This is a genomic window from Ancylobacter moscoviensis, from assembly GCF_007559435.1.
Classification (GTDB): domain Bacteria; phylum Pseudomonadota; class Alphaproteobacteria; order Rhizobiales; family Xanthobacteraceae; genus Ancylobacter; species Ancylobacter moscoviensis.
This window is the reverse complement of record NZ_VMBP01000005.1, coordinates 1-113,314: the sequence shown is the minus strand read 5'-3', so window position 1 is coordinate 113,314 and position 113,314 is coordinate 1. Positions and strand designations below refer to the sequence as shown.

At 66.5% G+C, this 113,314-nt stretch carries 108 protein-coding genes and 2 tRNA genes (1 of these 110 cut by a window edge); 62 read left to right on the top strand and 48 right to left on the bottom strand.

Features of this window, described 5'->3' with window-relative positions:
* The 8 genes from cysK to FO470_RS15195 form a co-directional block, all read right to left on the bottom strand.
* A protein-coding gene (gene cysK, locus FO470_RS15230; protein ID WP_144343835.1) for a cysteine synthase A crosses the window boundary here: on the bottom strand, positions 1-14 show its beginning. Its footprint begins 967 nt before the window's first position; the window shows 14 of its 981 coding nt (coding positions 1-14); its start codon is at positions 12-14; its stop codon lies off the left edge, out of view.
* Positions 15-135: 121 nt separating this feature from the next.
* Positions 136-579, bottom strand: a complete 444-nt coding sequence (locus tag FO470_RS15225) for an RrF2 family transcriptional regulator (protein ID WP_144343834.1) — start codon at positions 577-579, stop codon at positions 136-138.
* Between the two features lie 9 nt (positions 580-588).
* Complete coding sequence (dut, locus tag FO470_RS15220; RefSeq protein WP_144344066.1) at positions 589-1,062, bottom strand: dUTP diphosphatase; 474 nt, start codon at positions 1,060-1,062, stop codon at positions 589-591.
* Positions 1,063-1,073: 11 nt separating this feature from the next.
* A complete protein-coding gene (gene coaBC / locus FO470_RS15215) occupies positions 1,074-2,303 on the bottom strand; it encodes a bifunctional phosphopantothenoylcysteine decarboxylase/phosphopantothenate--cysteine ligase CoaBC (RefSeq protein WP_144343833.1) in 1,230 nt (409 codons plus the stop codon).
* 102 nt (positions 2,304-2,405) lie between these two features.
* Positions 2,406-3,974, bottom strand: coding sequence for a 2-polyprenylphenol 6-hydroxylase (ubiB, locus tag FO470_RS15210; protein ID WP_144343832.1), 1,569 nt, complete (start codon positions 3,972-3,974; stop codon positions 2,406-2,408).
* Positions 3,975-3,978: 4 nt separating this feature from the next.
* Positions 3,979-4,758 (bottom strand): bifunctional demethylmenaquinone methyltransferase/2-methoxy-6-polyprenyl-1,4-benzoquinol methylase UbiE, encoded by a 780-nt coding sequence (gene ubiE, locus FO470_RS15205; protein ID WP_144343831.1) that lies wholly within the window; start codon positions 4,756-4,758, stop codon positions 3,979-3,981.
* Between the two features lie 164 nt (positions 4,759-4,922).
* Entirely contained in the window at positions 4,923-5,858 is a 936-nt protein-coding gene (locus FO470_RS15200) for a L,D-transpeptidase (RefSeq protein ID WP_246659607.1), read from the bottom strand.
* Positions 5,859-6,064: 206 nt separating this feature from the next.
* Entirely contained in the window at positions 6,065-6,538 is a 474-nt protein-coding gene (locus tag FO470_RS15195) for a hypothetical protein (protein ID WP_144343829.1), read from the bottom strand.
* 202 nt (positions 6,539-6,740) lie between these two features.
* Here FO470_RS15195 and FO470_RS15190 point away from each other — a divergent pair, with 202 nt between their 5' ends.
* The 7 genes from FO470_RS15190 to FO470_RS15160 all read left to right on the top strand — a co-directional run bounded on the left by FO470_RS15190 (position 6,741) and on the right by FO470_RS15160 (position 13,510).
* A complete protein-coding gene (locus tag FO470_RS15190; protein WP_144343828.1) occupies positions 6,741-7,283 on the top strand; it encodes a GNAT family N-acetyltransferase in 543 nt (180 codons plus the stop codon).
* Positions 7,284-7,287: 4 nt separating this feature from the next.
* The gene (locus tag FO470_RS15185; RefSeq protein ID WP_144343827.1) at positions 7,288-8,184 is read left to right on the top strand and encodes a DMT family transporter; all 897 of its coding nucleotides are present in this window, start codon (positions 7,288-7,290) and stop codon (positions 8,182-8,184) included.
* Between the two features lie 101 nt (positions 8,185-8,285).
* Entirely contained in the window at positions 8,286-9,509 is a 1,224-nt protein-coding gene (locus tag FO470_RS15180) for an ABC transporter substrate-binding protein (protein WP_144343826.1), read from the top strand.
* Positions 9,510-9,530: 21 nt separating this feature from the next.
* A complete protein-coding gene (locus FO470_RS15175; RefSeq protein WP_144343825.1) occupies positions 9,531-11,432 on the top strand; it encodes an ABC transporter permease in 1,902 nt (633 codons plus the stop codon).
* Positions 11,429-12,205, top strand: a complete 777-nt coding sequence (locus tag FO470_RS15170; protein WP_144343824.1) for an ABC transporter ATP-binding protein — start codon at positions 11,429-11,431, stop codon at positions 12,203-12,205. Before FO470_RS15175 ends, FO470_RS15170 begins: the two co-directional genes overlap by 4 nt.
* On the top strand, positions 12,202-12,951 hold the full coding sequence (locus tag FO470_RS15165) for an ABC transporter ATP-binding protein (RefSeq protein ID WP_246659606.1): 750 nt from the start codon (positions 12,202-12,204) through the stop codon (positions 12,949-12,951). Before FO470_RS15170 ends, FO470_RS15165 begins: the two co-directional genes overlap by 4 nt.
* Before the next feature lie 97 nt (positions 12,952-13,048).
* Positions 13,049-13,510 carry a MarR family winged helix-turn-helix transcriptional regulator gene (locus FO470_RS15160; protein WP_144343823.1) on the top strand — a complete coding sequence of 154 codons (462 nt, stop codon included), beginning with the start codon at positions 13,049-13,051 and terminating at the stop codon, positions 13,508-13,510.
* A gap of 12 nt (positions 13,511-13,522) precedes the next feature.
* On the opposite strand, the gene FO470_RS15155 is transcribed toward FO470_RS15160, so the two are convergent.
* From FO470_RS15155 to FO470_RS15145, 3 genes are all read right to left on the bottom strand, one after another.
* A complete protein-coding gene (locus FO470_RS15155) occupies positions 13,523-14,260 on the bottom strand; it encodes an aspartate/glutamate racemase family protein (protein WP_144343822.1) in 738 nt (245 codons plus the stop codon).
* Positions 14,261-14,358: 98 nt separating this feature from the next.
* A complete protein-coding gene (locus FO470_RS15150; protein ID WP_144343821.1) occupies positions 14,359-15,183 on the bottom strand; it encodes a hypothetical protein in 825 nt (274 codons plus the stop codon).
* A gap of 8 nt (positions 15,184-15,191) precedes the next feature.
* On the bottom strand, positions 15,192-16,622 hold the full coding sequence (locus tag FO470_RS15145) for a DUF1254 domain-containing protein (protein ID WP_144343820.1): 1,431 nt from the start codon (positions 16,620-16,622) through the stop codon (positions 15,192-15,194).
* Between the two features lie 335 nt (positions 16,623-16,957).
* Here FO470_RS15145 and FO470_RS15140 point away from each other — a divergent pair, with 335 nt between their 5' ends.
* Positions 16,958-17,914 (top strand): AraC family transcriptional regulator, encoded by a 957-nt coding sequence (locus tag FO470_RS15140; protein WP_144343819.1) that lies wholly within the window; start codon positions 16,958-16,960, stop codon positions 17,912-17,914.
* An 81-nt stretch (positions 17,915-17,995) separates the two neighbouring features.
* Here FO470_RS15140 and FO470_RS15135 read toward each other — a convergent pair whose 3' ends face one another.
* From FO470_RS15135 to FO470_RS15115, 5 genes are all read right to left on the bottom strand, one after another.
* Positions 17,996-18,220 (bottom strand): hypothetical protein, encoded by a 225-nt coding sequence (locus FO470_RS15135; protein WP_144343818.1) that lies wholly within the window; start codon positions 18,218-18,220, stop codon positions 17,996-17,998.
* Between the two features lie 99 nt (positions 18,221-18,319).
* The gene (locus FO470_RS15130; protein WP_144343817.1) at positions 18,320-18,529 is read right to left on the bottom strand and encodes a cold-shock protein; all 210 of its coding nucleotides are present in this window, start codon (positions 18,527-18,529) and stop codon (positions 18,320-18,322) included.
* Positions 18,530-18,688: 159 nt separating this feature from the next.
* A complete protein-coding gene (gene rpsU / locus FO470_RS15125; RefSeq protein WP_144343816.1) occupies positions 18,689-18,985 on the bottom strand; it encodes a 30S ribosomal protein S21 in 297 nt (98 codons plus the stop codon).
* 171 nt (positions 18,986-19,156) lie between these two features.
* Positions 19,157-19,420, bottom strand: a complete 264-nt coding sequence (locus tag FO470_RS15120; protein ID WP_144343815.1) for a hypothetical protein — start codon at positions 19,418-19,420, stop codon at positions 19,157-19,159.
* Between the two features lie 111 nt (positions 19,421-19,531).
* Positions 19,532-19,747, bottom strand: a complete 216-nt coding sequence (locus tag FO470_RS15115; RefSeq protein ID WP_144343814.1) for a hypothetical protein — start codon at positions 19,745-19,747, stop codon at positions 19,532-19,534.
* A 178-nt stretch (positions 19,748-19,925) separates the two neighbouring features.
* On the opposite strand from FO470_RS15115, the gene FO470_RS15110 reads away from it, so the two are divergent.
* On the top strand, positions 19,926-21,137 hold the full coding sequence (locus tag FO470_RS15110) for an MFS transporter (protein ID WP_246659605.1): 1,212 nt from the start codon (positions 19,926-19,928) through the stop codon (positions 21,135-21,137).
* A gap of 67 nt (positions 21,138-21,204) precedes the next feature.
* Here FO470_RS15110 and FO470_RS15105 read toward each other — a convergent pair.
* A tRNA-Gln gene (locus tag FO470_RS15105) sits at positions 21,205-21,279 on the bottom strand.
* A 214-nt stretch (positions 21,280-21,493) separates the two neighbouring features.
* On the opposite strand from FO470_RS15105, the gene FO470_RS15100 reads away from it, so the two are divergent.
* From FO470_RS15100 to FO470_RS15080, 5 genes are all read left to right on the top strand, one after another.
* Positions 21,494-21,570 (top strand) — tRNA-Pro (locus tag FO470_RS15100).
* Positions 21,571-21,790: 220 nt separating this feature from the next.
* Positions 21,791-22,522: a Stf0 family sulfotransferase gene (locus tag FO470_RS15095; protein WP_186291986.1), complete on the top strand. Its 732-nt coding sequence runs from the start codon at positions 21,791-21,793 to the stop codon at positions 22,520-22,522.
* Between the two features lie 48 nt (positions 22,523-22,570).
* A complete protein-coding gene (locus tag FO470_RS15090) occupies positions 22,571-23,341 on the top strand; it encodes a polysaccharide pyruvyl transferase family protein (RefSeq protein WP_186291985.1) in 771 nt (256 codons plus the stop codon).
* Between the two features lie 3 nt (positions 23,342-23,344).
* Positions 23,345-24,139 (top strand): glycosyltransferase, encoded by a 795-nt coding sequence (locus FO470_RS15085; protein WP_144343811.1) that lies wholly within the window; start codon positions 23,345-23,347, stop codon positions 24,137-24,139.
* A 107-nt stretch (positions 24,140-24,246) separates the two neighbouring features.
* Positions 24,247-24,954, top strand: coding sequence for a sulfotransferase family 2 domain-containing protein (locus FO470_RS15080; protein WP_186291984.1), 708 nt, complete (start codon positions 24,247-24,249; stop codon positions 24,952-24,954).
* A gap of 48 nt (positions 24,955-25,002) precedes the next feature.
* On the opposite strand, the gene FO470_RS15075 is transcribed toward FO470_RS15080, so the two are convergent.
* Positions 25,003-25,617, bottom strand: a complete 615-nt coding sequence (locus FO470_RS15075) for a carbonic anhydrase (protein WP_144343809.1) — start codon at positions 25,615-25,617, stop codon at positions 25,003-25,005.
* Between the two features lie 176 nt (positions 25,618-25,793).
* On the opposite strand from FO470_RS15075, the gene FO470_RS15070 reads away from it, so the two are divergent.
* Entirely contained in the window at positions 25,794-26,705 is a 912-nt protein-coding gene (locus tag FO470_RS15070) for an MBL fold metallo-hydrolase (RefSeq protein WP_144343808.1), read from the top strand.
* Positions 26,706-26,708: 3 nt separating this feature from the next.
* Here the strand turns inward: FO470_RS15070 and FO470_RS15065 are convergent, their stop codons facing one another.
* Positions 26,709-27,494, bottom strand: a complete 786-nt coding sequence (locus tag FO470_RS15065; protein WP_144343807.1) for a DUF1499 domain-containing protein — start codon at positions 27,492-27,494, stop codon at positions 26,709-26,711.
* Between the two features lie 25 nt (positions 27,495-27,519).
* A complete protein-coding gene (locus FO470_RS15060) occupies positions 27,520-28,251 on the bottom strand; it encodes an HAD family hydrolase (RefSeq protein ID WP_144343806.1) in 732 nt (243 codons plus the stop codon).
* 109 nt (positions 28,252-28,360) lie between these two features.
* On the opposite strand from FO470_RS15060, the gene FO470_RS15055 reads away from it, so the two are divergent.
* Together FO470_RS15055 and FO470_RS15050 are read left to right on the top strand one after the other, a co-directional pair.
* The gene (locus FO470_RS15055) at positions 28,361-29,665 is read left to right on the top strand and encodes an extensin-like domain-containing protein (protein WP_246659604.1); all 1,305 of its coding nucleotides are present in this window, start codon (positions 28,361-28,363) and stop codon (positions 29,663-29,665) included.
* Positions 29,666-29,756: 91 nt separating this feature from the next.
* A complete protein-coding gene (locus FO470_RS15050) occupies positions 29,757-31,139 on the top strand; it encodes an aminotransferase (protein WP_144343804.1) in 1,383 nt (460 codons plus the stop codon).
* 204 nt (positions 31,140-31,343) lie between these two features.
* On the opposite strand, the gene FO470_RS15045 is transcribed toward FO470_RS15050, so the two are convergent.
* Positions 31,344-31,946: a L,D-transpeptidase gene (locus FO470_RS15045; RefSeq protein WP_186291983.1), complete on the bottom strand. Its 603-nt coding sequence runs from the start codon at positions 31,944-31,946 to the stop codon at positions 31,344-31,346.
* A 291-nt stretch (positions 31,947-32,237) separates the two neighbouring features.
* Between FO470_RS15045 and FO470_RS15040 the strand changes: the two genes are divergently transcribed.
* Positions 32,238-32,471: a hypothetical protein gene (locus tag FO470_RS15040; protein WP_144343803.1), complete on the top strand. Its 234-nt coding sequence runs from the start codon at positions 32,238-32,240 to the stop codon at positions 32,469-32,471.
* A gap of 232 nt (positions 32,472-32,703) precedes the next feature.
* The gene (locus FO470_RS15035; protein WP_144343802.1) at positions 32,704-33,681 is read left to right on the top strand and encodes a magnesium transporter CorA family protein; all 978 of its coding nucleotides are present in this window, start codon (positions 32,704-32,706) and stop codon (positions 33,679-33,681) included.
* A 137-nt stretch (positions 33,682-33,818) separates the two neighbouring features.
* Here FO470_RS15035 and FO470_RS15030 read toward each other — a convergent pair whose 3' ends face one another.
* Positions 33,819-34,559, bottom strand: a complete 741-nt coding sequence (locus FO470_RS15030; protein ID WP_144343801.1) for an SDR family NAD(P)-dependent oxidoreductase — start codon at positions 34,557-34,559, stop codon at positions 33,819-33,821.
* A gap of 67 nt (positions 34,560-34,626) precedes the next feature.
* Positions 34,627-35,253 (bottom strand): pyridoxamine 5'-phosphate oxidase, encoded by a 627-nt coding sequence (gene pdxH / locus FO470_RS15025; RefSeq protein ID WP_144343800.1) that lies wholly within the window; start codon positions 35,251-35,253, stop codon positions 34,627-34,629.
* Positions 35,254-35,316: 63 nt separating this feature from the next.
* On the opposite strand from pdxH, the gene FO470_RS15020 reads away from it, so the two are divergent.
* The 8 genes from FO470_RS15020 (at position 35,317) to FO470_RS14985 (ending at position 41,907) form a co-directional block, all read left to right on the top strand.
* On the top strand, positions 35,317-35,814 hold the full coding sequence (locus FO470_RS15020; RefSeq protein ID WP_244616446.1) for an RT0821/Lpp0805 family surface protein: 498 nt from the start codon (positions 35,317-35,319) through the stop codon (positions 35,812-35,814).
* A gap of 168 nt (positions 35,815-35,982) precedes the next feature.
* A complete protein-coding gene (locus FO470_RS15015; protein WP_144343798.1) occupies positions 35,983-36,945 on the top strand; it encodes a DnaJ C-terminal domain-containing protein in 963 nt (320 codons plus the stop codon).
* 111 nt (positions 36,946-37,056) lie between these two features.
* Positions 37,057-37,872 carry an enoyl-ACP reductase FabI gene (gene fabI / locus FO470_RS15010; protein ID WP_186291997.1) on the top strand — a complete coding sequence of 272 codons (816 nt, stop codon included), beginning with the start codon at positions 37,057-37,059 and terminating at the stop codon, positions 37,870-37,872.
* A gap of 26 nt (positions 37,873-37,898) precedes the next feature.
* The gene (locus FO470_RS15005; RefSeq protein ID WP_144343797.1) at positions 37,899-38,516 is read left to right on the top strand and encodes a hypothetical protein; all 618 of its coding nucleotides are present in this window, start codon (positions 37,899-37,901) and stop codon (positions 38,514-38,516) included.
* Positions 38,513-39,103 carry a histidine phosphatase family protein gene (locus FO470_RS15000; protein ID WP_144343796.1) on the top strand — a complete coding sequence of 197 codons (591 nt, stop codon included), beginning with the start codon at positions 38,513-38,515 and terminating at the stop codon, positions 39,101-39,103. Before FO470_RS15005 ends, FO470_RS15000 begins: the two co-directional genes overlap by 4 nt.
* Before the next feature lie 21 nt (positions 39,104-39,124).
* Positions 39,125-40,504: a leucyl aminopeptidase family protein gene (locus tag FO470_RS14995; RefSeq protein ID WP_144343795.1), complete on the top strand. Its 1,380-nt coding sequence runs from the start codon at positions 39,125-39,127 to the stop codon at positions 40,502-40,504.
* A gap of 119 nt (positions 40,505-40,623) precedes the next feature.
* Positions 40,624-40,974: a MarR family transcriptional regulator gene (locus FO470_RS14990; RefSeq protein ID WP_144343794.1), complete on the top strand. Its 351-nt coding sequence runs from the start codon at positions 40,624-40,626 to the stop codon at positions 40,972-40,974.
* A 66-nt stretch (positions 40,975-41,040) separates the two neighbouring features.
* Positions 41,041-41,907, top strand: coding sequence for a C40 family peptidase (locus FO470_RS14985; RefSeq protein WP_144343793.1), 867 nt, complete (start codon positions 41,041-41,043; stop codon positions 41,905-41,907).
* A gap of 27 nt (positions 41,908-41,934) precedes the next feature.
* Here FO470_RS14985 and FO470_RS14980 read toward each other — a convergent pair whose 3' ends face one another.
* A complete protein-coding gene (locus tag FO470_RS14980) occupies positions 41,935-42,795 on the bottom strand; it encodes a DMT family transporter (protein WP_144343792.1) in 861 nt (286 codons plus the stop codon).
* A gap of 133 nt (positions 42,796-42,928) precedes the next feature.
* Here FO470_RS14980 and FO470_RS14975 point away from each other — a divergent pair, with 133 nt between their 5' ends.
* Entirely contained in the window at positions 42,929-44,299 is a 1,371-nt protein-coding gene (locus FO470_RS14975) for an aminotransferase-like domain-containing protein (protein WP_246659603.1), read from the top strand.
* A gap of 246 nt (positions 44,300-44,545) precedes the next feature.
* Here the strand turns inward: FO470_RS14975 and FO470_RS14970 are convergent, their stop codons facing one another.
* The gene (locus FO470_RS14970) at positions 44,546-45,502 is read right to left on the bottom strand and encodes a LysR family transcriptional regulator (RefSeq protein ID WP_144343791.1); all 957 of its coding nucleotides are present in this window, start codon (positions 45,500-45,502) and stop codon (positions 44,546-44,548) included.
* 447 nt (positions 45,503-45,949) lie between these two features.
* Between FO470_RS14970 and FO470_RS14965 the strand changes: the two genes are divergently transcribed.
* Complete coding sequence (locus tag FO470_RS14965) at positions 45,950-46,846, top strand: helix-turn-helix domain-containing protein (RefSeq protein ID WP_186291981.1); 897 nt, start codon at positions 45,950-45,952, stop codon at positions 46,844-46,846.
* Between the two features lie 55 nt (positions 46,847-46,901).
* On the opposite strand, the gene FO470_RS14960 is transcribed toward FO470_RS14965, so the two are convergent.
* Genes FO470_RS14960 through FO470_RS14940 form a run of 5 tightly spaced genes read right to left on the bottom strand, consistent with a single transcriptional unit; the run spans position 46,902 to position 51,601 of the window.
* Complete coding sequence (locus FO470_RS14960; RefSeq protein ID WP_144343789.1) at positions 46,902-47,789, bottom strand: 2-hydroxy-3-oxopropionate reductase; 888 nt, start codon at positions 47,787-47,789, stop codon at positions 46,902-46,904.
* A gap of 29 nt (positions 47,790-47,818) precedes the next feature.
* A complete protein-coding gene (locus tag FO470_RS14955) occupies positions 47,819-48,583 on the bottom strand; it encodes an aldolase/citrate lyase family protein (protein ID WP_144343788.1) in 765 nt (254 codons plus the stop codon).
* A 55-nt stretch (positions 48,584-48,638) separates the two neighbouring features.
* Complete coding sequence (locus tag FO470_RS14950) at positions 48,639-50,138, bottom strand: tripartite tricarboxylate transporter permease (protein WP_144343787.1); 1,500 nt, start codon at positions 50,136-50,138, stop codon at positions 48,639-48,641.
* Between the two features lie 16 nt (positions 50,139-50,154).
* On the bottom strand, positions 50,155-50,604 hold the full coding sequence (locus FO470_RS14945) for a tripartite tricarboxylate transporter TctB family protein (RefSeq protein WP_246659602.1): 450 nt from the start codon (positions 50,602-50,604) through the stop codon (positions 50,155-50,157).
* A gap of 19 nt (positions 50,605-50,623) precedes the next feature.
* On the bottom strand, positions 50,624-51,601 hold the full coding sequence (locus FO470_RS14940; RefSeq protein WP_144343785.1) for a Bug family tripartite tricarboxylate transporter substrate binding protein: 978 nt from the start codon (positions 51,599-51,601) through the stop codon (positions 50,624-50,626).
* A 164-nt stretch (positions 51,602-51,765) separates the two neighbouring features.
* On the opposite strand from FO470_RS14940, the gene FO470_RS14935 reads away from it, so the two are divergent.
* Both FO470_RS14935 and FO470_RS14930 read left to right on the top strand, forming a co-directional pair.
* Positions 51,766-52,659: a LysR family transcriptional regulator gene (locus FO470_RS14935; protein ID WP_144343784.1), complete on the top strand. Its 894-nt coding sequence runs from the start codon at positions 51,766-51,768 to the stop codon at positions 52,657-52,659.
* A 133-nt stretch (positions 52,660-52,792) separates the two neighbouring features.
* Entirely contained in the window at positions 52,793-53,185 is a 393-nt protein-coding gene (locus tag FO470_RS14930) for a (R)-mandelonitrile lyase (RefSeq protein ID WP_144343783.1), read from the top strand.
* A gap of 133 nt (positions 53,186-53,318) precedes the next feature.
* Here the strand turns inward: FO470_RS14930 and FO470_RS14925 are convergent, their stop codons facing one another.
* Positions 53,319-54,359: a GlxA family transcriptional regulator gene (locus FO470_RS14925; RefSeq protein WP_144344060.1), complete on the bottom strand. Its 1,041-nt coding sequence runs from the start codon at positions 54,357-54,359 to the stop codon at positions 53,319-53,321.
* A gap of 94 nt (positions 54,360-54,453) precedes the next feature.
* Here FO470_RS14925 and FO470_RS14920 point away from each other — a divergent pair, with 94 nt between their 5' ends.
* The 5 genes from FO470_RS14920 to FO470_RS14900 all read left to right on the top strand — a co-directional run bounded on the left by FO470_RS14920 (position 54,454) and on the right by FO470_RS14900 (position 59,286).
* Entirely contained in the window at positions 54,454-55,506 is a 1,053-nt protein-coding gene (locus FO470_RS14920) for an ABC transporter substrate-binding protein (protein WP_144343782.1), read from the top strand.
* 67 nt (positions 55,507-55,573) lie between these two features.
* Positions 55,574-56,617: an ABC transporter ATP-binding protein gene (locus tag FO470_RS14915; RefSeq protein WP_186291980.1), complete on the top strand. Its 1,044-nt coding sequence runs from the start codon at positions 55,574-55,576 to the stop codon at positions 56,615-56,617.
* A gap of 5 nt (positions 56,618-56,622) precedes the next feature.
* The gene (locus FO470_RS14910; RefSeq protein WP_186291979.1) at positions 56,623-57,462 is read left to right on the top strand and encodes an ABC transporter permease; all 840 of its coding nucleotides are present in this window, start codon (positions 56,623-56,625) and stop codon (positions 57,460-57,462) included.
* Positions 57,459-58,253 (top strand): ABC transporter permease, encoded by a 795-nt coding sequence (locus FO470_RS14905; RefSeq protein ID WP_144343779.1) that lies wholly within the window; start codon positions 57,459-57,461, stop codon positions 58,251-58,253. Before FO470_RS14910 ends, FO470_RS14905 begins: the two co-directional genes overlap by 4 nt.
* A 19-nt stretch (positions 58,254-58,272) precedes the next feature.
* A complete protein-coding gene (locus FO470_RS14900; protein WP_144343778.1) occupies positions 58,273-59,286 on the top strand; it encodes a proline racemase family protein in 1,014 nt (337 codons plus the stop codon).
* A 113-nt stretch (positions 59,287-59,399) separates the two neighbouring features.
* On the opposite strand, the gene FO470_RS14895 is transcribed toward FO470_RS14900, so the two are convergent.
* Positions 59,400-60,719 carry an MFS transporter gene (locus tag FO470_RS14895; RefSeq protein ID WP_144343777.1) on the bottom strand — a complete coding sequence of 440 codons (1,320 nt, stop codon included), beginning with the start codon at positions 60,717-60,719 and terminating at the stop codon, positions 59,400-59,402.
* 197 nt (positions 60,720-60,916) lie between these two features.
* Between FO470_RS14895 and cyoA the strand changes: the two genes are divergently transcribed.
* Genes cyoA through FO470_RS14870 form a run of 5 tightly spaced genes read left to right on the top strand, consistent with a single transcriptional unit; the run spans position 60,917 to position 65,898 of the window.
* Positions 60,917-62,119, top strand: coding sequence for a ubiquinol oxidase subunit II (gene cyoA / locus FO470_RS14890; protein WP_144343776.1), 1,203 nt, complete (start codon positions 60,917-60,919; stop codon positions 62,117-62,119).
* 8 nt (positions 62,120-62,127) lie between these two features.
* On the top strand, positions 62,128-64,140 hold the full coding sequence (gene cyoB, locus FO470_RS14885; RefSeq protein ID WP_144343775.1) for a cytochrome o ubiquinol oxidase subunit I: 2,013 nt from the start codon (positions 62,128-62,130) through the stop codon (positions 64,138-64,140).
* Positions 64,137-64,763: a cytochrome o ubiquinol oxidase subunit III gene (gene cyoC, locus FO470_RS14880; RefSeq protein WP_144343774.1), complete on the top strand. Its 627-nt coding sequence runs from the start codon at positions 64,137-64,139 to the stop codon at positions 64,761-64,763. Before cyoB ends, cyoC begins: the two co-directional genes overlap by 4 nt.
* Positions 64,760-65,137: a cytochrome o ubiquinol oxidase subunit IV gene (gene cyoD / locus FO470_RS14875; protein WP_144343773.1), complete on the top strand. Its 378-nt coding sequence runs from the start codon at positions 64,760-64,762 to the stop codon at positions 65,135-65,137. The genes cyoC and cyoD overlap by 4 nt, the downstream gene beginning before the upstream one ends.
* Before the next feature lie 59 nt (positions 65,138-65,196).
* On the top strand, positions 65,197-65,898 hold the full coding sequence (locus tag FO470_RS14870) for an SURF1 family protein (protein ID WP_144343772.1): 702 nt from the start codon (positions 65,197-65,199) through the stop codon (positions 65,896-65,898).
* A 124-nt stretch (positions 65,899-66,022) separates the two neighbouring features.
* Here FO470_RS14870 and katG read toward each other — a convergent pair whose 3' ends face one another.
* Complete coding sequence (gene katG / locus FO470_RS14865; protein WP_144343771.1) at positions 66,023-68,200, bottom strand: catalase/peroxidase HPI; 2,178 nt, start codon at positions 68,198-68,200, stop codon at positions 66,023-66,025.
* A gap of 220 nt (positions 68,201-68,420) precedes the next feature.
* Here katG and FO470_RS14860 point away from each other — a divergent pair, with 220 nt between their 5' ends.
* Both FO470_RS14860 and FO470_RS14855 read left to right on the top strand, forming a co-directional pair.
* Complete coding sequence (locus FO470_RS14860; protein ID WP_144343770.1) at positions 68,421-69,362, top strand: hydrogen peroxide-inducible genes activator; 942 nt, start codon at positions 68,421-68,423, stop codon at positions 69,360-69,362.
* 248 nt (positions 69,363-69,610) lie between these two features.
* On the top strand, positions 69,611-70,024 hold the full coding sequence (locus FO470_RS14855) for a group III truncated hemoglobin (protein ID WP_144343769.1): 414 nt from the start codon (positions 69,611-69,613) through the stop codon (positions 70,022-70,024).
* A 37-nt stretch (positions 70,025-70,061) separates the two neighbouring features.
* Here FO470_RS14855 and FO470_RS14850 read toward each other — a convergent pair whose 3' ends face one another.
* The 3 genes from FO470_RS14850 to FO470_RS14840 form a co-directional block, all read right to left on the bottom strand.
* Positions 70,062-70,259, bottom strand: a complete 198-nt coding sequence (locus tag FO470_RS14850) for a hypothetical protein (protein ID WP_144343768.1) — start codon at positions 70,257-70,259, stop codon at positions 70,062-70,064.
* Between the two features lie 82 nt (positions 70,260-70,341).
* Entirely contained in the window at positions 70,342-70,737 is a 396-nt protein-coding gene (locus FO470_RS14845) for a hypothetical protein (protein WP_144343767.1), read from the bottom strand.
* 35 nt (positions 70,738-70,772) lie between these two features.
* On the bottom strand, positions 70,773-71,582 hold the full coding sequence (locus FO470_RS14840) for a sterol desaturase family protein (RefSeq protein WP_144343766.1): 810 nt from the start codon (positions 71,580-71,582) through the stop codon (positions 70,773-70,775).
* 187 nt (positions 71,583-71,769) lie between these two features.
* Here FO470_RS14840 and FO470_RS14835 point away from each other — a divergent pair, with 187 nt between their 5' ends.
* A complete protein-coding gene (locus tag FO470_RS14835) occupies positions 71,770-72,879 on the top strand; it encodes a Zn-dependent alcohol dehydrogenase (protein ID WP_144343765.1) in 1,110 nt (369 codons plus the stop codon).
* 6 nt (positions 72,880-72,885) lie between these two features.
* Here the strand turns inward: FO470_RS14835 and FO470_RS14830 are convergent, their stop codons facing one another.
* Positions 72,886-73,248, bottom strand: coding sequence for an antibiotic biosynthesis monooxygenase family protein (locus FO470_RS14830; protein ID WP_144343764.1), 363 nt, complete (start codon positions 73,246-73,248; stop codon positions 72,886-72,888).
* A 306-nt stretch (positions 73,249-73,554) separates the two neighbouring features.
* Between FO470_RS14830 and FO470_RS14825 the strand changes: the two genes are divergently transcribed.
* Genes FO470_RS14825 through FO470_RS14805 form a run of 5 tightly spaced genes read left to right on the top strand, consistent with a single transcriptional unit; the run spans position 73,555 to position 78,280 of the window.
* A complete protein-coding gene (locus FO470_RS14825) occupies positions 73,555-74,829 on the top strand; it encodes an ABC transporter substrate-binding protein (RefSeq protein WP_144343763.1) in 1,275 nt (424 codons plus the stop codon).
* Positions 74,830-74,838: 9 nt separating this feature from the next.
* On the top strand, positions 74,839-75,720 hold the full coding sequence (locus FO470_RS14820; protein WP_144343762.1) for a branched-chain amino acid ABC transporter permease: 882 nt from the start codon (positions 74,839-74,841) through the stop codon (positions 75,718-75,720).
* Positions 75,717-76,733 (top strand): branched-chain amino acid ABC transporter permease, encoded by a 1,017-nt coding sequence (locus FO470_RS14815; RefSeq protein ID WP_144343761.1) that lies wholly within the window; start codon positions 75,717-75,719, stop codon positions 76,731-76,733. Before FO470_RS14820 ends, FO470_RS14815 begins: the two co-directional genes overlap by 4 nt.
* 3 nt (positions 76,734-76,736) lie before the next feature.
* Entirely contained in the window at positions 76,737-77,564 is an 828-nt protein-coding gene (locus FO470_RS14810; protein WP_144343760.1) for an ABC transporter ATP-binding protein, read from the top strand.
* Positions 77,558-78,280 (top strand): ABC transporter ATP-binding protein, encoded by a 723-nt coding sequence (locus FO470_RS14805; RefSeq protein WP_144343759.1) that lies wholly within the window; start codon positions 77,558-77,560, stop codon positions 78,278-78,280. Before FO470_RS14810 ends, FO470_RS14805 begins: the two co-directional genes overlap by 7 nt.
* 66 nt (positions 78,281-78,346) lie before the next feature.
* Here FO470_RS14805 and FO470_RS14800 read toward each other — a convergent pair whose 3' ends face one another.
* The 4 genes from FO470_RS14800 to FO470_RS14785 form a co-directional block, all read right to left on the bottom strand.
* Positions 78,347-79,075 carry a GntR family transcriptional regulator gene (locus tag FO470_RS14800; protein ID WP_144343758.1) on the bottom strand — a complete coding sequence of 243 codons (729 nt, stop codon included), beginning with the start codon at positions 79,073-79,075 and terminating at the stop codon, positions 78,347-78,349.
* 73 nt (positions 79,076-79,148) lie between these two features.
* The gene (locus FO470_RS14795) at positions 79,149-79,931 is read right to left on the bottom strand and encodes an alpha/beta fold hydrolase (protein ID WP_144343757.1); all 783 of its coding nucleotides are present in this window, start codon (positions 79,929-79,931) and stop codon (positions 79,149-79,151) included.
* Positions 79,932-79,939: 8 nt separating this feature from the next.
* A complete protein-coding gene (locus FO470_RS14790; protein WP_144343756.1) occupies positions 79,940-80,236 on the bottom strand; it encodes a DUF6166 domain-containing protein in 297 nt (98 codons plus the stop codon).
* 244 nt (positions 80,237-80,480) lie between these two features.
* Positions 80,481-81,179: a GntR family transcriptional regulator gene (locus FO470_RS14785; RefSeq protein WP_244616458.1), complete on the bottom strand. Its 699-nt coding sequence runs from the start codon at positions 81,177-81,179 to the stop codon at positions 80,481-80,483.
* 94 nt (positions 81,180-81,273) lie between these two features.
* Between FO470_RS14785 and FO470_RS14780 the strand changes: the two genes are divergently transcribed.
* The 5 genes from FO470_RS14780 (at position 81,274) to FO470_RS14760 (ending at position 91,051) form a co-directional block, all read left to right on the top strand.
* On the top strand, positions 81,274-82,257 hold the full coding sequence (locus FO470_RS14780) for a Bug family tripartite tricarboxylate transporter substrate binding protein (RefSeq protein WP_144343755.1): 984 nt from the start codon (positions 81,274-81,276) through the stop codon (positions 82,255-82,257).
* A 9-nt stretch (positions 82,258-82,266) separates the two neighbouring features.
* Positions 82,267-82,707, top strand: a complete 441-nt coding sequence (locus tag FO470_RS14775) for a tripartite tricarboxylate transporter TctB family protein (RefSeq protein WP_144343754.1) — start codon at positions 82,267-82,269, stop codon at positions 82,705-82,707.
* A gap of 1 nt (position 82,708) precedes the next feature.
* The gene (locus FO470_RS14770) at positions 82,709-84,223 is read left to right on the top strand and encodes a tripartite tricarboxylate transporter permease (protein WP_144343753.1); all 1,515 of its coding nucleotides are present in this window, start codon (positions 82,709-82,711) and stop codon (positions 84,221-84,223) included.
* Positions 84,224-84,264: 41 nt separating this feature from the next.
* Positions 84,265-85,173: a methylisocitrate lyase gene (gene prpB, locus FO470_RS14765; RefSeq protein WP_144343752.1), complete on the top strand. Its 909-nt coding sequence runs from the start codon at positions 84,265-84,267 to the stop codon at positions 85,171-85,173.
* A 631-nt stretch (positions 85,174-85,804) separates the two neighbouring features.
* On the top strand, positions 85,805-91,051 hold the full coding sequence (locus tag FO470_RS14760; RefSeq protein WP_186291978.1) for a rhamnan synthesis F family protein: 5,247 nt from the start codon (positions 85,805-85,807) through the stop codon (positions 91,049-91,051).
* 54 nt (positions 91,052-91,105) lie between these two features.
* Here the strand turns inward: FO470_RS14760 and FO470_RS14755 are convergent, their stop codons facing one another.
* Positions 91,106-92,146: a GlxA family transcriptional regulator gene (locus FO470_RS14755; RefSeq protein ID WP_144343750.1), complete on the bottom strand. Its 1,041-nt coding sequence runs from the start codon at positions 92,144-92,146 to the stop codon at positions 91,106-91,108.
* Positions 92,147-92,273: 127 nt separating this feature from the next.
* On the opposite strand from FO470_RS14755, the gene FO470_RS14750 reads away from it, so the two are divergent.
* A complete protein-coding gene (locus tag FO470_RS14750; RefSeq protein WP_144343749.1) occupies positions 92,274-93,110 on the top strand; it encodes an alpha/beta fold hydrolase in 837 nt (278 codons plus the stop codon).
* Between the two features lie 156 nt (positions 93,111-93,266).
* Here FO470_RS14750 and FO470_RS14745 read toward each other — a convergent pair whose 3' ends face one another.
* From FO470_RS14745 to FO470_RS14730, 4 genes are read right to left on the bottom strand one after another with little or no spacing between them, the layout of a single operon-like run.
* On the bottom strand, positions 93,267-94,856 hold the full coding sequence (locus FO470_RS14745) for a gamma-glutamyltransferase family protein (protein ID WP_144343748.1): 1,590 nt from the start codon (positions 94,854-94,856) through the stop codon (positions 93,267-93,269).
* Positions 94,857-94,871: 15 nt separating this feature from the next.
* The gene (locus tag FO470_RS14740) at positions 94,872-96,197 is read right to left on the bottom strand and encodes a TRAP transporter large permease (protein WP_144343747.1); all 1,326 of its coding nucleotides are present in this window, start codon (positions 96,195-96,197) and stop codon (positions 94,872-94,874) included.
* Positions 96,184-96,732: a TRAP transporter small permease subunit gene (locus FO470_RS14735; RefSeq protein ID WP_144343746.1), complete on the bottom strand. Its 549-nt coding sequence runs from the start codon at positions 96,730-96,732 to the stop codon at positions 96,184-96,186. The genes FO470_RS14740 and FO470_RS14735 overlap by 14 nt, the downstream gene beginning before the upstream one ends.
* Positions 96,729-97,823 carry a TRAP transporter substrate-binding protein gene (locus FO470_RS14730; RefSeq protein WP_144343745.1) on the bottom strand — a complete coding sequence of 365 codons (1,095 nt, stop codon included), beginning with the start codon at positions 97,821-97,823 and terminating at the stop codon, positions 96,729-96,731. Before FO470_RS14730 ends, FO470_RS14735 begins: the two co-directional genes overlap by 4 nt.
* Positions 97,824-98,118: 295 nt before the next feature.
* Here FO470_RS14730 and FO470_RS14725 point away from each other — a divergent pair, with 295 nt between their 5' ends.
* From FO470_RS14725 to FO470_RS14705, 5 genes are all read left to right on the top strand, one after another.
* On the top strand, positions 98,119-100,455 hold the full coding sequence (locus FO470_RS14725) for an acetamidase/formamidase family protein (protein ID WP_144343744.1): 2,337 nt from the start codon (positions 98,119-98,121) through the stop codon (positions 100,453-100,455).
* 408 nt (positions 100,456-100,863) lie between these two features.
* Complete coding sequence (locus tag FO470_RS14720; RefSeq protein WP_144343743.1) at positions 100,864-102,210, top strand: tyrosine-type recombinase/integrase; 1,347 nt, start codon at positions 100,864-100,866, stop codon at positions 102,208-102,210.
* Between the two features lie 132 nt (positions 102,211-102,342).
* Entirely contained in the window at positions 102,343-102,792 is a 450-nt protein-coding gene (locus FO470_RS14715; protein ID WP_144343742.1) for a MerR family transcriptional regulator, read from the top strand.
* Positions 102,793-103,006: 214 nt separating this feature from the next.
* Complete coding sequence (locus FO470_RS14710) at positions 103,007-104,182, top strand: Fic family protein (protein ID WP_144343741.1); 1,176 nt, start codon at positions 103,007-103,009, stop codon at positions 104,180-104,182.
* Between the two features lie 405 nt (positions 104,183-104,587).
* Positions 104,588-107,173 (top strand): NB-ARC domain-containing protein, encoded by a 2,586-nt coding sequence (locus FO470_RS14705; protein ID WP_186291977.1) that lies wholly within the window; start codon positions 104,588-104,590, stop codon positions 107,171-107,173.
* A 295-nt stretch (positions 107,174-107,468) separates the two neighbouring features.
* Here FO470_RS14705 and FO470_RS14700 read toward each other — a convergent pair whose 3' ends face one another.
* Both FO470_RS14700 and FO470_RS14695 read right to left on the bottom strand, forming a co-directional pair.
* Positions 107,469-108,101 carry a tyrosine-type recombinase/integrase gene (locus tag FO470_RS14700; RefSeq protein WP_144343739.1) on the bottom strand — a complete coding sequence of 211 codons (633 nt, stop codon included), beginning with the start codon at positions 108,099-108,101 and terminating at the stop codon, positions 107,469-107,471.
* Positions 108,102-108,394: 293 nt separating this feature from the next.
* The gene (locus tag FO470_RS14695) at positions 108,395-109,591 is read right to left on the bottom strand and encodes a TRM11 family methyltransferase (protein WP_144343738.1); all 1,197 of its coding nucleotides are present in this window, start codon (positions 109,589-109,591) and stop codon (positions 108,395-108,397) included.
* A 156-nt stretch (positions 109,592-109,747) separates the two neighbouring features.
* On the opposite strand from FO470_RS14695, the gene FO470_RS14690 reads away from it, so the two are divergent.
* A complete protein-coding gene (locus tag FO470_RS14690; protein ID WP_144343737.1) occupies positions 109,748-111,040 on the top strand; it encodes a DNA methyltransferase family protein in 1,293 nt (430 codons plus the stop codon).
* Positions 111,041-111,084: 44 nt separating this feature from the next.
* On the top strand, positions 111,085-113,314 hold a 2,230-nt coding region (locus FO470_RS14685), incomplete at its 3' end, for an ATP-binding protein (RefSeq protein ID WP_186291976.1).

The window sequence follows — 113,314 nt, the reverse complement described above, 5'->3', positions numbered from 1 at the left end:
GCGGTCTCGGCCATTGGGTGCCTCCAGCAAGCGGGGGCCGGGGCCTTCGCCCTAGCCCGTTATTGGCGAACGGTTTTCGCCGGCAGGGCTACCATATTCACGACATCAAGTCGAGAAAACAAAATTTGAACAGTTTTAGATCGTAAAATCTATGCCTTCCGGCAAACCCTTGCGCAGCGTGTTCTGTGCCGCCGAGCGACAGAGGTCCTCGACGGTCACCGCGTCGAGCGCCGCCTCGAAGGCCCGCTCCGCCTCCGCGACGGCGGGCTGGACGATATCGCGCACGATGGGCGGGAAGCTGTCGAGCGCCTCGTCGCTCTCCGCTTCCACCACCCGGACGACCTCCGCCACGGTGATGCGCCGGCGCTCGCGCGCCAGCTCGTAGCCGCCGCGCGGGCCGCGCACGCCCTTGAGCACGCCGGCATGGACCAGCGCCTGCAGGACGGGCTCGAGATGGCGGGGCGGCAGCTCGTGGCGGGCGGCCAGCGCCTTGGCGGCCACCGGCATGCCGCGCGCGTGCAGCGCGACGTCGACGACGGCGGCAATGGCGAGGAGACTTTTGTCGGACAGACGCGGCATGACCTCTGGCTACCGCGATATTTGCCGCCCGTCGAGCCCCGTCGAACCGAATCCACCGCTACCGCGTGTTGTTTCGTTCAAATTCCCGGTTTCGACCAGCTTAATCCGGGTCACCGGCGCCACCACCATCTGGGCGATGCGCTGGCCGCGCTCCAGCACGACGGGCGCGTCGCTGAGGTTGATCAGCAGTACCTTCACCTCGCCGCGATAGTCGGAATCGACCGTGCCGGGCGCGTTGAGCACCGTCAGACCCTGCTTGAGGGCGAGGCCGGAGCGCGGGCGCACCTGCGCCTCGTAGCCTTCCGGCAAGGCGAGGCACAGGCCGGTCGGCACGGCGGCGCGGGCGAGCGGGGCGAGGGTCAGCGGCGCGTCCTCGGGCAGCGCGGCGATGAGGTCGAGGCCGGCGGAGCCTTCCGTCGCGTAGTCGGGAAGAGGCAGGCCCTCGCCGTGCGGGAGGACGAGGACGGGGACGCGGGGGCTCACGGCGCTTGCACTCACGAGACGGTCTCCAGCGGGCCGAAGGTGGCCGCGATGCGGGCGACGAGGCGTTCGGCCACCTCGGTCTTGGAGGCCTCCGGCCAGTGCTCGACGGCCTCGGCGGTGATGAAATGCACCGCGTTGCTGTCGCCGCCCATCACCCCGCCGGGGATGCCGCTGCGCTGGGAAACGTCGTTGGCGACGATCCAGTCGCAGCCCTTGCGGGCGCGCTTGGCCTGCGCATAGGCGATGACGTTCTCGGTCTCCGCGGCGAAGCCGACGACGAGGCGCGGGCGGCGGTTCGACAGGTGCGAGACGGTGGCGAGGATGTCCGGATTCTCGGCGAGAGCGAGCGGAGGAATGGCATTGCCGTCCTTCTTCATCTTCTCGCCGGCGGCGCTGGCCGCCCGCCAGTCGGCCACGGCGGCGGCGAAGACGGCGGCATCCGCCGGCAGGGCGGCTTCCACCGCCGCCAGCATGTCGCGGGCGCTCTCGACATGGCGCACCTCGACCCCGATGGGATCCGGCAGGTTCACCGGGCCGGAGACGAGCGTGACCTGCGCGCCGGCACGGGCGGCGGCGGCGGCGATGGCGTGGCCCTGCTTGCCGGAGGAACGGTTGGCGATGTAGCGCACGGGATCGATGGGCTCGTGCGTCGGGCCGGAGGTGACGAGGATGTGCCGCCCGGTCAGCGGACCCGAGGGCACCAGCAGGCGCGTGGCGGCGGCGACGATCTCCAGCGGCTCGGCCATGCGTCCCGGCCCGTTCTCGCCGCGCTCGGCCATCGCGCCGGCATTGGGACCGACGAAGGCGACGCCGTCGGCGGCGAGCCGCGCCGCGTTGCGGCGGGTGGCGGCATGCGCCCACATCTGCGGGTTCATCGCCGGGGCGACGAGCACCTTCTTGTCGCTGGCGAGCAGTACGCAGGTGGCGAGATCGTCGGCGAAGCCGTGCGCCATCTTCGCCAGAAGGTCGGCGGTGGCGGGGGCGACGATGATGAGGTCGGCCTCGCGCGACAGGCGGATATGGCCGATATCGTGCTCGGCCTCGCGGTCGAAGAGGTCGGTGAACACCCGGTCATGGCTGAGCGCACCGGCCGCCAGCGGGGTGACGAAGTGCTGCGCCGCCTCGGTCATGACGACGCGCACCGCGGCCCCGCGCTCGCTCAGCCGGCGGATGAGATCGAGGCTCTTATAGGCGGCGATGCCGCCGCCGATGATCAGCAGAATGCGCTTCTGAGCGAGCATGCACTGTCCCCGCGACCGGTTGGCCTGCCCCTATAGCCTAGCCGCAAACTTCCGCAAAAAGCCAAACATGCCGGATCGCGTCCGGCCGAGACACACCGGCGCTCAAAAAAGCAGGTGCCCGGCCAGCAGCGCGGCGATCACCCACAGCGCCACCGTCATCCAGCGATTGCCCCGGCCTTCGGCGCGGCCGATGGCCTCGGTGGTCTCCGGCGCCAGGGCGAGGCCGTCGCGCGTGGCGGCGTCGAGCTGGGCGGCGATGCGCTGGCCCTGCGCCACGAGGTCCGGCAGCGACTGGAGCGAGCGGCCGAGCGCGCCGAGCCCGCCGGCCACCTCCTCCATCCGCCCCACGGGACCGAGATTGCGCTCGATCCAGCTGCGGACCACCGGCTCGGAGGTCTTCCACATGTCGAGCTGCGGATCGAGATTGCGCGCGACGCCCTCGACCACGACCATGGTCTTCTGCAGGAGCAGCAGCTCCGGCCGCGTCTTCATGTCGAACAGCGCCGTCACCTCGAACAGCAGGGTGAGCAGCTTGGCCATGGAGATCTGGTCGGCGCGGCGCGAATAGATGGGCTCGCCGATGGCGCGGATGGCCTGCGCGAAATCCTCCACCGAATGGTGCTCGGGCACATAGCCCGCTTCGAAATGCACCTGCGCGGTGCGCAGCCAGTTGCGGGTGATGAAGCCGTAGAGGATCTCGGCGAGGAAGCGGCGCTCCTTGGGGCCGAGGCGGCCCATGATGCCGCAATCCACCGCCACCAGCTTGCCGTCGGCGTCGACGAAGAGATTGCCGGGGTGCATGTCGGCGTGGAAGAAGCCGTCGCGCAGCGCGTGGCGCAGGAAGGACTGCATCACGATGCGGCCGAGGCGCGGCAAGTCGTGGCCGGCGGCACGCAGCGCATCGAGATCGTTGAGCTTGATGCCGTCGATCCACTCGGTGGTCAGCACCTCGCGGCCGGTACGGTCCCAATCCACCGCCGGGACGCGGAAATCCTCGTCCTCGCCGGTGTTCTGGGCGAGCTCGGAAAGCGCGGCGGCCTCCAGACGCAGGTCCATCTCCATCGACACCGAGCGGGCAAGCGTGTCGACGACCGCGACCAGCCGGAGCCGGCGCCCCTCGGGCGAGCTGTGCTCGCCGAGCCGGGCGGCGCGGTAGAAGGAGGACAGGTCGATGCGGAAGCGGCGCTGCACATCCGGGCGCAGCACCTTCACCGCGACGCGGCGCGTCGTTCCCTCGGGATCGACGACCTCGCCCTGATGCACCTGTGCGATGGAGGCGGCGGCGAGCGCCGGGCCGAAGGTGCCGTAGATCTCCAGCGCCGGCCGGTCGAAATTGCGGGCGATAGTCGCCTCCGCAATCTCCTGCGGGAAGGCCGGCATGCGGTCCTGCAGCAGCTCGAGGTCGCGGGCAAGCTGCGGGCCGACCACATCCGGCCGCGTCGCCAGGAACTGGCCGAGCTTCACATAGGACGGCCCGAGCCGCGACAGGGCGGCGCCGATGCGGGCGGCGCTCGACGCCGGGCCGCGCCGCTCGATGAGCTTCGCGGCGGCGAAGAGCGGCTCGGAACCGGGCGGGCGCATGGCCGGATCGATGCGCGAGGCCACACCTTCGCGTGCCAGCACGAAGGCGGCACGGGCGAGACGCAGATAATCACCGAAGGGGCTGGCCACGCCGTCAGATCCGCACGCCGGAATGCAACGCGACGATGCCGCCGGTGAGCGGCGTCCAGTCGACACGCTTGAATCCGGCACCGCGCATCAGATCGGCAAAGGCTTCCGGCGACGGAAACTTGCGGATCGATTCGACGAGATACTGGTAGGAATCGGCGTCGCCGGTGACGAGCCGGCCGATGCCGGGGATCAGCTTGAAGGAATAGGCGTCGTAGACGGCGTCGAGGCCGGGCACGTCGACGCGCGAGAACTCCAGCACGAAGCAGCGCCCGCCGGGCTTGAGCACGCGGCGCATCTCGGAAAGCGCCTTGTCCATGCGCGGCACGTTGCGGATGCCGAAGGCGATGGTGGCGGCGTCGAAGCTGCGGTCGGCGAAAGGCAGCGATTCGGCGTTCGCCTCGACGAACTCCACCCGGTCGGCGAGACCGAGCGCAGCGGCGCGCTCGCGGCCGACGCCCAGCATGCCGCCATTGATGTCCGCCACGGTGGCGCTGGTGCCCGCCCCGCCCGCCTCGACGGTGCGGAAGGAGACGTCGCCGGTGCCGCCGGCCACGTCCAGCAGCTTGAAGGAGCGGCCGTTCTTCGGCGGGCGCAGGCGCGAGACCAAAAGGTCCTTCCACGCCCGGTGCAGGCCGAGCGACATGAGGTCGTTCATCAGGTCGTAGCGGCGCGCGACCGAGTGGAAGACCTCGTCGACCATGCGCTGCTTCTCGCCCAGCGGCACGGTCCGGAAGCCGAAATGGGTGTCGGCAGCGCCGCCGTCGGCCAAATTGTCCGCAGCCATCTGCTCGCGGCTCCCGCGTTCGATCCGAAATCGGGGCGGACCATAGCGGAGAGGCCGCGCGCATCCAAGCGGCGGGCCGGGACGTGGTTACGGGGCAGCCATGCGGTGGACGGGGCGCGGTATCGCGCCGACCAGCGGAGCCTCGGCCGGAGCGTCAGGCCGGCTCAGATCACCCGCACCAGCGTGCCGACGCGGACGCGGTTGTAGAGGTCGATGACGTCCTGGTTGCGCATGCGGATGCAACCCGAGGAGACGGCCTGCCCGATGGTGTCCGGTTCGTTCGAGCCGTGGATTCGGTAGAGCGTGTTGCCGAGATAGAGCGCGCGGGCGCCGAGCGGGTTGTCCTCGCCGCCAGGCATGACGCGCGGCAGATCGGGACGGCGGTCGATCATCTCGGACGGCGGGCGCCATTCCGGCCATTCGGCCTTGCGGCTGATGCGCTCGCTGCCCGACCACTGGAAGCCTTCCTTGCCGACGCCGATGCCGTAGCGCACCGCGGTGCCGTTGCCCTGGATCAGGTAGAGGAAGCGCGCGCCGGTATCGACAATGACGGTGCCGGCCGGATCGGAGCTGGTGTAGCGCACCGTGTGGCGGTCGAACTTGCGGTCGACGCCGCGCGCGCCCACCGAGGCGCGATGCACCGGAAGCGGCGGTGCGGCGTCGTCATAATAGTCGTCGTCCGGCTCGTCGGCGTAGCTGGCCGGCTCGGGATCGGCAGCAGGGGCGACCGCCCGGCCGACCGCCGCGGAGGGTCGGGTCGCGCCGCGCGCCGCGCCGGCGGTGGCCGCCCGGGCCGGGCCCGCCGCCGCAGCCGCGGCCTCGAAGCCGCCGGCATCGGCGCCAGTGCGGCCTGCGGGCGGGGCAGCGCCATAGGCGGCGCGCCCGTTGCCATTGCCGTAGACGCCATAGCCGCCAGAGGGATGGACGGTGCCGGAGGGATAGACCGGGGCGGAACCCGGCCGCCAGGCGGAGCCGCCGGCCGCCGCCGCGCGCGAATAGAGCTGGTAGGAGGACTGGTAGCCGTAGACGCCGCTCTGCGCCGCCGCCGGCGAGAGTGCCGCGCCGCCGGCCGCCAACGCGAGCCCGGCGAAGGCCGCCACGCACAGGCCGCGAAGAACTCGCGAACGCGGGAAAGGACGTAACGGAACGAGGCTCGAATCACCGCGCATGCAGCACCCCCGGGGAATTAACCACAGGTTGATGCCGTATGGTTAACGAAACCTTTCCCGGAGGCGCCGGCAAGCATTTGTCGGGAAGCGTTTGCGCGCAAGCGCTTCCCGTGAGGGCGCGTCAGTCCCGCGCCGGCCTACGGGCAGCGGACATAGACCATGGTGCCGTAGCGGCCGGCGACTTCCGGGTCCATCCACTTGAGCACCATGATCTGGCCGTCGAAGCGCAGCACCTCGCGGTCGGACTTGGCGCCGGCCGGCTCGTCCGGCAGGCCGATGAAGGTCGGGCCGGTGCCGACCTGCTTGGACACCACTTCCGACGCCTGGGCGTCGTCGGCCAGATACATCATGAAGCCACCCGAGGGGCCGGCGTTGATGACGTAGGGCTGGCGGCAGCCCTGCCGCGCCTGCGCCTCGGTACGCGTCGCGTCCTCCTGCCGGTGATAGGCGGCGAGTCCCCACTTGCCGACCACCTGCTGGGCGGAGATCGGCGAGGTGAACTGCGGCCGGGCGGGCGCCGGCGGAGCCGCCTGCTGGGTGGCGCAGCCGGCGACGACAGCGGCAGCGGCGGCGGCGAGCGCCAGACGGACGACACGGTGGGATGCGTTCATTGAGCACTCCGGGACGGATGGCTGCGGGACGGAGGAGCGTGGATGAAGCGCCCGGCCGTCACTTCAGATTCCTACTTCAGCATAATGATTGAGCTTTACGCCAGAAGGCCAGCCGAACATAGTCCGCCCGCGCCGCGACGTCGAACCCCTCCCCACCCGCATACCGGGAAAAACGGGGCGAGCGCCGGCCGGAGTGACCGACGTGACCGATTTCCTGATTCGACCGGCAACGGATGCCGATGGCGATGCCATTGCGGCGCTGATCGAGGCCGCCTTTTCCGAATATGACGGCTGCATCTTCGACCGTGCCGCCGAATTTCCCGAGCTCGACGCCGTCGCGACTCACTTCGCCGGGCGCGGCGGCATCATCTGGGTGGCGCAGAGCGGACCCGACGTGATCGGCTCGCTCGCCGTCGCCCCCAGCGCCAACGAGGACGCGCCGGCCGGGGCGATGGAGCTGTTCAAGGTCTACGTGGCCCGTACCGCCCGCCGGCGCGGCGTCGCCCGCGTCCTGTTCGAGCACGCCTTCGCCCATGCCGAGGCGGCCGGCGCGCCGGAAATCCGGCTGTGGACCGATACGCGCTTCACCGACGCCCACCGCTTCTATGAGCGCTGCGGCTTCCAGCGCCAGCCGGGTGCCCGCGAGCTTCACGACCTCTCCGACACCTGGGAATACCCCTACCGGCTGGCGCTGACGGCAGCCGGCGCGCCCAATCCTTCCCGTCCAGTCCCCATCGAAAGCTGATCCCATGTTCCGCTTCCAGGTCGGCCCCGCTCTCGTGGCGGTGACCGGCATCGGCTTTCTGTCGGTCATGGACGGGCTGGTGAAACACGCCGCCACCGAACATGCCGTGGGACAGATCGCGACCATGCGCTACGCCTTCGGTGCGCTGGTGGCCTATCTCGTCTTCCGCGCCACGCGCACGCCCTGGCCGAATCGCGCCACGCTGACCCCGCATGCCTGGCGCTCGGTGGTAGTGGCGCTCACCTCGCTGACCTTCTTCTACTCGCTCGCCTCGCTGCCGCTGGCGGTGGCGCTGGCGCTCTCCTTCACCTCGCCGATCTTCATCGCCCTGTTCGCGGCGGTGATTCTCGGCGAGCGGCCGGGCAGGTCCATCTTCGTCGCGCTGGTGCTCGGCTTCGCCGGCGTGCTGGTGGTGCTGTGGAACGAACTGAGCCACACCGGCGAGGAGGCGGCCAACGCCCTCGGCCTCGCCGCCGCGCTCGGCGCCGCCGTGACCTATGCGCTGTCCATGGTGGTGCTGAAGAGCCGGGCGGCGCGCGACCCGCTGCCCACCATCGTGCTGCTGCAGAACAGCTTCGCCGGCGTGCTGGTGGCACCGCTCGGCATCGCCCAGTGGACGGCACCGACGGGCAGCGAGATCTTCCTCTTCCTCGGCATCGGCATGCTCGGCACCGCCGGGCACCTGTGCATGGCCTGGGCCTATGGCCGCGCCGACGCCAGCCGGCTCGGCGTGCTGGAATACACTGCCTTCGTCTGGGCGCTGTTCATCGGGCTGCTGGCCTTCGGCGAGATTCCGGCGATCAGCACGCTCGTCGGCGCCGCCCTCATCGTCGGAGGCGCGCTCATCGCCTCGCGCCGCGCCAGGCCCGCGCGCGAGCCGGAGGTCGAGATCGGCCCGTAGGCGCCATCCATGCGACGACGGGACTGGACCCCGTGTGGGGAGGCGATAGGTTATCGGGCACGCTGTCTTCCCCCGTCGGCGTGCCAGAATGGAGTGCCGTGATGCGTCCTTCGAATGTCCTGCGCAGGGCGCTGCTCGGCGCGGCGCTCACGACTTCCCTCCTCGCCATCCCCGCTTTGCCGGCCCGCGCCGCGGAGCCGATCCGCATCGGCGAGCTGAACAGCTACAAGGCACAGCCCGCCTTCCTCGATCCCTATCGCAAGGGCATGCAGCTCGCCGTGAAGCAGATCAACGAGGCCGGCGGCGTCGATGGGCGCCCCCTCGAACTGATCTCGCGCGACGACGGCGGCAACCCGGGCGACGCCATCCGCGTGGCGGAGGAACTGGTGACGCGCGAGGGCGCCGACATCATCGCCGGCACGTTCCTCTCCCATGTCGGGCTGGCGGTCGCCGACTTCGCCAAGCGGCGCAAGGTGTTCTTCCTCGCCGCCGAGCCGCTGACCGACAAGCTGACCTGGGCGGACGGCAACCGCTACACCTTCCGCCTGCGCCCCTCGACCTACATGCAGGTGGCGATGCTGATGCCCGCCGCCATCGGGGTGAAGCGCAAGCGCTGGGCCATCGTCTACCCCAACTACGAATACGGCCAGTCGGCCGCCGAGACCTTCAAGACGCTGCTCCGGGCGGCGCAGCCGGACGTCGAGTTCGTCGCCGAGCAGGCGACCCCGCTCGGCAAGGTCGATGCCGGCCCGGTGGCGCAGGCGCTCGCCGACGCCAAGCCGGACGCCGTGTTCAACGTGCTGTTCGGCCCCGACCTCGCCAAGTTCGTGCGCGAGGCCAACACGCGCGGCGCGCTGGAAGGCACCTTCGTGGTCAGCCTGCTCTCCGGCGAGCCGGAATATCTCGATCCGCTGAAGGACGAGGCGCCGGTCGGCTGGGTGGTGACGGGCTATCCCTGGTACTCCATCACCACCCCGGAACATCAGGCGTTCCTCACGGCCTATGTCGACGCCTATGGCGAGCCGCCACGGCTCGGCTCGATCGTCGGCTACACCACCATCAGGTCCATCGCCGCCGGCGTCGCCAAGGCGGGCGGCACGGACACCGAGAAGCTGGTCGATGCCTTTGCCGGGCTGGAGGTCGACGGGCCGTTCGGCCCCTTCACCTACCGGGCGAGCGACCACCAGGCGACGATCGGCGCCTTTGTCGGCACGCTGGCGCTCCGGGACGGGCAAGGGGTGATGGTCGCCCCCGTCTATGTCGACGGCGCCAGCGTGCTGCCCTCCGACGCCGAGGTGAGGAAGCTGCGGCCGGCGGCCGACTGACCCCCGACGACGGGTAGACGGATGTCGCTCGATTCCCTCCTGTTCCAGGCGGTCAACGGCCTCGCCTCGGCCTCCGGCCTGTTCCTCGTGGCGGCCGGCCTGTCGGTCATCTTCGGCGTCACCCGCATCGTGAACATGGCCCATGGCTCGTTCTACATGCTGGGGCTCTATATCGCCGTCACGCTGGCACCGTTGCTGGGCGAGCACCTCGGCGGCGCGGCCGGCTTCTGGGGCGGCATCGCCGGGGCGACGCTGGCGGTGGCGCTGCTGGGAGCGGCGGTGGAACGAGTGCTGCTGCGCCGCCTCTACAATGCGCCGGAGCTCTACCAGCTGCTCGCGACCTTCGCGCTGCTCCTCATCATCAACGATGCCGCGCTGTTCCTGTGGGGGCCGGAGGACATTCTCGGGCCGCGCGCGCCGGGCCTTTCCGGCTCGGTGGAACTGCTCGGCCGGCGGCTGCCGCAATACGACGTCTTCCTCGCGCTGATCGGTCCGGTAGTGCTGGTCGGGCTGCACCTGCTGCTGACCCGCACGCGCTTCGGCCGGCTGATCCGCGCCGCCACGCAGGACCGCGAGATGGTGGCGGCGCTCGGCATCAACGAGGCGCTGCTGTTCACCGCCGTCTTCGCGCTCGGCGCCGGCATCGCCGGCTTCGGCGGGGCGCTGCAGATGGCGCGGGAACCGGCCAGCCTGTCGCTCGACCTCTCCGTGCTGGGCGAGGCCTTCGTCGTCGTGGTGGTCGGCGGCATGGGCTCGATCAAGGGCGCCTATCTCGCGGCGGTGCTGGTGGCCGAGGTGAAGGCGCTGTGCACCGCGCTCGGCGTGATCGAGATCGCCGGTTACACCTTCAACATGTCGTGGCTGACGCTGGTGGCGGAATTCCTCGTCATGGCGGTCGTCCTCGTCCTGCGTCCCCACGGCCTGTTCGGCCGGGCCCTGGCGGCCACGAAGGCGGGAGAAGCCGAGCCGCCGCTCCTGCCGCTCGACCGGCGCGGACGTGCCCTCGTGCTGGCGGCCATCCTGCTGTTCGCCGCCATGCCGCTGATCGGCATGTTCTTCCGCTACGCGCCGGTGCTGGCGCTCGACATGGTGATCGCCGCGCTGTTCGCCGCGTCGCTGCACTTCGTCATGGGGCCGGGCGGCATGGCCTCCTTCGGCCACGCGGCCTATTTCGGCCTCGGCGCCTACGGCACCGCCTTCGCCGCGACGCAGCTCGGCCTTTCCACCCCGCTCGCCTTCGCCACCGGCATCGGCACGGCGGCGGCCGGGGCGGCGCTGTTCGGCTGGTTCTGCGTGCGGCTGGAAGGCGTCTATTTCACCATGCTCACCCTCGCCTTCGCGCAGATCGTCTGGTCCATCGTCTATCAATGGGAAGACGTGACGGGCGGCTCCAACGGCCTGTTCGGCGTGTGGCCGGACTGGCCGTTCGACAGCCGCGCCGGGCTCTATCTCGCCGCGCTCGCCGTAGCGCTCGGCGGGCTGGCGCTGCTCCGGCGGATCGTCTTCGCGCCCTTCGGCCTGGCGCTGCGGGCGGGACGCGATTCGCGCCTGCGGGCTGAGGCCTCCGGCATTCCGGTGGCGCGCGTGCGCTGGCTCTCCTTCGCGCTCGCCGGCACGCTGTGCGGTGCGGCCGGCGGGCTGTTCGCCTTCGCCAAGGGCTCGATCTCGCCCGAGGCGATCTCGGTGGGACGCTCGATCGACGGGCTGGTGATGGTGCTGCTCGGCGGCGTGCAGAGCCTGATGGGGCCCCTGCTGGGCGCCGGCGCCTTCACCCTGCTGCAGGACACGGTGATGCGCGAGACCGACTACTGGCGGGCCCTGCTCGGGCTCGTCATCCTCGTGCTGGTGCTGCTGTTCCCTTTCGGCATCGCCGGCGGGCTGCGCCGGGTGGCGAGGCTGCGCCGCGCGGGAGGTGCCCGATGAGCGCGCCCTCCCCCGTGCTGGCGGTGCGCGGCATCGCCAAGAGCTATGGCGGCGTTCGGGCGCTGGACGGAGTGAGCTTCGAGATCGCCGCCGGGGAACTGCTGGCGCTCATCGGCCCGAACGGCGCGGGCAAGTCGACCTGCTTCAACATCGTCAACGGCCAGCTCCGGCCGGACGCCGGCACGGTGCATATCCTCGGTCGCGACGTCACCGGGCTCCCGCCACGCCGCATCGCCGGGCTGGGCGTGGGGCGGACCTTCCAGGTCGCCGCCGTCTTCCCCTCCATGACCGCGCTGGAGAACGTGCAGATGGCGCTCATCGCCGCCCGGCGCGGGGTGTTCGGCTTCTGGCATCCGGCCCGCCGCATCGCCCGCGAGGAAGCGCTGGCGCTGCTGGAGCAGACCGGCATGGGCGCACAGGCGGAGCGGCCGGCGGCCGCGCTCGCCTATGGCGACGTGAAGCGGCTCGAACTCGCCATGGCGCTCGCCGGGGAACCGAAGCTGCTGCTGATGGACGAGCCGACCGCCGGCATGGCGGCGGGCGAGCGGCGGGAGATGATCGCGCTGGTGCGCCGCCTCACCCGCGCCCGCGGCCTCGCCGTGCTGTTCACCGAGCATTCAATGGACGTGGTGTTCGGCCATGCCGACCGCGCCATCGTGCTGGCGCGCGGGCGGCTGATCGCCGACGGGCCGGTGGACGCGGTGCGCCGCGACCCGCTGGTGCGCGAGGTCTATCTCGGCGGTACGCGGCCGGGACGGGAGGCGAGGCCATGACGGCATCCCCCGTGCCGACCGCGATGGCGCCCATGCTGGAGATCGACGGGCTCGACGCCTGGTATGGCGAGGCGCAGATCCTGTTCGGCCTGTCGCTGACGGTCGGGCGCGGCGAGGCGGTCGCGCTGGTGGGGCGCAACGGCGCGGGCAAGTCGACGACGCTGAAGGCGATCATCGGGCTGGCGCGCCGGCGGGCGCGGCGCCTCGCGCTGCGCGGCGCGGACATCGCGGCGCTGCCGACCCACGCCATTGCCCGTCTGGGCGTCGGCTACGTGCCGGAAGACCGGCGTATCTTCACCGAGCTGACGGTGGCGGAAAATCTGGACCTCGGCCGTCGCACCGGCGCTTCCGACGCCGCGCCCCGCGGGCCGCGCTGGTCGGTGGAGGAGGTGGTGGCGCTGTTTCCCAATCTCGGCGGGATGCTCGACCGGCCGGGCGGGCAGATGTCCGGCGGCGAGCAGCAGATGCTCTCCGTCGCCCGCGCGCTGATGGGCGACCCGGCGCTGCTGCTTCTCGACGAGCCTTCCGAAGGGGTCGCTCCAATTGTTGTCGAGCAAATGATCGATGCCCTCCTCCGCCTCAAGGCCAGCGGGTTGTCGCTGCTGATCTCCGAGCAGAACTCGGCGCTGTGCGAGGCGATATGCGAACGCGCCTATCTCATCGAGCAGGGTGAATTGCGCTGGCAGGGAGCCATGGACGGGCTGGCAGCTGCATCCGAGACTGCGGGAATCTTCGGAAAAATTTAGCCAGTTTGGCCGAAGATTTGAAACATCCGTTTGCGAGCCGGCTCAGCTGTGCTCTGATGACGGCGATGGCGACTATCTTCGGGGGGAAGAGAGGCCAATGATTGCGGGTGGCCCGGACGAGCCTGCCGACGAGAGAGCCGTGTCGGTCGATGCCTACCGGCTCGACGAACAGGTGGGCTTTCTCATGCGCGTCGCCAGCCAGCGGCACACGGCGCTGTTCGCCGCGCGCATGATCGAGGGTCTCACCCCGCCGCAGTTCGCCACCCTGGCCAAGCTGCGCGAGGCCGGCCCCTGCTCGCAGAACCGGCTGGGACGGCTGGTCTATCTCGACGCCGCGACCATCAAGGGCGTCGTCGACCGGCTGCGGGCGCGCGGCTTCGTGCTGACCGCCGACGACCCGCTGGACCGGCGCCGCCGCGCGGTCGGGCTGTCCGACCGTGGGCGCGAGGTGGCGGATGCGGCGGTGGTGATCGCCCGCGAGATCACCGAGGCGACGCTGGAACCGCTGAACGCCGAGGAGCGCGAGCAGATCGTCAAACTGCTGCGCAAGCTCGGCTAGCGGCGAGAGAGTTCATCCGCGCGGCGCGAAGTCCGACAGCCGGCCGGCATAGGCCTTGGGACGCGGGGGCGCATAGGCGCCCGCCTTCGAGGTCGCGAGGCCGATCCTGACCAGCCCCTCCGCCAGCGCCACCGCGCTCGCCACGCCGTCGATCACCGGCACGCCATGCTCCTCGCCGAGCGCACGGGCGAGATCGGCCATGCCGGCGCAGCCGAGCACGATCGCCTCGGCCCGGTCCTCCCGCACGGCGCGGCCAATCTCGGCGGAGATGCGGCTGCGCGCGTCGGAGGCGGGATCCTCCAGCTCCAGCACCGCGACCTCGGAGGCGCGCACGCCCGAGCAGCGCCGGTCGAGGCCAGAGCGCAGCAGGTTCGCCTCGATGACCGGGATGGAGCGCGACAGCGTCGTCACCACCGAGAAGCGATGGGCCACGAGGCTCGCCATGTGGTAGCCGGCCTCGCCGATGCCGACCACCGGCGCCCGCGCGAGGGTGCGCGCCGCGTCGAGCCCGGTATCGTCGAAACAGGCGATGATATGGGCGTCGACGCCCTGCGCCTCCGCCTCGCCGATTGCGGCCAGCAGGCCGGGAAGGGCGAGGGCATCGTCGTAATGCCCCTCGATCGAGGCCGGCCCCATGGCCGAGGTGGCGGCCAGTATCTGCGTACCCGGCGCCGCAACCGCCCGCGCCGCCGCGGCGATCTTGTCGGTCATGGAACGGGTGGTGTTCGGATTGACGAGATGGATGCGCAAGGGAAGGCCCGGAGCGTGAACGGTTGAGATGTCACGCTTCTAGCACGGGGACGGGCACGATGGGCACCGGCCGGGCGGGCGAGCGCCCCCACTCCCGGTCAGAAATGCCAGCCCAGGCTGAAGGTCGGGCCGTGCATGACCGTGTCGTAGCGGAAGGAACCCGTGCCGATGCCGGCGGCCTCGTAGTCCTCATAGAGATAGCGGTAGCCGATGGCGGTCGAGAGCGAGGGCGTCCACCGGTAGCCGAGCCCGACATAGCCGTTGCTCGACAGCTTCGATCCCACGCCGAAACCGCCGATATCCGCCACGGCGTTGAGGAACCAGCGATCGTCGATGGCCCATTGCAGCACCAGCCCGACGGTCGGATCGATCCATTGCTCGGTCTGGCTGGCGGACCCGACAAGCGGCGAGCCGGCCGGCGACAAGGCGACATCGGCGGAAATCCGCACGTAACGCAGGCCGGCGGTGATGCCGAGATCGAGATCGGAGGCGCCGAGCGGCAGCCAGTGGCCGATCGCGCCGGTGGCGATGGTCTGGGACAGCTCGGCGTCGAGCGAGCCTCCGCCATGGGGGCCGATCTGGCCGTCGTGCGACAGCCGCGCCAGCACGAGATCGCCGAGGAACAGCCATTGTCCGTTCTCGGCCAGGAACGAGCCCATCACCGCGCCGTCGAGATTTTCCAGCACGTCGGACAGCGATGCATCGACCGGCGTCATCGGCCGGTTGCGCACGCCGACATCGCCGTCGATGGCGGTCAGCCAGCCATAGAACGTCGCCTGGAAGCGCCAGTCCGACGCCGGTCGCGCCGTGTCGGACTGCGGCGCGCCGCCATGGGGCCGATCGGCCGCACGCGCCGCGCCCGCCGCGAGAAAGGCGGCGAGCGCCACGGCGATGGCGCGAGCGCTGTGCCCGAATGCCCCCATCTTCCGGCTCAGCCGACCTTGGCCACGGCGGGAATGATCCACGAGCCGTTGAGGATCGACGGATCGTTCTCGTCCGGCCAGTAGAGGCGCAGCATGAGATTGAACCGGTCCTTCGGTGCCGGCAGCCAGTTGGCTTCCTTGTCCGGACCAGGGCTCTCGTTCTGGACGTAGATCACCAGCGAGCCATCCGACTCCAGCTTCGGGTCGGTGCGCATGCTCATGGAATAGCGGTTGATGGGGTTGGCGACGAAGAACATCGCCGCGTCGTACATGGTCAGCGACCAGAAGCCCTTCACCGGCGGCAGCTCGCCCGGCGCGAAGCGGAGCTGGTACTTGTTCGCACCGCTGTATTCGCTGCCGTCCTTGTCCTTCAACGAGGTCGGATAGACGGCGTCCTGCGGCCGGTTGGCGCCGAGGCCGATGGCGGTGATCAGGGCACGCTGGAGATAATCGGTGCCGTAGAGACCGGTCTTGGTCGTGTAGCCCCAGCCGTTGATGTCCTTGACGTCGCCGCCGCTGAGCTTGAAGTGCAGCATGATGCGGTCATAGGAAAGCTGCGGCAGGCGCTTCGACCAGCGGGCGTCGATCGCCTTCGGATCGAAGCTCTTGCCGGGGACGAGGCCGATCTGCGCGAACCGTGCCAGCGCCGGCTCGTCCTTGGCGGTCGGCGGATTGCGCTTCATGAGCTCGGCGAGCAGCGTGAAATAATCGGCCGCGCTCAGCGCGTTCACCTGATCGCGCACCGACGTCTTCATGTCGATGGCCGCGTCGACCTTACCGGCGGGCGGCGTGTAGTCCTTGCCGAGCGCGCTCAGCGGGAACAGCTTGAACTGGTCCTGAAGCGCGTGGACGGCGGCGTAATCCTCCGGCGTGCCGGTGCAGTAGATGCGGCCGAGCATCCAGACGATGTCGGTCGTCGACTTGAGCTGCACCATGCCCTCGGGCACCTTGCCGGACCAGCCGGGGCCGGTGACGAGATAGGTCTGGGCGCCGGTTCCGGTGGTGCGCGATCCCGGCACCTGGAACACCTCGGTCCAGCCATTGAGGAAGGGCAGCAGGAAATAGCGGCCCTTCATGTCCGGCACGCTCACCACCCAGGGCTCGTCGCCGACATCGAGGAAGGCCGTGGTGTAGAGCGTGTCCGCGTTGGGCGCGGTGACATCGCGGAAGCTGGCGTCGGGATAGGCCCGCAGCTTGATCAGCGTGCCCATCGGCCCGCGGCTGCCTTCCGCCTTCACCACATTGGTCATCACCCGGCGGGTCATCTCCATGGTGACCAGCGGGTAGCCGAACACATAGGCGTCCGAAGCGACCATGAAGTCGTCGGCGCCCTCGACGAGATCGTAGATCGGCCCGTCCCAGGCCAAGGCGTTCTGAGCGGCGGCGACCGAGGCCAGAGCAGCTCCACCCATCATCAGGGCGCGGCGCGAAAACGTCATGACATGCTTCCTCGACAAGATTTCGGAGACGAAGACGATTTTCCCCGCCACGGACCCACACCGCCGTCGTCGGCAAAGCATAAACCGCCGCAAGAATTCGTTTTCCCGACTAAGAGCACTTCTATGGAATTATAGCATGACGGCAATGTCACGTCGCGCGGGCACCGCCAGCCAAGATATTCCAAATCGAATACCTTGCGGGATGCCAGAGCCATAACTTATGGAAGTGGCCACCGCTTGCTATTAGAGGACAGGAGCCGCCGATTTTGACCAATGTTCCGTCCCAGCGCGTGGGCCCGGTCGCAGCGTTGCCCGCGCTTCTCGGAGAGCTCGGGGTGAGCCTCGATGAGGCGTTTGCCGGCTCGGGCATCGCGCCACACGAACTGCTGCCGGAAGCCCGGTTCGCCTACCCGGCGCTGGTCGGCCTGATCGAGCGCGGCGCCAGGCTGGCTCGCTGTCCCCATCTCGGCCTGCTGCTGGGCGCGCGCAGCGACCACCGGGCGCTCGGTCCCGTCGGCGAGATGATGGCGAGCGCGCCCACGCTCGGCGACGCCTTCCGCGATTATGTCGGGCTGCAGATCGGCTATTCACGCGGCGCGGTGGTGTATCTCCAGCGCCTCGGCGACGACTATCTCATCGGCTACGGGCTCTACGACGCCGGCACCGGCGTCGGCCGCCAGATTCACGATCTGGTGGTCGCCATCGGCTGCAACATGGTGCGCGCGCTCACCACAGGCCGCGCACAGCCGCTGCGCGTGCTCGAATGCGTGGGGCCGCCGGACAACCTGTCCGCCTATCGCAGCGTCCTCAAGACGAGCGTCGTCTTCGACCAGGAGCAGACGGGAGTGGTGATCTCCGGGCACGACATGGCCATGCCGCTGCCGGGCGCCGATCCGGCCCGGCACGTGCAGCTTCGCGCCGCCCTGCAGGAGATGCTGCGCGGCGATCTCGCGGACATCGTCGGGCAGGTCCGCCATGCCATACGCCCGCGCCTGATGCTGGACGAGGCCGACCGCCACGCCGTCGCGCGCGAACTCGGCCTCGAGCCCCGCACCCTGGCCCGGCGCCTTGCCCGGGCCGGCACCAGCTTCGAGGCGATCAAGGACGAGGTGCGCTTCACGGTCGCCCGGGAACTGCTGGCCCTGACGCGCCTGCCGATCGGCCGCGTGGCCGAGGCGCTGTCCTATTCCGCCAACAGCTCGTTCGATCACGCCTTCCAGAGGTGGGCCGGCGTGGCGCCCTCGCAATGGCGCGCGCAACAGGCGGCGGGCGTGGCTACCGGCGAGGGATGATCGCGGACGATCTCTTCCGCCTCAGGTGGAAGGGTTTGGGAGGTCCGGCAGGAGGAGTACTCCTCGCGACCGTCGGAAATCTCAGCGTTTCGCGCGCTTGCCGCCGGCGCCGGCCGAACGGGCCGCGGCCTGGCTTTCGGTGGCCTCGCGGGCCAGCCGCGCCTCGCGCAGGCGTGCCGTCTTGGCCTCCCGCTGCGCGACTTCCTGCTCGATCATGGACATGGCAATGCGCGAGACCGACTCTGCCTTGCTTTCCGTCTTCGAGAGCTTGGGCTGGAAGAGCGTATCGCGGTTGAGCTTCGCCATCGTTCATTCCTTTCAAAATGAAAAGGCCGGGTTGCCCCGGCCTCCCCTGCGTCGACGATCCGTGCCCGTACATCCGGGGTCACGGAGCGGAGGCATTCCTTACGCAGCCTGGAGGCTGCCCGCCGAGGACTTGCCGCTGCGACGGTCGGTCTCGATCTCGTAGGAGATCTTCTGACCCTCGCGCAGATCACTCATACCGGCGCGCTCGACGGCGGAGATATGGACGAAAACGTCCGGGCCGCCATTGTCCGGCTGAATGAAACCGAAGCCCTTCTGGCTGTTGAACCACTTCACGGTGCCTGTCGCCATAACGATATTCCTTAGTTCGACATAGAAATTCGATCACCCGCGCGGCGCGGGCGTCACGTTGACATCGATTTGAGAGGAATTTCGCTGCGGCGCAGAGCTGCGCAAAACAAAGTTCAACGTGCAAGATCGATGCGCGATCATAATCGAAACCAGGAGTTATTACAACCCTTGGTCGGATTTATTTTGAGCAGCCGCCTGAGGCGCGGGACGCGGGGCCCGGCGGTCGACGAGGGGCTTCTTCTTCGGGGCGGCGATGAGGCCATCGCGGACCGCCTGCTTGCGCGCAGCCTTGCGCGCGCGGCGAACGGCTTCGGCCTCTTCGCGGTTGCGCCGCTCGGACGGCTTCTCGTAAGAGCGCCGGGCCTTCATTTCCCTGAATATGCCTTCGCGCTGCATCTTCTTCTTCAAGACGCGCAGCGCCTGTTCGACGTTGTTGTCGCGAACGAGAACCTGCAAATTTTTTCCGATCACATGCAGCGGTGCTGCTGGTTTACGCGGCCGCAGAATGGCGACGCCTCGCCTAATATGGGGCGATATGCGGAAATTGGAAGGGCAAAGCGGCTTTATCGGCACGCGTGGCCGGGGGAAAACCCGCCAATGCCGTCCCGTTCCCGCCCGCGATCGCAGCTATTCGCTCATGATCTGCGGCGTGCCGCAGTTGGGCGGCGTGCAGTTCGGCAGCTTCAGATCGGCCGCGGGATCGACCGGCGGAGCCCCCGGGCGCGGCACCAGCTCTCCGGTGAGCGGCTGGGGCGCATCGGGCCCGGGATCGAGATTGTCCGGGTTCGAGAGCGGCGGCTGGGGAGCCGGCGGGGCGTTCGTGTCCTGCGCCAACGCCGGAGCGGCGGCCCATAGTGCCAGCGCCGTCATGGCGAGAAGCGTCTTCTTCATGGTGCCCTCCCTGCAGCATCCGCAGGAGACGCTACCACCGGAGTGCCGGGGCCCCAAGAGAGCTTCCGCGCCCGGCCGCCGCTTTCATCCAGCCCAACCGTACCCGGCCCGCTACGGCGTGAACTCGATCTCGACCCGCCCGCCGCAGCTGGGGCAGATCGTCTCCAGTCGAACCGGCTTCCGGCTCCCCGAAAGCGGCGGAGCCCCCGCCACGGCGGCCAGGCAGGTGCGGTAGAGGTCGATGGTCGCGTCCGGCGTGGCCGTCGCCTCCGGATGCCGCTCCAGCGTGAGCCTCAGAAGCTCGAAGGCGGCCTGCTGCTGGTCCATAGCCCTGCCCTCCCGGTCGCGCCGGCGCATTGCCTCGCGAGTCCCCACACCATGTAACCTCAATTTCCCCTGCGGTACCCCGTCAAAAAAGGAGGAAAGCGCCGATAGCGCTGCTTCCGGAACGGATGCCTGCTATCGACTGTCGCGTCTTGTCCGTCGCCTGCCAAAAGGAACGCCTGTGCCCCGCCAGCAGGAGTCCGCCGCCTCGCCCCGCGATGTCGCCACGCGGCGTATTCCGCCGACCGTCTGGGCGCTCGGTCTCGTCAGCCTGCTCATGGACATCTCGTCCGAGCTGATCCAGACGCTGCTGCCGCTCTACCTCGCCGCCGAGCTGGGCGTGTCGGTTCTCGCCATCGGCTTCATCGAGGGGCTGTCGGTCGCGATCGCGACGGCGACCCGGCTCTTCTCCGGGCTTCTCGCCGACTGGAGCCGCCGCAACAAGCCGCTGGCGATCGCCGGCTATGGCCTTGGGGCCCTGTCGCGGCTGATCTTCCCGCTGGCGACCAGCGTCGACCAGATCGTCCTGGCGAAAGCGATGGACCGCATCGGCAAGGGAATCCGCAGCACGCCGCGCGACGCCATCATCGCCGCCGTCTCCCCGCCCGAGATTCGCGGCGAGAGCTTCGGGTTGCGCAAGTCGCTCGACACGGTGGGCGGCTTTCTCGGGCCGCTGATCGCCATCCTGGCCATGACCTTGATGGCGGGAGACATCGTCTCCGTCTTCGGGATCGCCACCATCCCCGCCGCGCTGGCGATGGCCGTACTGATCTTCGCCGTGCACGAGCCGAAGACGGGGGCGGCAGCGAAGCGGCCGGCCTTCCGGCTGTCCCGCTCGTTCCGGCTGAACCGCGCGGTCTGGGGCGTGATCGGCATCGCCTCCGTGCTGATGCTGGCCCGTTTCAGCGAGGCTTTCGTGCTCCTGAAAGCGCTCGAGGCCGGCTTCTCGCCGTCCTGGGTGCCGCTGTCGATGGTCGTCATGCACGCCGCCTACGGGCTGACCGCCTGGCCGGTCGGCCGCCGGTCGGACCGCATCGGGCGGACCGGACTGCTGATCTGGAGCCTGATGTTTCTGATGGCGGCACATCTGACGCTGGCCTTCGCCGGCAGCGTGAGCGTCTACATCGTCGGCACCGTCCTCTGGGGCCTGCATATGGGCTTCTCGCAGGGCCTGCTCGGCGCGATGGTCGCCGATGCGACGCCCGACGACCTCAAGGGCAGCGCTTTCGGCGCCTTCAACCTGGCGACGGGCGTGGTGGTCCTCGCCGGCAACACCGCCGCCGGCTGGCTCTGGCAGAGCCAGGGATCGCAGGCACCGTTCCTTGTCGGCGCAGGCCTTTCCGCCGCGGCCATCGCGCTGCTCGCCGCTAGAGGACGCAGCGTTCCGTCCTGAGCACGTGCCTTCGGCGCGGAGGTGAGGAAGCAATCATCGAGAGGGATGCGGCCTGCACGACCGGAGCTGGCTGGGGCGGGAGGATTCGAACCTCCGCATGGGGGAATCAAAATCCCCTGCCTTACCACTTGGCGACGCCCCACCGGACCGGGCCGTCGGGCTGGAAAGCCGGGCCGGAACCGTGGGCGCGGACATAGCCACAGCTCGCCGCCGCTTTCAACCTCGGCACGCGCAAAGCCGTGCGACGACAGAGGCGAAAGGCCGGCGAACAGAGACGAAATCCACATCATCCACCGCCAAGCGCACCCCTCCCCTTGCAGGCCGGCGCATCGGCATGCTAGAGGCTCGCGCCGCGTCGGAGTGTAGCGCAGCCTGGTAGCGCACCTCGTTCGGGACGAGGGGGTCGCAGGTTCAAATCCTGCCACTCCGACCATTCAAGCCAAGGGCCTCCCGAGCCCTACAAAATCTACCCCGACAGATATCTCGACAGACACGACCCTACCGGGCTTCCGGCTCGCGCCGGCGGGCGTCGCCTCGTCGCTTACGGCCGGGACAGGGATACCGCACCGGTTGACGAGGCTGTTTCCGGCCGGCAGGTTGCGGCGAATGTCGGGTGCGCCACAAGCGACCGCAGGCGGGGCGGAGACCGTGAAGTGAGCGACTGGGATCAATTCGGCGCGGATTATGACTTTCCGGACTTTGACGGCCAGCCGAACACGTATGTGATTGCGTCGACGCCCCGATCCGGCAGTCACTATTTCGGCCATCTCTTGAGGAAGACCGGTGCCCTCGGCAGCCCGCTGGAATATTTTCATCCCGGTCATGTCGAGACCTGGAAACAGAAACTGGGCGTCTCCACTCTGGAAGGCCTCATCGCCTGCCTGTTTCGGCGCCGAACTTCCCCCAACGGATGGTTTGGAGCGAAGGCTCACTGGTCACAGTTCGAGCCCCTCCTCCAGAACGAAAGAGCCTTCCAGGCGATAAATTTCAGCAGGTACATCCACATCATACGCCGGGATCGACTGGCGCAGGCGATTTCCTTGGTGGTCGCGCGCCAAACCGCCTCCTGGATCAGCTTTCATGCCGTGCGGCGAACGCCGGAATACGATTTCGGCGCCATTCAAACGGCCCTTTCCGAAATCGATGCCCAAAGCGATCAATGGGAGGGGTTCTTCTCATCGCGCCGCATCGATCCGATGATCGTCGAGTACGAAGCCCTGCTGGCCGACCCGGAAGAGGCCGTGACGGGCGTTCTTGCATATGTCGGCCATCACGGCCCCGCGACGGGGGCCGCTTCCAGCCTCGAACCGCAGCGCCAGTCCTCGGGCATCAATGTCGAGTGGAAGGAACGCTATCTCGCCGATCTGAACTCGACCGCATGCTGATGCGTGCCGATCTCATCACGTCGTCATTTCGTTGGAGAGACATCTCCCGTGCCGATATATCTCAAGCAATTCACGAAATTCCCCAATGCCGGCGACGTCGCCAGCGGGCATATCGTCTCGCAACTGCTGAATACCACGCCCATCCTGGCCGGAGAGGACAGCCTTGACCGCCCCAACCTGATCGCCATCGGCTCCATTCTGCACTGGGCCGACAGCCATTCGGTCGTCTGGGGATCGGGCTTCATCTCATCGGGCGTGGGCCTACGCAGCGCTCCGTCACAGGTCGTCGCGGTCCGCGGCCATCTAACCCGGGAGCGCCTGCTCCAAATGGGCGTCGATACGCCTGCCCGCTTCGGCGACCCCGGTATCCTGATCTCCGACTTCTTCAAACCGGCGGAAGTCGCCAGACGGGGCGTCGGGATCATCCCGCACTATGTGGACGCCGAACATCCTTTCGTCACGCAGGCGCTGGAACACGGCGCCACGCGGATCGACCCGCTGTCTCCGCTCGACCGGTATCTCGCCGTTTTGTCGTCCTGCGAAATCATCCTTTCCTCTTCGCTGCACGGCGTCATCTTCGCGCACGCATACGGCATTCCCGCCGCGTGGATCCGCCTGTCCGGTCGGGTCATCGGCGACGGTTTCAAGTTTCGCGACTACTATTCCTCGATCGGCATCGGGCCGGAAGGGATTCCCGACCTCACGGGCGACGATCCCTATGAGCGCGCGGTGGACAGCGCCGGCGTGCCACGGTCGGAGATAGACCGAGACGAGCTGCGCTCCGCCCTGCTGGCCGCCGCCGCGCGGCTGGAGGGATAAGCCATGCTCAAGGCGTTGGCCGTCGTCTGTGTCCGCAACGAGGCCGTGCACATGCGCCGGTGCCTCCGCGATCTTATCGGCGACGGCCTCGACGTCTTTCTCATCGACAACGACTCGACCGACGGTTCGACAGAAATCGCCAGCGAGTTCCTCGGCCATGGGCTGCTTGGCATCGAACGTATCCCCTGGACGGGCGCCTTTTCCCTGTCCGACCAGCTTCGCGCCAAGCGGCGCATCATAGCCGACGCGGATCATGACTGGATCGTGCACACCGATGCAGATGAATGGCTTTGCTCACCTGTCGAAGGTCAGTCGCTTCTCGGCGGCATCCGTGAAGCGGATGCCGCCGGCTATACGTGCATCAATTTTCACGAGATCGTCTTCGTGCCGCTGCCCGGCGACGACTTCCTCGCCGACGACTACGCCTCCCGGATGTCGACCTACTACTTCTTCCAGCCGGTCTATCCGAGACTTAACCGGGCGTGGAAGCGCACGGCCGACATCGACAGTTCGCGCTCCAGCGGCCATCGGCTGGCCGGCGACGGGCTGCGCCTGTATCCGCAGGATTTCTTCCTCAGGCACTACATCGCCCTGAGCGAAGGTCATGCCCGGTCGAAATATGTCGGCCGAAAATTCTCCGACGAGGATATCGCCAAGGGCTGGCACGACAACCGACGCATTATCACGGCGGAGAATCTGCATGTGAAACAGATGCCCGGCCTGATGCGGACCCCGGAGCCGCTCAGGCACCGTTTCGATCTGAGCACGCCTCTCAAGACGCATTTCTGGCAGTGGTAGCTCCGAGCGTCGCGGCACGGCCCTGGTTCGCATTTTTCACCTGATCCGTAACGCTCGCACACGGATCGAAGCTTTCACCTGCCCCGGTATTGTCGATGCGCGGCTTCATGAACACGCTTTTCCGCCAGCCCGCCCCGGCGCCGGGGTGCCTCTTCGTCCATGTCCCGAAATGCGCCGGAACCAGCGTCCGCGCGATGATCGAGGAAATTGCCGCCGAGCGGCTCGTGCTCGACTACGATAGCTATTTCCGGATGGAGCAGGATAAGAGATGCACACCGATCCTGGGGAACCTCCTGCGCCCGGAAACCGTACCGGACGGGAAAATCATCTACGGTCATTATTTCCCGGTAAAGTATCTCGGAGACGGCACCGCACCGGCGGCCGGCCAGCCGGCGCTGGTCACCATCTTACGGGATCCCTTCAGCCGCCTGGTTTCGCATTACGACTTCTGGAAAACCCAGATCCAGGACACCGGCCATTATCTCTGGCGGAAAATGCACGAACAGGACTGGAGCCTCGAGCAGTTCGCGCTCAGCCCTGAAATGCAGAATTTCTACTCCCAGCACTTCTCGCAGATCTCGATAGGCCGATTTGCTTATATCGGCATATCCGAAAATATAGATGAATCGATCAGGAACTGCTTCGACGTCATCGGCCTTCGGTCGGCCATGCAAACCCGTCACGACAACCGGAAGGCCGGCAAGGACGAGCGGACGATCGATCCGGGGCTTCGACGGGCCGTGGAGGAATTCCACGCGCAGGACTACCTGATCTATAATTACGCGGTCGCGCGCTTCCATTCCGGAGCGGCTTGACCGCTCGGAACGTCCTTTCCAAGAAATGGCAACGGAAGAACGCCCCGCTCACGCCGGCGCGAAGGTGCCGTCGGGGCCGAGGTGCTCCAGCACGCCGGTGGCCACGGCGAAATAGGCGCCGTGGAGCACGAGACGCCCCTCGTCCAGCCGCTCGCGGACCCACGGAAAGGTCTCGAGATTGCGCAACGAGAGCTTCACGCATTGATGCTCGAGAATGGTGCGCCGCTCGACCGGGTCCGAGCTGAGATTGAGCGCGATGTCGCGCGCCGGGCCGGCAATCTTGATCCAGTCCGGCAGGAAGTCCTGCGCCTGCGGCGGCGCGCCGTCGATGAGCGCGCCCGCGCCCCCGCACAGGGCGTGGCCCAGCACCACGATCTCGCTCACCTCCAGCACCCGCACCGCAAACTCGATGGCGGCGCTGGTGCCGTGATGGGCGTGATCCGGTGCCGTGTAGGGCGGCACGAGATTGGCGACGTTGCGCACGACGAAGAGCTCGCCCGGGCCGGCATCGAAGATCATGGAGGGGTCGACGCGGCTGTCGGAGCAGGCGATGATCAACGTCTGCGGGCGCTGCCCGCGCGCAGCGAGGCGTTCGAAGAGCGCCTTGCGCTCCGGCCATGAGGTAGCGCGAAAGCGGCGATAGCCGTCGAGCAGTTTGTCCATCCGTCACCCTTGCGATAGGCAGGCCGCGCCACAGCTGAATAACGATGCTGCGCCCGGCGCGCAAACGGGTCGTGCCCGATCCGGGCGCACGGGAGGCATACTGTCGCGGCGAGGCATACGCCGGCCGCATGGCATAGATTTGCAGAACGGTATTCGGAAGCCGGAAGGAGACGCGCATGGCAGAGGACATTCCCTTCGAACGGCGCTTCGACGCCGTGCCGGGCGTCGCCGACGAGGTCGCGCCCGGCGTGCGGCGCGTGCTGGCGCCCAATTCCGGCCCGTTCACCTTCACCGGCACCTGCAGCTATATCGTCGGCGAAGGCGAGGTGGCGATCATCGATCCGGGTCCCGACGATCCCTCCCATCTCGCCGCGCTGCTCGAGGCGGTGCAGGGCGAGCGGGTGACGCACATCTTCCTCACCCACACCCATCGCGACCACAGCGGCGCGCTGGCGGCGCTGAAGGAGGCGACGGGCGCGCCGGCCTATGCCGAAGGTCCGCATCGCGCCGCGCGGGCGCTGCACGCGGAGGAGACCAACACGCTCGACGCCGCCGACGACCGCTCCTTCCTGCCGGACGTGGCGCTCGCCGACGGGGCACGGGTGGCGGGCGCCGGCTGGGAGTTGACCGCGTTGGCGACGCCCGGTCATACCGCCAACCACATGGCGTTCGTGCTCGAAAAGGAAGGGCTGATCTTCGTCGGCGACCATGTCATGGGCTGGTCGACCTCCATCGTCGCGCCGCCGGACGGCTCGATGAACGCCTATATGGAATCGCTGCGCCGGCTCGGCGAGCGGCCGGAGACGCTCTATCTGCCCGGCCATGGCGGACCGGTGCGGCAGGGACCCGCCTTCGTCGAGCGCTACCTGCGCCATCGCCACGCCCGCGAGACGGCGATCCTGCGGGCGCTGGAGCGCGGGCCGATGGCGATCCCAGAGATCGTGCGGGCGATCTATATCGGCATCGACCCGCGCCTTTACGGCGCCGCCGGCCTCTCGACGCTGGCGCATATGGAGGATCTGGTCGAGCGCGGCGACGTGCTTACCGAAGGCCCCGCCCTGCTTGCCGGCATCTACCGCCTGCCGTGACCCTCACTGGCGGCGGGGGCGGCCCTGCTGGTCGGCGAGATCGGTGAAGAGCTGGTCGATGCGCCGGGCGTTGGAGCCGAAGTCGCGGTCGCCGCTGCGGGCCACCGAGCGCATGTCCACCCGCGAGCCGTCGGGCGTGCGGCGCACGCGGATCACCACATCGTCGCGCAGGCCGAAGGGCAGGCTGCGCACCACCGCCTCGATCCGCCCGTCGCGGTTGCCGCGCGGGGCCACCGCGTCGACGACGAGCCATTTCTGCCGCGTCACCAGAGACAGCACCGCCCGGTAGATTTCCTCCGGCGGGGTATCGAAGGAGATCGGCTTGATGCCGGGGTAGAGGTCGAGCTGCCGCTCGGCCAGCTTCTCGCCGGGATAAGCGAGGCTGTTGGCGGCACGCGAACGCACCGTGCCGAGCGTGACGAATTCGGGCGGATCGTCCGGGTCGGTGGTCACGTCGGCAAGGCTGGGCAGGCCGACGCTGAGTGCCGCGATAGTCGCGGTAGGCGTGATCAGCATGAGTGCCAGCGCCGCGGCGCCGATGACGCGCCCGAGACCCTTCAGCCCCTCGTTCCAGATGACGACGAAGCCCGCCAGGGCGAGCAGCAGGGCGAGCACCGCCACCCCGACGCCCGCCAGCACCGTGTAGAGCGCGCTGCGGAAATCGAGCGTCTCGGTGGCGTAGAACATCACGCCGATGAAGGTGACGGGGAAGGCGAAGATGGCGGCGCGCAGGCTCCAGACGGCGAGCCGCGACATGCGCTCCTCGACATAGAGCCGACGGCGGATCATTGCCGCGTCCTCCCGCCCCTGCCCTTCACGCCAGCTCTCCGGCGACCGGCGCGCGGGTGCCGGCGAAGAGATCGGCGAGATCTTCCACCGAATCGACCACGAGATCGGCCTCGTGCGCGAACGGGTCGACCGGCGTCGGCCCGCAGCGGACGAGGATCGCCATCGCGCCGGCGGCGCGGGCGGTGTCGAGGTCGTGGCGGGTGTCGCCGACCAGCGCGATGGCCTGCGTCGGCAGGCCCGTCAGCAGGCTGAACGCCTGGATCATGCCGGGCGCCGGCTTCGAGCCATAGCCCGAATCATGGCCGTAAATGGCGCTGAGATAGGGATCGAGGCCGAGCCGGGCCGCCTGCAGCCGGGCGCTGGGTTCGGCGTCGTTGGTGGCGATGCCGAGCAGCAGACCTTGGGCATGCAGCCGCCCCAGCGTCTCGGCGGGACGGCCGATGGGCGTGAGGCAGCGCGTGCCTTCCTCGCGGAAAAGTTCGTCCATCTCCTCGAAGAAGGCGGCGTCGGCCGGACGGGCGAGAACCTCGGCCCAGAGCGGCCCGTACTGGCGCGAGGAACCGGCGATCAGCGGCGAGGTCTGGAGAAAACGGCCTTGATCGGGCAAATAGTGACTGACGAGGTGGAGACGCTCCAGCACCGCGTCGTCGTCGCCCGCGAAGTGGCGCATGACGGCGCCGGCGGCCGGTCCCCAGGTACGGTCGAAGTCGACCAGGGTTCCGTCCTTGTCGAAGAGAATGGCGTGGGGTGCGTTCACTGTCGGTCGCGAAACGGTTGATAGGGGCACGAGGGGGCCTGATAGCATGGAATTCCGTCGCCTCCCATCGTGGCGCACATCCCGGCACCGTCGCCGAAACGGATTGGCCGTGAAGGGAGGTGCGCTGCCGGCCGCCATCCTCGCGCTGCTCCTCACCGGTGGCCCGCTCGCGGCACAGTCGACGCGAGAGCTGAAGCAGAGCATCGACCAGGCGGGCAACGCCATCAACCGCCAGCTCGGCGAATGGATCGGCGTGGCGCAGGAGCCGCCGCCGGAGCGCCCGGCCCGCTCCTCCGCGCCCCGGACCAAGCCGAAGACCGCCCGCGCCGCGCCCGCCTCCATGCCGGCCTCCGCTCCCCTGCCGCCCCGGCGCCCGTTCGAGGCCGACCAGCAGGCCGCCCTCGAACCGGACGAGACGCCGGCCGGGAACGACGCCGCGCCGGAGATGCCGGAGGCGGCTCCCGCTCCCCCGCCCTCCCCGCGTCCCGCGCCGCCGCCAGCCGGCAGGGCGGCCAAGCCGGCTCCCGAGGTCGCGCCGACGGGAACGACGGAAGAACCGGCGGAAGCTCCCGCAAAGGAGCGGGCGACGGCTCCCGTACCACTGCCCCCGCCGGGGCCGAACCGCCAGCTGGCGGCGCTGCCGCCGCCGGAACCGGCCGTCACCACCGGCGCCGCGCCGGAGCCCCCGGCGGACGATGACGGTTCCCAAGGCGCCCAGCCGGCGCCGACCATCTGCCCGGAGCTTTCCAACGAGAATCTCGGTGTGTTCACGCCGGTGTCGGTCGCCGCGAACAACGCCGCCTGCACGGTCGACCGCGGGGTGAGCCTTTCCGCCGTGCGGATGAAGGACGGGCGCATGGTGACGCTGGAGCCGCCGGCGGTGCTGCGCTGCGCGATGGCCGCCGCCGTCGCCCGCTGGCTGCGCGAGGGCGTCGACCCGGCGATCGCCACGCTCGGCGCGCCGCTCGGCACCGTGCTGGTCGCCGCCTCCCAGCAATGCCGGCCGCGCAACCGCGTCCCCGGCGCCAAGATCAGCGAGCACGGACGGGGCAACGCCATCGACACGCGCGGCTATGTGCTGGCCGACGGGCGCCGCTTCGTCATCGGCACGCCCGCCAAGGGCAGCGCGGAGCGGGCGATGCCGCTCGCCTTCCAGGAACGGCTGAAGGCGAGCGCCTGCGCCGACTTCACCACCATCCTCGGCCCCGGCTCGGACGGCTATCACGAGCTTCACCTGCACGTGGACCGGGCCGAGCGCCGAAACAACCTCGTGCTCTGCCGCTGGGCCACCGCCGAGATCCGGGCGGGCGGCGCAGCGGCGAGGCCGGCACCCAAGCCGTCATCCAAACCGGATGCGAAGCCCGCCGCGCAGCCGGCGGAAGATGCGCCGGACGACGAAGAAACAAGTCAATAGCGCACCGCTCAGACCAAGGGCGCGCTTCCGGCGCGCCGCGCGCCGATCTAGGGTGAGCGCCGGTTCCACCATCGGCCGGCGGAGTTCTGCCATGCTCACCAATCTTCAGGCTCGCGATGTCGAGACCCTGGTCCACCCCTACACCAATCTCGTCGCGGTGCGCGAAACGGGACCGCTCATCCTCGAGCGCGGCAAGGGCGTGTGGGTGCACGATGTCGACGGCAAGCCCTATCTGGAGGGCATGGCCGGCTTGTGGTGCACGGCGCTGGGCTACGGCAACGAGGAACTGGTCGAGGCCGCGGCGGCGCAGATGCGCAAGCTGCCCTTCACCCACATCTTCGGCGGCAAGAGCCACGACCCGGCGATCGAACTCGCCGAGAAGCTGAAGGAGATGGCCCCGGTGCCGATCTCCAAGGTGTTCTTCACCTCGTCCGGTTCGGAAGCCAACGACACCCAGATGAAGCTCGTCTGGTACATGAACAACGCGCTCGGGCGGCCGAAGAAGAAGAAGATCATCTCCCGCATGCGCGCCTATCACGGCGTGACCATCGCCTCGGCCTCGCTCACGGGCCTCGCCGGCAACCACAACGATTTCGACCTGCCGATCGCCGGCGTGCGGCACACCACCTGCCCGCATTATTACCGCCTCGCGGAGGCCGGCGAGACCGAGGAGGATTTCGCCACCCGCCTCGCCGCCGACCTCGAAGCCCTCATCATCGCCGAGGGGCCGGAGACGGTGGCCGCCTTCATCGCCGAGCCGGTGCTCGGCGCGGGCGGCGTGATCGTGCCGCCGAAGAGCTACTATCCGAAGATCGAGGCGGTGCTGAAGAAGTACGACGTCTTCTTCATCGGCGACGAGGTGATCACCGGCTTCGGCCGCCTCGGCACGGCCTTCGGCTGCCAGGCGCTGGAAATGAAGCCGAACTCCATCTCCATCGCCAAGGCGCTGTCCTCCGCCTATCAGCCGATCGGCGGCGTGATGATCCCGGAGGACATGTACCAGGCCATGCTGCAGGAGAGCAGCAAGCTCGGCAGCTTCGGCCATGGCTACACCTATTCCGGCCATCCGGTGGCGGCCGCCGTGGCGGTGAAGACGCTGGAGATCTACGAGCGCGAGAGCATCTTCGAGCGGGTGCGGGCGAAGATCCCGCAGTTCGACGCCCGCCGCGCCGCGCTGGAGGACCACCCGCTGGTCGGCGAGGCGCGCGGGGCGGGCCTCGTCGGCGCCGTCGAGTTGGTGGCCGACAAGAAGACCAAGCAGCAGTTCGACCCCAAGCTGGGCCTCGCCGCCAAGTGCGTCGCCTTCTGCCAGGAGGAAGGGCTGATCCTGCGCAACGTCTTCGGCGACGCCATCACCATCTGCCCGCCGCTGGTCATCTCGCCGGCGGAGATCGACGAATTGTTCGACCGTCTCACCCGCGCCCTCGACAAGACGCTGGACTGGGCGGTGCGCGAGAAGCTGCTGGCGGCCTGAACGCCTCCCCCGAACAGGGGGAAGACGACATCATCCCCGGGGTTCGCCCCGGGGATTTTCGTTTCAGCCCGCCCCCGCCGCGAAACGCGCGCTATCCGGGGGGAGCTTGCCCGGGCAACCGGCCGAGATTCGAGATATTGTCGAAGCAAACAAAAAGGGCGCTGCCGACGGCAGCGCCCTTTTCGGTTTCCGGTGCGGCGTTCGTCAGAGCACGACGACTTCCGTGCCCTGCGGCACGCGGGTGTAAAGGTCGATCACATCCTCGTTCAGCATGCGGATGCAGCCGGAGGAGATGGCCTGACCGATATATTCGGGCTGGTTGGTGCCGTGGATGCGGAACAGCGTGTCCTTGTTGCCCTGGTAGAGGTAGAGCGCGCGGGCACCCATCGGGTTGTGCGGGCCGGGACCGACGAAGTCCGGCACGCCGGCGATGCGCTGCTTGATCTCGGGAGTGGGAACCCACTGCGGCCACTCGGCCTTGCGGCCGACCTTGGCCTCGCCCTTGAACGCCAGACCTTCCTCACCGACGGTCACGCCGTAACGGATCGCCTTGCCGTCCTTCTCGACGAGGTAGAGGTACTTCTTGTCGGTATCGACGACGATGGTGCCCGGCTTCTCCTTGCCGGCATACTCGACGATGGACCGCTGATACATGTCCGGCGGCAGCACCTTTTTATAGGGCGTGTTGGCCAGCAGCTTCTTGTCCCGCGGCGTCAGGGACGCCTCCGGCGCCGCCTGGCGCTGCACCTGGCTGCATGCACCCAAAAGAACCGCCAAGAGGACAATGCCCGCCCCGCGCAAAACCATTTTCCAATGCTCCGAATCGCCCTGCACGCCAAACGCGTGTTCTTAGCTCGCAAGTCGATTAACCGAAGTCCGGGCCGCCTTGAAGAGGCCACATGAGTGCCACGTGTTTGTCGGGGCAAAATGTTGCGCAAAAACCTCAGTTCCCTTGGAAGAGGTCGAAAAAGCCCGGCGACGGCTTTCCGGCCCGCAAGAGACCTTATCTCCGACCGCGACTCTGCATATTTTTGACGCAGTCGGCGCTCATTTCATCGGCAATCCGCCGGTGTAAGGCGGCGCGTACTGGAGGAAGACATGTCTACCGAAGAAGAGAGCCCGGCTCCTGAGGGCCGACCGAGCGAACGCTGGGAGCGTTCCCAGCAAACCGCGCACTGGCGCGAGATCGGCATTTCCGCGGTTGCCGCCGCGGCGCGCTACCACAGCGACAAGAAGACGGTATCCGATGCCCCCGTTTCGGGCGCGGCGCGGACCGAAGATGCGGAAGCAAAAATCGTCACGCTTCGCGACGTAGAATATTTCGCGGCCTGACGCCGCCGGCCGGAAGGCCGCCGCGATCACCGCCTCATCTCCCAGAGCCGATGGAAGACGCAACGCTCCCACCAGCGCGATGCCTGCTGCGCCGCGCACGGGACGGGTTTCGCCGGCTGATCGACCCGGGCACCGCACAACGGCCGGACCTTCGCCCATGGCGCAGGGCCGGCTGGAAGTCGGCTGTGTTCCGGCGCATGCTCGGCCGCGTGAATGAAGCGTCGGAGAGGCCATGATCACTGCCTATTGCGTGCGCGGCGGCACGCTCACCTCGGTTCACATCGGCCCCGGGCAGGCCCTCCCGCCCGATACGGTGTGGATCGACCTGCTGCGGCCGAGCGAGGGCGAGGACCGCATCATCGAGGCGGCGCTGGGGATCTCCGTGCCGACCCGCGAGGAAATGGTCGAGATCGAGCCGTCGAGCCGGCTGAGGGTCGAAAACGGCGCCCGCTACATGACGGGCTCCATCGTCTGCAACAGCGAGGGCGAGCGCCCGTCGCTGGCGGAGGTCTCGTTCATCCTCACGGACGGCAAGCTCGCCACCGTGCGCTATGACGAGCCGACGCCCTTCCGGCTGCTGGCCGCCACGCTCGACCGGGCCTGCCCCGGCGGGATGAAGGGCGACCGGCTGCTGTTCGCCCTGCTCGACACCATCATCGACCGCGCCGCCGACATCATCGAGCGACTGTCGGCCGACATCGACGCCGTCTCCCGCCAGGTCTTCGAGCGCGAGCCGACACGCACCGGCGACAGCCAGCGCTTCCGCGTGATCCTGCGCCAGCTCGGCCGGCGGGGCGACCTCGCCTCCAAGGTCCGCGAGAGCCTCGTCTCCATCGGCCGGCTCGTCACCTTCCTCGCCACCGAGGGAGAGGCCCAGCGCTTCGACAAGGAGCAGAAGGCCCTGTTGAAGAGCATGCAGCGCGACGTCGGCTCGCTGAACGACCATGTCAGCTACATCGGCAACAAGATCACCTTCCTGCTCGACGCCACGCTCGGCATGGTCGGCATCGAGCAGAACAACATCATCAAGATCTTCGCGGTTCTGTCGGTGGTGCTGATGCCGCCGACGCTGATCGCCTCGGTCTACGGCATGAACTTCCAGTACATGCCGGAGCTGAACGAGCACTGGGGCTACCCCATCGCCCTCGCCGCCATGCTGGCGGCGGCGGTGGTGCCCTACTGGTTCTTCAAATGGAAGCGGTGGCTGTAACGCTCTGGCGCCGGCCTCGTCATCCCCGGCGGACGCAACTCACGCGACGTCGTGCCCGGCCTTGGGCCGGGCATTCACGACCTGGCTGATGAGGGCGTGGATGGCCCGGCCAAGCCCGGCCATGACGTTCATCTGCCTCAGACGTGCTGACCACCATTAATGTGGATCTCCGCCCCGTTCAGATAGGACGAGGTGTCGGTGCACAGCACATAAATGATCTTCGCCACCTCGTCTGGCGTACCGAGGCGCTGCATCGGGATCTGCTCGACGAGCTTTTCCGTGCCGGGCGACAGGATCGAGGTGTCGATCTCGCCGGGCGCGATGGCATTCACCCGCACGCCGAGCGGGCCGAAATCGGCCGCCATCTCGCGCGTCAGCCCGGCCAGCGCCGCCTTGGAGGTCGCGTAGGCCGCCCCGGCGAAGGGATGCACCCGCGAGCCGGCGATGGAGGTGACGTTCACCACCGCGCCATGGGTGCGCTTCAGCTCCTCCAAGAGGCCCCGCGCCAGCAGGATGGGGGCGAAGAAATTCACCTGGAATACCCGGCGCCAGTCCTCTTCCGGCGTGTTGAGCGTGCCGAGACGCGCGCCGCCCGCCCCCTTGGGCGAGATGCCGGCATTGTTCACCAGCGCGTGCAGCTCGCCGTCCGGCAGGCGGCTCTTGATCTCGTCCACCGCCCGCAGCGTGTCGGCGGGGTCGGAGAGGTCGACCTGGATGTGGTCTTCCGGCCCCATCTCCCACGGGCAGTTCTCCGGGAAGGGATGGCGCGAGCAGGTGATCACCCGCCATCCGGCGGCGGAGAAGCGCTTGACGGTGGCGTGCCCGATCCCGCGCGAGGCGCCGGTGAGCAGGAGGGTGCGGCGGGGCTGGTTGGTCATGATTGTCTTAGCTCAGCGTCAGGCCGTGTCAGGGACAAAGCCGCCCGGACAGGCGGCGCGGAAAGGCTCACGGATAAAGGCGCGTCTTGCTCCAGCCGGCGGCATCGGGCGCGTCGCGGCGGAAGACGATGCGGTCGTGCAGGCGGAACGGCCGGTCGTGCCAGAACTCGATCTGGACCGGACGGATGCGGAAGCCGGTCCAGTGCGGCGGGCGCGGCACGGTGCCCAGCGCATATTGCGCCGTGACCTTGGCGACCGCCGTCTCCAGCGCGAAGCGCCCTTCCAGCGGGCGGGACTGCTGGCTCGCCCAGGAGCCGATCTGCGACAGGCGCGGGCGGGTGTTGAAATAGGCGTCCGCCTCCTCGTCGCTCACCGTCTCGACCGGACCGCGCACCCGGATCTGCCGGCGCAGCGACTTCCAGTGAAAGACGGCGGCGGCCTTCGGCACGGCGGCGAGCTCGCGCCCCTTGGCGCTGCCGGTGTTGGTGAAGAACACGAAGCCGCGCTCGTCGCGCTGGTTCAGCAGCACCATCCGCACGTCCGGCAGCCCGTCGGCGTCGACCGTGGCGAGCGCCATGGCATTGGGATCGTTGGGCTCTTTCCCGGCCGCCTCGGCGAACCACTCCTCGAAGAGACGGAACGGTTCGGTAGCGGAGGTAAAATCACCGGATATTAACTCTTCAGGCGCTTCCATAACGTCATTCTTCGGGCGGGTTGGGCAACAAGACCCATGGATGTGTTCCACAGGTGGCGGACGATGGCGACGCAGGGTGCGGCGCGGCATCGCTCTTCATATAGGCGCACCGCGCCTTTCCACACAGTATCTTTCCGCACGGCGGCGTGCTGGACGACCCTCTTCGCGGGTCTCGCCCTCGCCGGCTGCGCCGGCGCGCCGGCGATCGACACGACGACCACCGGCTCGATCTCGCCCCGCCGCGCCGCCGCCTATGCCAGCGAACCGGTGCCGGAAGGCGTCGCGCCGGACGACTGGCTGGCCGCCCGCACCGCGCTCGCCGAGGCGCTGCGCGAGGACAGCTGGGCACCGAGCGTGCCCTGGGAGAACAGCGCCAGCGCCACGCGCGGCACCGTGACCCCGCTCGACCCGACGGTGGCCGCCAACAACAAGGCGCGGTGCCGCGAGTTCCTGATGAGCTTCGTGCGCGACGCCAACGAGGAATGGCTGCAGGGCGAAGCCTGCCGCACCGAGCGCGGCTGGTGGAAGGTCGATCAGGCGCGGCTGCTGCAGCGCGGCTGACCTCCCGTCCTCCCCGACTTCCGGCTTCCCACCGGTCCGGTCGGCCGGGCTCACGCACCGCCCCGCCGGACGCGCTTCCGCGCGGTTCACGCTTCCGCTACCGTTGCACGCTGGCAACACCATGCCTACATGCGTGGGAGCCGGAACCGCCGGACGAGATCATCATTCATGCGCGATCCCTATGAAATCCTCGGCGTCGCCCGCAACGCCGACCAGAACGAGATAAAGCGCGCCTTCCGGCGCCTGGCGAAGAAGCTGCATCCGGACGCCAACAAGGACGATCCGAAGGCGCAGGACAAGTTCGCCGAACTGAACAGCGCGCACGAAATCCTCTCCGACCCCGAAAAGCGCGGCCAGTACGACCGTGGCGAGATCGACGCCGAGGGCAAGCCGCGCGGCTTCGAGGGCTTCCCCGGCGGGGGTGGCGGGTTCAATCGCGGCGCCCATCGCGGCCCGCAGGGCGAGACCATCTTCGAGAGCTTCTCCTTCGGCCCGGAGGGCATGCGCCGCTCCGGCCACGGACCGCACGAGGCCGGCGGCTTCGACGACGTGATCGCCGACATCCTCGGCGGTCTCGGCGGGCGCGGGCGGGCCCGTGCCGGCGCGGGCGGCGGCGAGATGCCGCGCGGCGGGGACATCGAGATCAGTGTGCCGGTGCCGCTGGAGCGCGTGATCGAGGGCGGCCCGGTCAAGGTCCACCTGCCGAACGGACGCACCGTCGAGGTGAAGATCCCGGCCAAGGTTGCCGAAGGCCACCGCATGCGGATGAAGGGCCAGGGCGAGCCGAGCCCCTTCGGCGGCGCGCCGGGCGACGCCTATGTCGTCGTCGCCTATGCCCCGCACCGGCATTTCCGCGTCGAGGGTACGGACCTGCGCACCGACGTCCCCCTGCCGCTGGCCGATGCCGTGCTGGGCGGGAAGGTGCGCGTGCCGACGCTCGGCGGCGACGTCGAACTGTCGGTTCCGGCGCACACCAATTCCGGCCGCACCTTCCGCCTGCGCGGCAAGGGGCTGCCGAAGGCCGACGGCTCCTCCGGCGACCTGCTCGCGACGATGCGAATCATGCTGCCCGATACCCCCGACGAGGAGCTGGAGGCGCTGCTGCGCCGCCGGCGCGAGGACACCGCCTGAACCGCGCCATCGCACCGTTGCGACCGCTCGCTTGAGCGGGTCTTGCTGCTGTGCGATAGGAACGCACGCCACCGTGAGGGTGGTCGAGGTACGGAGCAGGGCGTGACCAGCATGGCATCGGGCGGATTGATGAGCGGCAAGCGCGGCCTGGTGATGGGAGTGGCGAACAACCGCTCCATCGCCTGGGGCATCGCCAAGGCCGCCCACGCGCAGGGCGCGAAGCTCGCCTTCACCTATCAGGGCGAACCGCTGAAGAAGCGCGTCGAGCCGCTCGCGGCGGAACTCGACGCCACCCTGGTCGGCCATTGCGACGTCACTGATCCCGCCACCATCGACGCCGTGTTCGCCGAGACCGAGCGCCAGTTCGGCGGGCTGGACTTCCTCGTCCACGCCATCGCCTTCTCCGACAAGAACGAGCTGGACGGCCGCTACGTCGACACGACGGCGGAGAATTTCAGCAAGACCATGCTGATCTCCTGCTACAGCTTCACCGCCATCGCCCAGCGCGCGGAGAAGCTGATGACGGAGGGCGGCTCCATGCTGACCCTGACCTATTACGGCGCCGAAAAGTGGATGCCGCATTACAACGTCATGGGCGTCGCCAAGGCCGCGCTGGAGGCGAGCGTGCGCTACCTCGCCGCCGACCTCGGCCCGAAGAACATCCGCGTCAACGCCATCTCCGCCGGCCCGATCAAGACGCTGGCGGCCTCCGGCATCGGCGATTTCCGCTACATCCTGAAGTGGAACGAGCTGAACGCCCCGCTCCGCCGCACCGTCACGGTGGAGGAAGTGGGCGACACCGGCATGTACCTGCTGTCCGATCTCGGGCGCGCCGTCACCGGTGAGATCCACCACGTCGACGCCGGCTATCATATTGTCGGCATGAAGAATCCCGAAGCGCCCGACCTCACCCTCGAGCGCGACTGACGACACGCGGAGCAGGAGCATCCCGCATGAGCAAGGCCCGCCTTTCCCAGCTCTTCCGTTTCCTCCTGCCCGCCGCGCTGGTCGCCACCGGACTGGCGGCAGCCGCGCCCGCCGGCGCGCAGAACGGCCCGATCGTCGTCGGGCCGCCGCCGGGCTCGGGCCTCGGCGGCTCCGGCCTGCCCTACATCCCGCCGCCGGGCGCGCAGGACCGTGGCGTGCCGCCGGACTTCCAGACCTACCCGCTGCTCAACCGCATTTTCGGCACCGGTGGCGCGATCTTCCCCGGCTATGTGAGCCCCAGCAACGGGCGCAACGACAATGACCGGCTCGCCTATCTCACCGGCGGCGGCCAGGGGCGCGTGATCTTCGCCGCCGGCACGGCGGACAGTCTGTGCCAGATGGCGCAGGCGCCGCAGATCAAGGTGCTCAGCGCGCCGCCCAAGGTGAAGATCAGCTTCGACATCGGCTCCTTCACCGCCACCGGCACCGATGCCGGCTCGCGCCGTTGCGTCGGCCGCCAGGCCGGGGGCACGCGGGTCTTCGCCAGCGGGCCGGCGCCGCTGGGATCGACGGTGACGCTACGCGTCGACTATCCGCTCAACGGCCCCAGCTACACGCACGTCGTGACCCTTCCTTCGAAATGACCAGACGACGCATCTTCCTCGTCCGTCACGGCGAGACCGACTGGAATCTCGCCGGCCGTCTGCAAGGCAGTCACGACATCCCGCTGAACGATCTCGGCCGCGAGCAGGCGGCCGATACGGCGCGCGTGGTGGACCGCCTCAGCGGCGGCGCGGCGAGCCTCGACTTCGTGGCAAGCCCGCTCAGCCGCGCCTCGCAGACCATGGCGATCCTGCGCGCCGAACTCGGCCTGCCGCCGGACGGCTTCCGCCGGGATACGCGGCTGCGCGAGATCGGCTTCGGCCGCTGGGAAGGCGCCACCTGGCCGGAACTGCGCCGGCGCGATCCCGTCAGCCTTGCCGCCCGCGACGCCGACCCGTGGAACTTCACCCCGCCGGGCGGGGAAAGCTATGCCGAACTCTCCGCGCGCGTGCTGGCCGCCATCGACGACTTGACCGGCGACAGCGTGGTGGTGACCCATGGCGGCGTGGTGCGGGCGATGCTGCACGCCTTCGCCGGCATGCCCGCCCCCGAGGCAGTGGAGCTGCCGGTCCGCCAGGGCGCGGTCTACCTCATTGAAAATGGCGGGTTCGAGCTTGCCGTCGCCTGACGGCTCACGGGAGATGTCGCGATGGGCGCTCAACTGATCCGGGCCGAAGAGGCCGTCCACCCCCGCCCGATCTGGTGCGTCACCCCGCAGAACTGGCGCGAGATCGCGGGCGGCATTCCCGCCCCGGCGACCGCCTTCGCCGAGGCGAGCGGTTTCAAGGGCGAACCGGGCGCGCTGCTGGTGCTGCCGGCGGCGGACGGCACCATCGCCGGCGTGCTGTTCGGCGTCGAGGAAACACCGCGCGACCCGCTCGCCTTCGGCAAGCTGGCGACCTCCCTGCCGGCCGGCGACTACGCCATCGCCCGCGCGCCCGCCGATCCTCGCCTCGCGGCGATCGGCTTCCTGCTCGGCGGCTACCGCTTCACCCGCTACCGCAAGCGCAACGGCGCCGACATCCGCCTGGTCGTGCCGGAAGGCGTCGACGCGGACGCGGTCCTTCGCACCGCCGAGGCGGTGGCGCTGACGCGCGACCTCGTCAACACCCCGGCCAACGATCTCGGCCCCGCGGAGATCGAGGCGGCGGTGCGTGTGCTTGCCGCCCGCTTCGGCGCGCAGGTGAACGTGACCGCGGGCGATGACCTACTCGCCGCCAATTTCCCGCTGGTCCACGCCGTCGGCCGCGCCTCCCCGCGCGCGCCCCGCCTCATCGACCTCACCTGGGGCGATCCGAACGCGCGCAAGGTGACGCTGGTCGGCAAGGGTGTCGCCTTCGACACCGGTGGGCTCGACATCAAGCCGTCCAGCGGCATGCTGCTGATGAAGAAGGACATGGGCGGGGCGGCCAACGCCATCGGCCTCGCGCAGATGATCATGGCGCGGAACCTGCCGGTGCGGCTGCGCCTCATCGTCCCTGCCGTCGAGAACGCCATCGACGGCTCGGCCTTCCGGCCCGGCGACATCTTCCCCTCGCGCAAGGGCCTCACCGTTGAGATCGGCAACACCGATGCGGAGGGGCGGCTGATCCTCGCCGACGCGCTCAGCCTCGCCGACGAAGAGGCGCCCGAGTTGCTGATCGACTTCGCCACGCTCACCGGCGCGGCGCGTGTCGCGCTCGGGCCGGAGCTGCCGCCCGCCTATACGGACGACGAAACGCTGGCGGACGACCTCGCCCGCCACGGCGCCGCCGAGGCGGACCCTTCCTGGCGCCTGCCGCTGTGGCGGCCCTACGCCGCGATGCTCGACAGCAAGATCGCCGACCTCAACAACGCGCCGGGCGGCGGCTTCGCCGGCTCGATCACCGCCGCGCTGTTCCTCCAGCGCTTCGTCGAGCGCGCCGGAGCATGGCTGCATCTCGACATCTACGCCTGGAACCCCTCCTCCCGCCCCGGGCGCCCGGAAGGCGGCGAGGCGCAGACGATCCGCGCGCTCGACGCGCTGATCGCCGAGCGTTTCGGGGGTTGATGTTTCATATTTCCGGCATTTGTCAGAATCGGTCTGACGTTAAGGAATTTTTCGTCGCGAAGACGCCATAGTCCGGGGAACAATCCGCAACCGTAACGATTGCGGACCGGGGACGGGCCATGGCGGTCGAGTTGCGCCCATCGCAGGCGTTGCGTCTCCTGCACGAGCTGTCGCTCGCGCAGGTCCGCGACGACGCGCCGGACCTCAGTCCGCGCCAGCTGGCGATATTGCTCAGCGTCTATCTGGAAGCGCCGCCGCACACGGTGCGCGGCCTCGCCGCGCGGCTCGGCGTCACCAAGCCGGTCATCACCCGCGCGCTCGACACGATGGGCCAGCTCGGCCTCGTGTCGCGGCGCCGCGACGAGGCGGATCGACGCAACGTCATCATCCAGCGTACGGTGGAAGGCGCGCTCTATGTAGAGCGGCTGGGTGACCAGGTGGTCGCCACCGCCCGCTCCCTGCCAAGATAGGCTGCTATCAAGACCGCTATCAGGATCGCCGCCTGCCGAGACAGCCCCGCAACGATGACCGCCTCCATGAACGCCCTGCTGACGCCCGACCTCGACCCCCGCCTCACCCCCGCCCGCCCGGACATCGCCGCGCTTCACCTGCGGGGCGTGGTGACGGCGGAACGCTTCGTCGCCGGCGAGCCCTATGCCGTCGCGCGCCCCAGCGTGCCGGTGCGCAAGGAGCCGGACCCGACGGCGCCGCTCACCACCGAGGCGCTGTCGGGCGAGAGCGTCACCGTCTACGAGACGACGATGGAAGGCTGGGCCTGGGGCCAGCTGGACGCGGACGGCTATGTCGGCTGGCTGCCATCGGAGGCCCTGCTGCCCGCCGGCGCGCCCGCCACGCATCAGGTGCGGGCGCTGCGCACGCCGGTCTTCCCCGGCCCCAGCATCAAGCTGCCGCCCGTCGAGCTGCTGTCCCTCGGCAGCCGGCTCGCCATTATCGGCACGCGCGAGCGCTTCGCGGTGACGGAGACGGGCGGCTTCGTCTTCGCCAATCACCTCGCGGCGCTCGACGAGCCCGACGGCGACTTCGTGGAAGTGGCCGCGCGCTATCTTGGCGCCGCCTATCTGTGGGGCGGGCGCTCCAGCCTGGGGCTCGACTGTTCCGGCCTCGTCCAGGTCTCGCTCGCCGCCTGCGGCATCCGCGCGCCGCGCGACACCGACATGCAGGAGCGCGCGCTCGGCCAGCCGGTCGCCTTTTCCGGCGACGTCGCGACACTCGAGCGCGGCGACCTGCTGTTCTGGCCGGGCCATGTCGGCATCGTCGAGGACCGGGCGACGCTGCTGCACGCCACGGCGCATTTCATGTCGGTGGTGCGCGAGCCGCTGGACGCCGCACTGGCACGGATCGAGGCCGGCGGCACGCCGCTGCGCTCGGTGCGCCGGCTCTGAACACCCGAGCCCGGCGCCGTCCGTCCATCAGGCGAAGCGTTTGGCTCCCGCCACGCAGAGCACGACGAGGCCGGTGACGGCGATCATCGTCCACGCCACCGGCTCGCCGAGCAGCATTCCCGCCAGCGCCAGCCCGAAGAAGGGCTGGAGGAGCTGGAGTTGGCCGACCCCGGCGATGCCGCCCAGCGCCAGCCCGCGATACCAGAAGACGAAGCCGATCAGCATGCTGAAGACCGAGACATAGGCGAGGCCGAGCCAGGCCGGCCCGCCAATGCCGCTCCATGTCGGCGGCAGTGTCGCCAGCGCCATTACCGCCATGAGCGGGAGCGCCACCAGCAACGCCCAGGAGATGACCTGCCAGCCGCCGAGGTGGCGCGACAGCCGGGCTCCTTCCGCATAGCCAAGGCCGCAGAGCAGGATGGCGGCCACCATCAGCAGGTCGCCGGCGAGCGAGGTCGGGCCGCCATAAGCCAGCGCGAATCCGACGACCGAGGCAGCGCCGGCGACGGAGAAAAGCCAGAAGGCCGGCTTCGGCCGCTCGCCGCCCCGGACGACGCCGAAGAGGGCGGTGGCGAGCGGCAGCAGGCCGATGAAGACGATCGAGCGGGCCGAGGTGATGTGCTGGAGCGCCAGCGCGGTGAGCAGCGGAAAGCCGACGACCACGCCGAGCGCCACCACGGCAAGCGGCACCAGATCGCCCCGCGCCGGCCGGCTCTGGCGAAGCGCGAGGAGCAGGGCCGTGCCCAGCACCCCTGCGATGACCGCGCGCGCCGAGGTGAGGAAAAGCGGGGTGAAGCCGCCGACCGCGACGCGCGTCGCCGGCAGCGAGCCGCTGAAGATGATGACGCCGAGCAGGCCGCTGCCCCAGCCTTCCGTTCCGCGCTGCATGTCTGTCTCCCTGGCGTCCATTCCGCGATAGCGCTCCGGGACTGGCGGCGACAGCGACACTCCCATACGGTGGAGCCAAACAGTATGGATAACGGAAGCCATACAGTTAGCATCCATGGAGACCAAAGAGGCCATGCCCACCCGCACCGAGGCCGTCATGGCGGCGATCCGCCGGCGCGTGGCGAGCCGCAGCCTGACCCCCGGCGAGAAGCTGCCCTCGATCCGGCGGTTCGCCCGCGACATGCAGGTCTCCCCCTCCACCGTCGTCGAAGCCTATGACCGGCTGGCCGCCGAAGGGCTCATCCGTTCCCGCCCCGGCTCCGGCTTCTATGTCGCGGGCAGCCCGGCGCCGGTCGCGCCGCGCGACGTGGAACCGAGGCTCGACCGCGCGATCGACCCCTTCTGGGTGTCGCGGCAATCGCTGGACGCCGGCCCGGAGATGCTGAAGCCCGGCTGCGGCTGGCTTCCCGCCGACTGGATGCCCAATGCGGCGATCCGGCGGGCGATCCGCGCGCTGGCGCGGGCCGACGATGCCGTGCTGACCGATTATGGCGCGACGCGCGGGTCGCCGACGCTGCGCCGCCTGCTCGCCCGCCAGTTCGCGGCGGAGGGCCTCGATGCCGGGCCGGAGCAGATTCTTCTCACGCCCTCGGGCACGCGGGCGGTCGACCTGCTCTGCCGCTTTCTCCTCAATCCCGGCGACACCGTGCTGGTCGACGACCCCTGCTACTTCAACTTCCAGGCCCTGCTGCGCGCCCACCGGGCGAAGATCGTGAGCGTTCCCTACACGCCGGCGGGGCCGGACATCGCGCTCTTCAACGAGGCGCTCGCTACCCACCGCCCGCGGCTCTACATCACCAACGCGGCGCTTCATAACCCGACCGGTGCCACGCTCTCGCCCTCGACCGCGCACCGTGTCCTGACCGCGGCGGCGGCCCACGATCTCACCATCGTGGAGGACGAGATCTTCGCCGATTTCGAGCCGGAGCCCTCCCCGCGCCTCGCCGCGCTGGACGGGCTGTCGCGGGTGATCCGCATCGGCAGCTTCTCCAAGGCGCTGTCGGCCTCGATCCGCTGCGGCTACATCGTCGCCCGGCCGGACTGGATCGAGAGCCTCATCGACCTCCAGGTGGCGACGAATTTCGGCGGCCCGAGCCCGGTTGCCGCCGAACTCGTCGCCGCCACGCTCACCGACGGCAGCTACCGCAAGCACCTCGCCGGGCTGCGCAATCGGCTGGCCAAGCGCCGGCGGGAGATCCTCGATCCGCTGGAGGGACTTGGCGTCGTGCCCTGGACGCTGCCGCGCGGCGGCTTCTATCTCTGGTGCCGCCTGCCGGAGGGGCGGGACGCCGCCGAGGTGGCGAAGGCGGCGCTGCGCGAAGGGGTGGTGCTGGCGCCGGGGAACGTCTTCAGCGTCACCCAGTCGGCCGGCGACCTCATGCGCTTCAACGTGGCGCAAATGAACGCGCAGGTGCTGCGCGTCCTTGCCCAGACCTTGCGCTGAACCGGCCCGACGAGGTCCACCGACCGCTGCTCGGCGGCGCCGATCCCTCGCGACGCCCCGGCCTGCCCACAGGAACGCCCCTCACCTGCGTCGGCTATATACTGGCGAAAGTTGCGTATCGTCTCAATTATTACTTTATCTACTGTATTATAGACAGAAAGAAGTGGAGACGCCCTGCATATAAATGGGACGCGGCGTCATTTTCTATCGGTCACCCGTGGGAGATATTCCGGACCAGACAAACGCTCACGCGGAGCGCATGACATCGACCAGTTCGCCCAGCAGCCACTGCAACCCGCCGTCGCGATCCCCGCGCTGGTGCCAGATCGCCTCCGCGGCGACCTCAAGCGGGTCATAGGGCAGTTCGAGGATCTCATGGGTTCCCGCGTCGGCGATCCGGCGCGCCATGCGCTCCGGCAGCGTCGCCACCATGTCGGTCGCCGACAGAATGCCGGGCACGGCGGCGTAATGCGGCAGCGAGACCGCCACATGCGCGACGGCGTCCTCGTCGCTGGTCTCGATCAGCAGCCGGTCGATCCAGACGCGCCGCCAGACGCCGCGCTCGTCGATGAAGCCTTCGGCCGCCTGCTCACCGCTGCCGGTGAGTTCCACCACCACGAAGGGGTAGGAGAACAGCCGGTCCCGGTCGATCGGCTGGCCGATGAGCGGATGCCCCCGGCGCACCACGATGGCCTCGCGGTCCACCAGCACCTCGGTTCGCCGCAGATGTTCGGGAAGGTCGGCGAACCAGCCGATGACGAGATCGAGACGGCCTTCGTCGAGGTGCCGGATCACGTCCATCCGGTTGTAGGGGAAGATGCGCAGCTCCAGCTGCGGCGCCGTCTTCGCCAGCCGCTCGATGAGGCGGGTCAGGATGACGGTGGTGCCGTAGTCGGTGGCCGAGATGCGAAAGGTGCGCGCCGAATTGGAGGGCTCGAAGGGCTTGGTCTTGATCGCCTCCTCGATCCGCTCCAGCCCGTCGAGGATCGCCGGGGCGATTTCGCGGGCGCGCGGCGTCGGCTCCATACCGTTCTCGCCCGGCACGAACAGCTCGTCGCCCACCGCCTGCCGCAGGCGCGCGAGCGCATGGCTCACGGCGGAGGCGGTCACGCCCAGTTCGCGGCTGGCGCCGCTGACGCTTCGGCAGTGGAGCACCGTCTCGAACACCCTGAACAGATTCAGGTCGACTCTCTGTACGGACATGCCCCGCCCCGTGAACGAAATTCATGACCACACTGAAATAACTTCAGCGTTTACGCAATAATTATTCGCTGGCAAGGTCGTCCAGAAGCAGAACCACCCTCGTATTTCGACGTACATCCGGACCGCATCGGCCGAACTCTATGAAAATTATACGATTCAATAGGCATCACGCAGGAGGTTTACTGCACGACCACAACCCTCTCCGGAGATGGAACCAGCACCTGATGGTGCATGACGCCCTTCTCCCGCCCCCTCCGCTCCCGGCCGAATCGCACGGCGCATTTCCGATCCGCTTCCCTCATGATCCCAATGCCACCTGAAGATTCATGCCGGAGGGAAGACGACGCGCCCCTGGAACCGCTCGAGCTGGCAGCCGATGCGCTTCCCGGAGCCGTCCCGTTCGACGCGTTCCGCGCAGCGTTCAGCGGGGTTGTCGAGCTGCATCTGGTGCGCGGGCGCGACGGCGCCTTCCCGATCCAGCAGACCCTGTGGGACCTCGGAAGGCTGGCCCTGGTCAGCGGGCATCTTCCCGGCCCGGGCTATGCCTTCGGCTGGCGCCATGCGCGCAAATCCACGCTGGAGCACTGGTACGTGCTGCTACGGGACGACCCCGCTGCGCCGGACACGATCCGGCTGAGCTTCCATTGCCTCGCCGAGCCGTTCCAGACCGAGCTGGAGACGCGCCGGCTGCTGGCGCTGTTCATGCCGCGTGACCTGTTCCCCTCGCTGCACGAGATCAGCGGCATGCTCGACCACCGGCTGGAAAGCGGGGCGGCCCGGCTGCTGGCGGATTTCCTGCTCGGCCTCGACCGGCAATTGCCGCGCCTGCGGCCCTCGGATCTGGCGGGCGTGCTGGGCGCCACGCGCGGGCTGGTCGAGGCGTGCGTCGCCTCCTGCCGCAACGATCCGGCCGCCGAGCGCGGCGCCACCGATGTCCGGCTGCTCGAACGCGCCCGCCGCCTCATCGAGCAGAAGATCGACGACGCCGATCTCTCGCCGGCCTCGCTGGCCGAGGAGCTGTTCGTGTCGCGCTCGCGGCTCTACCGCTCCTTCGAGCCGCTCGGGGGCGTGGCGGCCTATATCCGGCGCCAACGGCTGCTGCGCACGCGCGATGCCCTGCTCGACACGTCCGACACGCGCTCCATCGTCCGCATCGCGGAACAGTGCGGTTTTCCCGACGCCTCGACCTTCAGTCGCGCCTTCAAGCACGAATTCGGCGTTTCGCCCCGCGCCGTCCGCAAGATGGGCTGGACGGGAAGCGGACCGCAGGAGGATGACGGCACGCCGCCGGCCGATGCCGGAGCCTCGCGCCTGGAGACCCTGCTGCGCCGCCTTCGCACCTGACCGCTGGACCGAAAGACACCGCCGCCTGGCACGGCGGCGGCGCATTCACTTCCCGTCAGGCATCGGGGGCGACGGTGTGGTTGGCGAGCATCTCCAGCGCCTTCACCAGCGCCGAATGGTCCCACGCCGCCCCGCCATTCGCCGCGCAGGCGCTGAAAAGCTGCTGCGCCAGCGCCGTCGCCGGAAGCGCCATCTGAAGCTGCCGCGCCCCCGTCAGAGCGAGGTTCAGGTCCTTCTGGTGCAGCTCGATCCGGAAGCCCGGGTTGAAGGTCCGCTTCACCATCCGCTCCCCATGCACCTCGAGGATGCGCGAATTGGCGAAGCCGCCCATCAGCGCCTCGCGCACCTTCGCCGGGTCGGCGCCCGCCTTGGAGGCGAACAACAGCGCCTCGCCCACCGCCTGGATGGTCAGCGCCACGATGATCTGGTTCGCCACCTTGGTGGTCTGCCCGTCGCCATTGCCGCCCACCAGCGTGATGTTCTTGCCCATCTTCTCGAACAGCGGCTTCACCGTCGCGAACGCCTTCTCCGGCCCGCCGACCATGATGGTCAGCGAGGCCGCCTTGGCGCCGACCTCGCCGCCGGACACCGGCGCGTCGAGATAATCGCAGCCCAGCGCGTTGATCTTCGCGGCGAACTCCTTCGTCTCGACCGGTGCGATCGACGACATGTCCACCACGATCTTCCCCGCCGAAAGACCCGCCGCGATCCCGTTCTCACCGAAGAGCACCCGGCCGACATCGCCGGTGTCGGGCAGCATGGTGAAGATCACGTCCGCCGCCTGCGCCACCTCCCGCGGGGAGGAGCAGGCGGCGGCGCCGGCCTCGATCAGCAGCTGCGGCACGCCGCTGCGCGAATGGGCATGCAGCGCGTGACCCGCGTCGATGAGGTGGCCGGCCATGGGGGTTCCCATGATGCCAAGGCCGACGAAGCCGAGTTTCATGTGTCGATCCTTCGGGAAGTGGATGTGGCTCACGCCTTGAACTTGCGGGCGATCGCCTCGGAGCTGCGGGCGAGCAGGCCGGTGTCGATGCCCACCGCCGTGAAGGTGCAGCCCGCCGCCATGTAGCGCCGTGCGAGGCCTTCGTCGCCCGTGAGAATGCCGGCCGGTTTGCCGGTGGCCACGATGCGGCGGATGGAGGCCTCGATCAACTCGACGATGTAGGGATTGCCCTGGTCGCCGAGATAGCCCAGATCGGAGGAGAGATCGCCCGGCCCGACGAACAGCCCGTCGATGCCCGGCACCGCCGCGATGGCCTCGATGTTGTCGAGCGCCTGCTGCGTCTCGATCTGCACCAGGATGCACAGCTCCTCATGGGCGCGCTTGTGGTAGTTCGCCACGCGCCCATAGCGCGAGGCGCGCGCCGCGCCGGCGAAGCCGCGGATGCCGTCCGGCGGGAAGCGCGTCGCCGCCGCCGCCGCCCGGGCCTGCTCGGCGGTCTCCACCATGGGCACGAGGAAGGTCTGCGTGCCGATGTCGAGGAAGCGCTTGAAGACGATCGGGTCGTTCACCGGGATGCGCACGATCGGGTGCGTGGCGTTCTCCATCGTGGCGTGAAGCTGGGAGAGAACGCCGGGAACGTCGTTCGGCGCATGCTCGCCGTCGATGATCAGCCAGTCGAAGCCGGAGCCGGCGAGGATTTCGGTGGCGGTCGGGCTCGCCATGGAGTTCCAGAAGCCGATCTGCTGCTGGCCGGCGATGAGCGTGCGCTTGAACGTGTTGACGGGCAGTTCCACGGAAAAGGTCCTTCTGGGTACGGACATCGGGGACGAGGCGGCGGAAGCCGCCGGACTATTCGGCGAGCGCTTCCTTGCGGGTCTTCAGCACCGCCGGGGAAAGCATGGCGATGAGCATGAGGGCGACGATGCCGAGCAGCACGGCGCTGATCGGCCGGGTGACGAACACCGACGGGTCGCCGTCGGAGAGCTGCATGGCACGGCGGAAGTTTTCTTCGAGCTGCGGCCCGAGCACGAGGCCCAGCAGCAGCGGGGCCGGCTCCACGCCCACCTTGATGAAGAAGTAGCCGACCACCGCGCAGCCCAGCATCAGCCAGACGTTGAAGGCGCTGTTGGAGATGCCGTAGGTGCCGATGCAGCAGAACAGCACGATGGCGGGGAAGAGCAGCCGGTAGGGGATCTTCAGCATCGAGACCCACAGCCCGACCAGCGGCAGGTTGATGATCAGCAGCATGAGGTTGCCGGTCCACATCGAGGCGATGACGCCCCAGACGAGTTCGGGCTGCTCGGTCATGACCTGCGGGCCGGGCTGGATGCCCTGCATCATCAGCGCGCCGATCATCAGCGCCATCAGGGCGTTGGCGGGAATGCCAAGCGTCAGCAGCGGGATGAAGCTGGTCTGCGCGCCGGCATTGTTGGCCGCCTCCGGCCCGGCGACGCCCTCGATGGCCCCCTTGCCGAAGCGCGAGGGGTCCTTCGCCACCTTCTTCTCCAGCGCATAGGCGGTGAAGGGCGGCAGCGCCGCGCCGCCGCCCGGCAGCACGCCGAGCGCCGAGCCGATGAAGGTACCGCGCACCATGGCGGGGAACGCCGCCTTCAGGTCGGCGCGCGAGGGAACGAGGTCGCGCAGCTTCTGGCTCACCACCTGCCGCACCTCGGGGCGCTCCAGATTGGCGATGATCTCGGCGAGGCCGAACATGCCCATGGCGACGGGCACGAAATCCAGCCCGTCCGACAGGGCGGGAATGCCGAAGGTCATGCGCGCGACGCCAGAATTGACGTCGATGCCGACGGTCCCGATCAGCAGCCCGAGGAAGACCATGGCGAGCGACTTCGCCACCGAGCCATGGGCGAGGATGACGGCCGCGAACAGGCCGAGCACCAGCAGGCTGAAATACTCGACGGCGGTGAACTTCAGCGCCAGCGCCGCCAGCGGCAGGCTGAGCACCGCGATGACCACCGTCGCCACCGTGCCGGCGAAGAAGGACGAGATGGCGGCGATGGCGAGCGCCGGGCCGGCGCGGCCGCGCTTCGCCATCTCGTGGCCGTCGAGGCAGGTGACGACCGACGAGGTTTCGCCCGGCACGTTCACCAGGATCGCCGTGGTCGAGCCGCCATACTGCGCGCCGTAGAAGATGCCGGCGAGCATGATGAGGGACGAGGCCGGTGCCAGCCCGAAGGTGAAGGGCAGCAGCAGCGCCACCGTCGGGATCGGCCCGATGCCCGGCAGCACGCCGATGGCGGTGCCGATGACCACGCCGATCAGGCAGTAGATCAGGTTGTTGAACTGCAGGGCCGTGGAGAGGCCGAGAAACAGGTTGTCGAACAGTTCCATCGCGCGCCTGCTCCGCTCACCACGGCCAGATCGCCACCGGCAGGGCGAGCGCCTTCACGAAGAGAAGGACCGCGCCGGCGGTGATGACGAGACCGAACAGGATGACTTCGAGGAAGCGGCTCTCGCGGCTGGCACAGGCCGCGATGAGGATGGCCGCCAGCGAGGCGGCGGCGAGGCCCGCGCCCTCGATCAGCAGCGCGAAGGCCCCCACCGAGGCGCCGACGCCGAGGATGGGGCGTAGCTGCACCCGCGGGATGCCGGCATGGCCACGCAGCAGCCCGCGCCCGGCGAAGAACAGGCCGAAGGCCAGCAGCGCCAGCGCGATGGCCCGCGGCATGTAGCCCGGCCCCATATCGGCCGCCGAACCGCCGGCGAGCCTCCAGGTGGCGGCGAAGGTGCCCGCCGCCACCGCGATGAGGAAGAGGCCGAACAGAAGGTCCGGCCAGTCGAACCTGCGTGTGGTCACGACGCGCACCGCCGCCGGTTCAGTTGGTCTTGATGTCGGCGGCGCGAACGATGTCGCCCCAGCTCTTGATGTTGGTGACGAGCCAGCTCTTGACCGCCTCCGGCGTGCCGGGACGCGGCGAGCCGCCCTGCTCGGCGATCTTCGCCTGGATCTCCGGCAGGGCGAGGATCTTGTTGAGCTCCCCGTTCAGCCGCGCGACCACTTCCGGCGGGGTCTTGCCGGTGGTGAGCAGGCCCTGCCAGGTGCCGGCGTCGTTCAGAGGCAGCTTCGCCTCCTTGAAGGTCTCGACATCCGGCAGCGCGGCGAGCCGCTCCTCGCCGGTCACGGCGATGCCGACGAGCTGCTTGTTGGTGACGAAGGGCAGCGTCGCGGTGGCGCCGTTGATGATGACGTTGCTCTCGCCGGAAACGACGGCGCGCGAGGCGGCGGCACCGCCCTTGTAGGGTACGTTCTTCCAGCCGATGCCGAGATCGCGGGCGAGCGCGACGGCGGTGATGTGGTTGAGCGCACCGACGCCGGAATTCGCCACCGCCAGCTTGCCGGGGTTCGCCTTGGCATAGGCGACCAGTTCGGAGACGTTCTTGGCCGGCACGGACGGGTTCACCGCCAGCACATAGGGGCCGAACATCACCATGCCGACCGGAGCGAGGTCGTTCTCGACATTGTAGGAAAGGTCGGGGAACAGGCTGGGGGCGACGGCGAGCGAGCCGATGTCCATCAGCAGCAGCGTATGGCCGTCCGGGCGAGCCTTGGCCACCGCGTCGGCGCCGATGTTCCCGGCGGCGCCGGGCTTGTTCTCCACCACCACCGGCTGGCCGACGGCCTCGGAGAGCTTCGGCGCGATCAGGCGCGCGAGAATGTCGGACGTGCCGCCCGGCGCGAAGGGCACGACGATGCGCACCGGCCGTTCGAAATTCTGGGCATGGGCGAAGGACGGCGCGAGGGCGCCGCACAGCGTGAGCGCGGCGGCGGCCGCCTTGAGCAGGCGAAGGGTCATGAGCGTTTCCTCCAGAAACGACGGGAAGCGTGGCAACGCGTTTTCTGGCGGACCTTCCGGCCCGCTTTTGGGTCCGCCGGCGCAGCGGTCCGATGATCATGCTAGGGGAGAGACGATGCACGAATGAGTTGTTCTGAGCATTAATCGATGCCAATTTTGGATCGATGTTCGAGCTCAGCCATCTCCGCTGCTTCGTCGCCGTCGCCGAGGAACTGCATTTCGGCCGCGCCGCCGCGCGCCTCAACCTCACCCAGCCGCCGCTCAGCCGGCAGATCCAGCTGCTGGAGCACACGCTCGACGTCCGCCTGCTCGACCGCACGAGCCGCTCGGTGCGCCTCACCCGCGCCGGCGAGAACTTCCTGCCCGAGGCCCGCCGCCTGCTGCGGCTGGCGGAGGGCGCGGCGCTGGCGGCACGGCGCACCGCCAGCGGCGAGGAAGGATCGATCGCCCTCGGCTTCACCGCCGCGTCCGGCTACGACTTCCTGCCGCGCCTCATCAAGCGCTTCCGCGCCGAGGCGCCGGGCATCGATCTCGTCCTCAAGGAGATGGTCTCCACCGACCAGTTCGAGTCGCTGACCGCGGGACGGATCGACGTCGGCCTCGTGCGCCCCACCTTCAACCGGCGCGAGTTCCAGTCGCTCTGCGTGGTGCGCGAGCCGCTGCTGCTCGCCGCGCCCGACGATCATCCCCTCGCCGCCGCGCGGGAGGTGAGGCTGTCGGACCTCGACCGCCAGCCCATGGTCGCCTACTCGCCCTATGAGGCGCGCTATTTCTACGACCTGCTGGCGACGCTGTTCGCCTCGGCGGCGATCACCCCGCGCTACGTCCAGCACATCAGCCAGGTGCATTCCATCCTCGGGCTGGTCAAGGCCGGCATCGGGCTGGCGCTGGTGCCGCGCGCGGCCCGCAATCTGGGCTTCGAGGGCGTCATCCTGCGCCCGCTCGCCCTCGGCGCGCCGTCCATCGTCGAGCTTCACGCCATATGGCGGCCGACCAGCGCCAACCCCGCCATCGACACGCTGCGCCACACCCTGCGCCAGCTCACCGTCACCGCCTAGCCGCGGCCGAGGACTGGCGGTTGCGCGGCATTCATGAAGCCCCGACATAACGTCATGCCGTTTACGCCGACTAATTCACCAGAACCGCTCTGATAAGCAGGGCGAGACGTCGGCCCGAACCAGGAGAACCGCCATGGACATCACGCGCGCCGGCTCGCCCCCTCCCCGGCAGGGGCCGGACGAGTATTTCACCGGTCAGGTCAGCATCGCCGCCCCCTTCGCCGGTGCCGGCGGACTGAGCGCGGCGACCGTCACCTTCCAGCCGGGCGCGCGTACCGCCTGGCACACCCATCCGCTCGGCCAGACCCTGCTGGTCCTGTCCGGCACCGGGAGGGCGCAGCGCGAGGGCGGGCCGGTGGAAGAGATCCGGACCGGCGACATCGTCTGGTTCGAGCCGGGAGAACGGCACTGGCACGGGGCCGCACCCGACAGCGCGATGACGCATCTCGCCGTCGCCGAGTTGAAGGACGGCAAGGCCGTCGACTGGCTGGAGAAGGTCAGCGACGCAGAGTATCTCGGCCGGTGACTGGTTCGTGGCCGTAAACGCGGCGTGGCCGCAACTTTCCGACACCGTCTACCGGAGCAGCACCCGGTAGACGGGCCGACCCTCTCGGAACCGCGCGGCGGCGGAGAGATGCGCGAGCCGGGCGGCGGCCAGCCTAGCGGGAACCCACGCAGGCGGCGCGGTACTGGCGGGGTGAGACGCCGAAGGCGTTGCGGAACTCGCGCGAGAAATGCGCGGCATCGGAAAAGCCGCAGTCGAAGGCAATCTCGGTGATGCTGCGCGGGCTGTTCTCCAGCATCCAGCAGGCGTAGTCCTTGCGCAGCTGGCGCTGATAGGCCGCCGGCGAGGCGCCGAGCGCGGCGCTGAAGGCGCGCTCCAGCTGGCGGCTCGAACAGCCGACATAGCGGGCGATGGCGTCCATGGAGGGCGGGTCGTCGAGCCGCTGCTCCATGAAATGCACCGCCTGATGCACGCGCGCATCCGCCACCTTCGCGAGATCGGCGAAGAAATGCGGCTGCGGCAGCGTCGGCGGGCGCATGCCCTGCAACATCATGTGGCGCACCGCCTGGTTGGCCTTGCCGCTCCCGCAATGGCGGGTGACGAGATAGAGGCCGAGATCGATGGCAGCGGTGGAGCCGGCGCAGGAGAGCAGGTCGCCCTCGTCGACGAACAGCTTGTCGGTGACGGCGTTCAGCGTCGGGAACTGCGCGCGGAAGGCTTCCAGCACGTTCCAGTGTATGCACAGCGTCCGCCCCTCGGCGACGCCGGCCTGCGCGATCGCGAAGGTGCCGGTGCACACGCCGATGAGCCGGACGCGCCGGGCGGCGGCCTGCTGGATATAGTCGAGCAGTGCCGGCGGCTGGTGCTCGTTGAGGTAGTCATTGCCGCCGCAGACGGCGATGTAGTCGAACTGGGTGGGGTCGAGGAGCCGCGTGCTGTCGGAGATGACCACGCCACAGCTTGCCCGGCGCGGCGCCGCCTCCAGGCTCATCACCTTCCAGGAGGCATGGATCTGCCGGCTGCGCCCGCCATGGTCCGCCGCGAGGCGCAGCGCGTCGATCAGCCCGCCGAAGGCCGCGAGGGTGAACTGGTCCAGCAGGACGAAGCCGAGGCGCAACGGCGAGGTACGGGCGGCCTGCAGCACCGAGGTCGGGATCTCCGCGGCATCGGGCGTCGGGGGTGGCTCATGCAACATGTCGCCCATATCAAAGTTTCTGGCCCGATACTGCAAGCGGCCGCTGCGTCAGGCCGTCATGATCCCGCCGCTGCACATGAGGGGAGAAAACAACATGGCACGCATCCATGGCCTTGCTACGGCGTCGGCGCTCGCGCTGGCCGTCACGCTCGCGCCGGCATCGGCGCAGGACGCGGGCAAGGGCGCCCTGCACGTCGCCTGGTACGGCGGCAACTGGGGCGACGCCTTCAAAACCTGCGTCGCCGATCCCTTCACCAAGGCGACCGGCGTCCCGGTCGTGCCGGAGGTCGGCACCTCCACCGTCACCCTTTCCAAGCTGCAGCAGCAGAAGGATGCCCCCACCATCGACGTCGCCTGGATGGATGGCGGCGTGAGCGAGCTGGCGGAAGCCGCCGGCGTGCTCGAGCCGATCACGCAAGGCGGCGTGCCGAACCTCTCCGCCGCGCTGCCGCAGGCGGTCTACAAGAACGCCAACGGCATCTACGCGGTCGGCACCGGCTACTACTCGCTCGGCCTCACCTACAACACCAAGGAAATCAAGGCGCCGCCGACCTCCTGGAACGATCTGTGGAAGCCGGAATATGCCGACGCGGTGACGATCCCCTCCCCGGCCAATTCCTCCGGCGTGCCGTTCCTGTTCTTCCTCCACAAGATCTGGAACGCGCCGGCCGGCGACTTCACCCCGGTCTTCGCCAGGATCAAGGAACTGAAGCCGGCGCTGTTCTTCGACTCGTCGGGCGCGGCCTCCAATGCCTACCAGAGCGGCGAGGCGATCATCGGCGCGCACTTCAACGTCGGCGCCTTCGACCTCACCGCCAAGGGCCTGCCGATCGGCTTCACCGTGCCGAAGGAAGGCGTGTGGGCAACGGATGCGCGCCTCCATCTCGTGAAGAACGCGCCGCGCAAGGAACTCGCGCAGAAGTTCATCGACACCGCGCTCACCACGGACGCCTCGCGCTGCCTCGCCGAGAAGCTCTATCTCGGCCCGTCCGTGAAGGGCGTCACCGTCTCCCAGGAAACGGCGTACCGGCTGCCCTGGGGCGTGGACGGCACGGTCGAGAACCTCTTCCTGCTGGACTGGAACGAGGTGAACGCCAAGCGCGCCGAGCTCGTCGACACCTGGAACCGCGAGATCGCCCGCAAATAGTCTGGCGTATCCGACACGGGACGGCCGCCGGATGCGGTCGTCCCCCTTCCCAGCCAGGAACGACCACGTGCAGCCACTCCTCTCCATCGAAACGGTCTCCAAGCATTTCGCGGCGCATCAGGCGTTGCGCGATGTCGAGCTGACGGTCGGCGCCGGCGAGTTCATCGCCCTGCTCGGCCCCAGCGGTTGCGGCAAGACCACGCTGCTGCGCTGCATCGCCGGCTTCCTGACGCCGGACGCCGGACGCATCCGCATCGACGGCGAGGACATCACCAAGGCGCCGCCCTACCGCCGGCCGCTGAACACCGTCTTCCAGAGCTACGCGCTCTTCCCGCATATGAGCGTGCTCGACAACGTGGCCTATGGCCCGCGCCGCGCCGGGGTCGCCAGGGCGGAAGCGCAAGGCCGGGCCCGCGAGGCGCTGGCGCTGGTCGGCCTCGAGGAAATGGGCGCCCGCCTGCCGCGCGCGCTTTCCGGCGGCCAGCAGCAGCGCGTGGCGCTGGCCCGCGCCATCGTCAACCGGCCCAAGCTGCTGCTGCTCGACGAGCCGCTGAGCGCGCTCGACCTGAAGCTGCGCCGGCGCATGCAGATCGAGCTCAAGCACATTCAGGAAAAGCTCGGCATCGCCTTCATCTTCGTCACCCACGATCAGGAAGAGGCCATGGCGATGGCCGATCGCATCGTGGTGATGCATGGCGGGCGCGTCGAGCAGGTCGGCACGCCGGCCGAGATCTACCGGGCCCCCGCCTCCCGCTTCGTCGCCGAATTCGTCGGCGAGCCCAACCTCATTCCGGCCGAGCCCGCCGGGCCGGGGCGGATACGCCTCGCCTTCGCCGGGCTGGAGCTGGCCGCGCCTGACGGCACGCGCTGCGCGATGATCCGGCCCGAGGACGTCGTGCTTGTGGAGGGCGCGGCACCGGCCGATCTCGCCACCGCCGGCGGGACGGTGGAGGAAGTGGTCGCCATCGGCCCGATGACGACCCTCTTCGTGCGTTGCGGCGATGTTCTGCTGAAGGTCGCGCGGCTCGGCATGTCGGGCGCGGAGCTGCAGCCCGGCGCCGGCGTGACCGTCGGGCTGCGCCCGGCGGCGCTGCACCTCATCGCGGAGTGAGGCCGGTGACCGCCTCCCGCACCACGCTGGCGCTCCTGCTCTTCGCGCCGCTCGCCTTCTTCGCCGCCTTCTTCCTGGCGCCGATGGCGGTGGTGGCGATCTCCAGCGTCACCACCAGTGACGGCGCTCTCACCGCCGCCCATTACGCCCGCGTGCTGCTCGACCAGTACCATTGGGACGTGCTGTGGGTGACCTTCCGCATCGCGCTCGCCACCACGGCGATCTGCGTGCTGGTCGGCTTCCCGCTCGCCTGGTACCTCGTGCGCATCGTGCGCTGGCGGGCGTGGCGGCGAGCCTGCGTCATCCTCATCATCGTGCCGCTGTTCACCTCGAACATCGTGCGCTCCTTCGGCTGGATGGTGCTGCTCGGGCGCACCGGCCTCGTCAATCAGGGGCTGATGGGCCTCGGGCTCACGGAACGGCCGATCCGCTTCCTCGGCACCGAAACCGGCATCCTCATCGGCCTCGTCTATATCCTCGTGCCGTTCGTCGTACTGTCGGTGGGCAACGCGCTCGCCAAGATCGACACGGTCTACGAGGACGCCTCGGCCGATCTCGGCGTCGGGCCGGCGCGTACCTTCTGGTTCGTCACCCTGCCTCTCTGCCTGCCCGGCGCGATCTCCGGCGCCATCATGGTGTTCGCGCTGGCGGTGAGCGCCTATGTGACGCCGGCGCTGCTCTCGGGCGGGCAGATCACCGTCTTCTCCATGCTGATCTTCCAGCAGTACTCGACGGTGTTCGACTTCCATTACGGCGCGGCGCTGAGCGTCACCCTGCTGATGCTCACCCTCGTGCTGGTGAGCATCGCCGGGCGCATCGGCGATGGCGGACGGAGGACGGCATGATCGCGCGGCTCCTCATCCGCATCGTGGCGCTCGCGGCGATGGCCTATCTGGTACTGCCGCTCGTCGTCATCATCGGCGCGTCGCTCACCGAGACCAGCTACCTCGCCTTCCCGCCGGAGGGCCTGACGCTGAAATGGTTCGGCGTGCTGTTCGAGGACCCGTCCTACGTGTCGGCCTTCGTCACCTCGACCTTGCTGGCGCTGGCGGCGACCGCCGTCGCCATCGTGCTCGCCGTGCCGGCCAGCCTGGCGCTGGCGCGCTACGTCTTCGCCGGGCGGGAAGGCGTGTCGGCGCTGCTGCTCTCGCCGCTGGTGCTGCCCTATGTCGTGCTCGGCGCCGCGCTGCTGCAATACGGCTCGGCCATCGGCATGGCGCGCTCCTTCGAGGCGCTGCTGGTCGGCCATGTGATCATCGTCATGCCCTTCGTGCTGCGCTCGGTGCTGCCGCTCCTCACCCCCGAGCAGCGGGCGCTGGAAGAGGCCTCGATGGACCTCGGCGCCGGGCCCCTCGCCACCTTCTTCCTGGTCGTGCTGCCGCAGATCCGCGGCGGCATCGTCTCGGGCGGCCTCCTCGCCTTCATCTCCTCCTGGATCAACGTCGAGCTGTCGATCTTCAACACGACCGCCGCGCTCAACACCATCCCGGTGAAGATGTTCAACTACGTGCAGTACACGATCGATCCGACCATCGCGGCCGTGTCCGCGATCACGATCGTCGTCGCTGCGCTCGTCATCATCCTCCTCGATCTGCTGATGGGCCTGGACATGCTGTCCGAGCCGCATCGGTCCTAATTCCAACGGAGCCTTCGCGATGCGCAAGCAGGATAGTTTCGACGTCATTTACACGCACACCGAGGGCGAGCCGCTGTGCATCATCCACAGCGGCATCCCCTACCCGGCCGGCTCCTCCATCCTTGAGAAGCGCGCCTTCCTGGAAGCGAACTACGACTGGGTGCGCGAGGCGCTGATGCGCGAGCCGCGCGGGCACCGCGACATGTTCGGCGTGTTCCTCACCCCGCCGTCCTCGCCGGAATACGATGCCGGCCTGATCTACATCGACGGCACGCAGTACTCGCACATGTGCGGCCACGGCACGATCGCCGTCGCCATGGCGATGGTCGCGCACGGCTTCGTGCGCCGCGCCGATGACGGCATCACCCGCATCCGCTTCGAGACCACCGCCGGCCTCGTGCAGGCCGAGGTGGCGACCGACGGCGAAGAGGTGCTGTGGACCCGCTTCGAGAACGTGCCCGCCTATGTGGCGGCGCAGGACGTCGCCTTCGACCTGCCGGGCGTCGGCGCGCTGAAGGCCGACATCGTGTGGGGCGGCAACTATTTCGGCATCATCGACCTGCGCGGCACCTCGCTGAAGATCGGCCCGGAGAACGGCTCCGAGCTGTCGCGCCTCGGCATCCTCGCCCGCGAGGCGATCCGCGAGAAGGTGAAGATCCAGCACCCGACCGCCGGCCACATCAACAACTTCAACTTCATCACCTTCTGGCACGAGCCGACCATCGAGGGCGCGCTCTACAAGAACGTGCACGTCTTCAGCGCCGGCCAGCTCGACCGCTCGCCGGGCGGCACCGGCACCAGCGCGATGATGGCGATGTTCGAGGCGCGCGGCGTGATCGGCCTCAACCAGCCGATCCGTTCCGAGGGCCTGCTCGGCACCGGCACCTTCGAGGGCTGCCTCGTCGGCGAGACCACGCTCGACAATGTGCGCGCGGTGCGCCCCACGGTGAAGGGCACCGCCGGCCTGCTCGGCACCGCCCGCTGGATCATCGACCGCAAGGACCCGGTCGGCGCCGGCTTCCTCGTCGCCTGAGAGTACAGCCTGAAATGAAAAGCGACCGGCGGCCGTCCAGACCGCCGGTTGCTCCATTCGTATCGGCTCGGCGTCACCCGCGCGCCCGCCGGCCCTCTTCGTTGCAGCCCGCGTCAGCTGCTGGCGGCAAGTTCCAGCCGGTTGTTGAAACGCAGCGCCAGCAGGGTGCACACGGCTCCCGACAGGAGATAGGCGCCCGAAGCGAGCAGGCCGAAATGGCTTGAAAGCAGCAGCGCCGCCAGCGGCGCGAAGCCCGCGCCGAACAGCCAGGCGAGATCGTTGGTCAGGGCCGACGCGGTGTAGCGGAACTTCGGCGAGAAGTTCGAGGCGACCACGCCCGAGGACTGGCCGAAGGACACGCCCAGCAGGGCGAAGGCGAGAACCATGAACACCGTCTCGCCGACCACGCCGCCGGCGAGCAGTTGCGGAGCGAAGCCGCTGAACACCGCGATCGCCACCGCCGAGACGCCCAGCAGGCGCCGGCGCCCGATCCGGTCGGCGACCATGCCGGAAGCGAACACGGCCAGAAGGCCGCAGAAGGCGGCCGTCGCCTCGATCAGCAGGAATCGCGTCGGCCGCTCCTCGGTGAAGAGGAACACCCAGGAAAGCGGGAACACCGTCACCATGTGGAACAGCGCGAAGGTGGCGAGCGGCGCGAAGGCGCCGATCAGGACGCCCCGGCCTTCGGACTTCACGGTGTCGCTGATGCGCTGCGGCTCGAGATCGCCGCTTTCGAACAGCTCGACATATTCCGGCGTCACCGCCATGCGCAGCCGCGCGAACAGCGCCACGACGTTGATGGCGAAGGCGACGAAGAAGGGATAGCGCCAGCCCCAGCTGAAGAAATCCTCCGCCGAGAGATTGCCAAGGAAGAAGGCGAACAGCGCGCTCGCCACGATCAGGCCGATCAGCGCGCCGAGTTGTGGCAGCATGGCGTACCAGCCACGCCGCGCTTCCGGCGCGATGATCGCCAGCAGCGGGGCGAGACCATCCCAGGTGCCGCCCCAGGCGAGCCCCTGGCCGATGCGGAAGGCCGCGAGCAGCCAGATCACCGTCGCACCGATGTCCTCATAGGAGGGTAGGAAGGCGATCGCGACGGTGGAGGTGCCGAGCAGGAACAGCGCCGACGTCAGCTTGGCCCCTCGCCCGTAATGGCGCTCGACCGTCATGAACAGCGCCGTTCCGAAGGGGCGCGCGATGAAGGCAAAGGCAAAGATCGCGAAGGAATAAAGCGTGCCCGTCAGGGCGTCGGTGAAGGGGAAGACCAGTTTCGGGAACACCACCACCGAGGCAATGGCATAGACGAAAAAGTCGAAGAACTCGGATGCACGGCCGATCACCACGCCGACGGCGATCTCGCCCGGCTGCACATGCTCCTCACGGGCATGGAGCTGTGCGGCATCGCGCTCGAATGTCGATGCGGGAGTGGTCATAGTTCTTACCCAAACTAGAATAAATTAAAATCTGCGATTTGCGCTGATCGCGTCTTTCATATTCGCACGCTTCAGTCTACCCCCGGGCTAAACTGGTTTCGATGCGACAATTCGGCATTGGACAAATTGTCCGATGTTTCCGTTGCTGCGATGCAGCTATTAGCTTTCATGGGCGAGATTCAGGGATACATCTTACGTTGCGTCGGCTTCATCTCATAGCACTGCTTCCGTTGGCCGCCGCCCTCGGCGGGTGCAACTTCGTCGTGCTCGACCCGAGCGGCGATATCGCGGCGCAGCAACGCGATCTTCTGGTCATCTCCACGCTGCTGATGCTGCTCATCATCGTCCCGGTGATGGCGCTCACCGTCTTTTTCGCCTGGAAGTACCGCGCTTCCAATACAAAAGCCCGCTACGAGCCCGAATGGAGCCACTCCACGCAGATGGAGCTGGTGATCTGGTCGGCCCCGCTGCTGATCATCATCTGCCTGGGCGCGCTGACCTGGATGGGCACCCATCTGCTCGATCCCTACCGCCCCCTCGACCGCATCGCCGCCGGCGAACCCGTGCCGGCCGACACGAAGCCGCTCGACGTCGAAGTCGTGGCGCTCGACTGGAAATGGCTGTTCATCTACCCCGAGCAGGGCATCGCCACGGTCAACGACCTCGCCGCGCCGGTGGGCCGGCCGATCCGCTTCCGCATCACCGCCTCCTCGGTGATGAACGCCTTCTACGTGCCGACGCTCGCCGGAATGATCTACGCCATGCCGGGCATGCGCACGGAACTCAACGCCGTCGCCAACGCGCCGGGCGAGTCGCGCGGCTTCTCCTCGAACTACAGCGGCGCCGGCTTCTCCGGCATGTTCTTCCGCTTCCAGGCCCTTTCCGACGCCGATTTCAACGCGTGGACCTCGGAGGCGAAGGCGAGCGAGGAGCGGCTGACCCGCGCCGCCTATCTCGAGCTCGAACGCCCGAGCGAGAACGTGCCGGCGCGCCGTTTCGCCGACATCGACCCGACCCTGTTCGACGCCATCCTCAACATGTGCGTCGAACCCGGCAAGATGTGCATGAAGGAGATGATGGCGATCGACGCCAGGGGCGGCCTCGGCCTGGAGGGCGTCGCCAACGTGCTGCCGCTGACCTATGACAAACATGCGCGGCGCGGCACGGTGTTCGGCGGCGCGCCCAGCTATGTGGTCGGCATCTGCACGCCCGAGGAACTGGCCACCGCGCTGACGCTCTCCGCGGCCCGCCCGGCCTCCCGCGACACCGCGCTGGTGCGCGGCGCGGGCCTGCCGCTCCCGGCGCTTTCCGGCTCCCTGCCGGCCTTCACCCCGATCAGCCTGCCGTCGAGAGAGCCGAGGGAATCCCTTCTCGGCCCGCGTCGGCCCTCCAACTCCTGACGGCCCCCATGACCGAAACGCCCTTCATCGAGCCGAGCTTCCTGTTCGGCCGGTTCAACCTTCAGGCGATCCCCTATCACGAGCCGATCCTGGTCGTGACCTTCCTCATGGTCGCCATCGGCGGCCTCGCGGTGCTGGGCGCGATCACCTATTTCCGGCTGTGGGGTTATCTCTGGCGCGAGTGGTTCACCAGCGTGGACCACAAGAAGATCGGCATCATGTACATGGTGCTGGGCATCATCATGCTGCTGCGCGGTTTCGCCGACGCCATCATGATGCGCCTGCAGCAGGCCTGGGCCTTCGGCGGCAGCGAGGGCTACCTGCCCGCCCACCACTACGACCAGGTGTTCTCCGCGCACGGCGTGATCATGATCTTCTTCGTGGCCATGCCGATGGTCACGGGCCTGATGAACTACGTGGTGCCGCTGCAGATCGGCGCCCGCGACGTCTCCTTCCCGTTCCTGAACAATTTCAGCTTCTGGATGACGGTGAGCGGCGCGGTGCTGGTCATGACCTCGCTGTTCGTCGGCGAGTTCGCGCAGACCGGCTGGCTCGCCTATCCCCCGCTCTCGGGCATCGGCTACAGCCCCTATGTCGGCGTCGATTACTACATATGGGCCCTGCAGATAGCCGGCGTCGGCACATTGCTGTCGGGCGTGAACCTCATCTGCACCATCGTGAAGATGCGCGCCCCCGGCATGACCATGATGAGGATGCCGGTCTTCACCTGGACGGCGCTGTGCACCAACGTGCTGATCGTCGCCGCCTTCCCGGTGCTCACCGCCGTGCTGGCCCTGCTCGCCGCCGACCGCTACCTCGGGACCAACTTCTTCACGAACGACTTCGGCGGCAACCCGATGATGTACGTGAACCTGATCTGGATCTGGGGCCATCCGGAGGTCTACATCCTGATCCTGCCGGCCTTCGGCATCTTCTCCGAGGTGACCTCGACCTTCGCCGGCAAGCGGCTGTTCGGCTACACCTCGATGGTCTACGCCACGGTGGTCATCACCATCCTGTCGTATCTGGTCTGGCTGCACCACTTCTTCACGATGGGCTCCGGCGCCAGCGTGAACTCCTTTTTCGGCATCACCACGATGATCATCTCGATCCCCACGGGCGCGAAGATGTTCAACTGGCTGTTCACGATGTATCGCGGGCGCATCCGCTTCGAACTGCCGATGATGTACACGGTCGCCTTCATGCTGACCTTCGTCATCGGCGGCATGACAGGCGTGCTGCTGGCCGTTCCCCCGGCCGACTTCGTGCTGCACAACTCACTGTTCCTCGTCGCGCACTTCCACAACGTGATCATCGGCGGCGTGCTGTTCGGCCTGTTCGCCGGCATCGCCTTCTGGTGGCCGAAGGCGTTCGGCTTCAAGCTCGACCCGTTCTGGGGCAAGTGCTCCTTCTGGTTCTGGGTCGTCGGCTTCTACTTCGCCTTCATGCCGCTCTACGTGCTCGGGCTGATGGGCGTGACGCGGCGCCTGCGCGTCTTCGACGATCCCTCGCTGCACATCTGGTTCCTGATCGCGGCCTTCGGCGCCTTTCTTATCGCGCTCGGCATCGCCTGCTTCCTGATCCAGATCGGCGTCAGCATCCTGCGGCGCGAGCAGCTGCGCGACACCACGGGCGATCCGTGGGATGCGCGCACGCTGGAATGGGCGACCTCCTCGCCGCCGCCGGCCTACAACTTCGCCTTCACGCCGGTCGTGCATGATCTCGACGCCTGGTGGGACATGAAGCAGCGCGGCTACACCCGGCCGCTCGCCGGCTTCAAGGCGATCCACATGCCGCGCAACACCGGCGCCGGCGTGATCCTCGCCGGCCTCAGCTTCGTGCTCGGCTTCGCGCTGATCTGGTACATCTGGTGGCTGGCGGCGCTGTCCTTCGTCGCGCTCGTCGGTACCGCCATCGGCCACAGCTTCAATTACAACCGCGACTTCGACATCCCCGCCGATGAAGTCGCCCGCACCGAGGAGGCGCGCACGAAGCTGCTCGCCGCAGGGGTGAACGCATGAGCGCCTCGGTGACGAACGCGAGCGAGACCCCGGTCTTCTACGAGGTCGACGAGCACCCGCATCCGGAAGGCCACAGCACCGCGCTGGGCTTCTGGGTCTATCTGATGAGCGACTGCCTCATCTTCGCGGTGCTGTTCGCCACCTTCGGCGTGCTCGGCGGCAACTACGCCGCCGGACCGGGGCCGCGCGACCTGTTTGACCTGCCGCTGGTGGCGCTGAACACCTCCATGCTGCTGTTCTCGTCCATCACCTACGGCTTCGCCATGCTGGCGATGGACAGGGACCGCAAGGCGCAGACGCAGCTATGGCTGATCATCACCGGCCTGTTCGGCCTCGCCTTCCTCTCGATCGAACTCTACGAGTTCCACCACATGATCGAGATCGGCGCCACACCCCAGCGCAGCGCCTTCCTGTCGGCCTTCTTCACCCTGGTCGGCACCCACGGACTCCACGTCACCTTCGGCATCATCTGGCTCGTCACCCTGATGGTGCAGGTGCAGCGGCGCGGGCTGATTGCCGCCAACAAGCGCCGGCTGATGTGCCTTTCCATGTTCTGGCACTTCCTCGACGTGGTGTGGATCGGCGTCTTCACCTTCGTCTATCTCATGGGAATGCTGCGATGAGCTCACACGACACCACCGCTCACGGGCATCACGACGATCACGGCGCCGCGCACGGCTCGCTGGGCGGTTATCTCATCGGCTTCGGCCTGTCGGTCGTGCTCACCGCCATTCCCTTCTGGCTGGTGATGACGGACACGCTCGGCGACGCCACCCTCACCGCGATCGCCATCATGGCCCTCGCGGCGGTGCAGATCGTCGTGCACATGATCTACTTCCTGCACATGAACTTCCGCTCGGAAGGCGGATGGAACATGATGGCCATGGTGTTCACGCTGATCCTGGTGGTGATCACGCTGGCCGGCTCGCTATGGGTCATGTACCACCTCAACGCCAACATGATGCCCGGCGCCCACGACATGAGGCAGATGTTGTGAGCCGCGCGCCCACGCGGGCGCGGGGGGCACCGAAAGGCGGAGAGCCACGCCGGGCGAGGATGCTCCTCCTCGTCCTCTGCGCCGGTCTTGCCGTGCTGTTCGCCGGTCTCGGCGTCTGGCAGGTGAAGCGGCTGTTCTGGAAGCTCGACCTCATCGCCCGCGTCGAGGCGCGCATCCATGCGGAGCCGGTCGAAGCACCGGAGCCCGACGCCGTCTCGCCGGAAGACGAATACCGCGCGGTTTCCCTCGCCGGCCACTTCCTCAACGACCGCGAAACGCTGGTGCAGGCCGTCACCACGCTGGGCGGCGGGTACTGGGTGCTCACGCCCTTCGTGACGCGCAGCGGCTTCATCGTGCTCGTCAATCGCGGCTTCGTGCCACCTGACCGCCGGGCACCGGAGAACCGCCCGCAAGGGCAGACGGACGAGAATACCATCCTGACCGGATTGCTGCGTCTTTCCGAGCCGGAAGGCGGCTTCCTGCGCAGCAACGATCCCGCCGCCGATCGCTGGTACTCGCGCGACGTCGCCGCCATCGCGCGGGTACGCGGATTGGAGAAGCGGGTCGTGGTCGCGCCCTATTTCGTCGATGCCGATGCGGCCCCGGTTCCCGGCGGCTTTCCGGTCGGCGGGCTGACGGTGGTGCGCTTCACCAACAACCACCTCGTCTATGCGCTGACCTGGTTCGCGCTCGCCGCGATGTGCGTGGGCGCCGGCGTCCTGCTCTGGCGCCAGAAAGAAGGCAGCGGACGCAGGCGATAAGAAAAAGCCGCAGCGGCGCGGACCGCTGCGGCTGATACCCTTCCCGGACGACCGCCGGGAGATCTGACCGACACGGGCCGCTGCCGGCGCCCCGTTCGGGGCGACGGCCGGGAGCCCGGCAGGCTCAGGCCAGGTCGAAGCGGTCGAGGTTCATCACCTTGGTCCAGGCCGCCACGAAGTCGTCGACGAACTTCTTCTGCGCGTCTGAGCTCGCATAGACCTCAGCCAGCGCGCGCAGCACCGAGTTCGAGCCGAACACGAGGTCGACGCGGGTGCCCGTCCACTTGACCTCGCCGGTCTTGCGGTCGCGTGCCTCGTAGAGGTTCTTGGACTCGTCGGTCGCCTTCCACTGCGTGCCCATGTCCAGCAGGTTGACGAAGACCTCGTTGGTCAGCGCGCCGGAACGGCTGGTGAGCACGCCATGCGCGGAGCCGTCGGAGTTGATGTTGATCGCGCGCAGACCGCCGACCAGCACCGTCATCTCCGGCGCCGTGAGGGTGAGAAGCTGCGCCTTGTCGATCAGCGCCACCTCGGCCGGAACCTTCAGCGAGGGCTTCTGGTAGTTGCGGAAGCCATCGGCCAGGGGCTCCATCACCGCGAAGGCGTGGATGTCCGTCTCGTCCTGCGAGGCATCGGTGCGGCCGGGCGTGAACGGCACCGCCACGTCATGGCCGCCGGCCTTCGCCGCCTGCTCGACGCCGGCATTGCCGGCCAGCACGATCAGGTCGGCCAGCGCTACCCGCTTGCCACCAGTAGCACTGAGGTTGAACTCCGCCTGAATCCCTTCCAGCACCTTGAGCACCTTGGCGAGTTGCTCGGGCTGGTTCACCTCCCAGTCCTTCTGGGGCGCGAGGCGGACGCGTGCGCCATTGGCGCCACCGCGCTTGTCGCCGCCACGGAAGGTGGACGCCGACGCCCACGCCGTGCCGACCAGCTCGGACACGGTGAGGCCGGAGGCCAGCACCTTCGCCTTGAGCTCGGCGACGTCCGCGTCATCGATCAGCGGATGGGTGGCGGCCGGCACCGGATCCTGCCAGATCAGCACTTCCTTCGGCACTTCCGGGCCGAGGTAGCGCGCGCGGGGGCCGACATCGCGATGAGTCAGCTTGAACCAGGCGCGGGCGAAGGCCTCGGCGAAAGCCTGCGGGTTCTCGAGGAAACGACGCGAGATCTTCTCGTAGATCGGATCGACACGCAGCGACAGGTCGGTAGTGAGCATGGTCGGCTTGCGCTTCTTCGACGGATCATGGGCGTCGGGGATGATCGCCTCGGCGTCCTTCGCCTCCCACTGGATCGCCCCGCCGGGACTGCGGGTCTGCACCCATTCGTACTTGAACAGGTTCTCGAAGAAGAAATTGCTCCACTGCGCCGGCGTCTGCGTCCAGGTGACCTCGATGCCGCTGCCGATGGCATCGGCGCCGGAGCCGGAGCCGAAATTGCTCGCCCAGCCCAGGCCCTGAGCCTCCAGCCCGGCGGCTTCCGGGTCCGGCCCCTTATGGGATTCGGGCGCGGCGCCATGGGTCTTGCCGAAGGTGTGGCCGCCGCCGATCAGCGCGACGGTCTCCTCGTCGTTCATCGCCATACGGGCGAAGGTCTCGCGGATGAAGGCCGCGGCGGAAAGAGGATCGCCGTTGGCGTTCGGGCCTTCCGGGTTCACGTAGATCAGGCCCATCTCGGTGGCGCTGAGCGGCGCGTCGAACTTGTCGAGGCCGCGATGGGTCAGCCAGGCGGTCTCCGAACCCCAGTTCACGTCGAGGTCCGGCTCCCAGGTGTCCTCGCGGCCGGCGGCGAAGCCGAAGGTGCGGAAGCCCATGGTCTCCAGCGCGACGTTGCCGGTCAGGATCAGCAGATCGGCCCAGGAGATCTTCTGGCCGTATTTCTGCTTGATCGGCCACAGCAGGCGGCGCGACTTGTCGATGTTCACATTGTCCGGCCAGGAGTTGAGCGGGGCGAAGCGCTGCTGGCCGCGACCGCCGCCGCCGCGCCCGTCGCTCAGGCGATAGGTGCCGGCGCTATGCCAGGCCATGCGGACGAACTGCGGACCGTAATTGCCGAAATCGGCCGGCCACCACTCCTGCGAATCCGTCATCAGCTTGCGCAGGTCGCTCTTGAGCGCCTCGTAGTCGAGCTTCTTGAACTCCTTGCGGTAGTCGAACGCCTGATCCAGCGGATCGGACTTGGACGAGTGCTGGCTCAACAGATCGACACGGAGCTGGTTCGGCCACCAGTCGCGGTTCTGGGTGCCGCTGGTGCCATGTGCGACCGGGCATTTCCCGGTGCTCCCCTCAGTCGTCGCGCTCATGCTTTTCTCCGATCGAGTCCGTGTTCGTTATCTGGTCAGCCCGTCGAGCCGGCCGTCTGCCGGGAACATGCCTTGCAGGGGCGTGGGCTGCCCGCGGGGTCGGTATGTGCGCGGCCGAGACGGTTCCGGCTTCGGTGCTGCCGATCATCGCAAAGGCTCATATCAAAAATGCTTCATTAGATTAATTCCGATTTATTGATCGTCGTGATAAGTTGTTCTTATGAAGAACATAACTTTCAAGCAGCTCCGCTATTTCGACGCGCTGGCCCGGCACGGCCATTTCCGGCGGGCCGCGGAGGCCTGTGGTATCTCCCAGCCGGCCCTGTCGATGCAGATCAAGGAGCTGGAGGAGGAAGTCGGCATCGAGCTGTTCGAACGCGGCCCGCGCCAGATCCGGCTGACCGGGTTCGGCGAGGAGTTCGCTCCCCGCATCCGCGACATCCTGCGCTCGGTCGACGAACTGGGGGATCTGGCCCGCGCCTCGCGCGACCGGCTGGTGGGACGCCTGCGCATCGGCGTGATCCCGACGGTCGCGCCCTATCTGCTGCCGACCCTGCTCGGCAATCTCAGCCGCCTGCATCGGGGGCTGGACATCCACGTGCGCGAGACCCAGACGCCAAGGCTCATACAGGAGCTGGAGGAAGGCCGGCTCGACACGGCCATCGTCGCCCTGCCGGTGTCCGAGCCGGCCCTGACGGAAGTGCCCCTGTTCACCGAGAATTTCGTTCTGGTCCGGCCGGGCGAGGACGAAGGCAAGCCGGTTCCCGGCCCTGACGCCGTTCGCGAGATGCGGCTGCTGCTTCTGGAGGAAGGGCACTGCTTCCGCGACCAGGCCCTGTCGTTCTGCAACGTCGACATGCGGGCGACGCCCCCGCGCGACGTCCTCGACGCCAGCTCGCTGTCCACGCTGGTGCAGATGGTCGATGCCGGCATCGGCGTGACGCTCATACCGGAAATGGCGGTGGCGGTCGAAACCCGCTCGGCGTCCGTCTCGGTCGTGCGCTTCCGGGACCCGCAGCCGGCACGGACCATCGGCATGGTCTGGCGCAAGACCAGCCCGCTCGCCCCACAGCTTATGCAGATGTCGGAGGTGGTCCGCCGCTCAACCGCCGCGCTGCGCCAGCAGCAGGAGGCGTCACTGCACGAGCCGCCGCAGGACTGATGCCGCCGTGGTTTGTGCCTGACTTGCTGTCCCGCGCAGCGGCAAACGGGCGGCCGCCACTGAAGCCGGATCAAGCGTCGAGTCCACCGGTGATTGCGCGAAACGGATGGCCCGCACCCGTTCGGAAACCTCATTCCGGGCAGACACGCAGGTGAGGCGCATGGACGCGCCCTTAAATGATGCATTTTGTTTACATGTTTTTCAGGCCATATGGACGCTCGTGACATGAATGCTCTGGAGGGCTGACGATGGCTCAACGGGAACTCGACGAAAGCAGCTTGCGTGAACTCGTCGACGCCTTCTATGCGCGCATCCGCGCCGATGCCGCGCTGGGCCCCATCTTCAACGATGCCATTCATGATTGGCCGGAGCACCTCGAAAAGCTCGCGGCGTTCTGGTCTTCGGTGATGCTGGCAAGCGGTCGCTACAAGGGCCGGCCGGTGCCGGCCCACATGAAGCATCGCGACCGCATCACTCCGGAACTGTTCGACCGCTGGCTCGCGCTCTGGGCACAGACCACGAATGAGCGGATGGCACCCGAAGTCGCCCACGCACTTCAGGCCAAGGCCGCCCGCATAGCGGAAAGCCTCCAGATCGCCATGCTGCTGCGGCTCGACCTGCCGCCGGCCTCCCGGCCCGGGAACGAGCACGCGGTGCCATGATCACCACCGGGTAGCCAGCCGGCACGCACGCCCCGCGTCACGACTTGGCGGCGGAACCGCGTATTTCCTTACGATTGACCTCCGGGAACAGCCACATGGCGATCACCATGAAGGCTCCCAGAAAGATGACCGCGTATTTCGGGCCGACCTGCCCGAGATGCGCCTGCAGGGCATAGCCCGCAGCCGCGACAAGGACCACGATCAGCGAGATGGTGAGTTTGACAATGGTGGGCATGGTCGGCTCCGTTGGGCTGAAGGGGCGTTGCGGACGGGGTGGCGGCGCTGGGCTTCATGGCGCGGTCTCTCCCCGATCCGACCTAGACGAGCGGGGCGAACGCGTCGCCCCCGATGCGGTAGAGCGCGGCGAGCGCGCCGATCTGGGCCAGCGCCATGATGGCAAGCACGGTGCGCCCGTCCTTCCAGCGCTCCGGCCAGATCTCGAAGGAGGCCGGAGCGAACAGGAAGGCGAGGCCCGCCACCACGATCACGCTGGTGAGCTGCAGCTCGACCAGGCCGAAGGCGAGCGTGAGCCCGCCCAGCGCCAGCATCAGCGCGCCGTTGACCAGCGCGAGGACGGGGCTTGAGGCCTGCCCCCGCTCGCGCAGGGCGTTGAGCGGGAACGAGCCCGACAGGATGAGGAAGCCGACGCAGCACAGCGTCGAGAACAGGGCGAACCAGGCAAGCGCGACGACGTTCGGCTCGAGTGCAGCCATGACGATCTCCTTGAAGCGGAAGGGAAGGCAGCCTGTTATTCGGCAGGCTGCCGGGTCATGGAGCCGGCGGCGGCATCGGCGTCGGCGGGTCGGGGCGTGCGCGAGGTCTTGCGCATGTTCTGCTTGATGTAGCGGGTGTCGTAGCCGTTGAAGAGATGGCCGATCAGGCCGCGATCAAGGTCGGAGGTACCGAACAGCCAGTCCATGATCGGGAAGGTGAGGTTCATGTTCCTCTCCATCATGATCGACTGGTTGTGGTGCGCGGCGTGGTGGCGCCGGTTGGTGTTGATGAACGGCACGTTCCGCACGAACCAGTTCTCGTCGATATGCGTGGTGAAGTGCATGAACTCGTAGAGCAGGTACACCGAGGTCGTGGTGGCGATGAACAGCCAGCCGACATTGGGCGAGATCAGCCAGGACAGCACCACGGCGCCGGGGATCGACATGAGCGTGAACGTCACCAGCGCATAGGGCGGGAAAAAGGTGACGCGCCAGTCGTGGTGGCCGGCGAAGCGCATCTCCTCCTCGGTGAAGAACTGGTGATGCATCAGCGTGTGGCGGTTGTAGACCGCGCGCAGCAGCGGGATGCGCGAGGGCCGGTGCATCACGTAGCGGTGCAACGCCCATTCGAAGAAATTGCAGAACAGGAACACCACGGGGACGGTGAGCCATTCCCACCACGCCACGTCGTGGATGTTGGAGACGTACACGTAAAGGGCGGTGAAGCCGATCGTGTAGATCACCGCGATGTGCAGCCAGCCATTGTACCAGCCGGCAACCCGCTCGCGGTAGGTCGCGCGGTATTTCCGCTGGCGATCGGTCATCGGGCTGACGGGAAGTTCCATGTCGTCCTCCTTGGGCGGTCGTTCCTTCGGGGCGGCGCGTGGCGCCTGTTGCCCTATGACAAGAATGCATCTAACATATCAGTGTTACATTAGTTGGCAAGCGGCTTGATCGAGGTCGCCGCAACAGCCGTCAGGACAAGGCGTTCCCGGGCAGGTCCCGCGGGACCCGAGAGGCCGGGGATCCAGAATGAGCCTGAACTATCGAGCCGCCGTGCTGCATGAGGCCGGCCGGCCGCTTGTCATCGAGAGAGTCGTCGCCGAGCCCCTGCGCCCGCACGACGTGCGCGTGAAGATCAAGGCGGCGGGGCTCTGCCATACCGACCTCGAGGTGATCGAGGGCGGGCTGCGCTACCCGATGCCGATCGTGCTCGGCCACGAGGCGGCGGGCATCGTCGAGGAGGTCGGCCCGCAGGCCCGCGGTGTGGCGCCGGGCGACCATGTGGTGCTCTCCTGGAACCCGCATTGCGGCGGCTGCTTCTACTGCGACCGCTCGCTGCCGATCCTGTGCGAGGACTATCTGGAACAGGGAGTGAAGGCGCTGGCGTTCGATGGCAGCCCGCGCGCCCGGCTCGCCGACGGACGCGAGCTGCGCCAGCTGATGTTCCTCGGCGCCTTCGGCGACTATTGCATCGTGCCGGACCAGCAGGCGATCCCGGTGCCGCGCGACATCCCCTTCGACCGAGCGTGTCTCATCGGCTGCGGGGTGATGACCGGGGCCGGCGCGGCGATGAACGTCGCCGCGATCCGGCATGGCGACACGGTGATGGTGCTGGGTTGCGGTGCCGTGGGCTTGTCCGCCGTGCAGGGCGCGCGGCTCGCCGGGGCGCAGGAGATCATTGCCGTGGACCTGAACGAGGCCAAGCTCGCGCTCGCCGGCGCCATGGGCGCGACCCGGCTGGTGAACGCGGCGCATGAGGAGCCGACGGAGGTGGCGCGCAAGGCGACCGGCGGGCGCGGCGCCGACGTCGTGCTGGAATCCGCCGGCAACCCCGCCGCCTTCCGGGTGAGCGCCGAGGCGGTGCGTCCGGGCGGCGAGATCGTCTGGCTCGGCAAGATCGACGTGGACAAGGATGTCGCGTTCCGCTGGGGCTCGCTGATGGGCGAAAAGCGGATCCGCCGCTCCTCCTATGGCGGGGCCCGCCCGCGCCGGGATTTTCCCCTGCTGGCGCGGGCCTATCTCGACGGGCGGCTCAAGCTCGACGAACTCATCACCGCCCGCATCTCCCTCGATGAGGTCAATGACGGCTTCGACGCCCTCCGGCGCGGCGACGCCATACGAAGCGTCATCATGTTCTGACGCCGTTCAGATGGCGAGGTCGGCCGGACGGTGCGCCTGCCGGCTGTCGCCGGGCGCCTGCGTCCGGTCGGTCAGCGTGTAGTCGCGCGACACCTCGGCGATACGCAGCCGGTAGTCGCGGAACACGCCGCTGCGGCCCTTCGCCTGCGCCGCGCGGTGATCGGGGCGGTTGCGCCAGCGGCGGACCGCCTCCTCGTCGCGCCAGAAGGAAAGCGAGAGCATCTTCTCCGGCTCGGCCAGGCTCTGGAAGCGCTCCACGGAGATGAAGCCGTCGATTTCGAGGAGATCGGCGCGCAGCGCGGCAGCGATGTCGAGATAATGCTGGCGTTCGCCCTCGGCAGGCCAGACTTCGAAGATGACGGCGATCATGACAGGCTCCCGGTTGCTGCGATCCCTCATCCTGCACATGAGGCAGGCAACGCGTAAAGTCTGCCGAACATAAAATATTCCATAGATATATCACCGTGCCGTCGGTGGGCCGCATTCACGCTCCCGGAGGCGGCGCGTCCGGAGCGACAAATGAGACCTGGAGCGGGTTTCCGCCGACCTCTCCCCTGTCGCACCCTCATCACAAATTGATCTAAGTCAAAATTATCTGTTGCAGACATTCATTTTGCATATTTATGATATGTCAGACCTAGGACGGGCGTCAGACCCGCAGGGGAGGAAATCACGATGAATCTCAACCGCCGCTCAGTGCTGCGGGGGATCGGTGCTGCCGGTCTGTCCGCGTCCATGCCGGGCGTCTTCGCGCCGGCCATCGCCCAGTCGAAACCTGTCCGCATCGGCATTCTCGCTCCGCGCTCCGGCGCCATGGGAACGGTCGGCGAATGCGGCATCCGCGCCGTGCAATGGGCGGCCGACCGCATGAACAAGGACGGCGGCATCGCCGGGCGTCCCGTCGAGCTGGTCTTCGAGGAGGAGACCTCGCCCAAGGACACCATCGAGCGCTTCCGCCGCCTGGTGCTGCAGGAGAAGGTCGACTGCGTGCAGGGACTGATCTCCACCGGCGTGTCGATGGGCGTCGCGCCCGTCGCCGAGGAGGAGCAGGCGCTGCTCATCATGTGGGACGGCACCACGCAGGACGGTGTGAAGGAGGCGATGCCCGACGCGCGCTACGTGTTCCGCTCCACCGACAATGAGTGCGAGGCGGTCATGTCCTCGCTGCTGTCGGTCAAGTATTTCGGCAACAAGATCAAGCGCGTCGCCGGCATCAATCCCGACTACTCCTACGGGCGCAACAACTGGGAGGCGTTCCGGCAGATCCTCACCCGCGCCGGGGTGCAATACGAGGTGGTGGCCGAGCAGTGGCCCAAGGTCGGCACCATGGACCTCACCTCCCACATCGCGGCGCTGAAGGCGGCCAAGCCCGACTTCATCTTCTCCTCCATGCTGTTCGCCGACCTGCCGGTGTTCATGAAGCAGGGCAGCGCCGCCGGCCTGTTCGAAGGCGTGAACCTCGCCCTGCCGGCCGCCGGCTGGCAGCTCAACCAGCTCAAGAAGAGCTTCATGCCGGAGAACATCGTCTTCGGGCACAACACGCTCTACTTCGCGCTGCCCGACGCCTCGCCGCTCCAGAAGGCCTTCGTCGAGGACTACATGGAGCGCTACCAGCAGGCGCCGCACTGGGAGGCCGACCGGGCCTATTTCGCGCTGGCCGCCTACAAGGCCGGCACCGAGGCCGCCGCCAAGGCCACCGGGCGCTGGCCCAAGCTCGACGAGATCATCGACGCGATCCCCAGGCAGGAAGTGCAGAGCCTTGGCGGGCCGGGGCGCTTCCGCGCCGACAAGATCGCCGAGCAGGTGTTCTACCAGGGCCTGTCGACCAACGATAACGCCTACGACTTCCCAACCCTGCGCACCGTGAACGCCTACACTGCCGACCAGCTCCAGAAGCCGCCGGGCATGGATTTCTGGGAATGGCTGAAGACCGCGAAGCTGCCGGTCTGAGGGCGCACCATGAGCATGTATGTCGACATGATCCTCGGTGGCGTGTTCCACGCCGCCGTGGTCTTCCTCGTGGCTGCCGGGCTCCAGCTGGTGTTCGGCGTCCAGAAGATCGTCAATCTGGCCTGCGGCTCCTTCTATGCGCTCGGCGCCTATTTCGGCATCACCGCCGTGGCGGGCGCCGCGGCGATGGGGCTGCCGAGTGTCGTGGTGCTGCCGGTGCTGCTCGCGGCGGGGCTCGCCATCGGCCTCATCGGCCTGCCGGTGGAGCGGCTGCTGCGCACGGTCTACCGGCGTGACGAGAGCCACCAGCTGCTGCTGACCTTCGGCCTGCTGCTGGTCTTCCAGGACGTGATGCGCTTCCTCTGGGGGCCGACGCCGCTGACCCTCGACAACGCCTATCTCGCCTACGGCACCGCGGAATTCGCCGGTGTCCGCGTGCCGACCTACAACCTGCTGGTCATCGCCGCGAGCATCGCCATCGCCGCCGGGCTAGGCCTGTTCCTGCAGCGCACGCGCACCGGGCGCATCATCCGCGCCACCGCCGAGAACCGCGAGATGTCCGAGGGGCTCGGCGTGAACTCCAACCGCGTCTTCGCCGCGGTGTTCACCGTCGGCTGCATGCTCGGCACGGTGGGCGGCGCGCTGGTGGTGCCGGCCTCCGCCGCCTCGCTGGAAATGTCGGTGGAACTGGTGGTGGAAGCCTTCGCCGTGGTGGTGATCGGCGGGCTGGGCTCGATGCGCGGAGCGATGGCCGGCGCGCTCATCGTCGGCCTCATCCGCGCGGTGGCGATCATGGTGCTGCCGGAAGCTGAAATCCTCTCGATCTACGTGGTCGTCATCGCGGTGCTCATCCTGCGCCCGGCCGGCCTGTTCGGAAAGGCGATGGCATGAGCGCTCCCCATATCGTCGAAAGCACCGCCCTCGCGCGACCGGCCGCCGAAGCGTCCCGCGCTTCCGGCCTGTGGGCCTTCCTGGTGATCGTGGCGGCGATGGCGGCCCTGCCGTTCTTCGCCTCCACCTACACGCTCACCCTCATGGTGCCGTTCTTCGCGCTCGCCATCGCCCTGCTCGGGTTCAACCTGCTGTTCGGCTATACCGGGCTGCTGTCCTTCGGCCATGCCATGTTCCTCAGCATCGGCGCCTACAGCGCGGCGGTGATGACCTCGAAGCTCGGCATCCTGTCGTTCGAACTGATCCTGCTGGTGTCGATCGCCGCCTCGGTGATCATCGCGGTGCCGGTCGGCTTCCTGTGCGTACGCTACACCCGCATCTTCTTCGGCATGCTGACGCTGGCCTTCGGCATGCTGTTCCACTCGGTGCTGTACAAGTTCTACGGCATCACCGGCGGCGACCAGGGCATGCGGGTGCTGCGCCCGCTGCTGTTCGGCATGGAGTTCGAGGGCGGCAAGACCGCCTTCCTCACCGGGCCGTTCTACTACTATGCCCTCGGTCTGCTCACCGCTCTCGGCCTGCTGATGTGGCGCATCGTGCGCTCGCCATTCGGCCTGCATCTGCAGGCGATCCGGGAGAACGCGCAGAAGGCGTCCTATCTCGGCGTCGAGGTCACCCGCATGCGTCTGTCCGCCTATGTCATCTCCGGCGTCTATGGCGGCATCGGCGGCGCGATCCTCGCGATCACCATCGGCCTCGCCGACCCGGAGATCGTGTACTGGACCCAGTCCGGCAACCTCGTCTTTATGGCGGTCCTCGGCGGTTCCGGCGCCTTCATCGGCCCGGTGGTGGGCTCCCTCGCCTTCGTGCTGCTGCAGGACATGGTGATGTCGGTGACGCAGTACTGGCGGTTCGTCATGGGTGCGGTGCTGATCCTGCTGGTGGTGTTCTTCCCCGGCGGCCTTTCCGGCATCGCCGGCGGCCTGTTCACTCGCTTCAAGCGCGGGAGCTGAGCTATGACGACACTTCTCGAGGCCCGCACGGTCTGCAAAAGCTACGGCGACTTCCACGCCTTGACCGATGTTTCCCTCTCGGTCGCCGACGGCGAGTTCATCTCCATCGTCGGCCCCAACGGCGCGGGGAAGAGCACGCTGGTGAACGTGCTCACCGGCCTGCTCCGGCCCACCTCCGGCCGGGTCGCGTTTCGCGGCACGGACATCGGCGGCATCGGCCCGGTGGAGCTGGCGCGGCGCGGCATGGCCCGCGGCTTCCAGCTGGTGAACGTCTTCCCCGAGCTCACCGTGCGCGAGACGTTGGGGGTCGCGGCCTCCTCGCGGCTCAAGCGCACCGGCAACCCGCTGCGCAGCCTCGTCCGCGACCGCGAAATCGCCGATGCGGTGGAGGAAGTGGCGGAGATCTTCAACCTGCGCCACCGGCTCGACCAGCCCGCCCGCGCCCTCTCGCAGGGCGAGAAGAAGCTGCTCGACGTCGCCAGCGCCTTCGCGCTCAAGCCCGAGCTGATCCTGATCGACGAGCCGACCTCGGGCGTCTCCACCGGCGACAAGCATTCCATCATGGAACTGCTGATCGATGCGTGCCGGAAGGCGGGCGTGCGCGGCATCATCCAGGTCGAGCACGACATGGATCTCGTCGCGCGCTACTCCGACCGCATCGTCGCGCTGCAGGCCGGGCGCGTGCTGGCGGATGAGAAGCCGGAGGTGTTCTTCAAGGATCCGGCGCTGATCGCGGCGGTGGTCGGCACCCGGCCTCCGCAGCTGCGGCCCAAGGCCGCCAATCTCAACACCTCGTCCGAGACGGCCAGCCAGAGGAGCGCGGCATGCTGAAGATTTCCGGCCTCAAGGTCGACATTGCCGGCAGCCGCATCCTCAATGGGCTCGACCTCACGGTGGAGCCGGGTGAGCTGGTCTGCCTGATCGGCCGCAACGGCGCCGGCAAGACCACGACCTTCCGCACCATCATGGGGCACCGCCAGCCGGTCGCGGGCTCGATCAGCTTCAAGGGGCAGAACCTCGTCGGCCTGCCGACCTACAAGATCGCACAGCTCGGCATTGGCTATTCGCCGGAGGAATCCGACGTCTATGGCGACCTCACCGTGGCGGACAACATCGCGCTGCCGACCTGGACGCGCCCCTCCCCGCTCTCGGAAGAGGAACGGATCGAGCGCTCGCTGAAAGTCTTTCCCAAGCTGCGGCAATATCTGGCGCGCGGCGGCCAGCAGCTCTCCGGCGGCGAGCGCAAGATGGTGTCGGTCGCCCGGGCGCTGGCGCTGGACCCGAGCCTGCTTCTGCTCGACGAGCCGTTCGAGGGGCTGTCGCCAGCGATCATCCCGGTCATATCCGAAGGCATCGCGTCGATCCGCGCCATGGGCGAGGCGGTGCTGATGGCGGAGTCCAACGTCCACCATCTGCCCGATTACGTCGACCGGCTCTATGTGGTGGAGCGCGGCGAGATGATCTTCGAGGGCACGCTGGCGCAGGCGCAGGCCGACCGCGCGGTGATGCGCGTCATCGCCGGCGAGGTCGAGCTGGAGCATGCGTGAGGCAGAATGCGAAGGCCGGCGCCCACATGCGGAGCCGGCCTTTCGCGTCGGTCGTCCAGCGTCCTGTCAGTCGTCCAGCGTCTTGCGGGCGAAGGATTCGATATAATCGATCAGCTTGTCGGAAGCCTCGCCCGCCTTTGCGCTGTCGCGCGCCGCAATGGCGGCGGCAAGCTCGGCGTGCAGATGCGCCGCCAGCGGCAGGTCCGCCACGCGCTTGTAATGCTGGTACCAGAAGCGGCGGGACAGGGCGTGCATCAGCCCCATGGAGCGGCTGGCGAACTCGTTGCGCGCCGCCTCGGACACCAGCGTGTTCAGCGCGCGGTCGAGCCGCATGAACTCGATGCCGTCCGCCCGCTCGGCCGCCGCGCGCATGCCGTCGGCGATCTGGGCGAACTGCTCGCGTTCCTCGTCGCTGGCCCGCTCGGCCGCGAGCTCGGCCATCAGACGCTCCAGCACCCGCCGGGTCTCCAGCAGGCGGAGCTGGGTGCGCAGATTGATCTCGGAAACCAGCACGCCGCGTCGGGGCAGCACCACCACCAGCCCGTCGCGCGCCAGGCGCTGCAACGCCTCGCGGATCGGCGTGCGGCCGATATTGAGGCGCTGCGCCAGCGTCAGCTCGGAGAGCACCGTGCCCGGCGGCAGCTGCAGGGTCGAGATCAGCTCCTCCAGCTGGCGATAGGCGCGATCGGTGAGCGTGAGATCCTCGGTCTCGAACCGCTCCTCATTGCGCCGGCTGCGCGACGTGCCGGTCTTGCGGGTGTCCGTGGCGGCGCGCTTGGTACCTGCTGGCGGCATGGGGAACTCCGGAGAAAACCGGCCGGGAAGGGACGGTGGAAGGCGAAGTCTGGAGATATCGAAGCCTGAGATATCACTGAGTCGCGGCCAGCATATCACCCCGCGCGGCGGCATAAAGGCGCAGCAGGGCCTGCGCGAAACGCTCCGGATCCTGCGCCATCAGATTATGCCCGGCGCCCGGCCACACGTCGAGCCGCGCGCCGGCAATGCCCTCGGCGATCCGCCGGCCATGCGCAAGCGGGCACTGGTCGTCCTCCGCGCCATGCAACACCAGAGTGGGCAGGACGATGCCGGCCAGCGCGGCGCTCAGATCGGCATTGCGGACGCTCTGCCATGCGCCGGCCACCGCCACCGGCGTGGCATAGGCGGAAAGCGCCAGCCGCTCGGCCCGCAGCCGTGCTTCTTCGGCGAGGCCTTCATGGCTATCGGAATGGAACCACAACGCCTCGGTCCCCGCACAGGCGGTGCCGCTCGCCAGGACCAGACCGTCGAGCCGGGCGGGGTCGTGCCGGGAGAGATAGCTCAGCGCCACCAGCACCCCCATGCTCCACCCGACCAGCGTCACCGGAGCCGGTGCCGCCTCGATCACGGCATGGAGGTCCGCCGCGAAGTGAGCGAGCGTGTAGGCCTCGGGCGACGGCGGGCTGAGCGAACGCCCGCGCCCGCGCAGGTTCGGCATGAGGATCACCCGTTCGCCGCCGAGCCGCGCCGCGACCGCGCTCCAACTCGCCGCCGTGCCCTGTATGCCGTGCAATAGTATGAAGCTGCCGCGCGCGGGGTCCGCGCCGCTGGCGACCCGCAGGCACTCGATGGCGCCGGCGGGCGTGTCGATGACGTCTGTCGTGGGCGGCACCATGGCAGCACTCAGGCCGCGCGGGCGGTGAGAGCGGCGTCGATATCGGCGCTGGTGAACTCCCACTCATTGCCGAAATTGGCGACCACATCGCGCATGAAGCGCTCATGGTTCGTCAAGGCCGGCTCGGCGGCACCGAAATGATCGGCGAGCATGGCCAGGGCGAGTTGCGCGGGAGCGATCCCCTCATAGCTCCACTCGAAGCCGTCCCGGCTTATTTCCCTGATGTCCGTGCGCTCCGGCAGCGGAACGCCGTCCACCGTCACCAGCACGCCGTCGATGGTCCTGTCTCCGCGATATGTCTTCATAGCCAAATTCCATTAGTACCCGACACCTGACATGTTAGATGTCTATTTTATGGCAGGCAATGGAATTCGTGCCTCGTCGACGTTCCAAGCGCGGGGACATCCGCAACCGGGGAACGGCGTTGCCGACAGGCGCAGGGGCAGGCCCGGAACATGATCTCTGGTCGGAGCGCCGCCAACGCCGTTGGCCCGAGTACGGTTCGAACGGCGCGGCGCCGAACGGCCCTCCGAGAACGCGGACAACCGCTTACGACGGCCCCGTTGCGAGCAGGGCTTCCCGCGCCGCCCGGATGTGCCGTCGCATGAGGATTTCCGCAACATCACCATCCCGCTCGACGAGCGCGGCAAGGATGCGGCGGTGTTCCTTCCACGCGGCGAGACCGCGCCCCTTCAGCAGCCCGTGTCGCGAGCGGCAGAGTTTCAGCCGGGGATAGAACTGCTCGCACAGCAGCCCGGTAAGCACCGGATTCCGGCAGCCCATCGCGATGCGCACATGGAAGTCGTTGTCGAAATCGTTCTGGACGTAAGGGCCCTCCGGATCGGAATGCAGCCCCTCGCCATGCCGCTCGACGATGGCAGCGAGCTTCTCGAACTCGACATCGGTCATCGCCGTCGCGGCCAGCCGGCAGGCCATGCCCTCCAGGGCTTCACGCACATCGAGCAGCGACAGGAAATCCTCCAGCGTCGGCGAGATGACCCGCACGCCCTGATGGGCGACATGCGTGACGAGTCCCTTCTCCTGAAGGCGTCTCAACGCCTCGCGAACCGGTGCGCGGCTGACGCCGAACTCGTCGGCAAGCGCCGGCTCATTCAGCTTCTCTCCCGGCCGGATGCGCCCCGCCATGATCGCCGAGGTGAGCATGTCGAAAAGCGCGTCGGACTGGTTCGAGCGCCGAGCACCCTCTGGATAGGCGATTTGTGTCGACACATTGATGGGCGCGCTCAAGCTCACCTCCTTATAAATTGGTCGACATCGGCTTGCGATCGCGACAATTCTCTGCAATGTGTCGACAATAACGAAAACTTGGGAGGATAACCAGATGATACGCCTGCTTCTGGCCGTCACGGCCGGCCTCGCCCTCGGCGGCGTGGCGTCGGCCCAGAATTTCGAGCCCGCCAACCCCGAATGCATCGCCCCGGCCGCGCCGGGCGGCGGCTTTGACCTTACCTGCCGCATCACCTCCCAGCAGCTCAACGAGCTCGGCATCGTCAAGCCGACGATCCGCACCACCAACATGCCCGGCGGCATCGGCGCCGTCGCCTACAACAACATCCAGGCCCGCCGAGTCGACGATCCCAACGTCATCATCGCCGTTTCGACCGGCTCCTGGGTCAATCTCGCCCAGGGCAAGTTCGGCCGCTTCAACGAGAACGACGTGCGCTGGCTCGGCGCCATCGGCGCGGATTACGGCGTGCTGGCCGTACGCAAGGACAGCCCCTACAAGACGCTGCAGGATTTCGTCGACGCGCTGAAGAAGGATCCGGGTTCGGTGACGATCGGTGCCGGCGGCACGGTCGGCAGCCAGGACTGGATGAAGCCCGCCCTCGTCGCCAAGGCCGCGGGCGTCGATCCGCGCAAGATGCGCTACCTGTCCTATGAAGGCGGCGGCGAGGCGCTGGCGGCGCTGCTCGGCGGCACCATCCAGGCGGTGCCGGGCGATGCTTCCGAAGTGCAGGGCCAGCTCGAAGCCGGCGAGATCCGCGTGCTCGCGACCTTCTCCGAAGATCGCCTGCCGGGCGTCTTCGCCAATGTGCCAACCGCCAAGGAGCAGGGCTACGACGTCCAGTGGCCGATCGTGCGCGGCTTCTATGCCCCGCCGAAGATCACCGACGAGCAGTACGCCTACTGGGTCGATGCGCTGAAGAAGCTCAATGCCGATCCCAAGTGGCAGAAGGTGCGCACGGACCAGGGCCTGTTCGAATACGACATGGTCGGCGCGGACTTCGATGCGTTCGCCAAACAGCGCACCGACGCCTTCCGCAAGCTCGCCGCCGAAGTCGGCCTGAAGACCACCGGTAACTGAGGTCGGGTCATGAAGGCTGGGCTGTTGGGCGACCGGATCACCGGCTCTCTCTTTCTCCTCATCGGCATCGGCGCGATCTGGCATGCCTGGTCGCTCGACGTTCCCTTCGCCGCCGACCCCGTCGGTCCGAAGGCCTTCCCGATGGTGGTCGGGGCGCTGCTGGCGATCGCCGGTGCATCCATCCTCCTGCGGCCCGACGAGATCGCGTGGGAAGTGGGCGACTACGGCCGGGTGGCCGTGGTCGCCGGCGCGAGCTTTTTCTATCCGCTCGCGCTGGAATTCATCGGCTTCGTCCTGGCGACGGCCCTTCTGTGCTTTGCGTGCGGCAAGGCCTTCCGGGGCCCTACAATCGGCACCGCCATCGCCTCGGTCGCGCTTTCGGTAACCTTCCTGCTGCTGATCGACGTCATGCTCGGTCTGCCCCTGCCGCGCGGACCGTTGGGTATCTGATATGGACGCCGCATCCTCGCTGGCCTTCGGCTTCAGCGTCGCCTTCACCCCGTTCAACCTTTCACTGGCTCTTGCCGGCGCCGCCCTCGGCACGGCGATCGGCGCGCTGCCGGGCATCGGCCCGATCAACGCCATCGTGCTGCTGCTGCCGCTGTGCTTTTCGCTGAAGCTGCCGCCCGAGAGCGCGCTGATCCTGCTGGCCGGCATCTATTACGGCTCGGGCTATGGCGGGCGCATTTCGTCGATCCTGCTGAACATTCCCGGCGACCCCGGCCTCGTCATGACGACGCTGGACGGCTATCCGCTCGCCCGACAGGGCCGCGGAGCGGCGGCCCTCGCGCTGAGCGGCATCGGCAGCTTCGTCGGCGGCACGCTCACCGTCCTGCTCCTCACCTTCCTCGCCGTGCCGATCGCCCGTCTCGCTGTGGCGTTCGGGCCCGCGGAATACGTGTCGCTGATGGTGCTGGCCTTTGCCCTGCTCTCGACCATGGGACAGGGACGCACCGCCAAGACCTGGGCGGCGATCTGCCTCGGCCTGCTCGGCGCGATGATCGGCATCGACGGCGGCTCGGGCGTGGAGCGTTTCACCTTCGGTTCGCTGGAGATGCTGGGCGGCATCGACTTCACCACGCTGACGATCGGCCTGTTCGCCGTGAGCGAGATCCTCGTCGTCGCCGAGGGCATGCGTTCGGGCGCGGTGACGAATCTCGGCTCCGGCGAACGGTTGAAACTCAGCGAGTTGGTGAGCTGCCTGCCGGCGATGTTTCGCGCCACCGGCATCGGTTTCTTCCTCGGCGTTCTGCCAGGCACGGGCGCGGCGGTGGCGTCGGCGCTCGCCTATACGGCGGAGAAGCGCGTCTCGAACCGCAACAACACGTTCGGCAAGGGCGACATGCGGGGCCTCGCGGCGCCCGAGACCGCCGACAATGCGGCGCAGACCGCCTCCATGGTACCGATGCTGGCGCTCGGCATTCCCGGCTCCGGCACCACGGCCGTCATGCTCGGCGCGCTGCTGATGTACTCGATCACGCCGGGCCCGCTCCTGTTCACGCAGCGGCCGGAGATTGCCTGGGGCCTGATCGCCTCGATGTATATCGGCAACGTGATGCTGCTGGTGCTGAACCTGCCGCTGGTCGGCCTTTTCGCCCGCCTGCTGCTGGTGCCGAACTGGATCCTGTTCCCCGGCGTGCTGGGCCTCTCCTTCGCAGGCGTCTACGCCGCCACCAATTCCATGTTCGAACTGCTGCTCACCACCGGCATCGGCATCGCGGCCTATGCGATGCGCAAGATGGGCATCCCGCTCATTCCGATGCTCATCGCCTTCGTGCTGGCGCGCCTTCTGGAAGACAACATCCGGCGCGCCCTGTCGATCTCGGACGGCGACCTCATGGCCCTGTTCTCCTCGCCGGTCGCCATCCTGTTCTGGCTGCTCGCCGCCCTGACGCTGCTGGTACCCGTGCTGGCTCCCCGGTTCGGCCGGCGCATTCGCGCCGTCTCGGACAGCGAGGGCGGCTGAGGCTGCTTCGGTTCAACCGCACATCTACAAGGACCAACGCCGTGACCTATCTTCTCAGCGCCGATCTTCCCGCAGCCTCGGCCGGCGCGCGCTTCCGCTCCCTGATCGAGCGCGACGCAATCCTGCAGATGCCGGGCGCCCATAACGGGCTGGCCGCCATCCAGGCCCGCGATGCCGGCTTCGAGGCCCTCTACCTGTCGGGCGCGGCGGTCAGCGCCGCGATGGGCCTGCCGGACCTCGGCATCCTCACCGTCGACGACATGGCGTTCCACATCCGCCAGATCGCCCGCGCATCGAGCCTGCCGATCCTGGTCGACGGCGACACCGGCTACGGCGAAGCGCTCAACGTCATGCACATGGTCCGCAGCTTCGAGGACGCCGGCGCGGGCGCGGTGCAGATCGAGGACCAGATCCTGCCCAAGAAGTGCGGCCACCTGAACGACAAGCATCTCGCCTCGCCCCAGGATATGGCCGCGAAGGTCAATGCCGCCCGCAAGGCGCGCCGCGATCTCGTCATCGTCGCGCGCACGGATGCCGCCGCCAGCGAAGGCATCGAGGGAACGGTGGCGCGCGCCAAGCTTTATCTGGAAGCCGGCGCCGACGCGATCTTTCCGGAAGCCCTGACCTCGGTCGACATGTTCCGCGACGTCGCCCAGCGTCTGCCCGGCGTGAAGCTGCTCGCCAACATGACCGAGTTCGGCCGCACCCCGGCACTGACCGCGGCGGAGTTCCAGGAACTCGGCTACCGCATGGTGATCTGGCCGGTCTCCTCGCTGCGCGTGGCCGCCAAGGCGCAGGAGGAACTCTTCGCCGAGATCCGCCGCGCCGGCACGCCGAAGGCGCTGATCGCGCGCATGCAGACCCGAGCCGAGCTCTACGACACCATCCGCTATTTCGATTACGAGACGCTGGATCGGTCGATCGTCACGACAGTGCTCCCATCCGCATAGGCGGCCAGGCAGACCAGCTTCAGACGAGCGGCCGCGCATGCGGATCGCGTGAGCAATTCCTGCTGTCGCCGGAGGTGGCCGGCGCCGTCGAAACGTTGCCTTGCCGGGCGACAGCCGGCGCGTGGCGATTCTGGCGCGGAAGATCCGGAGATGAGCCCACGCGCTAAGCCGCCGCCGAGCCCGGCGTCGGAGATCGCGCTCGACAAGATGATCCGGGCGGAGGCAGCCGGTCCACCGCGTTTGCGTCGGCCCTGCAATCGCTGCATCAGCGACAGTCGCAGACGAACACGGCATCCCGGCCACTCCATGGGGCGGACGACAGCGTCCGAGGAGGAGCACGGTCAGCCAAAGCCCCCCCAAACAGATGCTGGACAACCCTGTCCTGAAGGGAACGTCTGTTCAAAAATGCCGCCCCCTGCTTCTCGACCGCAACGTCGATATCGTTCCGACAGACGTCTACGGCGGGGCTGTCAGCAGGCCTTCGTCTGATTGCGGCATAGTGACCGACCGGGTATCACGGCCGCAGCTTATGACTCCCGGCGACCTTCTGGACACAAGTCGCCTTATTCCACTAGAAATATCAAAACACCATTTTACACTGCAACGTTGAACGCCACCATCACAAATGAATATGAATCATGTTCGCGACTATCTAATAACTTCTTATGATTTCGATCCCGTTAGCAATCTTTGGCATCGACCAGACGCAAGCCTATTCTCCTATTCCGATGGCGATGAAGTAGAAGATAGAATTTATTCCATTATCAAAGAAAGCTCTGATCGCTCCTCGTCGTCGATAGAACTACAAAAGTCAATTACAGACTGGCCAACGAACTATCATTTCAACTCTCGGCGCGCCAATTTAATGCGCCCGATTCGGCATTTGCTGAAAGGATCGATTCTCGAAATCGGAGCGGGAACCGGGGCCGTCACTCGGTTTCTCGGCGAAAATGGCGGTCAGATCCTCGCCATCGAGGGGAGCGGGCGGCGGGCGGCCATCGCGGCCACACGCTGCGCCGATCTATCCAACGTCACTGTGGTAGCGGACGACTTTGCTGCCCTCCCGTCGGGTCCGAAATTTGATGTAGTGACGCTGATCGGCGTGCTGGAATATGCGCGCATATTCTTCAAGACCGACGATAGCGATCCTGTGGCCGCCCTCATCGCGCGCGCTCGCAGCTTCTTGCGTCCTGGCGGCATCCTCATTGTCGCCATCGAGAACCAGCTTGGTTTGAAATATTTCGCGGGCTGCGCGGAAGATCACACCAGCAAGTCCATGTTCGGCGTTGAGGATCTCTATCGCGGGGACACGGTGGTGACGTTCGGGCGAGCGGAGCTCTCGCGACGTCTCGCCGATGGCGGCCTGCCGCGTCAGCAATGGTGGTTTCCATTGCCGGACTACAAGTTGCCCGTTTCGGTGCTGTCGGATCAGGCATTGCGACATGAGGTCGACTTGTCGGCACTGCTCGCTGAAGCGGTGCGCACCGATCCACAGATCACGGGTCCGCTCGCATTTTCACTGGAGCGCGCCTGGGGCCCCGTCTTCCGCAACGGCCTGCTTGGCGATCTCGCCAATTCGTTTCTCGTGTTGAGCTCCGACGAGGCGTTGCCGGATCACGACGTCCTGGGTGTTCACTATGGCACCTCGCGACGGCCGGAGTTTTCGAAAGAGGTTCGCTTTGAATGGCAGGACGGGACCGTTCGTGTGTGCCGCAGCCGGCTGAATCACGAGCCGGGCGCCAACCCCTCAGAATTGATCTCGCTTCATTTGGCCGACGAACCGTTCCTGCCCGAGCGCACCTGGCACGCCGAACTCATATCACTGTGGGCGAGGGCAGGATGGACGCTGGAGGAGTGGAGAGGCTGGGCCCGGCGCTGGCTGGACTCCGTGCTGGCTCTCACGCCCATGCCCGCCCAGCCCGCTCCACCCCCAGCTGCGATTGTCCCCGGCCATCTGGTGGATGCCATTCCGCGGAACATGGTCCTGGACGGCAAGGGAACACCGCACTTCTTCGATCAGGAATGGCGGCTGAATGAGCCGGTCGAGATCGGCTTCATCGCCTACCGCGGCATTTACGACAGCCTCGACACCCTGGTCAGCTGCGCCAAGCCTGCCGAAGGCGTCAGCCTCAGCAAAATGTCGCTGTTCCAAGATTTCACCAGGTCGCTGGGTTGGCAGGTGACGGCTGACGACATACGGCGCTACACGCAATTGGAAGGACGTATCCAAGCAACGGTCTCGGGAGCCAGCGAGCGTCCGCTTTCCAGCCTTTACGACACGGTCGCCGTCCACCTCGGGTTCGGAGATATGAAGGTCAATTGCATTCAGGCCCTGCAGCAGCAACTCGTTGAGTCGCAGGCTGAAATCCAGCAACTAACGACATCGAACGAGACCAGGGAAAACGAGCACCAAGCCTCTCTCCGGTATATTTCAGATATCGAGGAGAAGCTGGCGACATCAACCAAGACCCGGGAAAATGATCGCCAGACTACCTTCCAGTATATTGCAGATATCGAGCAGAAGCTGGCGGCATCGATCAGGTCCCGGGAAACCGAGCGGCAAACTTCCCTTCAGTATATTGCAATTATCGAGCAAAAACTGGCGGCATCGATCAAGTCCCGGGAAACCGAGCGCCAGACGTCATTTCAGCATGTTTCGGCTATCGAGCAGCGACTGGCGGCGTCGATCGCTAGCCGGGAAAACGAGCACCAGACCTCTCTCCAGCACATCACGGCTGTCGAGCAGCAACTGGCGGTGTCGATCACTAGCCGGCAAAACGAGCACCAAGCCTCACTCCAGCACATCGCGGCTATCGAGCGGCAACTGGCGGCATCATTGGAAGCTCATCATGAGGTGCAGCGGCAACTGATAGCCATGAAATCCGCGAGCGATTGGCTGGCCAGCCAACTATGCCGCGCTTATTTCAAACCGTGGCACCCCCTACGCCAAGGCATACAGCGCTTGGGATTGCATACGGCACTGTTTTTCAAGCCCGTACTCTCTCGCCGCGGCATTCGCCGTTTCCGGAAGTCACTTCTGAGACGCGAACCTGTCCGTTTCCAACTCGAATGGGAAAGAAGGAGCACTCTTGCCGCCGCGTTGCCTGCAGGCGAGCACGCTCCAACATACGGCGAACAAGAATTTATTCCAATCCAGAGCGAAACCTACATCCGCATACCGGCAGAAGAACTGGAAGCCGATCAAGAGAACGATGCGAATTTCAGCACACAGGCTGACAATAGTAATGAATTATACGAATCTACAGATGAACCAGACATCATTCTGATTCGCACCGATCAAGAAATATCTCTTGAATTCAGCGAAATAAGTTCATTTGATTCTCAATCTGAGAACGACATTGCACTGATAGAGAATCATCAATTCTTTGATGATATCTCTTATTCTGGAACCGCGGAAGCTGCCCAAATGGGCATGTCACCGATCGCTCATTATGTGAAGCTAGGCGAAGCTCGCGGACTTGCGCCATCGCGACAGTTCGACCCGACTTTCTACAGGCGCCGCTACCCCGACATCGTAGAACGCTGTTTAGTTCATTATATCTGTCATGGCCGGGATGAAGGGCGTTCCCCCTTCCCGGCTGCGCGGCGACTGAACTATCCCGTCGGAACGATAGACCCACGTCTACCTACAGTAGTCATTCTGGTACATGAAGCCTCTCGTACCGGGGCTCCCATTCTTGCATGGAATATAGTCCGCTCGCTCCGTCAAAAATACAATGTCGTTGTCTTTCTCCAGCGGCCGGGCGCTCTTACGGAAGCTTTCGAGACGGCGGCAAACGCCGTTGTCACCATGCCCATCGATCTCGTGGCGCATGAGGCTGAGTTCGAGGAGTTGGCGCGAGAACTGATCAGCAATTACAATCCGATCTATGTAATCGCCAACAGTGTCGAGAGCCGCAGTCTCGTGCCCGCCTTCGAAGAGAACGGCGTGCCCGTTATTGCCCTGGTTCACGAATTCTCCAACTGCCACCGTCCACTCGGGATTCTCTACGGCCTTTTCAAACTGGCGTCACAGGTGGTCTTTCCGGCACAAATCGTAGCGGACTCTGCGCTCACCGATCATCGCCACCTGATACCCCGCCGCTACACCATCCTGCCGCAGGGGCACTCCGAAGTGCCCCCTCAAGCCAAGAGTGCGGAAACGGGATTTCCCGTCGCAGATCCGCGCATACTGAAAAAACCGGGCCTGCCCGAGCATGGCGACATCGATGCCTTGCCGCCGCGCGATGGAACCCTGCTTGTGGCGGGTATGGGCACCATCACGCCCCGCAAGGGAGTTGATGTATTCTTGTCGGCGGCGGCCGAAGTCGTTCGCCGCAGGCCAGACCTGTCGATCGAATTCGCCTGGGCCGGTGAGGCCTTCACCTTCGACCAATCCTATGTCGATCTACTGGAGGCGCAGGTGGAGCGCAGCGGCCTCGCCGGCCGATTCCGCTTTCTCGGGGCCTTCAGCGACCTTGAGCCGCTCTACGCGCGCACCGACATCATGGTGCTGTCCTCGCGGCTCGATCCGCTGCCCAACGTTTCCATCGACGGCGCCCTGCATGGCATTCCGGTACTGTGTTTTGAAAATGCCGGCGGAATGGCAGAGCTTCTGCTGAAGTCCGAGGATACACGCAAGCTGGTCGTGCCCTATCTGGATGCGGGAACCCTTGCCGAACGCATCGTGGAGCTGGCCAGTGACCCGGATCTGCGCCGGACGCTCTCACAGGCCGTACGGGAGATCGGCGATCGTACCTTCGATATGCAGGGCTATGTCGATGCTATCGACAATCTCGGGCAGGCATCGCTGCATGTGTGGCGGCAGACGCAGATCGATTTTGAAACGATCGGAGCTGCCAGCGTGTTCAATGCGACACTCTACCAGCCGGGCGACACCGCGCAGATCGGTAGCGATGAGGCTCTTTGGCACTATTTGCAGGCCTCCCGTCATGCGGTTCCCCGCGGCGAGCCCTATTCCGGCTACTTCGTACGTCGTCCACTCGAGGGCTTTCATCCGTTGATCTACGCGGAAGACAACGCCGCCTATGACGAGACGACAGGCGAAGATCCGCTGGCGCATTATCTGCGCTCCGGCTCTCCCAGGGGTCGCTGGCTTCATCAGACAATCACACCACAGGCGAACCCGCCATCAGCACCCAGCCATCTCAGGGTCGCGATGCACGGGCATTTCCACTACCCGGAACTCCTGCCGGAATTCCTCGGGCGGCTCTCCCGGAACCGGGTGCCCTGTGACCTCTTCCTCACGACCAGCAGCGAGGAGCGCCGTCTGCAACTCCAGCGCTCGCTGGAAGAGTTCGGCATGAGGGGAACGGTCATGGTCGTTCCAAACAAGGGGCGTGATATCGGGCCCCTGCTCAATGCCTTTTCGCGCGAGCAGCTTTTCGCCTACGACATAATCGGCCATGTCCATGGCAAGCGCAGCCCACATGCCGATGGGTCGCTGGGTGATGTGTGGCGCACCTTCCTCTGGGAACATTTGATTGGCGGCGATTTTGCCATGCTGGACGAGATCGCCGCCGCTTTCGAGGCAGATCCGCGGCTTGGCCTTGTGTTTCCCGAGGACCCGAATCTTTGCGACTGGACCGAGAACCGGGAGATTGCCGAGGCCCTCGCGGCACGAATGGGCATCGATCTAACGAACCACTTCGACTTCCCGATAGGCACGATGTTCTGGGCTCGTCCGGAAGCACTCCGGCCGCTCTTCGATCTCAATCTGACTTGGGACGATTATCCGGCGGAGCCGCTGCCCATCGACGGAACGTTGCTGCACGTGCTGGAGCGGATGATACCGTTTGCGGCCCGCAAAGCGGGCTACGATTATGCGACGACCTACGTAAGGAACCATCGGCGGTGACGCACCCTCCTTCAACTTGGATGGATGCGGCGTTCGACTTCGAGATCAGGATGCTCACATACGTCCCGGGCCATGCCTGGTGTCTTGGAGAACGTCCCCCTCGCGAAGGGCCGCAAGCCCGAAGCGCTGGCGATATTCGCGGGGCCCGAGCCCCGTCACCTTGACGAAGACCTTGCGGAACGAGCCCGGATCCTCGTAGCCGACATCCCACGCGACCTGCTCGATGGGGCGCGTGGTCGCCTCCAGCATCTCGCGCGCCTTGCCCACGCGCAGGTGCTGGCAGTATTCGCTCGGCTTCAGCCCTGTCGCCTTGTGAAAGCGGCGCAGGAAAGTGCGCGGCTCGAGCCCCGCCTTCTCCGCCATCGCGGCAAGCGTCGCATCACGGGCGCCGGTCGCCTGCAGCCAGTGCTGGACCTGCAGCACCGCCTCGTCGCCATGGCGCAGCTTCGGTGAAAACACGCTGTAGTATCGCTGCTCGCGGCCGGGAGGGTCGACCAGCAGGAAGCGCGCGGTCTCAAGCATGACGGTCGGCCCCAGAAGCCGATCCACGAGCCTGAGTCCGAGGTCCGTCCAGGCCATCATTCCGCCCGCGGTGATGAGGTCGCCGTCGTCGATGACGAGCTTGTCGATGTCCATGCGGGCATTGGGGAAACGTTCCGAAAAATCGTTGGCGTAGAACCAGTGGGTGGTGGCGGCGCGGCCCTCCAGCAGCCCGGTCTCTCCGAGCAGGAAGGCGCCGGCGCAGACCGAGCAGAGCGTGGCGCCGCGCGCGTGGCGGTCGCGCAGCCATGAGGCAAGCGGCGCCGCCTCCTCCGCGGTTATCGGCGCGATGACGGCCGGCGGCAGGATGACGAAGTCCGGTTCGCCCGGCAGCCCCGGATGGCTGTCGAACACCCGCTCCGCTCCCTCGCCGTCTTCTCTGCCGCGCCAGTGGCCAAAGCGCAGCCCGGGCGCGTCGCCACCCAGGTGCCGTTTCACCATGAGGTTCGCAACCGAGAACAGGTCGGTCAGCCCATGCGCCGCGCCGAGTTGCGCACCGGGATAGATCAGGACCGCGATATCGGCGATCGGGGTCGAGGGGATGGTTTTTGTCATTTGTCACTTATGGCCCGGATTATGTCGATTCCGCCAATCCGAAACGCGACCGCGGCGGTCTATCTGTTTCTCCATCGAATTGAACCGCGGACGAGACGTCCCGGCCGAGAACCAGGAGAAACAAGCCATGAGCACGGTCACCACCAAAGACGGCGTTGAAATCTTCTTCAAGGACTGGGGCCCGAAGGACGCCCAGCCGATCGTATTCCATCATGGATGGCCGCTGTCGTCCGACGACTGGGACGCGCAGCTGCTGTTCTTCCTGTCCAAGGGCTATCGCGTCGTCGCTCACGACCGGCGTGGCCATGGCCGCTCGTCGCAGGTCTGGGACGGCCACGACATGGACCACTACGCGGCCGACGCCTCGGCGGTCGTGCAGCATCTCGACCTGAGGAACGCCGTCCACATCGGCCACTCGACCGGCGGCGGCGAGGTCGCCCGCTACGTCGCCCGGCATGGCGAGCCGCAGGGGCGGGTCGCCAAGGCGGTACTGGTCAGCGCGGTGCCGCCGCTGATGGTAAAGACCGCGAATAATCCCGGCGGCCTGCCGATCGAGGTGTTCGACGGTTTCCGCAAGGCGCTCGCCGACAACCGCGCGCAGTTCTTCCTCGACGTTCCCGCCGGCCCCTTCTACGGCTTCAACCGCGAAGGCGCGAAGATCGACCAGGGCGTGATCAACAACTGGTGGCGGCAGGGCATGATGGGCTCGGCCAAGGCCCATTATGACGGCATCAAGGCCTTCTCCGAGACCGACCAGACGGAAGATCTGAAGGCGATCACCGTGCCGACGCTGGTGCTGCACGGCGAAGACGACCAGATCGTGCCGATCGACGACAGCGCGCGGCTCTCGGCCCCGCTGCTGAAGAATGGCACGCTGAAGACCTATCCGGGCTACGGCCACGGACTGCTTACGATCAATGCCGACGTTCTGAACGCCGATCTGCTCGCCTTCATCCGGAGCTGAGCGACAAGGGCACCGGCGCACGGGAAATCGTGCGCCGGTTCTTCAGATGATCGCCGGCCGCGTCGACCCGGAACAAGGCGACGTGAAGCCCGACATCGCCGGAGGCGAGAAGGGACCGCTCCCGCCGGAACCCACAGCCGACCGCGGCAGGATCTGCTAGAAACCCGAAGCGCACCCGTCGCTGCGCGGATCGCCGGCCCCCTCCAACGTGCCGTCCGCCGTGCGGACGATCGCGCCGGCATGACCCATCATCGCATCGAAGGGCGGCACGATTTCCACATCATGCCCGGCGGCCCGCAGGGCCGCGACCAGCGCCGGCGGAAAGCGGTCTTCCAGCTTCAGCGTCACGCTCTCGGCGCCCCAGGTCCGCCCAAGCAGCCAGCGCGGCGCCGTGATCGCGACCTGCAGTTCCTCGCCGAACAGTGCATAGCGTGAGAACAGTGCCGCCTGGGTCTGCGGCTGCCCTTCACCACCCATGGTGCCATAGACCATGTAGCGCCCATCCTCGAAGGCGGCCATCGCCGGGTTGAGCGTGTGGAAGGGCTTGCGGCCCGGCGCCAGCAGGCGGGGGCCCTCTCCCCGTAGCTGGAAGCTCGCGCCGCGATTCTGCCAGACGATGCCGGTCTGCGGCAGAACGATGCCGGAGCCGAACTCGAAATAGATGCTCTGGATGAAGCTCACCGCGAGTCCGTTGCGGTCGATGGCACCGAGCCACACCGTGTCGCCGGCGGAAGGCGGTGCCGGCCAGGGCAGCGCCGTTTTCCCGTCGATACGTCCGGCCAATCGATCCAGGGCCGCGTCGGCGAGCCAGTCGGCCGGGTCCTCGCTCATGCTGTCGGGGTCGCCGACGATGCGGTCGCGCACGAGGAAGGCCTGCTTGGTCGCCTCGACCAGGCCGTGAATATGGTCGAAGCCCTCCGCCTCGCTGACGCCCAGCCGGCTAAAGATGGCGAGGATCATCAGCGAGGACAGGCCCTGCGTCGGCGGCGGGAAATTGAACAGCCGCATGCCGGGCAGCCGCACCGAGAGCGGCGCGACGCGCCGAGCCTCGCAGCGTGCGAGGTCCTCCAGCGCGACCGGCGAGCCGGCGGCGGCGAGGTCATCAGCGATCTCACGGGCGAGCCTGCCGCGATAGAAGTCATCGGTGCCGACCGTGCCGATCCGGCGCAGGGTCGCGCCGAGCGCCGGCAGCTTCATGATGGAGCCGACCGCCGGCGCGGCCCCATGATCGAGGAAGCTTCCGGCAAAACCTGAAACGCCGGCCAGCTCGGACCGCTTTTCGGAGGTCAACTCGTTCTGGCTGGCCGTGACGGGAAAGCCGTTCTCCGCGTGCCAGACAGCCTCCTCGACGAGCCGGGAGAGCGGCAGTCTCCCGCCATGTTCGGCGCTGACCTTCAGCGCCTCGCCCCAGCCGGCGATGGTGGCGGCCGTGGTGTTGGCTGCCAGCGGGCCGCGCTGCGGAATGGCGTCGAGGCCGGCACGGCCATAAAGCTCGGGCGTAGCCGCGCCCGCCGCCCGGCCGCAGGCCTCAACGCCGGCGGGCACCTCGCCCGGACGGCCGATGAGCCAGAACCCGTCGCCGCCGATGCTGGTCATGTGCGGATAGACGACGGCGAGGGCGGCCGCCATGGCCACGGTGGCCTCCACCGCGTTGCCACCCTCGCGCAGCACGCGAAGCCCGGCCTCGGTCGCGAGATGATGCGGCGAGGTCGCCATGCCCCGCCGGGCACGTACCGTGTTCAACATACAGAGATTCCGTCCTTACCAGCCGATCGCCTTGGGCAGCCAGGTCGCCAGTTCCGGGAAGGCAAACACCAGCGTCACGGCGATGAGTTGCAGCCCGATGAAGGGCACCACGCCGCGATAGATGTCGGCGGTCGCCACCTCCGGCGGAGCCACCCCGCGCAGGTAGAAAAGTGCCCAGCCGAAGGGCGGCGTGAGGAACGAGGTTTGAAGCACCGTGGCAATCAGCGCCGCCGCCCAGACCAGATCGACGTTCGCCCCGATCATCAGCGGCAGGAACATCGGCACGACGATGTAGCTGATCTCGATCCACTCGATGAAGAAGCCGAGCACGAAGATGATCAGCAGCATGAAGATGAGAATGCCATCCGTGCCGCCGGGTACGAAGGCGAAGGCATCGTGCACGAGCCGCTCGCCGCCGAGGCCACGGAAGGCCAGCGCGAAGACCTGCGAGCAGATCAGCACGAAGAACATCATCGCGGTGATGCGTGCCGTGGACTGCACCGTCTCCGTCAGGGTCTTCCAGCTGAAACGACCAGCAAACGCCGCGACGAGGATGGAGCCGAGCGCGCCCATGCTGGCGGCCTCGGTCGGGGCCGCGATGCCGCCGATGATCGAGCCGAGCACCGCGAGCACGAGGGCGATCGGCGGCAGGCCGACCTTCAGCGCCTTCAGCCACAATTCGCGGCGCGGCATGGCCCGGCGCTCTTCCAGCGGAATGGCCGGCACCTTTTCCGGCCAGATGATGCCGACGGCAATCATGTAGACGCAGAAGATGCCCGTGAGCAGCAGCCCCGGCAGCACGGCGGCGGCAAACAGCGTACCCACCGACTCGCCGAGGATATCGGCCAGAAGAATGAGGATGGTCGAAGGCGGGATGAGCTGGCCGAGGGTACCGGAGGCACAGATGGCGCCGCAGGAGAGGCTCTTGTCGTAGCCACGCCGCAGCAGGGTCGGCAGGGTGAGCAAGCCCAGCGTGACGATGGTCGCGCCGACAATGCCAGTGGTCGCCCCCATCAGCATGCCGACGAGGATGATGCCGAGCCCCATACCGCCGCGCAGGCTGCCGGAGAGATGACCGATCACCTCCATCAGTTCGTCGGCGAGGCGCGACTTCTCGAGCATCACCCCCATGAACACGAACAGCGGGATCGCGATCAGCGTGTAGTTGGCGGTGACGCCGTAGATGCGCGCGGGCAGCAGGCCGAACAGCGTGGTGCCGAAGCCGAGCCAGCCGAAAAAGAAGCCGCTGATCGCCAGCGTGAGCGCCACCGGCACTCCGACGAACAGCATGACGAAGAAGGAGGCGATGCAAGCGATCGCCAGGATTTCATTGAGGGGCATCGACAGGCACCGTCGCGGGCGGCTCGGCCGGCCCACCGAGGAAGGGCTCAAGCGCCCGGAAAGTGGCGGCAAGGCTCTGGAGAAGCAGCAGCGCGAAGCCGGCCGGGATCATCGCCTTGAGAATGAAGCGGTAGGGCAGGCCGCCGGGGTCGGGCGAGGCTTCGCCAATCCGGTAGGACTGCATCACGTAGCGCCAGGACAACGCGATCACGATCACCGACAGGGCGACCACGCTCAGCGCCGAGAACAGGTCGATGGCCTGCTTCACCCGCGCCGGCAGGTGGGCATAGACGATGTCCACCCGCACGTGGCCTTCATGCTTGATCGTGTAGGCGATGCACAGCAGCGTCAGCGGCGACATCAGGTGCCATTCCAGCTCCTGCATCGCCACCGAGCCGGTGTTGAAGGCGTAGCGCATCAGCACGTTGCCGGCCATGACGAGGACGAGCGCGAGCCCCGTCCACGCCGCGACCCAGCCGCAAGCCTCGACGATCGCGTCGAGGCCCCGGGCCCATTTTTCAAGAATGGAGATCATGCGCCCCTGCGGATCTGGGTCTGGTAGACCGCTTCCGACAGGCCGGCCCACTGGCTGTGCTTGGCCGCGAAGTCGGTGAAGCTGTCATAGACCTTCTTGATCTTCGGGTCGGAGGCAGCCAGCTGCTCCAGCGTGGTCTTGGTGACCTCCCGCAGCTTGTCCACCACCGCCTCGGGATAGGGACCGGCGATGACGCCCTGGTTCTTCACCAGATCGGTCATGGCCTCGCCATTGGTGGCCTCGCACCAGGTATGGCTGATGACGTTGCAGGCCGCGGCGGCCGCGCGCACGATCGCCTTCAGATCGTCCGGGAGGCTGTTCCAGGCATCCTTGTTGACGATGAGTTCGGTGACGTTGTTCGGCTCGTGCCATCCGGTGGTGTAGTAGTACTTGGCCGCCTTCTGCAGGCCGAGACGGCGGTCCTGATAGGGGCCGACGAATTCGGCGGCGTCGATTACGCCGCGTTCCAACGCGGGGAAGATTTCGCCGCCCGGCAGCAGCTTCACGTCGACGCCGAGCTGGGCATAGACCTTGCCGGCGAGGCCGGGGATGCGCATCTTCAGGCCCTGGAAGTCCTCGACCTTCTCGATCGGCTTGCGGAACCAGCCGGACATCTGCACGCCGGTATTGCCCAGCGGCATGGGCACAAGGTTGAAGGGCTCGTAGAGTTCCTCCCAGAGCTGCAGGCCGCCGCCGTGATAGATCCAGGCGTTCTGGCCCTGGAAATTGAGGCCGAAGGGCACGCAGGTGAAGAACTGCGCCGCCGGCACCTTGCCAGCCCAGAAATAGGAATTCGCCGCGTTCATCTCGACCGTACCCGAGGACACGGCATCGAAGCCCTCCAGCGCCGGGATCAGTTCGCCCGCCGCGAAGTGCTGGATGGTGAGGCGCCCGCCCGAGAGCTTGCCGACCATCTCGCAGAAATCGGTCGGGCTGCCGGGACCGGTGACGTAAAAGGGCGCGCCGGGTCCGTAGGCATTGGTCATTTTCCAGCTGAAGGTCTGCTGGGCGCGGGCAACGTGCGGCGCCGCAACGGTCGCGATGGCGGCCGTGCCAGCAAGACCAGCGCCCAGAAATCCACGACGATCCATCTCTCTTTCCCCTTGTCCGGATGGGCGCCGCTGTTCCGATCGGCGCCTCTGTCTGCGGCTAGATATTCCGCTGCGCCGCAACATGAGCAATGCCCCCATAGGTGCAAAGCGGCGGCTGACTCCGGACCGAGCGAGTCCATTTCTCTAAAAATTATCTCATTTTATCAATAAGTTATATTAAATTGACGCGATATTGCGCAGCGAAGTTCCGGACGGTCGAGACAAGTTTTTGTGCGCCGTTCGTCAAAGTGCTTCACTGGCAAGAACGGGCCCCGCGACCTAGACCGGCAGTGCCATGAACCGAGCCGTTCCGATTTCGATCAACGCCTTTCCGGCCAGCAAGCAGGAGGCCGTCTGGCGGGAGACGCTGGCCAGCCTCGCGCTGTCCGGCCGTCTGCCGAAGGATGCCGCCTTCCATTTCGGCGAGATCTCGATCAAGCGGTCACCGACGCAGGCGTGCTTCGCCCTGTTGCGCTCCACCGCGCAGCACTTCTCGGCCCTGTCCACGGGCGAGCGCCATGTGTTGATCGGCTTCGTGAACTACGGCCGGGGCCATCTCACCGATTCCGGTCGGCGCGCGGCCGAATTTGCCGATGGCGACATCTGGGTCTGCGATCCGATGACGCCTTTCTCGGTGCAGTTCCGCAACGATTTCGAGCTGTTGCTGCTGCAGGTACCGCGCGAACGGCTGACCGGCCGCCTCGGCCGCGCCGCCACCGTGCCCACGCTGGTGCTCGGCGGATCCGTCTCGGCGGCGGCGGCCCGGCCGATGATGCGGGCGCTGACCGCGAACTTCGCCGTCACCGAGGACGGCGACCTCATGGCCGCCGAGACCGCCATCACCGAGTTGATGCTCTCCGCCCTGCTCGCCGAGGCGCGGCCCGAGGAGGACAACGCCACGCAGGTGCAGGCGGCCCACTATGCCCGCGTCTGCGCGCAGATCGAGGCGCGGCTGCGCGAGCCGGAGCTGGCGGTCGCCGATATCGCGAGGGCCGAGGGCCTGTCCGCGCGCTACATCCAGCGCCTGTTCGAAGGCCAGGACCGCTCCTTCTCCGACTATGTGCGCCATCGCCGGCTGGAGCAGTGCCGACGCGATCTCGTGAACCCCGAGCATGCCGACCGCTCCATCGCCGAGATCGGCTTTCGCTGGGGGTTTCCCGATCAGGCGCATTTCAGCCGCGTCTTCAGCGCCGCCTACGGCATTTCCCCGCGCGATTACCGCAAATCGTCCGGCCCGGCCGTGGAGACGCGCTGGACCCGCGGGCGCCCCCTGCACTCGGGCGTGCGCCCCTCGCGCCCCATGCCTGCCGCAGCTCCTGCGCACGATGATGTGGAAGACGTACCGCGTCTGCCGCCGCTGCCGCGCGACATCGGCGAGCCCGGACGCCACCACCTGCCGGTGTCGCGCGAGAGCGTGCACTGGGGCTACCTCTCACGCGCCATCCCGCCAGTGCTGCGCGTGCGTTCGGGTGCGACGGTGACGGTGGAGACGCTGACGCAGCATGCCTATGACGACCATGAGCGCATGATCGCGGGCGACGCCGGCGCCGAGAGCGTGTTCCGCTGGACGCGGGACTACAAGGCGGTCGACCGGCGCGGCGCCGGACCGGTGAACGCCAGCATCTTCGGCCGTGGTGCCGGCGAGGGCTTCGGCGTGCACATCTGCACCGGGCCGATCTTCGTCCACGGCGCCGAGCCGGGCGACGTGCTGGAGGTGCAGATCCTCGACCTCAAACCCCGCCCCTGCGCCAATCCGCTTTATGCCGGCCATGCCTTCGGCTCCAACGCCGCCGCCGCGTGGGGCTTCCACCACGACGACATTCTCGACGAGCCGCGCAAGCGCGAGGTCATCACCATCTACCGGACCGACGCCGCCGGCGAGAGCGGCTATGCCGAGGCGGTCTATTCCTTCCGCTGGATGCCGCAGACCGACCCGTTCGGCGTGGTGCACGAGACCATCGACTATCCCGGCGTCCCGGTCGACCACGCGAAGATCGTCGAACGCCACGACCTCCTGAAGGGCGTGCGCGTACCGGTGCGCCCGCATTTCGGCTTCATCGCCGTCGCGCCGCGCGAGACCGACATGGTGGATTCCGTTCCACCCGGCTATTTCGGCGGCAATATCGATAACTGGCGCGCCGGCAAGGGCGCCTCGGTCTACCTGCCGGTGACGGTGCCGGGAGCCCTGCTTTCGGTCGGCGACCCGCATCTGGCGCAGGGCGATGGCGAGATCAGCGGCACGGCGCTTGAATGCTCGCTCACCGGCGACATCCGCCTCGTGCTGCACAAGCGTGGCGAGACCGAGAAATCCTATCTCAACGGTTTGGGCGCACCGCTGATCGAGACGCCCGACGCCTGGCTGCTGCACGGCTTCAGCTACACCAACTATCTGCGCGAGCTGGGCCGCAACGCCCAGTCGGAAGTCTTCAAACGCTCCTCGCTGAGCCGGGCGCTGCGCAGCGCCTTCCGCGCCGCCCGCAAGTTCCTCATGGAACGCTACGGGCTCGACGAGGACGAGACGATCTCGCTGATGTCCGTGGCGGTCGATTTCGGCGTGACACAGGTGGCGGATGGCAATTGGGGCGTCCATGCCAAGGTCGCCAAGGGGATTTTCGAGGTACGCGATCCCTGACGCCGCAACGCCACGCTCCAGCTCGGCCTCGACAAGACGCTGAGACCGTCTTCGTATTCTCGCCCTCGACGATGCCCCTTTTCCGTCGCGCATAAAACGCGACGCGGCACTTCCGCGGGCAGAGATCACCGAAATCCCGAAGGCGGCGCGTAGTCGCTCAATAAATTGATTTCATTAAGAAAACTGGCGCACCCGGCACGATTCGAACGTGCGACCTTTGCCTTCGGAGCAAGGATAGTGTACTCCGCCGAAACTATCCGATTCTATCCGAATGCACGCTATAGTACTGAAATACAAAAAGAAAATTGATATCCGCCAGCGCCGCCCGTACGATGGAGCGGCCGAATTCCCTCCTTGTCGTGCTTCCGTCCTGCTTACGCGAGGAGTCTGCCAAAGAGAGACCCAAGCATGGCGAAGCTGACCAAACGAACCGTCGACAACGCCGAGATTGGCAAGGCGGACTATATCATCTGGGACGAGGATTTGCCCGGCTTTGGGGTTCGCGTCTTTGCGTCGGGCAAACGCAGCTACCTGGTGCAGTATCGCGCTGCCGGGCGCTCGCGATGCTACACGATCGGCCTGCACGGGGTATGGACACCCGAGGCGGCAAGGCGTGAGGCGAAAGTCCTGCTCGGTCAGGTCGCCAGGGGCGGGAATCCCGCCGAGGATCGTAAGCTCGATCGCGAAGCGATCACGGTCAAGGAGCTCTGCACGCGCTACCTCGCCGACCTCGAGCAAGGGCTCATTCTCGGTAAGCGGGGCCGGCCGAAGAAGACGACCACCATCGTCACGGATACCGGCCGCATCCAGCGCCACTTGATCCCGTTGCTCGGTGGCCGGCGGGTTCGCGATCTGACCAAGGCCGACATCACCCAAGCCATGAAGGACATCATGGCCGGCAAGACGCGCGCGGACGTGAAGACGGAGAAGCTGCGCGGCCGGGCGATCGTGCGTGGAGGCGTCGGCACGGCAACGCGCACCATCGGCCTTCTGGGTGGCATCCTCAGCTATGCGATCGAACTCGGCATCATCGAGGGCAATCCGGCGCACGGTGTTCGAAAGCCGAAGGACAACGTCAACGGTCGCCGGCTGAGCGAGCAAGAATATCGGGCGCTCGGCGGGATTCTCAGGAAGGCGGCCGAGGACGGGCAGTATGCGACCGCGGCGCAGATGATCCGCGTCCTTGCCCTGACCGGCTGCCGGCGCAGCGAGATCATCAAGCTGCGCTGGAACGAGATCGACTTCGAGGGCAGTTGCCTGCGCCTCACCGACAGCAAGGAGGGCGCATCGGTGCGCCCGGTTGGCCTGCCGGTGCTGGAGTATTTCGAGGGGCGGCACGAGGAGGGCGCGGAGGGCTATGTCTTCACCGGCTGGGCTGACGACACCTCCTTCGGAAGCTTCCCGAACCACTGGACGAAGATATTGGGCAGGACCGAACTGGCCGACATCACGCCGCATGTCCTGCGGCACAGCTTCGCCAGCATAGCCAACGATCTCGGTTTCACCGAGGCGACTATCGCCGCGCTGGTCGGCCATTCGCGCGGGACGGTGACGAGCCGCTACATCCATACGGTGGATACCGCGCTCGTCATGGCGGCGGACAATATCGCGGGTTACATTCAGGGACTGCTGGACGGCGTCGCCTTCCGCCACACCTCGTATACGCTCGACCGGGCTTCACGGAAGGCGTCGCTTGCGCAGTTTCTCAGAACGGAGAAGCCAACGGCGGATGAGGTGGATTGCGCCGTCGGTTGATGTCGAGGCTCTGAGCTCCGCATTTGAATGGCTGCCGCAGACTCCCACAGCTAGGCTAGTCCTGTTGGAGGGGCGGTCAGTATCGCGAACCTGGCTGCGCGGCCCACCGGAACTCCTGAAGGGAAAGCTGCCATGGCCAGCCCGCGCAACATCCGCTTCACCCGTCTTTCAGATCAGGACCGAGAGAAGATTGCGTCCCTCCTGCCACTGGCGGAAGGAGATCGCATGGAACTGCGCGTCCGACACAGTGATGGCCGTGGGCAATCCGAGTTGCTGCCGCCAGCCGCAGCTGGAGCCATTGAGACGCTACTTTCCCTGTTGGCTGGCGGCCAGCGCGTGGCGGTGTTGGCAGAGGATCAGGAGCTGAGCCCGAGCCAGGCCTCCGCCGTGCTCGGCATTTCGCGAGCACTTGTGGTCCTCCGGATGGACAGTGGCGATCTGCCGTTCCGTCGCGTCGGCAAGCATCGTCGGGCTCTGTTGAAAGACGTCCTGGCGCTGAAGATGCGGCTCGACATCCAGAGGAAAGCTCTGGAAGCACTCGCCGAGGATGCAGAGGATCTCATCACCAACCATGGCCTCTAGACCGGTTGTCGTCGGTGCAGCTGATCATGAGATCCAGATCCCGCGAAGGGAGCGTCCCTCGCTGATCGAGCTGATGGCCAACAGGCGCCCGAAGGCAAAAGCTCTGAATCCGCGGGTGACGCGATGTGCCGGCTGCCTTGAATCGGCGCAACTCATTATTAAAATGAATAGCTATATATTTTAATAGAAGGCACGGCCAATTAAAGGATCGCGCGTGACGGACGGGGAGAACAACAGGCTCGGCAGCTACGTCGAAACGAGCACGGGCGGCGAGCGTGTGCGGGCTTATGTGCCTGCTCCACTACCGCCGAACCCGCCGCTCGAGTTGGGGCGCTTCATGCATGTCTATGAACGTGCCATGGCTGCTGTCGGGCGTCTGGATGGCGTCACGGCGATCCTGCCTTCGACGCCCTTGTTCCTTTATATGTACGTCCGCAAGGAAGCCCTGCTGTCGTCGCAGATCGAGGGCACGCAATCCTCGCTCTCCGATCTGCTGCTGTTCGAGAACCACGAGACGCCGGCCGTCGAACTCGACGACGTAACCGAGGTCTCGAACTATGTCGCGGCGATCGAGCATGGTGTCTCCAGAATGCGGAGCGGATTTCCTTTGTCGCTCCGGCTGATCCGCGAGATGCACGCCATCCTGCTCAAATCGGGTCGCGGCGCGGCGAAGCAACCGGGAGAGTTTCGTCGCTCGCAGAACTGGATCGGCGGAACGCGGCCCGGCAACGCCCTGTTCGTGCCGCCGCCACCGAACCGCCTGGACGAGGCCTTAAGTGCGCTGGAGCGCTTCCTTCATAGCGAGGACGCGGCGCTGCCCCCGCTCATCCGCGCTGGCTTGGCTCATGTCCAATTCGAGACGATCCATCCGTTTCTCGATGGCAACGGTCGCCTGGGTCGGTTGCTCATCACGTTGATCCTGTGCGAGGCGGGCGTTTTGCGCGAGCCGATTCTCTATCTCAGCCTGTTCCTGAAATCCCGGCGCGACGACTACTACCGGCTCCTCCAGGAGGTCCGGCAGGCCGGGACGTGGGAGACGTGGATGGAGTTCTTCCTGACCGGCGTCGCGGAGACCGCGGAGCAGGCGACCGTTACCGCCCGCGATCTGATCGCCATGTTCGACGCGCATCGGCAGAAGATCGCCGGGATCGGCCGTGCAGCACCGTCAGCGCTCAGAGTCCATGAGTTGATGCAGGCCAGCCCGGTTGTCACCATCCAGACGGTTTCGGACAAGCTCGGTATCTCCTTCCCGACCGCCAGCACGGCGCTGGAGAATCTGGCCAGGGTCGGCATCGTGCGCGAGACCACAGGGCGGCAGCGCGGCCGGATCTACGCCTATTCGGATTATCTGGCCCTGCTCGATCGCGGCACCGACCCGCTGCCGGCTTGAGCGGTCTTCTGTGCGCCATAAGCGGAAGTTTGCTGCGGCGACGACGAATGGCCGGTTTGGGGCCGTCGCCGGACCGTCAGCTATCCATCGGCGAATGCCGTTTAGCTGCCCTTCTGCACCCGACCCCCAGTCAGCCGTTCAGGCCAATTTGCCGTGATCCAAAACCCGCCATTGGAAAGCCGTCCGACTTTCGGATTGGTCGGGACTGGCAGGGGACGGACGGGCTTCTCCATCGGCACCAATGCCGAACAATGGCAGCGATCCGACATTGCGTCGAGTTCGGTTGGGTTAGTGCAGGTTTCCCAGATCCAGATGCGACGTAAGTTGCCGCTAGCATCGCGGGGAGGTAATAATTCGGAGCCGCTTGGGGGGAACAAGAGCATGGCTTTGAGGCCAATTCGGCTTATGAATGATCGCGTTAACCGGTCGCGAGAGGATTCCGACACAGCATTATTTCATGATCTGCTTTACGCTGGCGAGTTCCTAGTACGCCTGACGACAGCTGCGATTGTGGCGGCGATCGACGACGACAGAGATAGGCACCGGTACCGGCTCCTACACAAGATTGTTCGCGCTGATGGCATTGGAGAGTGGAGTAGTGTGTTGGATGACGCGCTAGTCGGTCCAGCCTCTCAGCATCTTGTTCCTACAGCGAAGGAAGATCGTCGTCTTCTCACTGAGCGTGTTGGCCCTGGAAACTGGCAGTATGAGGCAGTGCGCCTCCTGCTGGAAGCCCAACAGTATATTGACACTGGTAAGCAACCTATCGCCGGAAAAGTCCAGCTACGCTCTTGGTTCGCCAGTTTTTCCGAGTTGAGAAACAAAACGCGTGGTCATGGCGCGCCCACCGCGATGCTTTGCTCCAAAATATCACCCATACTTGAAGAATCGATTAAAATTATATCCGATAATAATCCCTTGTTTTCTCGTCCCTGGGCATACCTTCACCGAAATCTCTCCGGAAAATATAGAATAGTTCCGATGGGCGGTGATGAGAGCGTTTTTGCGTCTCTCAAAACTGCTTCGGCTATGTCGCGTTCTGTATATCAGAACGGAACCTATATATCCTTTGATACCCTTAGGCGAGTTGAACTTCTTAATACAGATGCCGATGTGTCCGATTTTTTCTTCCCAAACGGAGCATTTAAAGGGAAGACATTCGAACTTCACTCTCTTATCTCCGATAATCGTCAGGATGGCGATGCATCACCGTATCTTGCCAGCGCCTCGGAACTGCCGGTCAGCGAAACGCACGGTGTTGGGCAACTCGATGTAATGAACAATGTTTGGAGTAACCTGCCGCCGGCCCCGTCGAGTTATGTTGCGCGCCCCGCTTTGGAAAAGGAAATTGCAAGTATCCTTACCAACGATCGCCATCCAATTGTAACCCTCGTCGGTAGGGGAGGAATTGGAAAAACGTCCTTAGCGCTGCAGATTCTTCACGACATCGCCACCACGAGCCGCTTTGAAGCTATTCTCTGGTTCAGTGCTCGCGACATCGACCTTCTGCCGCAAGGTCCCAAAATAGTTAAGCCACAGGTACTTACAGAGAAGGATATATCGTCTGAGTTCGTAACCATGATGGGATACGACGCCGAGTTAAGCCCTAAGCGGACAGCAATAGACATAATGTCCGACAGCTTACGGCAGAGTACACTAGGCGGACCATTGCTTTTCGTATTCGATAATTTTGAGACGATGAGGAATCCTGTCGATGTTTTTAGCTGGCTGGATTCAAACGTCCGTCTTCCCAACAAGATACTGATTACCAGTCGTTTTCGGGAATTTAAGGCCGACTATCCAATCCCCGTTAGCGGCATGGAAGAGCTCGAAGCACAAGCGCTTATTCGTCAAACTTCAGAAGCGTTAGGCATACTGGATCTGATAGACGAAGATTATTGTAGAAGCATCTCTGAGGAATCTGATGGGCACCCCTACGTAATAAAAATTATGCTTGGTGAAATTGCTGACAGAAAGAAAACCGGGAGACCTAAGAGAATTATTGCCCGAAAGGATGATGTTCTGGATGCTTTATTTGAGAGGACCTTTGCGAATCTGTCCCCTCTGTCCAGTCGCGTTTTTCTCACGCTTAGTGGGTGGCGCTCTCTGGTGCCACAACTGGCTGTTGAAGCTGTACTTCTTCGTGACCAAAGCGAGCAGCTCGATGTCAGCGGCGCAGTAGATGAACTGGTCAGAATGTCATTGGTGCAGATTGTCACTGCGCCGGATAATTCAGAATTTCTTGATGTACCACTGACCGCTGCCATTTTCGGATCGAGAAAGCTGACTGTTAGCCCGATAAAGATCATCATCGAAAATGACATCAGACTGCTCCAAGATCTGGGGGCCTCCAGCATCCATTCGCTGAAAGAAGGATTGCATCCGAAAATAATGAGCTTGGTTACGAAAGCTGCCTCGCGAATTTCGGAGGGGAAGCAGAAACTCGTGGACGTGCAGAAGGTTCTCGAATTTGTAGCGCAGAGCTATCCTCCGGCTTGGCTGTTGCTGGCCGATCTTTATCAGGATGTGAATGGCGAGGATGGGTCATCGGGCACCGCTGAGTATGTAAGGAGATATATCGAGCAAGTGCCGGACGACGAAGCTAGCCGCGAAGCGTGGGCAAGGCTGGCAAACTTGTACAGGCATACAAACGACCTGATCGCCGCTTGCGGCGCGTTTGTACGCGCTTTCGGTGCCGCGGACGCGCCATTAACAGAAATCAGCACGATGGCGAACTGGGTGAACAATAACCGGACGATCATTGCAAATCTTGATCAGACAGACAAACGCGCTGTATTCGGATCACTGATTAGCTTGATGGAGAGGCGTATTGACGAGGCTTCCGCTACGGACCTCTCACGATTGGCCTGGCTTCATTTGCACGCTGACGATTCCGAAAGAGCCAGACAAATTGCAGAACTCGGTTTGGCCAAAGAACCTGGCAACAGGTACTGCCAAAGGCTGATAGAGCGTTTAAGCACAGGCTATTAGGGGGCCATATCGCGGAGACGGTCCCTAAAAGTCCAAATTGATCCTATAGGGCGCCCGGCAAGCTCGAGGGCCTTCTGCCAACAATCGGTCTTTACGAAAGCGGTTCAGACTCTTAGCGTCTCGATGACCGACCGGAGTCGGCAGTTGCCAAACTTCGTGGGCCGGGTGAATGGCAGCTTTTCCGGCGCAGTCGCCCGAAACCTACCATTCCGCTATCCACCCCTTAGTAGCCCGGGCGGCACGCTGTTCCGCGCGTTGAAACGGCCATCCGGCTACCTCGGATGACCGCCCAACATCAGATTTCCGTCCGCTCTGCCAGCAGCAGTGCGTCCTCCACGTCGACACCAAGATATCGGACGGTGTTCTCAATCTTGGAGTGACCGAGCAAGAACTGGATGGCGCGGATGTTGCCCGTCGCCTTGTAGATCATCGACGCCTTCGTGCGGCGAAGCGAGTGAGTGCCATACTCCTCTGGACGCAGGCCGATCGGGGTCACCCACTCGTCGACCAGGCGAGCATACTGCCTCGTGCTCATGTGATGCGCGTGATCGATCCGGCTCGGGAAGGCATAATCCTCCACTTTGCCACCACGCCGTTCCAGCCAAGCCATTAGGCTTGCTCGTACGTCGCTGGTGATCTCGAACTGAACCGGCCGCCCGGTCTTCTGCTGCACGATGATCGCGCGAGTTCTAATCTCCGGGCCGGCGACCATATCGCGGATCCTGATCTTGACCAGGTCGCAGCCACGAAGCTTGCTGTCGATTGCAAGATCGAACAGAGCCCGATCCCGAACGCGTCTTTCGCGATCGAGGAAAAACCGGATCGCCCAGATTTGCTTCTGAGTGAACGGACGCTTGGTGCCAACCTTCTTGCCGGCATTCCATGCCGCACGCTCGCGATTGGCATCATCGAATCGAGAATGGCCCATGTGAATTCTCCACGGCCTTCATTGGCCGAGAGAGAAACGCTGCAGGGCACTGACGCTGAGGGGCCGGGAGCGGACAGGCAGCCTTCAAGGCCTGGAGGCAGAATAGTTGCCGTTACGACGCGTCCCGATCGGGAAAATTGGCGACTAATTGCGGCTAGCAAGTGCGAATCTAGCGGCTGCTGCGACTGCGGACTGATCTGCGTTGGGACGGCCGCCTAGGACGTTTGAATGGGTTTTCGACGGACCCTGCCTACATCTGCGTGCCCGTTCAGCTATAGTTCAGCGTAGCGATCTCAGGCGGACACATCCGGCTTACGGCAAATCAGCACAGTTTCGGTTCGCATCCGCTTTGATAGGGAGTCGCCTGAAACCGGCAAATATCGACTTGCTGCAGGAAGGTTGCGTTCGCGGCTCTGCTTGACTAGCAGTCCGGCCGTTAACGCGGCCGTGGCGAGACCTGCGGCATTGTCGATAAATCTGCCCTTGATACAGCTATTCCCGACGACGAACGTCGCGCGGCCGCCTGGTTTGAGTACCCGTGCGGTTTCACTCGTCATCGCGAGCAGATCGACCGCATAGCGGGTTACGATCCCTTCGAGGCGGCGGGTCAGTAGTTCCGTGCCGCGCATCGATGCTATCACCGATACAACGTCTCGCGAGACAGTCGCCCCGGACGCGCGTTCGGCGCCGATGGATGTCGAACGAACAGCCTTGAGCTCGGGTATGGAATGGCCCAGCCATACCAGCGACATGCGGTGTCCGCGCATGTAGTCGATGGCATTCAGGTAAGGAGGGGACGTCACCACGGCGTCCACCGTTCCGTCCGCAATCTGGAGCGACCTGGCGTCGCCATGATGGATATTCGCGGAACCGGTCGGCGGGTGCTCGATCAACCGCTTGCGGAGCTGGGCGACAGATCGCACAAAATTCGGGATGACTTGGTACTCGGATTGAGTCGCGACCCTGTGCGGACGGCTGTGCGATGTGTCCCGCGCTAGGGAGGCGCCTTGCTCCTTCGTAATGATGATCCGACTAAAAGCGACAATAAGTACCGTAAGGGCACTGTCGCCCGTCTCTTCTTGGACAGCCGCCTTGCGACGGTCTAGTACGGAAGCAAGTCTCGCGAGGTCGCCACGCTGGTTCTTGTGGAACCAGTAGTCCACGAATCTCAGGGTATCCAGATCCTGCTGCCAGGGCAGGGTCGGCACCGTACTTCCCAGCTCTTCGACCTGCTCAAGTACTATTTTCAGCTCCGTATCGATCGCAACGTCGGACACCGACGTTGTCCATGCCCGGCTCATCAAGACGGCTAGGGGATCCATGTCGAAGCCCAAGGCTTCATGACCCAGCTCTGTCGCGTGCCGGACCACGGTACCTGAACCGACCATCGGGTCGAGCACCACGCTGCCTGCAGGAAGATCCTCCATCGATACCAGAGCCAGGTCGGGCGCCATCCTGGCCGGGAAGGGATGTATGGATCTGACCTTCATTCGTGGCTCCGGTGGTCGTGGCGCAGGTCGGCGGGTCGATTGCGACGGCGGCGCACAGATAGCCGCAACCCGACAACCTGCGTCGGTCGGACCAGCGTAACGGACTGATAACCGAAGACAAACTACATTCTACGGAACTCACCCGATCGGTCCGAGATGCTCACAATCGAACTCACTCGCCAGGAGCAGATCGCCCCTTGGAGGTATAACCGCCTGCGGAGTGCACCCTACTCGAATGAATGGACCGAATCTATCGAAGCCGAGTCGAGGATACACCGTATCCACTCCTATCCTGCAAGATTTCCGGCTTTCATCGTCCACAGGGCGTTGGAGCACGCCCGGAGGCAGGGCGTAGAGGTCAACAGGGTCGCCGACATCTTCTGTGGTAGCGGAACGGTCCTAGTCGAGGCATCACTGAGGAGCATCGGTTTCTGGGGTTGTGACATCAACCCGGTGGCCACGCTAATCACGAGGGTAAAAAGTTACCGTCTAAACGCGGACACGTTCGGCGGCACGGCTGCGAGGATCGTCGATAGGTTCCCCCGCGCGTCGCGCGTCCCTCATGTCTCCGGCAGAGCCGCGGATCGTTTGCGGCCCTGGTTCGAAGATTCGCAGTTCGACGATCTGGTGCGCTTGCGCAATGCCGTCCTGGATGAGGTCGGCGACCATGGGGAGTTCGCCGCAGCTTTCGACTGCGCGTTCTCTGCCATTCTCAAACCGGTATCGCGTTGGCGCAGCAGGTCGAGAAAGCCGTCGCTCGATCCTTTGAGGGCGGCCCCGCTGGTTATCGATACATTCGTGCGCCAGTGCAGGGTGATGCAGGAGGTGTGGGCCGAGGTCGGGTCATCGCCGTCTGCCTCGGCTGAAATCGTACGCGGCAGCATCATCGATGTACCACGGCCCGCTGAACCAGTTGACCTCATAGTGACCAGCCCGCCATACGCCACGTCCTATGAGTATGCAGACCTCCACCAGCTTTCGGCGCTCTGGTTGGGCTTCGCGGACGATCATCGCGACCTGCGGACCGGCGTCATCGGGACCAGCAGCCGTCGCTCAAGCATCGCTACGGCACTGCGTAACCTCAACTCGGTCGGAGAGCAGGTCGTATTCAGCTTATTCGACCGGGACCGGCGGGCGGCAGAAGCCGTCGCGTCATATTTCCTCGACATTCAGAAGGTGGCGCAGCGCTGCCACGAATTCTTGAGGCCCGGCGGGATTTCCGTATTTGTCGTCGGAAACACCCAGCTCAGTGGTGTGAGAATAGACAACGCGAACCACTTGGTAGAGAGTTTACTCGATTCGGGCTTTCTTGACGTAAGCGTCGTCAAACGGCAAATCTCCAACAAGCCGAACACGCCCTATAGACTTCCGAATGGCCGGCTTTCCTCAACTCGGACAGAAATGCACATTTACGCGGAGGAATATATCGTGATGGCGCAACGCGGATGACACTCACCCCCCTCAAGTTCAAGCCTTACGCTAGGCTTCTAACCATGCTGGGGGATCAGCTCATCCGGAACGAGCAGGTCGCACTGGCCGAGCTGATAAAGAATGCCTATGACGCAGACGCTAGCTGGGTGAAGGTTTCTTTCCTCGGGTTCGATGCTTCCTATCGACCCAAGACCGGCGCCAAGATTGTCGTCGAAGATGACGGCCACGGGATGACCAAGGAGATCATCGAGAACCATTGGGTCAACCCAGCAACGCCGATGAAGCTGATGGGGAAGCAGGCCAAGAGGACCACCGCCGGCGGTCGCATCATCCAGGGCGAGAAGGGCATCGGCCGTTTCGCCCTGCTGAAGCTCGGCCGCGATTTGACCATGATCACCCGTCCTGTCGGCTCTTCGGACGAGAATGTCCTCGAATTGAAGCTCGCCCAATACGACGAGAACTTCATCAATGGCGGCCAGGCGATGTTCCTTGACGAGCTGGAACTTCAGTTCTCGGTGAACGCCCCGGCCACCGCGATCTTGGCCGGCGACATCGATCTCGGGGGCAAGACCCGGAAGCGCCGTCCGCACGGAACGCGGATCGAGATATCGCCGCCCAACGGAAACTGGTCCCGAGGCAAGATCGAGAAGGTCTACGAGGACCTGGCCCGACTGCAGTCGATCTTTACCGCGCGAGTGGAACAGCCGGACCTCTTCCCGGACCAGTCGCCTGCATCTACCGCACAGGCGGAAGTGCGGGACGAGGCGGAAACCGACCCCGAATTTGCGGTGTACTTCTACCGTGACGAGGAGTTCGAGCCGTTTCTTGCCGAGAAGCAAGACCAACTGAACACGCTCCTCCAAGACAAAACGGTCTTCAAGATCGAGGGCGGCTATGATGACGTCGAGCGTCGTTTCACTTTCACGATTGACGGTCGCGAGCGGACACTACTCATAACCGATGCGGAAATATCGGGGCTCGCGGTATTCAGGGACTACCTCAAGCAGCTCGCCGTTCCGGTCGCTAATGTTGAGAGTTTCCTACCGGAATGCGGCCCGTTCCAGTTCTCCTTCTATGTCTTCGACTTCAGTAACGAAGCCACCGGCAAGCGTTTGCTGGACAAGGACGACAAGGAACTTATCAAAAAGCACAGGATTTACCTGTATCGCGACGGGATCCGCGTCTACCCGTACGGCGATCCCGACGACGACTGGCTACTGATCGACGTCAGGCGCGGTACGGTCCGCGCCAGTGAGTTCCTAAGCAACGACCAAGTCATCGGCTACGTAGCCATTTCCCAGAAAGACAATCCCAACCTCCGGGACAAGACCAGCCGCGAGGGCTTGGTTGACACGGGCAGGGCCGTTCAGGATTTCCGGGCCCTGCTGCAGGTTTTCCTGGCATGGGTGCGGAAGGCTCCTTATCAAGCCTACAAGATCGGCCAGAAGCAGACCAAGGACGTCGAGGTCTTTAAGTCCGGTAAGGTGCCGACCTTGATGGACGATGTCGTTTCTGCCTCGGCGGCGGCGGATGTCCCGCCGGCGGTGCGCGAGAAGATCGCGGAGGTGAGCCGGCAATACAAGGTCGAGCGGCGTTACCTCGTCCAGAGGGCTGAGAACACCGAGCACCTGGCCGGCGTAGGCCTGTCTGTCGAAGCCGCGTCGCACGACCTCATGCTGGCCATGCAGCGGTCGATGTCCGCGGTTGATAAGCTGGCGAGTTACTGCGATGGCGATGCTGAGATCGACAAGGAAGCCTTGCGCGCCGAACTCATGTCGATCAGGGGCTTACTGAGTTTCGTGCAGTCGCAGATGGGCGACATGCAGACGCTGTTCAGGTCGACGAAACAACGGCGCAAGGACGTGCGTGTTCTCGACCTGGTCGAGAAGGTCGCCAAGATCTTCAAGAGTTTGCTGGAGCGAAATTCCATCTCGGTGAGGATCGAGACCATGGGGGCGCCGCTGGTGGCGAAGACTACCGATGCCGTCCTGCTCCAGTTGCTGCTCAACCTGTTCGACAATGCCGCGTATTGGCTGCAGGGTGCGCCCGAACCCCGCGAGATCGAAATACTCTTAGACGGCGACGCTAACCAGATGGTGTTCGCCGACAACGGGCCGGGGTTCAGGGACGACGACCTGCCGTATATTTTCGAGCCATTCTTTTCCGGCAAGGGCGAAGAGGGCCGGGGTCTCGGCCTTTATATCGCTCGCCAGCTTCTAGGTCACCGACTCATAAATCGCATCCATATGCGTGCTGCGGCGAGTTTGACGGCTGCGAGGAAGTTTGCGGCGT

Bases quoted from the DNA above. Each gene is read 5' to 3' on its own strand.
- FO470_RS15225 (WP_144343834.1), bottom strand. From the start codon at position 579: ATGCCGCGTCTGTCCGACAAAAGTCTCCTCGCCATTGCCGCCGTCGTC.
- coaBC (WP_144343833.1), bottom strand. From the start codon at position 2,303: ATGCTCGCTCAGAAGCGCATTCTGCTGATCATCGGCGGCGGCATCGCC.
- ubiE (WP_144343831.1), bottom strand. From the start codon at position 4,758: ATGGCTGCGGACAATTTGGCCGACGGCGGCGCTGCCGACACCCATTTC.
- FO470_RS15195 (WP_144343829.1), bottom strand. From the start codon at position 6,538: ATGAACGCATCCCACCGTGTCGTCCGTCTGGCGCTCGCCGCCGCCGCT.
- FO470_RS15185 (WP_144343827.1), top strand. From the start codon at position 7,288: ATGTTCCGCTTCCAGGTCGGCCCCGCTCTCGTGGCGGTGACCGGCATC.
- FO470_RS15180 (WP_144343826.1), top strand. From the start codon at position 8,286: ATGCGTCCTTCGAATGTCCTGCGCAGGGCGCTGCTCGGCGCGGCGCTC.
- FO470_RS15175 (WP_144343825.1), top strand. From the start codon at position 9,531: ATGTCGCTCGATTCCCTCCTGTTCCAGGCGGTCAACGGCCTCGCCTCG.
- FO470_RS15170 (WP_144343824.1), top strand. From the start codon at position 11,429: ATGAGCGCGCCCTCCCCCGTGCTGGCGGTGCGCGGCATCGCCAAGAGC.
- FO470_RS15165 (WP_246659606.1), top strand. From the start codon at position 12,202: ATGACGGCATCCCCCGTGCCGACCGCGATGGCGCCCATGCTGGAGATC.
- FO470_RS15160 (WP_144343823.1), top strand. From the start codon at position 13,049: ATGATTGCGGGTGGCCCGGACGAGCCTGCCGACGAGAGAGCCGTGTCG.
- FO470_RS15150 (WP_144343821.1), bottom strand. From the start codon at position 15,183: ATGGGGGCATTCGGGCACAGCGCTCGCGCCATCGCCGTGGCGCTCGCC.
- FO470_RS15145 (WP_144343820.1), bottom strand. From the start codon at position 16,622: ATGACGTTTTCGCGCCGCGCCCTGATGATGGGTGGAGCTGCTCTGGCC.
- FO470_RS15135 (WP_144343818.1), bottom strand. From the start codon at position 18,220: ATGGCGAAGCTCAACCGCGATACGCTCTTCCAGCCCAAGCTCTCGAAG.
- FO470_RS15130 (WP_144343817.1), bottom strand. From the start codon at position 18,529: ATGGCGACAGGCACCGTGAAGTGGTTCAACAGCCAGAAGGGCTTCGGT.
- FO470_RS15120 (WP_144343815.1), bottom strand. From the start codon at position 19,420: ATGAAGAAGACGCTTCTCGCCATGACGGCGCTGGCACTATGGGCCGCC.
- FO470_RS15115 (WP_144343814.1), bottom strand. From the start codon at position 19,747: ATGGACCAGCAGCAGGCCGCCTTCGAGCTTCTGAGGCTCACGCTGGAG.
- FO470_RS15085 (WP_144343811.1), top strand. From the start codon at position 23,345: ATGCTCAAGGCGTTGGCCGTCGTCTGTGTCCGCAACGAGGCCGTGCAC.
- FO470_RS15080 (WP_186291984.1), top strand. From the start codon at position 24,247: ATGAACACGCTTTTCCGCCAGCCCGCCCCGGCGCCGGGGTGCCTCTTC.
- FO470_RS15075 (WP_144343809.1), bottom strand. From the start codon at position 25,617: ATGGACAAACTGCTCGACGGCTATCGCCGCTTTCGCGCTACCTCATGG.
- FO470_RS15070 (WP_144343808.1), top strand. From the start codon at position 25,794: ATGGCAGAGGACATTCCCTTCGAACGGCGCTTCGACGCCGTGCCGGGC.
- FO470_RS15065 (WP_144343807.1), bottom strand. From the start codon at position 27,494: ATGATCCGCCGTCGGCTCTATGTCGAGGAGCGCATGTCGCGGCTCGCC.
- FO470_RS15050 (WP_144343804.1), top strand. From the start codon at position 29,757: ATGCTCACCAATCTTCAGGCTCGCGATGTCGAGACCCTGGTCCACCCC.
- FO470_RS15045 (WP_186291983.1), bottom strand. From the start codon at position 31,946: ATGGTTTTGCGCGGGGCGGGCATTGTCCTCTTGGCGGTTCTTTTGGGT.
- FO470_RS15040 (WP_144343803.1), top strand. From the start codon at position 32,238: ATGTCTACCGAAGAAGAGAGCCCGGCTCCTGAGGGCCGACCGAGCGAA.
- FO470_RS15035 (WP_144343802.1), top strand. From the start codon at position 32,704: ATGATCACTGCCTATTGCGTGCGCGGCGGCACGCTCACCTCGGTTCAC.
- FO470_RS15030 (WP_144343801.1), bottom strand. From the start codon at position 34,559: ATGACCAACCAGCCCCGCCGCACCCTCCTGCTCACCGGCGCCTCGCGC.
- pdxH (WP_144343800.1), bottom strand. From the start codon at position 35,253: ATGGAAGCGCCTGAAGAGTTAATATCCGGTGATTTTACCTCCGCTACC.
- FO470_RS15020 (WP_244616446.1), top strand. From the start codon at position 35,317: ATGGCGACGCAGGGTGCGGCGCGGCATCGCTCTTCATATAGGCGCACC.
- FO470_RS15015 (WP_144343798.1), top strand. From the start codon at position 35,983: ATGCGCGATCCCTATGAAATCCTCGGCGTCGCCCGCAACGCCGACCAG.
- fabI (WP_186291997.1), top strand. From the start codon at position 37,057: ATGGCATCGGGCGGATTGATGAGCGGCAAGCGCGGCCTGGTGATGGGA.
- FO470_RS15005 (WP_144343797.1), top strand. From the start codon at position 37,899: ATGAGCAAGGCCCGCCTTTCCCAGCTCTTCCGTTTCCTCCTGCCCGCC.
- FO470_RS15000 (WP_144343796.1), top strand. From the start codon at position 38,513: ATGACCAGACGACGCATCTTCCTCGTCCGTCACGGCGAGACCGACTGG.
- FO470_RS14995 (WP_144343795.1), top strand. From the start codon at position 39,125: ATGGGCGCTCAACTGATCCGGGCCGAAGAGGCCGTCCACCCCCGCCCG.
- FO470_RS14990 (WP_144343794.1), top strand. From the start codon at position 40,624: ATGGCGGTCGAGTTGCGCCCATCGCAGGCGTTGCGTCTCCTGCACGAG.
- FO470_RS14985 (WP_144343793.1), top strand. From the start codon at position 41,041: ATGAACGCCCTGCTGACGCCCGACCTCGACCCCCGCCTCACCCCCGCC.
- FO470_RS14980 (WP_144343792.1), bottom strand. From the start codon at position 42,795: ATGCAGCGCGGAACGGAAGGCTGGGGCAGCGGCCTGCTCGGCGTCATC.
- FO470_RS14975 (WP_246659603.1), top strand. From the start codon at position 42,929: ATGCCCACCCGCACCGAGGCCGTCATGGCGGCGATCCGCCGGCGCGTG.
- FO470_RS14970 (WP_144343791.1), bottom strand. From the start codon at position 45,502: ATGTCCGTACAGAGAGTCGACCTGAATCTGTTCAGGGTGTTCGAGACG.
- FO470_RS14960 (WP_144343789.1), bottom strand. From the start codon at position 47,789: ATGAAACTCGGCTTCGTCGGCCTTGGCATCATGGGAACCCCCATGGCC.
- FO470_RS14950 (WP_144343787.1), bottom strand. From the start codon at position 50,138: ATGGAACTGTTCGACAACCTGTTTCTCGGCCTCTCCACGGCCCTGCAG.
- FO470_RS14940 (WP_144343785.1), bottom strand. From the start codon at position 51,601: ATGACCCTTCGCCTGCTCAAGGCGGCCGCCGCCGCGCTCACGCTGTGC.
- FO470_RS14935 (WP_144343784.1), top strand. From the start codon at position 51,766: ATGTTCGAGCTCAGCCATCTCCGCTGCTTCGTCGCCGTCGCCGAGGAA.
- FO470_RS14930 (WP_144343783.1), top strand. From the start codon at position 52,793: ATGGACATCACGCGCGCCGGCTCGCCCCCTCCCCGGCAGGGGCCGGAC.
- FO470_RS14925 (WP_144344060.1), bottom strand. From the start codon at position 54,359: ATGTTGCATGAGCCACCCCCGACGCCCGATGCCGCGGAGATCCCGACC.
- FO470_RS14920 (WP_144343782.1), top strand. From the start codon at position 54,454: ATGGCACGCATCCATGGCCTTGCTACGGCGTCGGCGCTCGCGCTGGCC.
- FO470_RS14905 (WP_144343779.1), top strand. From the start codon at position 57,459: ATGATCGCGCGGCTCCTCATCCGCATCGTGGCGCTCGCGGCGATGGCC.
- FO470_RS14900 (WP_144343778.1), top strand. From the start codon at position 58,273: ATGCGCAAGCAGGATAGTTTCGACGTCATTTACACGCACACCGAGGGC.
- FO470_RS14895 (WP_144343777.1), bottom strand. From the start codon at position 60,719: ATGACCACTCCCGCATCGACATTCGAGCGCGATGCCGCACAGCTCCAT.
- cyoB (WP_144343775.1), top strand. From the start codon at position 62,128: ATGACCGAAACGCCCTTCATCGAGCCGAGCTTCCTGTTCGGCCGGTTC.
- cyoC (WP_144343774.1), top strand. From the start codon at position 64,137: ATGAGCGCCTCGGTGACGAACGCGAGCGAGACCCCGGTCTTCTACGAG.
- cyoD (WP_144343773.1), top strand. From the start codon at position 64,760: ATGAGCTCACACGACACCACCGCTCACGGGCATCACGACGATCACGGC.
- FO470_RS14870 (WP_144343772.1), top strand. From the start codon at position 65,197: ATGCTCCTCCTCGTCCTCTGCGCCGGTCTTGCCGTGCTGTTCGCCGGT.
- katG (WP_144343771.1), bottom strand. From the start codon at position 68,200: ATGAGCGCGACGACTGAGGGGAGCACCGGGAAATGCCCGGTCGCACAT.
- FO470_RS14860 (WP_144343770.1), top strand. From the start codon at position 68,421: ATGAAGAACATAACTTTCAAGCAGCTCCGCTATTTCGACGCGCTGGCC.
- FO470_RS14855 (WP_144343769.1), top strand. From the start codon at position 69,611: ATGGCTCAACGGGAACTCGACGAAAGCAGCTTGCGTGAACTCGTCGAC.
- FO470_RS14850 (WP_144343768.1), bottom strand. From the start codon at position 70,259: ATGCCCACCATTGTCAAACTCACCATCTCGCTGATCGTGGTCCTTGTC.
- FO470_RS14845 (WP_144343767.1), bottom strand. From the start codon at position 70,737: ATGGCTGCACTCGAGCCGAACGTCGTCGCGCTTGCCTGGTTCGCCCTG.
- FO470_RS14840 (WP_144343766.1), bottom strand. From the start codon at position 71,582: ATGGAACTTCCCGTCAGCCCGATGACCGATCGCCAGCGGAAATACCGC.
- FO470_RS14835 (WP_144343765.1), top strand. From the start codon at position 71,770: ATGAGCCTGAACTATCGAGCCGCCGTGCTGCATGAGGCCGGCCGGCCG.
- FO470_RS14830 (WP_144343764.1), bottom strand. From the start codon at position 73,248: ATGATCGCCGTCATCTTCGAAGTCTGGCCTGCCGAGGGCGAACGCCAG.
- FO470_RS14825 (WP_144343763.1), top strand. From the start codon at position 73,555: ATGAATCTCAACCGCCGCTCAGTGCTGCGGGGGATCGGTGCTGCCGGT.
- FO470_RS14820 (WP_144343762.1), top strand. From the start codon at position 74,839: ATGAGCATGTATGTCGACATGATCCTCGGTGGCGTGTTCCACGCCGCC.
- FO470_RS14815 (WP_144343761.1), top strand. From the start codon at position 75,717: ATGAGCGCTCCCCATATCGTCGAAAGCACCGCCCTCGCGCGACCGGCC.
- FO470_RS14810 (WP_144343760.1), top strand. From the start codon at position 76,737: ATGACGACACTTCTCGAGGCCCGCACGGTCTGCAAAAGCTACGGCGAC.
- FO470_RS14805 (WP_144343759.1), top strand. From the start codon at position 77,558: ATGCTGAAGATTTCCGGCCTCAAGGTCGACATTGCCGGCAGCCGCATC.
- FO470_RS14800 (WP_144343758.1), bottom strand. From the start codon at position 79,075: ATGCCGCCAGCAGGTACCAAGCGCGCCGCCACGGACACCCGCAAGACC.
- FO470_RS14795 (WP_144343757.1), bottom strand. From the start codon at position 79,931: ATGGTGCCGCCCACGACAGACGTCATCGACACGCCCGCCGGCGCCATC.
- FO470_RS14790 (WP_144343756.1), bottom strand. From the start codon at position 80,236: ATGAAGACATATCGCGGAGACAGGACCATCGACGGCGTGCTGGTGACG.
- FO470_RS14780 (WP_144343755.1), top strand. From the start codon at position 81,274: ATGATACGCCTGCTTCTGGCCGTCACGGCCGGCCTCGCCCTCGGCGGC.
- FO470_RS14775 (WP_144343754.1), top strand. From the start codon at position 82,267: ATGAAGGCTGGGCTGTTGGGCGACCGGATCACCGGCTCTCTCTTTCTC.
- FO470_RS14770 (WP_144343753.1), top strand. From the start codon at position 82,709: ATGGACGCCGCATCCTCGCTGGCCTTCGGCTTCAGCGTCGCCTTCACC.
- FO470_RS14760 (WP_186291978.1), top strand. From the start codon at position 85,805: ATGAATCATGTTCGCGACTATCTAATAACTTCTTATGATTTCGATCCC.
- FO470_RS14755 (WP_144343750.1), bottom strand. From the start codon at position 92,146: ATGACAAAAACCATCCCCTCGACCCCGATCGCCGATATCGCGGTCCTG.
- FO470_RS14750 (WP_144343749.1), top strand. From the start codon at position 92,274: ATGAGCACGGTCACCACCAAAGACGGCGTTGAAATCTTCTTCAAGGAC.
- FO470_RS14745 (WP_144343748.1), bottom strand. From the start codon at position 94,856: ATGTTGAACACGGTACGTGCCCGGCGGGGCATGGCGACCTCGCCGCAT.
- FO470_RS14740 (WP_144343747.1), bottom strand. From the start codon at position 96,197: ATGCCCCTCAATGAAATCCTGGCGATCGCTTGCATCGCCTCCTTCTTC.
- FO470_RS14735 (WP_144343746.1), bottom strand. From the start codon at position 96,732: ATGATCTCCATTCTTGAAAAATGGGCCCGGGGCCTCGACGCGATCGTC.
- FO470_RS14730 (WP_144343745.1), bottom strand. From the start codon at position 97,823: ATGGATCGTCGTGGATTTCTGGGCGCTGGTCTTGCTGGCACGGCCGCC.
- FO470_RS14725 (WP_144343744.1), top strand. From the start codon at position 98,119: ATGAACCGAGCCGTTCCGATTTCGATCAACGCCTTTCCGGCCAGCAAG.
- FO470_RS14720 (WP_144343743.1), top strand. From the start codon at position 100,864: ATGGCGAAGCTGACCAAACGAACCGTCGACAACGCCGAGATTGGCAAG.
- FO470_RS14715 (WP_144343742.1), top strand. From the start codon at position 102,343: ATGGCCAGCCCGCGCAACATCCGCTTCACCCGTCTTTCAGATCAGGAC.
- FO470_RS14705 (WP_186291977.1), top strand. From the start codon at position 104,588: ATGAATGATCGCGTTAACCGGTCGCGAGAGGATTCCGACACAGCATTA.
- FO470_RS14700 (WP_144343739.1), bottom strand. From the start codon at position 108,101: ATGGGCCATTCTCGATTCGATGATGCCAATCGCGAGCGTGCGGCATGG.
- FO470_RS14695 (WP_144343738.1), bottom strand. From the start codon at position 109,591: ATGAAGGTCAGATCCATACATCCCTTCCCGGCCAGGATGGCGCCCGAC.
- FO470_RS14690 (WP_144343737.1), top strand. From the start codon at position 109,748: ATGCTCACAATCGAACTCACTCGCCAGGAGCAGATCGCCCCTTGGAGG.